At 36.1% G+C, this 94,918-nt stretch carries 80 protein-coding genes, 8 tRNA genes, 1 riboswitch and 1 other annotated feature (1 of these 90 only partly in view); of the genes, 19 read left to right on the top strand and 69 right to left on the bottom strand.

Annotated elements, in window-relative coordinates; all coding sequences use genetic code 11:
- Window positions 1-128: 128 nt before the first annotated feature.
- The 9 genes from OEV98_RS16715 to OEV98_RS16675 form a co-directional block, all read right to left on the bottom strand.
- Window positions 129-202 (bottom strand) — tRNA-Gly (locus OEV98_RS16715).
- A 21-nt stretch (window positions 203-223) separates the two neighbouring features.
- Window positions 224-297, bottom strand: a tRNA-Pro gene (locus OEV98_RS16710).
- Window positions 298-306: 9 nt separating this feature from the next.
- A tRNA-Arg gene (locus OEV98_RS16705) sits at window positions 307-383 on the bottom strand.
- Between the two features lie 55 nt (window positions 384-438).
- Window positions 439-525: transfer RNA gene (locus OEV98_RS16700), tRNA-Leu, on the bottom strand.
- A 79-nt stretch (window positions 526-604) separates the two neighbouring features.
- Window positions 605-680, bottom strand: a tRNA-Lys gene (locus tag OEV98_RS16695).
- A gap of 48 nt (window positions 681-728) precedes the next feature.
- Window positions 729-803 (bottom strand) — tRNA-Gln (locus tag OEV98_RS16690).
- A 47-nt stretch (window positions 804-850) separates the two neighbouring features.
- Window positions 851-922, bottom strand: a tRNA-Glu gene (locus tag OEV98_RS16685).
- Window positions 923-932: 10 nt separating this feature from the next.
- Window positions 933-1,004: transfer RNA gene (locus OEV98_RS16680), tRNA-Asn, on the bottom strand.
- A gap of 128 nt (window positions 1,005-1,132) precedes the next feature.
- Complete coding sequence (locus OEV98_RS16675) at window positions 1,133-1,600, bottom strand: SprT family protein (RefSeq protein WP_263074487.1); 468 nt, start codon at window positions 1,598-1,600, stop codon at window positions 1,133-1,135.
- A gap of 185 nt (window positions 1,601-1,785) precedes the next feature.
- On the opposite strand from OEV98_RS16675, the gene cmpA reads away from it, so the two are divergent.
- On the top strand, window positions 1,786-1,899 hold the full coding sequence (gene cmpA / locus OEV98_RS16670) for a cortex morphogenetic protein CmpA (protein WP_263074486.1): 114 nt from the start codon (window positions 1,786-1,788) through the stop codon (window positions 1,897-1,899).
- 278 nt (window positions 1,900-2,177) lie between these two features.
- Here cmpA and OEV98_RS16665 read toward each other — a convergent pair whose 3' ends face one another.
- The 14 genes from OEV98_RS16665 to acpS all read right to left on the bottom strand — a co-directional run bounded on the left by OEV98_RS16665 (window position 2,178) and on the right by acpS (window position 13,677).
- Window positions 2,178-4,346, bottom strand: a complete 2,169-nt coding sequence (locus OEV98_RS16665; protein ID WP_263074485.1) for a Tex family protein — start codon at window positions 4,344-4,346, stop codon at window positions 2,178-2,180.
- 198 nt (window positions 4,347-4,544) lie between these two features.
- A complete protein-coding gene (locus tag OEV98_RS16660) occupies window positions 4,545-5,150 on the bottom strand; it encodes a PP2C family serine/threonine-protein phosphatase (protein WP_263074484.1) in 606 nt (201 codons plus the stop codon).
- Window positions 5,147-5,941, bottom strand: coding sequence for an RNA polymerase sigma factor SigB (sigB, locus tag OEV98_RS16655; RefSeq protein WP_263074483.1), 795 nt, complete (start codon window positions 5,939-5,941; stop codon window positions 5,147-5,149). The genes OEV98_RS16660 and sigB overlap by 4 nt, the downstream gene beginning before the upstream one ends.
- Window positions 5,916-6,392, bottom strand: a complete 477-nt coding sequence (rsbW, locus tag OEV98_RS16650; protein WP_263074482.1) for an anti-sigma B factor RsbW — start codon at window positions 6,390-6,392, stop codon at window positions 5,916-5,918. Before rsbW ends, sigB begins: the two co-directional genes overlap by 26 nt.
- The gene (locus tag OEV98_RS16645) at window positions 6,389-6,709 is read right to left on the bottom strand and encodes an STAS domain-containing protein (RefSeq protein WP_263074481.1); all 321 of its coding nucleotides are present in this window, start codon (window positions 6,707-6,709) and stop codon (window positions 6,389-6,391) included. The genes rsbW and OEV98_RS16645 overlap by 4 nt, the downstream gene beginning before the upstream one ends.
- Before the next feature lie 56 nt (window positions 6,710-6,765).
- The gene (locus OEV98_RS16640; protein WP_263074480.1) at window positions 6,766-7,779 is read right to left on the bottom strand and encodes a PP2C family protein-serine/threonine phosphatase; all 1,014 of its coding nucleotides are present in this window, start codon (window positions 7,777-7,779) and stop codon (window positions 6,766-6,768) included.
- 10 nt (window positions 7,780-7,789) lie between these two features.
- Window positions 7,790-8,188, bottom strand: a complete 399-nt coding sequence (locus tag OEV98_RS16635) for an anti-sigma regulatory factor (protein ID WP_263074479.1) — start codon at window positions 8,186-8,188, stop codon at window positions 7,790-7,792.
- A 4-nt stretch (window positions 8,189-8,192) separates the two neighbouring features.
- A complete protein-coding gene (locus OEV98_RS16630; RefSeq protein WP_263074478.1) occupies window positions 8,193-8,549 on the bottom strand; it encodes an STAS domain-containing protein in 357 nt (118 codons plus the stop codon).
- Window positions 8,546-9,379 carry an STAS domain-containing protein gene (locus OEV98_RS16625; RefSeq protein ID WP_263074477.1) on the bottom strand — a complete coding sequence of 278 codons (834 nt, stop codon included), beginning with the start codon at window positions 9,377-9,379 and terminating at the stop codon, window positions 8,546-8,548. The genes OEV98_RS16630 and OEV98_RS16625 overlap by 4 nt, the downstream gene beginning before the upstream one ends.
- Before the next feature lie 350 nt (window positions 9,380-9,729).
- On the bottom strand, window positions 9,730-10,080 hold the full coding sequence (locus OEV98_RS16620) for a type II toxin-antitoxin system PemK/MazF family toxin (protein WP_263074476.1): 351 nt from the start codon (window positions 10,078-10,080) through the stop codon (window positions 9,730-9,732).
- Between the two features lie 4 nt (window positions 10,081-10,084).
- Window positions 10,085-10,366: a CopG family ribbon-helix-helix protein gene (locus tag OEV98_RS16615; protein ID WP_263074475.1), complete on the bottom strand. Its 282-nt coding sequence runs from the start codon at window positions 10,364-10,366 to the stop codon at window positions 10,085-10,087.
- Between the two features lie 330 nt (window positions 10,367-10,696).
- Window positions 10,697-11,803 carry an alanine racemase gene (alr, locus tag OEV98_RS16610; RefSeq protein WP_407676527.1) on the bottom strand — a complete coding sequence of 369 codons (1,107 nt, stop codon included), beginning with the start codon at window positions 11,801-11,803 and terminating at the stop codon, window positions 10,697-10,699.
- 275 nt (window positions 11,804-12,078) lie between these two features.
- Window positions 12,079-13,098 (bottom strand): LolA family protein, encoded by a 1,020-nt coding sequence (locus tag OEV98_RS16605; RefSeq protein ID WP_263074473.1) that lies wholly within the window; start codon window positions 13,096-13,098, stop codon window positions 12,079-12,081.
- Window positions 13,099-13,323: 225 nt separating this feature from the next.
- A complete protein-coding gene (gene acpS / locus OEV98_RS16600) occupies window positions 13,324-13,677 on the bottom strand; it encodes a holo-ACP synthase (RefSeq protein ID WP_263074472.1) in 354 nt (117 codons plus the stop codon).
- An 84-nt stretch (window positions 13,678-13,761) separates the two neighbouring features.
- On the opposite strand from acpS, the gene OEV98_RS16595 reads away from it, so the two are divergent.
- Complete coding sequence (locus tag OEV98_RS16595) at window positions 13,762-14,334, top strand: rhomboid family intramembrane serine protease (protein WP_263074471.1); 573 nt, start codon at window positions 13,762-13,764, stop codon at window positions 14,332-14,334.
- Between the two features lie 122 nt (window positions 14,335-14,456).
- Here OEV98_RS16595 and OEV98_RS16590 read toward each other — a convergent pair whose 3' ends face one another.
- Both OEV98_RS16590 and OEV98_RS16585 read right to left on the bottom strand, forming a co-directional pair.
- A complete protein-coding gene (locus tag OEV98_RS16590; RefSeq protein ID WP_263074470.1) occupies window positions 14,457-15,920 on the bottom strand; it encodes a PH domain-containing protein in 1,464 nt (487 codons plus the stop codon).
- Entirely contained in the window at window positions 15,913-16,392 is a 480-nt protein-coding gene (locus OEV98_RS16585) for a PH domain-containing protein (protein ID WP_263074469.1), read from the bottom strand. The genes OEV98_RS16590 and OEV98_RS16585 overlap by 8 nt, the downstream gene beginning before the upstream one ends.
- 302 nt (window positions 16,393-16,694) lie before the next feature.
- On the opposite strand from OEV98_RS16585, the gene OEV98_RS16580 reads away from it, so the two are divergent.
- Window positions 16,695-17,201 (top strand): AAA family ATPase, encoded by a 507-nt coding sequence (locus tag OEV98_RS16580; protein ID WP_263074468.1) that lies wholly within the window; start codon window positions 16,695-16,697, stop codon window positions 17,199-17,201.
- A gap of 112 nt (window positions 17,202-17,313) precedes the next feature.
- Here the strand turns inward: OEV98_RS16580 and OEV98_RS16575 are convergent, their stop codons facing one another.
- The 6 genes from OEV98_RS16575 to OEV98_RS16550 all read right to left on the bottom strand — a co-directional run bounded on the left by OEV98_RS16575 (window position 17,314) and on the right by OEV98_RS16550 (window position 25,059).
- Window positions 17,314-18,819, bottom strand: coding sequence for a DEAD/DEAH box helicase (locus tag OEV98_RS16575; RefSeq protein WP_317633828.1), 1,506 nt, complete (start codon window positions 18,817-18,819; stop codon window positions 17,314-17,316).
- Window positions 18,820-18,924: 105 nt separating this feature from the next.
- Window positions 18,925-19,647 (bottom strand): alpha/beta hydrolase, encoded by a 723-nt coding sequence (locus OEV98_RS16570; protein ID WP_263074466.1) that lies wholly within the window; start codon window positions 19,645-19,647, stop codon window positions 18,925-18,927.
- Window positions 19,648-19,793: 146 nt separating this feature from the next.
- Complete coding sequence (locus tag OEV98_RS16565) at window positions 19,794-21,170, bottom strand: UDP-N-acetylmuramoyl-tripeptide--D-alanyl-D-alanine ligase (protein ID WP_263074465.1); 1,377 nt, start codon at window positions 21,168-21,170, stop codon at window positions 19,794-19,796.
- Window positions 21,171-21,470: 300 nt separating this feature from the next.
- Window positions 21,471-22,553, bottom strand: a complete 1,083-nt coding sequence (locus OEV98_RS16560) for a D-alanine--D-alanine ligase (RefSeq protein WP_263074464.1) — start codon at window positions 22,551-22,553, stop codon at window positions 21,471-21,473.
- 347 nt (window positions 22,554-22,900) lie between these two features.
- Window positions 22,901-24,052, bottom strand: a complete 1,152-nt coding sequence (locus tag OEV98_RS16555) for a glycerate kinase (protein WP_263074463.1) — start codon at window positions 24,050-24,052, stop codon at window positions 22,901-22,903.
- A 215-nt stretch (window positions 24,053-24,267) separates the two neighbouring features.
- The gene (locus OEV98_RS16550) at window positions 24,268-25,059 is read right to left on the bottom strand and encodes a hypothetical protein (protein WP_263074462.1); all 792 of its coding nucleotides are present in this window, start codon (window positions 25,057-25,059) and stop codon (window positions 24,268-24,270) included.
- 578 nt (window positions 25,060-25,637) lie between these two features.
- On the opposite strand from OEV98_RS16550, the gene mgtE reads away from it, so the two are divergent.
- The 4 genes from mgtE to argS all read left to right on the top strand — a co-directional run bounded on the left by mgtE (window position 25,638) and on the right by argS (window position 32,666).
- Window positions 25,638-26,999, top strand: coding sequence for a magnesium transporter (mgtE, locus tag OEV98_RS16545; RefSeq protein WP_263074461.1), 1,362 nt, complete (start codon window positions 25,638-25,640; stop codon window positions 26,997-26,999).
- A gap of 576 nt (window positions 27,000-27,575) precedes the next feature.
- Window positions 27,576-28,934, top strand: a complete 1,359-nt coding sequence (locus tag OEV98_RS16540) for a hemolysin family protein (protein ID WP_263074460.1) — start codon at window positions 27,576-27,578, stop codon at window positions 28,932-28,934.
- Between the two features lie 391 nt (window positions 28,935-29,325).
- Window positions 29,326-30,492 carry an FtsW/RodA/SpoVE family cell cycle protein gene (locus tag OEV98_RS16535; protein ID WP_263074459.1) on the top strand — a complete coding sequence of 389 codons (1,167 nt, stop codon included), beginning with the start codon at window positions 29,326-29,328 and terminating at the stop codon, window positions 30,490-30,492.
- A 149-nt stretch (window positions 30,493-30,641) separates the two neighbouring features.
- Window positions 30,642-30,905: a binding site (T-box leader), on the top strand.
- A gap of 57 nt (window positions 30,906-30,962) precedes the next feature.
- On the top strand, window positions 30,963-32,666 hold the full coding sequence (argS, locus tag OEV98_RS16530) for an arginine--tRNA ligase (RefSeq protein ID WP_263074458.1): 1,704 nt from the start codon (window positions 30,963-30,965) through the stop codon (window positions 32,664-32,666).
- Window positions 32,667-32,733: 67 nt separating this feature from the next.
- Here argS and OEV98_RS16525 read toward each other — a convergent pair whose 3' ends face one another.
- From OEV98_RS16525 to OEV98_RS16460, 14 genes are all read right to left on the bottom strand, one after another.
- Window positions 32,734-34,755, bottom strand: coding sequence for a TRAP transporter permease (locus OEV98_RS16525; protein WP_263074457.1), 2,022 nt, complete (start codon window positions 34,753-34,755; stop codon window positions 32,734-32,736).
- Complete coding sequence (locus OEV98_RS16520; RefSeq protein WP_263074456.1) at window positions 34,733-35,284, bottom strand: DUF1850 domain-containing protein; 552 nt, start codon at window positions 35,282-35,284, stop codon at window positions 34,733-34,735. The genes OEV98_RS16525 and OEV98_RS16520 overlap by 23 nt, the downstream gene beginning before the upstream one ends.
- A gap of 153 nt (window positions 35,285-35,437) precedes the next feature.
- Window positions 35,438-36,427: a TAXI family TRAP transporter solute-binding subunit gene (locus tag OEV98_RS16515; protein ID WP_407676525.1), complete on the bottom strand. Its 990-nt coding sequence runs from the start codon at window positions 36,425-36,427 to the stop codon at window positions 35,438-35,440.
- Window positions 36,428-36,677: 250 nt separating this feature from the next.
- Window positions 36,678-37,844: a toxic anion resistance protein gene (locus OEV98_RS16510; RefSeq protein WP_263074454.1), complete on the bottom strand. Its 1,167-nt coding sequence runs from the start codon at window positions 37,842-37,844 to the stop codon at window positions 36,678-36,680.
- 18 nt (window positions 37,845-37,862) lie between these two features.
- Window positions 37,863-38,489, bottom strand: a complete 627-nt coding sequence (locus tag OEV98_RS16505) for a 5-bromo-4-chloroindolyl phosphate hydrolysis family protein (RefSeq protein WP_263074453.1) — start codon at window positions 38,487-38,489, stop codon at window positions 37,863-37,865.
- Between the two features lie 346 nt (window positions 38,490-38,835).
- Window positions 38,836-39,843, bottom strand: a complete 1,008-nt coding sequence (locus OEV98_RS16500) for a DUF1646 domain-containing protein (protein WP_263074452.1) — start codon at window positions 39,841-39,843, stop codon at window positions 38,836-38,838.
- A gap of 405 nt (window positions 39,844-40,248) precedes the next feature.
- Window positions 40,249-41,244 (bottom strand): LacI family DNA-binding transcriptional regulator, encoded by a 996-nt coding sequence (locus OEV98_RS16495; protein WP_263074451.1) that lies wholly within the window; start codon window positions 41,242-41,244, stop codon window positions 40,249-40,251.
- Window positions 41,245-41,281: 37 nt separating this feature from the next.
- Window positions 41,282-42,331: an aldose epimerase family protein gene (locus OEV98_RS16490; protein ID WP_263074450.1), complete on the bottom strand. Its 1,050-nt coding sequence runs from the start codon at window positions 42,329-42,331 to the stop codon at window positions 41,282-41,284.
- Between the two features lie 9 nt (window positions 42,332-42,340).
- Window positions 42,341-43,876, bottom strand: a complete 1,536-nt coding sequence (gene galT / locus OEV98_RS16485; protein WP_263074449.1) for a UDP-glucose--hexose-1-phosphate uridylyltransferase — start codon at window positions 43,874-43,876, stop codon at window positions 42,341-42,343.
- A gap of 10 nt (window positions 43,877-43,886) precedes the next feature.
- A complete protein-coding gene (galE, locus tag OEV98_RS16480) occupies window positions 43,887-44,876 on the bottom strand; it encodes a UDP-glucose 4-epimerase GalE (RefSeq protein ID WP_263074448.1) in 990 nt (329 codons plus the stop codon).
- 117 nt (window positions 44,877-44,993) lie between these two features.
- Window positions 44,994-46,178, bottom strand: coding sequence for a galactokinase (locus OEV98_RS16475; protein WP_263074447.1), 1,185 nt, complete (start codon window positions 46,176-46,178; stop codon window positions 44,994-44,996).
- A gap of 191 nt (window positions 46,179-46,369) precedes the next feature.
- Entirely contained in the window at window positions 46,370-48,127 is a 1,758-nt protein-coding gene (ade, locus tag OEV98_RS16470) for an adenine deaminase (RefSeq protein ID WP_263074446.1), read from the bottom strand.
- Window positions 48,128-48,368: 241 nt separating this feature from the next.
- A riboswitch (purine riboswitch) is annotated at window positions 48,369-48,470 on the bottom strand.
- Window positions 48,471-48,570: 100 nt separating this feature from the next.
- The gene (gene gloA2 / locus OEV98_RS16465; protein WP_263074445.1) at window positions 48,571-48,957 is read right to left on the bottom strand and encodes an SMU1112c/YaeR family gloxylase I-like metalloprotein; all 387 of its coding nucleotides are present in this window, start codon (window positions 48,955-48,957) and stop codon (window positions 48,571-48,573) included.
- 122 nt (window positions 48,958-49,079) lie between these two features.
- Window positions 49,080-50,063, bottom strand: coding sequence for an aldo/keto reductase (locus OEV98_RS16460; protein WP_263074444.1), 984 nt, complete (start codon window positions 50,061-50,063; stop codon window positions 49,080-49,082).
- Window positions 50,064-50,522: 459 nt separating this feature from the next.
- On the opposite strand from OEV98_RS16460, the gene OEV98_RS16455 reads away from it, so the two are divergent.
- A complete protein-coding gene (locus OEV98_RS16455) occupies window positions 50,523-51,467 on the top strand; it encodes an HD-GYP domain-containing protein (protein WP_263074443.1) in 945 nt (314 codons plus the stop codon).
- Entirely contained in the window at window positions 51,464-51,769 is a 306-nt protein-coding gene (locus tag OEV98_RS16450) for a hypothetical protein (RefSeq protein WP_263074442.1), read from the top strand. Before OEV98_RS16455 ends, OEV98_RS16450 begins: the two co-directional genes overlap by 4 nt.
- 124 nt (window positions 51,770-51,893) lie before the next feature.
- Here OEV98_RS16450 and OEV98_RS16445 read toward each other — a convergent pair whose 3' ends face one another.
- The 11 genes from OEV98_RS16445 to araD form a co-directional block, all read right to left on the bottom strand.
- Entirely contained in the window at window positions 51,894-53,060 is a 1,167-nt protein-coding gene (locus OEV98_RS16445; protein ID WP_263074441.1) for a family 43 glycosylhydrolase, read from the bottom strand.
- Window positions 53,061-53,075: 15 nt separating this feature from the next.
- Window positions 53,076-54,287, bottom strand: a complete 1,212-nt coding sequence (locus tag OEV98_RS16440) for a sn-glycerol-1-phosphate dehydrogenase (protein WP_263074440.1) — start codon at window positions 54,285-54,287, stop codon at window positions 53,076-53,078.
- Between the two features lie 239 nt (window positions 54,288-54,526).
- Window positions 54,527-56,038 (bottom strand): arabinosylfuranosidase ArfA, encoded by a 1,512-nt coding sequence (gene arfA / locus OEV98_RS16435; RefSeq protein ID WP_263074439.1) that lies wholly within the window; start codon window positions 56,036-56,038, stop codon window positions 54,527-54,529.
- 44 nt (window positions 56,039-56,082) lie between these two features.
- Window positions 56,083-56,703: a YesL family protein gene (locus OEV98_RS16430; RefSeq protein ID WP_263074438.1), complete on the bottom strand. Its 621-nt coding sequence runs from the start codon at window positions 56,701-56,703 to the stop codon at window positions 56,083-56,085.
- A gap of 110 nt (window positions 56,704-56,813) precedes the next feature.
- Complete coding sequence (locus OEV98_RS16425; protein WP_263074437.1) at window positions 56,814-57,734, bottom strand: carbohydrate ABC transporter permease; 921 nt, start codon at window positions 57,732-57,734, stop codon at window positions 56,814-56,816.
- Between the two features lies 1 nt (window position 57,735).
- Complete coding sequence (locus OEV98_RS16420) at window positions 57,736-58,635, bottom strand: carbohydrate ABC transporter permease (protein WP_263074436.1); 900 nt, start codon at window positions 58,633-58,635, stop codon at window positions 57,736-57,738.
- A 76-nt stretch (window positions 58,636-58,711) separates the two neighbouring features.
- Complete coding sequence (locus tag OEV98_RS16415) at window positions 58,712-60,055, bottom strand: ABC transporter substrate-binding protein (protein ID WP_263074435.1); 1,344 nt, start codon at window positions 60,053-60,055, stop codon at window positions 58,712-58,714.
- Between the two features lie 303 nt (window positions 60,056-60,358).
- Window positions 60,359-61,456 carry a GntR family transcriptional regulator gene (locus OEV98_RS16410; RefSeq protein ID WP_263074499.1) on the bottom strand — a complete coding sequence of 366 codons (1,098 nt, stop codon included), beginning with the start codon at window positions 61,454-61,456 and terminating at the stop codon, window positions 60,359-60,361.
- Window positions 61,457-61,640: 184 nt separating this feature from the next.
- Window positions 61,641-63,125, bottom strand: a complete 1,485-nt coding sequence (gene araA, locus OEV98_RS16405; RefSeq protein ID WP_263074434.1) for an L-arabinose isomerase — start codon at window positions 63,123-63,125, stop codon at window positions 61,641-61,643.
- Window positions 63,126-63,156: 31 nt separating this feature from the next.
- A complete protein-coding gene (locus OEV98_RS16400) occupies window positions 63,157-64,824 on the bottom strand; it encodes a ribulokinase (protein WP_263074433.1) in 1,668 nt (555 codons plus the stop codon).
- Between the two features lie 16 nt (window positions 64,825-64,840).
- The gene (araD, locus tag OEV98_RS16395) at window positions 64,841-65,527 is read right to left on the bottom strand and encodes an L-ribulose-5-phosphate 4-epimerase (RefSeq protein WP_263074432.1); all 687 of its coding nucleotides are present in this window, start codon (window positions 65,525-65,527) and stop codon (window positions 64,841-64,843) included.
- A 410-nt stretch (window positions 65,528-65,937) separates the two neighbouring features.
- Between araD and OEV98_RS16390 the strand changes: the two genes are divergently transcribed.
- Window positions 65,938-67,425: an alpha-N-arabinofuranosidase gene (locus tag OEV98_RS16390; protein ID WP_263074431.1), complete on the top strand. Its 1,488-nt coding sequence runs from the start codon at window positions 65,938-65,940 to the stop codon at window positions 67,423-67,425.
- 106 nt (window positions 67,426-67,531) lie between these two features.
- On the opposite strand, the gene OEV98_RS16385 is transcribed toward OEV98_RS16390, so the two are convergent.
- Window positions 67,532-69,274 (bottom strand): phospho-sugar mutase, encoded by a 1,743-nt coding sequence (locus OEV98_RS16385; RefSeq protein WP_263074430.1) that lies wholly within the window; start codon window positions 69,272-69,274, stop codon window positions 67,532-67,534.
- A gap of 246 nt (window positions 69,275-69,520) precedes the next feature.
- Between OEV98_RS16385 and OEV98_RS16380 the strand changes: the two genes are divergently transcribed.
- A complete protein-coding gene (locus OEV98_RS16380) occupies window positions 69,521-70,186 on the top strand; it encodes an HAD hydrolase-like protein (RefSeq protein WP_263074429.1) in 666 nt (221 codons plus the stop codon).
- A 90-nt stretch (window positions 70,187-70,276) separates the two neighbouring features.
- On the opposite strand, the gene mgrA is transcribed toward OEV98_RS16380, so the two are convergent.
- Window positions 70,277-71,269 (bottom strand): L-glyceraldehyde 3-phosphate reductase, encoded by a 993-nt coding sequence (mgrA, locus tag OEV98_RS16375; RefSeq protein ID WP_263074428.1) that lies wholly within the window; start codon window positions 71,267-71,269, stop codon window positions 70,277-70,279.
- A gap of 147 nt (window positions 71,270-71,416) precedes the next feature.
- Between mgrA and OEV98_RS16370 the strand changes: the two genes are divergently transcribed.
- A complete protein-coding gene (locus tag OEV98_RS16370) occupies window positions 71,417-72,409 on the top strand; it encodes a Gfo/Idh/MocA family protein (RefSeq protein WP_263074427.1) in 993 nt (330 codons plus the stop codon).
- Window positions 72,410-72,468: 59 nt separating this feature from the next.
- Here OEV98_RS16370 and OEV98_RS16365 read toward each other — a convergent pair whose 3' ends face one another.
- The 8 genes from OEV98_RS16365 to OEV98_RS16330 form a co-directional block, all read right to left on the bottom strand.
- On the bottom strand, window positions 72,469-74,625 hold the full coding sequence (locus OEV98_RS16365; protein ID WP_263074426.1) for an alpha-galactosidase: 2,157 nt from the start codon (window positions 74,623-74,625) through the stop codon (window positions 72,469-72,471).
- A gap of 141 nt (window positions 74,626-74,766) precedes the next feature.
- Window positions 74,767-76,833: a beta-galactosidase gene (locus OEV98_RS16360; protein WP_263074425.1), complete on the bottom strand. Its 2,067-nt coding sequence runs from the start codon at window positions 76,831-76,833 to the stop codon at window positions 74,767-74,769.
- A 66-nt stretch (window positions 76,834-76,899) separates the two neighbouring features.
- Entirely contained in the window at window positions 76,900-77,691 is a 792-nt protein-coding gene (locus OEV98_RS16355) for a Nif3-like dinuclear metal center hexameric protein (protein ID WP_263074424.1), read from the bottom strand.
- A 199-nt stretch (window positions 77,692-77,890) separates the two neighbouring features.
- On the bottom strand, window positions 77,891-78,949 hold the full coding sequence (locus OEV98_RS16350) for a Gfo/Idh/MocA family protein (RefSeq protein WP_263074423.1): 1,059 nt from the start codon (window positions 78,947-78,949) through the stop codon (window positions 77,891-77,893).
- A gap of 86 nt (window positions 78,950-79,035) precedes the next feature.
- Window positions 79,036-80,058, bottom strand: coding sequence for a Gfo/Idh/MocA family protein (locus tag OEV98_RS16345; protein ID WP_263074422.1), 1,023 nt, complete (start codon window positions 80,056-80,058; stop codon window positions 79,036-79,038).
- Window positions 80,059-80,108: 50 nt separating this feature from the next.
- Window positions 80,109-80,879, bottom strand: coding sequence for a sugar phosphate isomerase/epimerase family protein (locus OEV98_RS16340; protein ID WP_263074421.1), 771 nt, complete (start codon window positions 80,877-80,879; stop codon window positions 80,109-80,111).
- Between the two features lie 314 nt (window positions 80,880-81,193).
- Window positions 81,194-82,069, bottom strand: a complete 876-nt coding sequence (locus OEV98_RS16335; protein WP_263074420.1) for an AraC family transcriptional regulator — start codon at window positions 82,067-82,069, stop codon at window positions 81,194-81,196.
- Between the two features lie 92 nt (window positions 82,070-82,161).
- Window positions 82,162-83,202 carry an AI-2E family transporter gene (locus tag OEV98_RS16330; RefSeq protein WP_263074419.1) on the bottom strand — a complete coding sequence of 347 codons (1,041 nt, stop codon included), beginning with the start codon at window positions 83,200-83,202 and terminating at the stop codon, window positions 82,162-82,164.
- A gap of 359 nt (window positions 83,203-83,561) precedes the next feature.
- On the opposite strand from OEV98_RS16330, the gene murB reads away from it, so the two are divergent.
- A complete protein-coding gene (gene murB, locus OEV98_RS16325; RefSeq protein WP_263074418.1) occupies window positions 83,562-84,479 on the top strand; it encodes a UDP-N-acetylmuramate dehydrogenase in 918 nt (305 codons plus the stop codon).
- An 82-nt stretch (window positions 84,480-84,561) separates the two neighbouring features.
- On the opposite strand, the gene panF is transcribed toward murB, so the two are convergent.
- The 3 genes from panF to OEV98_RS16310 form a co-directional block, all read right to left on the bottom strand.
- Complete coding sequence (gene panF / locus OEV98_RS16320) at window positions 84,562-85,998, bottom strand: sodium/pantothenate symporter (protein ID WP_263074417.1); 1,437 nt, start codon at window positions 85,996-85,998, stop codon at window positions 84,562-84,564.
- A gap of 41 nt (window positions 85,999-86,039) precedes the next feature.
- Window positions 86,040-86,321, bottom strand: coding sequence for a YhdT family protein (locus tag OEV98_RS16315; RefSeq protein WP_263074416.1), 282 nt, complete (start codon window positions 86,319-86,321; stop codon window positions 86,040-86,042).
- A 172-nt stretch (window positions 86,322-86,493) separates the two neighbouring features.
- Complete coding sequence (locus OEV98_RS16310) at window positions 86,494-86,961, bottom strand: YckD family protein (RefSeq protein WP_263074415.1); 468 nt, start codon at window positions 86,959-86,961, stop codon at window positions 86,494-86,496.
- A gap of 307 nt (window positions 86,962-87,268) precedes the next feature.
- Here OEV98_RS16310 and OEV98_RS16305 point away from each other — a divergent pair, with 307 nt between their 5' ends.
- From OEV98_RS16305 to OEV98_RS16280, 6 genes are all read left to right on the top strand, one after another.
- Complete coding sequence (locus OEV98_RS16305; protein WP_263074414.1) at window positions 87,269-88,252, top strand: ABC transporter ATP-binding protein; 984 nt, start codon at window positions 87,269-87,271, stop codon at window positions 88,250-88,252.
- A gap of 186 nt (window positions 88,253-88,438) precedes the next feature.
- Entirely contained in the window at window positions 88,439-89,419 is a 981-nt protein-coding gene (locus tag OEV98_RS16300; RefSeq protein WP_263074498.1) for an ABC transporter ATP-binding protein, read from the top strand.
- 203 nt (window positions 89,420-89,622) lie between these two features.
- A complete protein-coding gene (locus tag OEV98_RS16295; protein ID WP_407676524.1) occupies window positions 89,623-91,416 on the top strand; it encodes a peptide-binding protein in 1,794 nt (597 codons plus the stop codon).
- Window positions 91,417-91,630: 214 nt separating this feature from the next.
- Complete coding sequence (locus tag OEV98_RS16290) at window positions 91,631-92,593, top strand: ABC transporter permease (protein WP_263074413.1); 963 nt, start codon at window positions 91,631-91,633, stop codon at window positions 92,591-92,593.
- An 11-nt stretch (window positions 92,594-92,604) separates the two neighbouring features.
- On the top strand, window positions 92,605-93,522 hold the full coding sequence (opp4C, locus tag OEV98_RS16285) for an oligopeptide ABC transporter permease (RefSeq protein WP_263074412.1): 918 nt from the start codon (window positions 92,605-92,607) through the stop codon (window positions 93,520-93,522).
- An 840-nt stretch (window positions 93,523-94,362) separates the two neighbouring features.
- Window positions 94,363-94,918: the 5' portion of a CBS domain-containing protein gene (locus OEV98_RS16280; protein WP_263074411.1), read on the top strand. The gene runs 161 nt beyond the window's last position; the window shows 556 of its 717 coding nt (coding positions 1-556); its start codon is at window positions 94,363-94,365; its stop codon lies beyond the right edge, outside the window.

The following is a 94,918-nucleotide window of genomic DNA, read 5'->3' as shown; positions in this document are numbered from 1 at the left end:
CACGCCGCCAGCGTTCGTCCTGAGCCAGGATCAAACTCTCCAAAAAGTGTTTGATTAGCTCAAAAATGTTTTAAAAATAGTTTAATTAAACGCTTCGTCTTGTTCAGTTTTCAAGGTTCAATAGTAATTGGAGCGGGTGATGGGAATCGAACCCACGACAACAGCTTGGAAGGCTGTAGTTTTACCACTAAACTACACCCGCATATAATATAAATTTATCAAATCGGGAAGACAGGATTCGAACCTGCGACCCCATGGTCCCAAACCATGTGCTCTACCAAGCTGAGCTACTTCCCGTAACTTTTATGGCGCGCCCGAAAGGAGTCGAACCCATAGCCTTCTGATCCGTAGTCAGACGCTCTATCCAATTGAGCTACGGGCGCATTCAAGCAACTTAATTATTCTATCATATTATCAAATGATTGTCAAATATTTTTTTGGTGCGGCCGAGAGGACTTGAACCTCCACGGGATTAACTCCCACTAGGCCCTCAACCTAGCGCGTCTGCCATTCCGCCACGACCGCTTAATTATGGCGACAACACTATAATACCAGTTATTATATATTATAATCAAGAAATAAATGTAAACTGTTAGAAATAAAATGGTGAGTCATGCAGGATTCGAACCTGCGACCCTCTGATTAAAAGTCAGATGCTCTACCAACTGAGCTAATGACTCGAATTTAATACAAAAATATAAAATTCGATATTAAAGCTATAATAAAAGTGGCTGGGCTAGCTGGATTCGAACCAACGAATCACGGAGTCAAAGTCCGTTGCCTTACCGCTTGGCTATAGCCCAATAATTTTGAAGCAAAAACCAATATAGAATTATTATAAGAATAATAATGACCCCTACGGGATTCGAACCCGTGTTACCGCCGTGAAAGGGCGGTGTCTTAACCGCTTGACCAAGGGGCCATAATAGGAACTCCGCAGGTAGGACTCGAACCTACGACCGATCGGTTAACAGCCGATAGCTCTACCACTGAGCTACTGCGGAATATTCGTTATTGCCAACCGACTCTTAGTATTTTACATGGTCTCTTACTAAAAGTCAACACATTTCCAAAAAAATATTTCAAGATAAAAATGGAGACCGGAAAATTGGAAAATAAATGACAGTCTTCCTCACCGTGGTCGAGCAATTTTAATCAGCTTCCCCCCACATTTCCCACAAACAAATCTTTTGGTGTCGACTCTCCGCTTCCTTCGATACAGCAATCTACACGATGCACATTGATAATAATGCAAGGTTATTGGTTTTGTTGGACGATGCTCACTAGGTAACGGCGTACAAAACCTTGGTGCCCCTACTTCTGTAGCTAATTGTTTAAAATCCTTATCTTTATGCTGGTACCCTCTCCCTCTTTGATGGAGATGATAATGACATAGTTCATGTTTAATAATTCCTATTAATTCTGATTCCCCATGAATCTCATAATACTTTTTATTGATTTCAATATTTCCTGATTTCAACAAATATCTACCACCAGTTGTTCGGAGACGATTATTAAAAATAGCCTGATGGAGGAAAGGAAGGTTAAAAAAATCCAGGGAAATTTTTTCTACTAAAATTTGTAATTGCTCGTTATTCATTTCTATCCCCTACTTAGTGAACTTGACAACCCATTATAACATACATTTATTATAGGATACCTATCCACAGCTAGAGATGATTCAAATCCAAACGTCCTAGTTAAGTTTTTCTCATATCCAAATAATTTCATCAAATAATGGATGTTAAATACTATACCTCTCTTTAAACGAAGGAGGGAGAAATTATGCCTAATTGGTTTAAACAACAAATCCAACGTGCTTTTTTGGAAAAAAATCGATACCAAATAAAACTATTGAACCAATGCTGGAATTTTTATCGAAAAAAATACTATTCTTAATGTAAATAGGAAAATCCCTAGTTATTTCAACTATATAAGAGGCTGGGACAAAAGTATTTTTATGTAAGAGAATCCGAATAAAGTTAAGTAGGTAAATTCGCTCCGGAAATATACTTCGCTTTCCGCGGGCATGGCCTTAGCCTCCTCCTCCGCTACGCTTCGTGCGGGGTCTTCGGCTCATGCTTTTCCCGCAGGAGTCTACGTATATTTCCTCCGCTATCCGAATTTTTGTTCGTCTTACATTTAAACATCAATTGTTATGTCCCAGCCTCTTTTTCCTATTTTTTCACCATCGATAATGCGACTCTTCCTTTTTTCATATCCACATCATCTACCCAAACCGTAACAATATCACCGACAGATACAATATCAAGTGGGTGTTTAACAAACTGATGACTCATTTTGGAAATATGAACGAGTCCGTCTTGTTTTACACCGATATCAACAAATGCACCAAAGTCCACTACATTACGCACAGTTCCTTGTAGCTCCATTCCCTGCTGTAAGTCTTCCAGTCGTAATACATCTTTTCTTAAAAGTGGCTTAGATAATTCATCCCGCGGATCTCGTTCTGGCCGTTTCAAGGAATCGATAATATCCTTTAATGTCAAATCCCCGATTTCTAATTCATTCGTTAAATCTTGAACGCGAAGTCCATTTAATGTTTCTACCAGTTTGTCAGATCCAATTTCATCCTTTGAATATCCTAGTGACTTCAATAATTTATTTACATTTGCATAGTTTTCTGGATGGATGTTCGTACGATCAAGCGGTTCGTCCCCATCGACTATTCGCAAAAAGCCAATACTTTGTTCATATGTTTTTGCACCTAATCTCGGAATTCCTTTTAATTCCTTCCGATTCGTAAACTTTCCATTTTCTTCACGATATTTCACGATATTATTTGCAACTGCTTTTGATAATCCCGATACATATTGAAGAAGGGAGGAGGATGCTGTATTTACATTAACACCTACTTGGTTAACTACTGTCTCTACCACAAAGGTTAATGATTCCTGTAGTCTCTTCTGGGAAACGTCATGTTGATATTGTCCAACACCAACAGATTTCGGATCTATTTTTACTAGTTCTGCTAAAGGATCCTGCAGTCTTCTTGCAATACTCACCGCACTTCTTTCCTCTACATGTAAATCCGGGAACTCTTCTCTAGCCAAATCGGAAGCAGAATAAACACTTGCACCTGCTTCATTGACAATTAAATAATAAATACCATCCATTTGCTTTAACAGCTCTGCAATAAATTCTTCCGTTTCTCTAGAGGCAGTCCCATTACCAATAGCAACCATTTCAATTTTGAATTTCTTCAAAATATCGAGTACTTTTTTCTCTGCCTCGGCTCTTTTCGCAACTGGTGGATGTGGATAAACTACATCGATATGTAACATTTTTCCGGTTTCATCTACAACTGCTAATTTACAGCCTGTGCGATATGCAGGATCCACACCGAGAACTATTTTTCCCTTTAATGGCGGTTGTAGGAGCAGCTTGCGTAAGTTCTCCGAAAAAATATGGATTGCTTGCTCTTCTGCTTTCTCCGTTAATTCATTACGAACTTCTCTTTCAATCGATGGCTGAATCAGACGCTTGTACCCGTCTTCTACCGCAGAGAAAACTTCAGCCGCAACACTGGAGCGTTCATTTGTAATAAATGTTTTTTGTAAATAAGCTAAAATTTTGTCGATATCTGGCTTAATGGCAACCTTTAAAATATCTTCTTTTTCCCCACGATTGATTGCCAATATCCTATGCGGCACAATTTTTCCTACAGGCTCTTCGTATTCATAATACATTTCAAAAATCCGCTTCTCATCTTTTTCTTCATTTTTAACAGAAGCTTGTATTATTCCATGTTTTAATGTTTCAAAACGAACCCATTTTCTAATTTCTGCTTGATCTGATACAACCTCTGCAATGATATCCTTCGCTCCATTAATTGCATCTTCCCTAGTTAGAACCGCTAATTCCTCGTTTATATATTTTTCTGCTTCACTGGCAAGATCACCATTATCTGGAAGTGAAAGCATCCAATTGGCAAGTGGCTCTAGTCCTCTTTCCTTCGCAATGCTAGCCTTCGTTCTCCGCTTTTGTTTATATGGTCGATATAAATCCTCTACTTCTTGAAGCTTTGTTGCGTTTGTAATTAACGTAGTGAGCTCGTCCGTTAATTTTCCTTGTTCTTCGATTATACGAAGGACCTCTGCCTTTCTATCCTCAAGATTCATTAAATATGTCCAGCGCTCAAGAATATCACGAATAACTACTTCATCAAGCGCGCCAGTCCGTTCTTTTCGGTACCGCGCGATAAATGGTATTGTATTCCCTTCTTCCGTTAAATCAATCACACTTTGCGCTTGTCCAACTTTAATTTTTAGTTCTTTTGCTATTTGAAGAACTAAATCCGATTTCTTTTCTAAAATTTCTACCAAAACGTTTCACTCCTACATAGATCGTGGTAATTTTTCCTTATTTACCTGTCTATTCTCTTCATTAGACATTCACTTTATTTTACCAAACTACGAATATTATCTCATACTATATATAGCTTTCACAAAACATGTTAAGATTGCTCATTAAATAGGCTAAATAAAAAACTGCCCGAATTTCGAGCAGAAGTAAATAAGCGTTTATTGATTAATCGAACCAATAATGAAGGTTGCATCGTCTTTCTGTTGATTGTTCATCATATAATCTTGAAGCTCGACCGCAATACGTTCAATCGGGAGCTCGTTCATTATATATGATTTACCGCTTCTTATTGCTAGGCCATCTGAATAGATTAAGAATTTAGTTGAAGGTTGATAGGAATATGTTTGACTGTGAAAAAATTGGGGTTTCCCGGATAAATATCCTGTTACAGGAATTGGGTAAATGAGCTTTCCTGATGGAGAAGAAATGAGAAAGCGAATATTTCCTATACAACTATATTCCAATTCTCGCTTATCAAAATAGACCTTCAAAAGTAATACTGCCGCACCACGCTTATTACTCAATACTTTGTTACAATAATTCATTATCGTATCGACCGATTCTTCATGATGTTCCTTCACAACAGAAATTACTGCCTCCGATGATTCGTTTGCATACACACCGCTACCTAATCCATCTGCTACAACACAAATAAAATAATTATCACAGAAATAATAATAATACCCATCGCCATTAACTTGATTCCCGTTTTTCATCGCTTGTGATGCAAAAACGTGAATTTTACTGCTTTGAAAACAATTCATAACATACACTCCGGATTTGATATATCTAAATTTGCTGCTTCTTTCAGCTTACGTACCGCTCTCCTCTGTAGTCTGGACACATGCATTTGCGAAATTCCTAGCTTGATTCCGCATTCCTTTTGACTCATATGATCAATAAAAGTATATTGGATGATCTGTCTTTCTCTTTCGTTTAAAACATGCATCACTTTTTCTACAACAAGACGTTGATCTACCTTTTCAAAGCCTTCTTCTTCTGTACCAACCATATCTAATAATGTGACTGTTCCTCCGTCTGAGTCTGCATCAATCGTATGGTCAACCGATAACGCTCGATAACTTTTCCCAATTTCCATCGCTTCTAATACTTCTTCTTCTGAAACCTGTAATTTTTCTGCAATTTCTAATACGGTCGGTGATCTAGAAAGCTCTTTTTCTAGCATTTCTACTGTAGACTTGATTTTTGGCCCGAGCTCTTTTATTCTCCTTGGCACATGGACACTCCATGTTTTATCACGCAAATACCGTTTGATTTCACCAATAATGGTCGGAACAGCAAAGGCTTCAAAGCTTTTTCCAAAGCTCTCATTATATCTTCTGATGGCACCTAATAGGCCAAGCATACCAACTTGGAATAAGTCATCATAAAAATCCTTACCCTTTGCATACTTTCTTGCAAGTGTTTCTACTAACGGCTTAAAGTGGAGCACCAAATTATTTTGAGAATGTTCATCATTATGCTCTTGAAAATTACGTATCCATGTTAAAACATCCTCTTTTGACTGGTCATTTTGGCGAGAATGCCTCTGCATCCATTTCCACCTGCTCTCTTTCCAAAAACTTTGTCATTTGCACACTAACGCCGTCTTCTTGATGAAATTCTACCTCGTCCATCAGCGTTTCAATTAAAAATAAACCTAAACCTCCTTCACGCATGAATTCTATCGACTCATCCTGATGATATGGCCTAGTTTTTCCTCTCACCTCAGCAACATCAAAGCTTTCCCCTTTATCCGAAACGATAATTTCAAGCTTTTTTGAGTAAATATGGAAATGTAAATTGATCGTACCATTTTCTTCTTGCTTATATGCATGCTGAATTGCATTTGTAATTGCTTCACTTACAGCAATTTTCATATCTTCAATAGCTTCATATGAAAATCCCATCCGATTTGCAATACCGGAAGTTGTTAATCGTGCAACTCCAACAAATTCTGGTTTTGGCGGTAATTTCACTTCCACAACATCGACAGGTTGATTCATTTCGATTCACCCTTTATATCCATAATTTCTGATAATCCAGTAATTGTAAATAATCGTTGTAATCTGTTGGATAATCCTGTCAAGATAAAACTACCCCCGTTCGTTTTTATCTTTTTAAACGCAGCTACTAGCACTCCCAAACCAGTACTGTCCATATAGATTACATCTGTTAAATCAATTACTACATTCTTTCCATCTTCTTTTGTTAATTGATTGATTGTTTCTTTTAATTTTGGTGCTGTATAGGCATCAATTTCGCCTGATATTTTCATTATCGTATTACCATCTGTTTTGTTTACATCAACAGTAATATTCATGAGTATCCACCCCGTTAAACTCTAACTGTTTTTCTCATACCCTCAAACCATAAAGGTTAAACTAACCTTCTCATAATTATCATGGTAAAATCATCTCTAATTTGATAATGCTGAATTTTAGAAAGGTCACGATAAATATTATTTACGATTTCTTGTGCACTCAAGTGCATGTATTTATTAAGTAAATCAATAATCATTTCTCGTTCTAAAAAGCCATCCTCGGTACGCGTTTCCGTGACACCGTCGGAAAGTAAAATAATCATATCCCCTATTTCCAAGCTTATTTCAAACTTTGGATAGGTTACATGCGGATCAATCCCAAGCAATAAGCCTTTTGCTTGGAGGTCGACGAAAGAATTTTCTTTTTTATTATAAAAAAATCCAGGCTCATGCCCTGCAGATGCATATTGAATCACATGTTGCTTCGGATTGTAGCTCCCATAAAACATCGTAATAAAAATCCCTAAATCAACATTTTTTTCCACGATACGATTTAATCGTTCGAGTACTACCTCAGGAGAATTATGTTTAGAGTATGAAAGACTATCCACCGCATATTTAATCATGGACATACAAAGAGCGGCCGGAATTCCTTTGCCGATGACATCGGCAATTGCAACCTTTAGCTCTTGATCGGAATCAATGTCAAAATGAAAATAATCTCCGTTCATGATTTTCGCAGGTATACTGATAGCACCTATATCTAAATAATCATATTTCGGAATAGCTGAACCAAGTAACATCTTTTGCATGTTCGCACCAAATTCCAATTCCATCTCTAGTTCCATTTGTTTATATCGAAGACTTTGGTGTTCTAAGTATGCCAAACCATAGGACATCATAATTTCTAGTAAAATATCAAATGATACCAAGACTTCACTAGGGACTTCCGGAATCAATTCATTTAAAACCGATTTATGTAGATTAATTACTTCCTCAGGAGGTATATGATTTTCTAATATCTCCTTGCTAAGCTTTTGTGTTAAATATAACGTTTGTTCCGATTGAACCGCTAAATATTTTGTTAAGATATCCTTATATTTCCATAATAACGATTCCTGAAAGTCCATTACGATCCCCCTAACGAAGCCATTTTGCTGTTTTAATAACCGTTCCTTTCCCAACTTCTGAATCGATTGAAAAATCGTCCATTAATCGTTTAACACCAGGTAATCCCGCACCTAGTCCGCCCGAAGTAGAGTAACCATCCTCCATCGCTTTTGCTAAGTTCCCTATGCCAGGTCCATGGTCTTCCGCAATAATTATTAAACCAACAGATCCGTCTTTTTCTATTTTTTCAACTATGATGATCCCTTGATTTGCATATAAAAATATATTTCTAGCAAGCTCGCTTACCGCAGTGGTTATTCTGGCCTGGTCAACTATGCCAAAACCCAACTCCTTTGCAAACTCTCGACATAGCTGACGTGCAGCAACGATGTCCCACTCATTGATTATATTGACGAAGGATCGGGTCATGTAACTACTCCCCCAATTCCATCTTTATTTTCTTTAAACCTTTTTCTAAATCCAATGCGGTATGGACATCATTCAGTTTGATACCCAATTCAATTAACGTTATGGCTACCGCAGGCTGGATTCCTGTAAGTACCACCTGTGCCCCCATTAATTTTGACATATGGACCACATCGCCTAGAACTTTTGCAATAAAAGAATCAATAATATCCACTGAGGTTAAGTCAATAACGACACCTCTTGCATTCGTTTGATAAATTTTATTTAATAGATCCTCTTGAAATTGTAATGCTGTCTCATCATCCAACTCCCATTGGATTGAAATTAACAAACAATCATGTAGCTTTAAAATAGGGATTTTCACGATTCAACCTCCACCCCAACAATTTTTCGATTGGTCATTTCCAATGCAGCTTCAATTCCTGCTTGCAATGTGTTTTTTGTTATTAAAGAATCTAAATTTATTCCTAATGTAACAATCGTTTGTGCAATTTCTGGACGAATACCTACAAGCATACATTTTGCCCCTACCAATCGGACAGACTCTGCTGCTTGAATTAAGTGATGTGCGATCATCGTATCGATTATCGGTACACCAGTAATATCAATAAGAACTACTTCAGATCGATGTTTCACAACACCATGTAAAAGATTTTCCATAATTTGTTTTGCACGTTCCGTATCAATTGTCCCGATAAGCGGCATAACCGAAATTCCCTCGAATACCGGTATAAGCTGTGCTGACAGTTCCTTCAATGCTATTTTTTGTAATGTAACTGTTCTTTCCCATGTGGAAGTATAGGTTGACAATATTTCATCATTCATCGGGCCAAACCATTTGTCAAAGCCCTCTGTAAATTCCATATAATTTTCCCTTGTAACAACTCCTTCCTCACTCATTCCATGGAAGATAATTTCATTAAATTTCCGTATCCCCTGTGTTACGAAATTTAATGGCCAGCCGATATGTACGACATTCTCGGCAAACTTATGTAATCTTTGGGAAAATTCTTCGTTCGATTCCATTAAATTAGAGACTATTAAGTCAATAAATTGCTGGCTAGCTCCGTCAAAAACGCGATTGGAAACAACACGGACAAATCGCTCATCACCTTGTTCCTTCATTTCACTTTTCCATCTACTTAATATTAATTCTTTATGGGTTTTAATATAATTTGCTATTTTTTTATCCAAATGTATAACCCCCCTCTGTCCCATCCTTTATGTTATTTTTTATTCATTCTTTAGTAAATTATTTTCTCATAGGAATTCCGAAGAATTAGATAATTTTACGTTACCATACTAAAATATATTGTCAACAATGAGTGATTAAATCCCAAATATATAGGGATATACTCCCATTTTTCTTATAGGAAATTCGTTCTATAAACACAAAAAAAGTAAGCCTATAAAGACTTACCTTGGCAGAACAATCTGTTAACACAAAATGACCTTTCCCACATATATTCCTTACCGAAACGTTGACAAAGGAGACCAATATGTACGAAAAAACGCTCTTGTTTGAAAAGAGCGTTGTATTCGAATTAAAATTCGATTAATCCTAAACTAATCTGCAACGCCTCATCGACTTTCTCCATCATTTCTTCATCTAAATGAGTGATCTTATCCGTTAGGCGTTGTTTATCTATTGTTCGAATTTGTTCTAATAATATTACCGAATCCCGTTCAAATCCGTACTTTTCTGCATTAATTTCTACGTGAGTCGGCAGCTTTGCCTTCTGGATTTGAGCTGTAATCGCAGCAATAATCACAGTAGGACTGAACCTATTACCAATGTCATTTTGCAAAACAAGAACAGGTCGAGTGCCACCTTGTTCTGAACCAACGACAGGGGAAAGGTCTGCAAAGAAAACATCGCCTCTTTTTACAATCAAAGGCTTATCCTCCGCTTACTAATCTCTCTACTGTATGTTCTGCCTCATATTCCGCCTGAAAAGCTTCCGATGCAATGGATAGGTTTATTTTCGCCATTTCCATATATCCTCTTCGCATCGATTCGCGAATGTGTCTCTTTTTTCGTTCACGTAAAAACATTTTTGTCGCTTGATAAATGAGTTCATCACGATTAACATTTTCTTGTTTTACGAAACCATCAATTTCTAATAATAGACTTTGCGGTAAGTTCACTAATATTTCTTGTGTTGCGCTGGAATCAGACACAAAAGACACCTCCACCATACTCGACTACACATTTCTTACTCCATAGTAACACTATTCCTTTATAAAGAAAAGCTATTTCCTTTATTTCTACCCTATTATCAACCATTAAACATATACTTTATGCAACAAAAATATTTATTTTTACTTTGGAGCATACTTTATGCGAGCGATTGATTAAAGGCAGTGTTTTAAAAACTTGTTGTATTGAATAATAAATATAAAATAACGGATTCTGCCAAAGGAAAACACTTCACTTTCCAGCTGTAAACTGCGTGTTATCCTTCTATACAGGCTTTCGCCAATAATGAAATTCTATATTTACGCGCATTTTTAATACTGGTGATTTACTACTTTTACTACTTGGTTACCTTTTTTATATACTCTTGGGACTCGATTAGATATCATGCAAATCACTTCATAATTAATTGTTTGTAATTTGTCTGCAACTTCGTCCACTGTGATTTCGTCGTTCTGCTGTTTTCCAATTAACGTTACCTCTGTTCCGACAGGAAAATAGGAAGGTAGCTTTACCATACATTGATCCATGCAAATACGCCCCACGATTGGTGCCCGCATGCCGTTAATTAGAACCGTTTGACCTTGTAATGCGCGAATCCATCCATCCGCATAGCCTATCGGAATTGTGCCTATCCATTCATCATCGCACTCAACCGTATACGTACATCCATAACCAATTTTGGTTCCCTTTTTGACATTTTTTACATGAACAAGTTTTGAATGCAAGGAAAAGGCTGGCTTTAAACTAATTGGTAAATCATCTTTAATTTCTGTTGAAGGTGTAAGTCCATAAATGGTAATCCCGCTACGAGTTAAATTAAATAATCCATCTTGATAAAGTAACGTTGCTGCACTATTACTAGCGTGAATCCATTTTGGCTTCTGTTTTACTATGTCCAAAAATTGATTAAATGTTGCTAATTGTTTTAAATAATAGCGATTATCTTTTGTATCTGCCTTGGAAAAATGGGTAAATATCCCTTCGAAATCAAAGCAATCGGAACGTTCAATTTCTTCTAAAACATCTACTAGCTCCTCTTCATCAATGACCCCTATTCTTCCCATGCCTGTGTCACATTTCAAATGAATCGGCAATACTTTTTTAAGAGATTCTTTTGCTTGAATTAGCCAATTTTTATGGAAAACAGTTAACGAGATCCTGTAATCTGCAGCAATATGAGCATATTCAGGAGGACAATAACCTAGAACTAAAATTGGTGCGGTTACACCATTTTTTCGTAAATAAATTGCCTCCTCGAGTATCGCAACCCCTAGCCATATAGCACCAGATTTTAAGGCAATCTCTGCCACCTCTAATGCCCCATGTCCATATGCGTTCGCTTTCACTACTGCCATCATTTGTGTAGATGAAGGTAGTTGTTCTCTTATGGACTGAACATTTGCCGCTATTGCATCCATATCTACTTCCACCCAGGTATCTCGATAAAACGCTTCTAACAAAAGGAACACTTCCTTTATTCAGTTCTTATATTTAGGCTGTATTCAGTCTGCTCAGCAGTGTAAATAAATATTTATGTCTCCCAGCCTATATTTATCATTTCATTATAAAGGAACGATAAAACCTGTCAATATCGAAAGCTTTTGAACGACGAAATAATTGTCACTAACGGGACTAAGCTTTTTGGACGCAAAAATAGCCCCCTCGAAATAAGTAGGGCTATCTTGCCATTGCTTTATTTTTCTGGAGCTGCTTGAACAGATTGTGCTAGCATTACCATTTCCTCTTGCGTCAAATCATTGGATGCAAGCATATATTCCACACCATTGGCAGTCCACTGTAACGTATTACCTGTTAATGCACCAATTGTAAATCCAAGATCAACCGGATCACCATTAACAAAGGTTGAAGACATGCTAGCAGTATTTATCACTTCCACCTTTTCCTGGATTAACGTGAAGGATTTCTCCCCTTCATAGGTTAAAATAACACGCTTGCCATTATCGGTTTCCACCTCTTGTTCATCGACAAGACTAGTGCCTTGTAGCTCTGCTAGTGGAATTAACACATTAAAATCATTCGTTTCATTTTGCTCCGTAGTGCTTACTGGTACTTCTATTTGTGCACTCGTCATATTTCTTTGTAGGTCAAAGGAGCCTTCATCAAATTTCGAATCAAATTCTGCTTTCGAAAATTCTACCGCTAACATTTCATTTCGATCCTGGTCCATAACTTTTACACTTACTGGCGTTAAATCTTTTTTATTAAACGTAATTTCTTGTATTGGCAGCATTTTATTATATTGGTACCGTGTTTTCGTTTCAAACACATAATGATCTTCTGTTTCCGTTAGCTTCGCTGAGCTATCTTTTAAAATATCTTCTACAAGTGATTCGTAAAGATACGGCTGACTGCTATTTTTTGGCCAATCACTTTGAAATTTGAAGCTTTTGTTTAATGCTGGTGTTAACACATATACACCTTCTGTGTTTTTCAAGATCATTTGGCTTTGATTTCTTTCTGCATTTTTCATGTGAACTCGGTAAAAATCCGGTTTATTATGCCATATTTCCACATCATATGACTGGTTTTCCGAACCCATTGTCAATGTCATTTTGGCATTTAGCTTATAACCTTTTAAAGCTTCTACCTTAGCATTTAAGCTCTCCACAATTTCTTCCTGGGATTTTGTCCCACATCCTGCCAACAATAGGATCATTAACATACCTATCAGATACAACCATCTCTTTTTCATCATTCACACCCCTTGTTTCGATTCAATCGTAACGAGAGAAAGTGGGACTAATTATTGCCTATTATTTTCGTTCTCCTAAAGCTTCTAGAAAACGAAAACAAAGCATTTTCCTTATCAATCCAACTTGTCTCCATGTATCGCACTATGAATATATGAGACAAACTATTCATTTATGCTACTGAATCGGACATGTTTTTTCGGAAGGTGAATAATGTTCCCATCTATTTAAATTTCTTCTATTATTACTTGTGCCACTGCGTAATTCTCGCTATGGGTAATCGATAGATGAACTCCATGACAAATCGGTTTTACAATCGTCGGCTTTCCTCGAGCATCCGTTTCAATTTCAATATCTTGAAACGATAAATCCCGACCAATTCCCGTTCCATTTGCTTTTGAAAATGCCTCCTTCGCGGCAAATCTTCCTGCGAGAAATTCCAATTTTCGTCGTTCCGATAAATCCTCAAATATTTTCCGTTCATTTACCGTCAATATCCGAAGCTTTAGTTTTTCATTCCGCTCCAGTTTTTCTTGTATTCGATCAATCTCAACAATATCGATTCCAATTCCTTTTATCATATAAGCACCTTCTATTTTTTTATCTCTTCACATATACATATTGTACAGGTTCCCATTCTATCAACCAATAGTGAGGTAATTTTCATGTACAGAAGCAAAGGTTTCTTCCGCTATTTAAAAAGCTATCCCGTTGTTAATGGAATAATTATTGTTAATATCTTTTTCTATATAGCGACAATACTCTCAAGTCGCGTCATTTTTGAAAGCATGGCAGGGGTGAATATTTTAATTGCGAATGGCGAATGGTGGCGATTAATTACCCCTATCTTCATTCATACAAATTTTTCACATCTATTATTTAATTGCTTTGCTATTTATTTATTTGGTTCCATTCTTGAGATAAAAATGAAAAGAGCTACTTTTTTGCTAATATACATTAGTTCAGGAGTATTTGCGAACATTATTACATATCAATTTGGTTCATTAACATTGGTACATGTTGGATCTAGCGGGGCTGTGTTTGGAATTCTCGGTGTGATTGCAGTACTAATTTATTTCAAGCAATTAACACTTGAGCAAACAAGAACATTAAGCGTCGTCATTCTATTGGCTATCATTTTATCGTTTTTGCAAAAAGATACAAATGTCCTTTCACATATCGGAGGCTTTGCTTGGGGATTAATTTGTGGATTATTACTTGTACGAAAACGATGGTGACAAAAGCGGCTTGTATAGGATAGGTATAACTTTGTAAATATGGTGGATCCAGCAGGCTAGTTAATCAGTCGATCTCCTGCTGGAAAGTATGTTTTTTCCCTTTTATACCTCTTCCATATTATTTAATTTCTACTATACCAAGAATAAATAAAAAAGAGTTCCTCCCGGTCAATATCGACTGTTTCTCCCCCGGCACCACCGAGTCCCGACATGACAGTAGCCGATACACTGCCGAGTCGCTTTCTATCCTGGAGAAAATTCGATGATATCTCTAAAGACTGAATTCGGTTTTTAAACATATATACTGTCTTTGCATTAATAAATCGACTACGAAGCACGAGCTGTTGCTGATTAATATTCCAGCCTGCGTATAAATAACCTAGATACCCAAAATATGCTGCTAGCGGGAAAGATAACAGCAATAATAGACCCCATTGATGAAGAAAATATATACCGACGCCAACAGGTATAACAAGTGGTATCATCGGTCGCAAAATATATCGTGATTTTGCCCGAGCTGGTACTTTGGCAAAACTTTCTTCTATTTGGTATTCTGACAAACAAGCCTCCATCACAGCTGCAATTTTGTTCGTTTTAATTAAAGGGAAAATAATAATTTTTCCAGATTCTCCTTCATTTGAAAAACTTCCTGCATTTATTACTGAAACAGTAGCAAGACCAAATAATTTCCGAATAATGCTTTCCTCAATAATGATTCCTTGGATTCGATTTAACGGGACATTAATATTTTGCTTTTCCAATAAGCCATGTGAAACCACTAAATTTTCCGCTGTTTTCTCCACTGAAAAATATGCATATTTGATCATCGTCCGAATAATGGCAATGCAGTATGCAAATAAAATAACTAATAAGCCCATGAAAATTGCAATAATTACTCCATTGGCAACTATTGTTTCCAACCTATCGTATAATCTTTCATATGGTACTAATTCATCGAAGTGTGAACAAAAAGCAAAAACAGCAGCAATTACCCCAAGTGCTCCCCCACTGGATATGGCAAGGATAAAAATCTCTTTAAAGCTCATTCTGAATACTATATTCTTCTGTTCCAATACATTCGTTCTTTCGGCAACATCCTCATTTGCTTCTTCTGTTTCGCTAATTTGCTCTTTAGCATGCTTTATGTATAATTGTATTTCGTTTGCTTCATGTTTCGATATCGCTGCTAATACCGCCTCTGCTTCTCCCGATCCTCCTGCAGTCTCAATCGTCAACTTCACTAGTCCAAAAAGTCGCTGAAGCATACCTTCTGTAGTAGATATACTTTGAATCCGTTCACACGGAATATAGCGTTTCTTCCGTATAAACACCCCGTGTTCAATTCGTATCTCCTGTTCCTCTAAGCGATAGTTAAATCGCATCCATGAAATGACTCCAAAAACAATCAGCAGAACCATGACGATGAGTGGGAGAATTAGTACAAAAAATAAATCCCAGAAGAATGAACCATCTGACTTCCCACCGCCAACAATAACGGTTAAAATAATCGGAAAAATTGCGTCTTTTAATGTAGAAAATGTATTTGTTACAATGGTTATCGGGTGTAATCGTTTTTTCTCAGACATCTTCGTCAGCCACCCTTGCTAGTCTCGAAATGACATGTCGAAGCTCTTCTGCTTCCACTTCCTCTAATGCAGGTATTTCATGCTGCGTAGCTGCAGTAGAAATAGTTACTGTAGCTAACCCAAATTTTTTTAAAATCGGTCCTTGCGTATTATCGACATGCTGGACTCGTATCATCGGAATCAATGTTTTCCTCACTACAAATAGCCCATGCTGTATTTCAATTTCTTGTTCCCTTACCTCATAGCGCCAACGCAACCAACGGAGCTTCGGACGAAAGAGGACAAAATAATAAACTTCAAGTATAAAGAGAACAGCTAGTCCATAAACAATCCACACTGGCCAATCAAAAAGAAAACAAAGAGTCCCTAAAGTGAACGATATAATTAGGGTAATGACCGAGCCAATGATTCCATGAATCCGCCATACGGTTAATGCCCCCTTTGAAATCCGGTTGTTAGGTTCGCCAATCATCTTTCTCCTCCTGTGCTGTAAAAAATTTCTCTAGCAATATTTATACGGTCTAGTATATAAAAAGTTTTCAAAATTAACTAGCTTATTTTTTACCTCTTGAGCAATCTGCAATAGGAATAATAAGGAGCCTATTGATTTTATAAATGCTTCCAAATTTCTTTAATTTTTATTATTTCAGCCATAGTTAGGCAGTTCCTATCAGATTCGATGGTTGCTCGTTTTCCTTCTTTTAAACTTACTTCAAATTGCTGTAAACTATGTATACATAACGATGATGACCAATTGAAACGGAGGATCTAGCCATGGGTATTAGGAATTATCTGATTGAAGGTGTTTCTTGCACTGGAAAAACATCCGTCTGCAATGAATTACAGCGGCGGGGCTACCATGCTATTCACGGTGACCGTGATTTGGCTTATCAAGGTGATCCAGAAACTGGTATACCGACAAATGCCGGTAAGGGGCACGAGCACCACATTTGGAATGTAGATAAAGTAAAAGCTTTGATTGCCAACCAGAATGATGAGGTAACATTTTTCTGCGGTGGTTCTAGGAACTTTTCAAAATTTATAGATCTATTTGACCGTGTATTTGTCCTAGATGTCGACATTGATACATTAAACAAACGACTTGACGAGCGACCGAAAGATGAGTGGGGTGCAAAGAAATCAGAGCGAGAACTAATCGTACGATTGCACCAAACGAAAGAAGACATTCCGAAAAACGGAATTATAATCGACGCCACAGCACCGATTGAACAAGTCGTTGACGAAATCATCCGTCAAAGTGAAGAAAATAAAGTTGAATAAGACAATAATTGGTAATAAAAAGACCGACTTATCCAAAGTCGGTCTTCTTCTTGTGCGATTTACAATGTGGGTTTCTTCCCACTTAAATCTAACACCATTTTCCTATTAGAAATTATTTGCTTTTTTTATAGCCTTGGCTACTTCTTGATTGATTACTTCTGCCTTCTCTTTGGCTATTTCGATTTCCACTTCGTTTTTGATCATTATTTCTTCTTTGATCGCCACGTCTTCTTTGGCTGTCGCGGTTATTGCTGCGACCGCCATTTTTTGATGAAGAGGATCTTCTATCTCTTCTCATCGGCAGTGGAGCTTCTTGTGTAATTTTCACAGGTGTGTTATCTGGTTCTTTAATTAACATTTTCAATGCTGCAGAGATAATTGCTTCACTATCATGTTCTTTAAGCAATTCTTCTGCGGCTTTTTTATACAATGTTAAATCATTTTCTTCGATAATGGTATTAAGCTTATCCATTACTAAACGTTGTTGTCCTTCGATAGCTTCAGCCATTGTTGGTACATCCATACGCTTCATCTTTTTCTTCGTTGTTTCTTCTACTATTCGTAAATATCCCATTTCACGAGGAGATACAAAAGTAACTGCCATACCACCTTTTCCTGCACGGCCAGTACGACCAATACGGTGAACATAGCTTTCTGGGTCTTGAGGAATATCAAAGTTGTAAACATGTGTTACACCAGAGATATCTAGACCACGAGCAGCTACATCTGTAGCAACTAAAACGTCAATGGAACCTTCTTTAAATTTACGTAATACAGATATTCTTTTCGCTTGCGTTAAATCCCCATGGATCCCTTCCGCTGTATATCCACGAATGGACAATGCTTCAGCAACCTCATCGACTCTACGTTTTGTACGACCGAAAATAATCGCTAATTCAGGAGAATGGAAATCCAATAAACGAGTTAATGCGTCAAATTTTTCTCGTTCTTCTACTTTTACAAAGTATTGATCGATTTGCGGAACTGTCATTTCTTTCGCTTTTGTACGTACTAATTTCGGTTCATTCATAAAGCGTAAAGCAATTTGACGAATTTTTTCTGGCATAGTTGCAGAGAACAGTAATGTTTGACGCTCGGTAGGAATTTTTTCTAAAATAGCCTCAATGTCCTCAATGAATCCCATGTTTAACATTTCATCAGCTTCATCAAGAACTACTGTGTGGATATTTGACAATTTAATCGTCGCGCGATTGATATGGTCTAAAAGACGACCTGGTGTACCAACAATAATAGCCGGTTTCTTTTTCAATGCACGAATTTGGCGAGAAATATCTTGTCCACCATAAACAGCTAAAACTTGAACATGTTTGTCGAATCCAAGTTTATATAATTCTTCAGATACTTGGATGGCAAGTTCTCTCGTAGGTGCAATTACAATCGATTGAATTGTCTTATCCTTCATATCTACTTTTTCAATAAGCGGGATTCCAAAAGCAGCAGTTTTACCTGTACCTGTTTGAGCTTGCCCGATAATGTCGTGGCCCTCTAAACTAAGTGGAATCGTTTGTTCTTGTATCGGTGTTGTTTCTTCAAAACCAATTCGTTTTAATGAACGCATCGTACTTGAACTCAAATTTAAGTCTTCAAATTTTCCCAATTTTTTCATACTCCTTTTATTAACAGAAAAAATACTCTCGTACCTTTGAGAGTATATTTATTATTTACTATATTATTTTTCCATTAGATTCAATTAATATTACCATTAAATATTATTGATTGCAATTTTTTCACACGGTACGGAAGTGTTTAGAAATTGCAATATTTCAGAAAAGAGCATCTCCTGAAACTCTCCATAACAAATAAGATGATTTGCTTCTTCAATGAATAGTAGCTTTTTTTCTGTAGCACATATATTTTTATATATGTAATGGGCACTTTTTTCCGGAACAATCGGATCTTTTTTTCCTTGAACAATGAATGTTGGTACATCTACGTTTGGGAGCTGTGGGCGGATAGACTGAACTAATTTGCAAAATTGGATATAGGCAGATACTGGGGTAGCACGAAATTTCCGGATATACTTTTGGAACGCATGGTTTTTCTGAAAATGGTTTTTACAGCTATCCTTAATCATAGTAAATAACTCTTTGCAAAACTTTTTCGGATTCGTATAATACGCTGCCGCACTTAATAATACCAATTTATCTACCTTATATTTGGCAGCTAACCAGCTTCCGATTAATCCCCCCATGGAGAACCCACAAATATAAACCGTTTCACACGTTTCTAACAAATCATGCAGTTCATTTTCTGCATGTTGAATCCAATCCTCGAAGCGTACACCTTTTAAAGACAACATTTCACCATGACCTGGTAGTGTTGGACTTTTCACTAACCAATCAGTATGTTCTTTAAAAAAGCGAACTAACGGGTCGACTTCCTTCGGTGATCCTGTAAAACCATGAATACATAAGACACCAATCATTATTTCCACCCTTTTTTACTGTTAATTTAACCGAATTAGGCGAAATTAAACGAAAGGATATTGATAAACAATTGGTGTATTTGTATTTTCATGGAATATATTTCTTTTATTTCAAGGAACGATTGCTCTTCTTTTTCAAATAAAAGCTATTCTGTAATAGATTGAACCACTTCTTCTAGCTTCATCCCTCTTGATGCTTTAACAACCACTAAAGCATTATTTACCAAATGACTTTTCAGGTGGCTAATTAATTCATTTTTATTTTCAAAAGCAAATACTCTTGCGCTACCAAAGTTTTCTTCCGCAGCTTTTGCTATTAGCTTTCCTAACTCTCCATAAGTATAAACAAGGTCAATCGTTTCTGGATTTAAATAGCTTCCGATTTCCAAATGATATTCCGCTTCATTTGGTCCAAGCTCTAGCATATCACCAAGGACGACGATTTTTTTCGTATATCCTTCTAAACTAGATACTAATTCAATGACAGCCTTCATAGAAGTTGGACTTGCATTATAGGCATCATTTAAAACGTGCGAGCCGTTTATACCATCAGACATTTCCATTCTCATCGTTGTCAGCTTTAAATTAGCGAATGCTTTGTTCATTTGTTCAAATGGGACTCCCCATTCTGATGCAACAAGCATTGCAGCTAGTGCATTCATTACATTATATTCGCCTAACACTGGCATTTGGAAAATATCATTGGATTCGTTTATTTCAAATACAGATCCACTCTCTGTCATTTTTAAGGATGTAGGGTATACATCATTACTATCGTGCTTGCCGAACGTTCTTACTTTCCAGTTATTCGGAATATTTTTTAATGCATTTGTAATTAACGGTTCTTCACCCGGAAATACAAATAAGCCATTCGATTTTAAGCCATTTAATATTTCCATTTTGGCTTTGGCTATTCCTTCACGAGAACCTAGCTCCTGTAAGTGTGCATCACCAATATTTGTAATAACTGCTGCATCAGGATTTGCAATATTTGTTAATAAATCAATTTCACCAAAATGGTTCATTCCCATTTCTAATACAGCAACCTCTGTATCGTCTTCCAATCCTAAAATAGTTAAAGGTAATCCAAGATGATTATTGAAATTACCACTCGTTTTTTGAACTTTATACTTTAAGGATAATAATTCTGCCAACATATCCTTCGTAGTTGTTTTTCCATTACTTCCAGTTACTGCAACAACCTTTAAGGAAAGCTCTTTTCGATAGCTTTGTGCTAATTGCTGCATCGCTACTAAAGTATCCTCAACGATTAATAATGGTACGTTTTTCGGAGGATTAGGAACGTCTCTTTGCCACAGTGATACTGCAGCCCCTTGATTAAAGGCTAATTGTACGAATTCATGGCCATCACGTGTTTCCCCTTTTAACGGAATAAATAAATTCCCTTTTTCAATTGTTCGAGTGTTGAATGATACACCTGTAATCAATGTATCTGCAAATGACGCGCAATCATTTTGTACGTCAATCATGTTTATAAGTTCCATAACGGATCTTTTAATCAATGGAAATAACCTCCTTTTTTATTCATATGTATATACCCTTGTTTATTTTTTCATCGGCTGTTTTCGTAGTTGGTTGCTATTTGTAAACAGTACGCAGATGGAATACACTTCGTGCAGCCATTGGTATGGGGAAGGGTGGGACTTTAAACGTAAAATCAAGCAAGGGCTGGAATGCTGCCAACCCTTGCGAAAGTGAACGTGTTCGTATTAAATAACGCATAGACCAACGTATTGTTTGCCCTGCAATTAATGTTTGTTGTTATAATTAATACTACATACCGCTTGAAAAAATATAATTGTTTACACTGTATATCGGATTTTTTGTTTTTCGTTATAGCGTTCAAGTGCTAGCTGTACAAGACGATCAATTAGCGCAGGGTAATCGATTCCAGTATGCTTCCAAAGAAGTGGAAACATACTTACTGGAGTAAATCCTGGCATTGTATTTACTTCATTTATTAATACTTCTCCAGTACTTGTTAAGAAGAAGTCCGCACGAACCAATCCTGAACAATCTAATACTTTAAATGCTTTGGTTGCCATATTTTTTACAGTTTCATAAGTTTCCTCTGGAATATCCGCCGGAATGATTAACGCGGTATCACCATCTTCATATTTCGCTTTATAGTCGTAGAAATCTGTTTTTGGTACAATTTCTCCTACAACCGAGCATTCTGGGCGATCATTGCCTAGTACACCAATTTCGATTTCTCGTGCAACGACACCTTGTTCTACAATAATTTTGCGGTCAAATTGAAATGCTTCAACAAATGCTTGATTTAATTGTTCCCGATTATTACATTTGCTAATACCTACACTTGATCCTAAGTTCGCTGGCTTAACAAAGCATGGGTATCCAATTTCTTCTTCAACTTTACGATAGGCTTGTTCATGATTTTCTTCCCAATCATTGCGGATAAAGGATACATATGCTACTTGGTTTAAACCTGCTTGAGCGAATAATTGCTTCATTACTACTTTATCCATCCCAGCAGCAGAAGCTAATACACCATTTCCTACATATGGAAGGTTCAGTACTTCTAATAGACCTTGCACTGTACCATCTTCACCATTCGGTCCATGTAATAACGGAAAAATAACTGCTTTTTCTTCCGATTCCTTTGTTTTGACAAAAATTTCATTCGCACTTACTTGAAGCGCAGTATCATCAGAAGTATTTGCACCTATTTGTAATTCACTTAAATGTTTAACAGGACTTTCTAGTGCCTCACGTTGAACCCATTGACCTGCTTTTGTAATATATATAGGATTTACCTCGTATTTTTGAAAATCTAATGCCTGAATAACTGCTAACGCCGTTCGCATAGACACTTCATGTTCAGCGGATTTTCCGCCATATAGTAAATTAATTTTTGTTTTCATACAAACCTCCAACTTTTAAGGTTGTTCTTAAAGTATTTGTCATCTATTGTGTCATCGAAAAAAAGGCTGCTTTTTTTCTTCATCTATTTTACCACTAATTTTTCGACATTAAAGTATTTCTATTGTTTTTTCCTGTCTTTTTTATTATATGGGTGAGGTGCCTATTTTTGTACCTTGTATTAGAATCTTTAACTCTCTGATTACATAGCACAAAAATATATTGATAATAAAAAATGCATTATCTATAGTAATATAATAAGTTTACATAAAACAAAAAAGTTGACTTCCATGTTATAAAACATAGCAAAAGGTCAACTTTAACTGTCGTTATTCATTCGCTTCTCAGATTACCTACTAACGTTTAAAGTTCCTCCGATCTTTATCAGGCAAGCAATATTTCTAGCCAATCTCTCAATATTTTCCGCAGCATTCTCAAGTGATTCCGTTAATGTAACAATCCCTGGTACGATGCTAAATAATCCATCTATCCCATGCTCCAAAACAACCTCACTATCCTTTGCAACATTTCCTGCAATCGCTACTACTGGTATGCCAAATCGTTTTGCTGTTTCAGCTACCCCAATTGGTGTTTTTCCGTAAATGGTCTGACTATCGATTTTTCCTTCTCCAGTAATTACTAAATCTGCACCACGTAAACTCTCTTCTAGCTTCGTTGCAGCAAGCACAATTTGTATTCCACTATTAATCTCTGCATCAAGAAAGGCTATCAGACCACCACCTAAACCACCTGCTGCGCCTGCACCAGGAACTTCAGCTATCTGCTTTCCAAGTTTCCGTTCAATAATTTTTGCATAATGGGCTAAATTCTCGTCCAATTGCTGTACCATTTCCGATGTTGCACCTTTTTGTGGTCCAAAAATTGCAGATGCACCATGAGGACCAATTAACGGATTGGTAACATCACAGGCAACCTCCATTTTCACCTGTTGAAGTCGAGGATCTAATGAAGAAATATCAATCGTATGAAGCAGATTTAGACTCCCTCCACCTTCTCCAATCGAATTGCCCTCCACATCTAAAAGCCGAGCTCCTAACGCACTTACCATTCCCGCTCCGCCATCATTTGTAGCACTTCCCCCTAAGCCAATGATAATATGGTTAACCCCTTCCTCAAGTGCAGCTAAAATTAGTTCACCTGTTCCTCGAGAGGTTGTAAGCAATGGGTTCCTTTTCGACATTGGAACAAGATGCAACCCAGATGCAGCAGCCATTTCAATTACCGCTGTTTTGCTATCACCTAAAATGCCAAAAAAAGCTTTTACTGGTTCACCTAATGGTCCTGTAACTGTTTTGACGATAATCCGCCCATTTGTTGCATCCACAAGTGCCTGTACAGTTCCTTCCCCACCATCAGCCATTGGTACTTTGACAAACGATGCTTCTGGATACACTTTTTTAAATCCTTTTTCGATTGCTACTGCAACCTCAAGAGCAGTCAAACTTTCCTTAAATGAATCTGGGGCTATAACAATTTTCAATGAAAGCACTCCAATCCTATGTATTTTCAGCTTTTAATCGATCATCTATATTTATCAAAAACTCCTAAATTTGCAGAACATATTTATTCAATATAATTATAAGCGCTTTCTACAATTGCTTACATAGTTTAATAAAACAAAAAACACCAATAATTACTTTGGTGTTTTGTTCAAATGCACAATAATCAAATTTAAGTTTTTAATAAACCATCCCATTACCCGTTTTCTAATTTCTTTGTAAAGTCTATCGTCCAATCTCTTTGCTTTTTATCATAGGATAGATAGCCAGCAGGTGGTAATACTTGCTTTTCGTGATACACTTCCATCATCTCATCCATATCATAAAAATCTCCGACTACCCAAAATGGAATTTCTATTTGGTTCTTCATCAATCGGATGGAATGGAATGAAATCACTATTCCTTCGGTAAACTTGGAATTTAGTTGATGTAAAATAGATTGATCGACTGGGGGATAAAATTTCTTTTTACGAAAATTAATGATCGACTTATCAATCTTTCTATCGCTTAACTTTCCCGATATAACCGAACTTAACACGTCATAAAAATCAGCCCAATTGCGATAATAAATTTTATTCATCCACCCATCATTATCTGTCAAATAGGCAAATCGATTGTTGATGTTTTGAAAGAAAGGTAAGGATAAGTGCTTTTTCATATGTCCTAAATATAGAAGCTCTGCCAGTTCTTTATCCTCAATTGTATCTAAACTAAAAATATCCTCGAAATCTACCCAACAAAAACTTCTAAACTTGTTCACATCGTGATTCGAAGCCTTTAACAAATGATCTTTCGTAACATATGATAATTGGGTATGTAAATGAAATTCACTATCTTCATATTCATGCTTTAATAATAACAAGTTCGAAAGTGGATTTTTTAGTCCATCAATAAATTCATGAAACGTTATCCCGTAGGAAATCACATTATGATCATGGGTGTTCACTAATAAATAAACAATATCTCTACTGCTTTCATTCCTTGCCATCAACTCAGCTCCACTTCATTCCAATACAAATTCAAACGTATTTATAAATATAGACGGGATTATTATAAAAAAGTTTACCGATAGAATCATTAATTTTACCTTTTCATTCTCCGATTCGGCCCATCATCCCATATTACTAGTATTTTTACTAATTTTCACACAAGTTGTTTTTTATTATAAATGAATTTCTCATAAAATCGATAAAAATTTTCTTACTTATAGTACCATTTTTAAAATAAGACATACTATAATTTACGATAAGTGTAAATGAAATGTAACATACTTAATCTGTTTTCAAACTCCTTGTCATTGGACTTTTTTTATGTGAAAATGAGTTTATCTTTTCACAAACATAATGAGTATTAGCATTGACTTAAAAGAGAAACTCTATATTTTTAAGTCGTTTTCTAATTGTAGTTATTTCCTAAGATGAGAAATACTGAATAAACTGCTGAGCAGAATGAATACATGGAGACACGGAGAGTATTCATTTTGCAGACGATTACAATAAGCCACACAAACCCTCTTCATTTCCATTGTGCTACAGGAATTATTTTGCCAGAAAGGAGGAATTATCATTGAATCATTTATTATCTGATGATCAATTACCTCTAGTTGTTGTGAAATACCTTCGCGAAAACAAAAAACTAGAATTAGAAAAAATATTGGATGAACTTCAGCCATACGATATCGCCATTTTATATACAAATATTCCAGCAAAATTTAAAACACGGTTTTTACACCACCTTAACAATAATATTTTGGCTGATGTGGTACAAGAAGTAGAGGATACCGATCTCCAATTTGAAATTTTAAACAAATTAACATTGGACAAAAAAGGAGAAGTATTAAACATGATGGATAATGATGACTTAGCATCATTACTCCATGATCTATCTCCTGAAAAAACGTCCGCTCTACTAGCAGAAATGCAGCTTGAAGAGTCCACCATTGTACAAAATATCATGAAATATCCAGAAGAAACTGCTGGTCGTTTGATGACAAACCGCTTTGTATGGATCCGAAATTATTATACGATTCGAGATGCAGTTGATAAATTAAAAAATTTCGCTAACTACGCGGAAACAATCAACTATTTATACGTAGTAGATGAAAATCGTAAGCTTGTTGGAGTTGTATCCTATCGGGATCTTCTGTTAGCAGATGCCAGTCAACGGATTAATGACATTATGTTTGAACGGGTGATATCCGTATCAGATTATACCGACCAGGAGGAAGCCGCTCGTCTTTTGGAACGGTATGACTTCCTCGCTTTGCCGGTCGTTGATGAAAACAATATTCTGCTTGGAATTGTTACCTTCGATGATATGCTAGATGTTATTATTAAAGAAGCGAATGAAGATATTGAAAAGCTATCTGCATCAGGTAAAGCTATTGATTTTGATACAAAGGCAACTGTCGCAGCCTGGAGACGTCTCCCTTGGCTCGTCCTTCTTCTTATCATCGGCGTTTTATCTGGAAGCATCATCAGCTATTTCGAGGAAACATTGGATTTAGTAGTTGCACTCGCATTTTTTATGCCAATGATTTCTGGGATGACTGGGAATACGGGTACACAATCATTAGCAGTTGTCGTTCGTGGTTTAGCCGGTACAGATTTAGATAAGAAAGCCATCTATCGATTAATTGGGAGGGAATTTGTCGTTGGCCTCATTATAGGGATTACGTGCGGAATTTTGATTTCATTAATCGCCTATTTTTGGCAAGGAAATGTATACTTAGGATTAGTTGTCGGACTATCCCTTTTCCTCACGTTAATTATTGGAACATTAGCTGGTACGGTCATTCCTTTAATCCTTTATCGTTTAAAAATTGACCCGGCGATTGCTTCTGGACCATTAATTACGACATTAAATGATATTTTTTCGCTAATCACTTATTTCAGCATTGCGACCGTATTTTTACAAAAACTATTATAAATTGTTTTTGCGCTGTCCCATCCATACCTCTACCTTTAAACCGGTCGATGCGGTATGTACCATTGGGGCAGCTTTTTTATAATAATTATTCTTCTAAGTTATGGAACTGACTATAACAAGCATATATATTTTATGATTAGGTTTTTCCTAGCATTGTTATAAAATGAACAGATAAGTTGACATTGAATATTTTCAAAATTATAATAATAAGAAAGTTTTTTTCCGCTATTTCAAGCACAAATTCATGATGGTTTCCCGAAATCACATCACGCTCGCATCATTTTCAAATGCAATATTCCGTAAACAATTTATTTTTCTATAGATGGTTACTTAGCTAAAACACACCTATTCGGGTAGCCAATAGTCAAGAAACTTATGACAAAAGGGATTACAAAGCTCCCTTAGGCTATCATTCATTAACAAAAAGCAAGATTTATAGTAAAATATTTATCATAAGGAGGAATGAGCTTTCGTAATAACGCTATGATTCTCTCATAATTAATAAATGAATAAAAAAAATTGAATTCCTTTAGGAGGTGAACTCCCTACTCGTATATTTGCGAGAAGGGAAATTACTTGGACGACTTAGTTGGTCTGATTTATATTGCCATTTTAATTGCTTTAACTGCATTTTTCGTAGTGTCTGAGTTTGCGATTGTTAAGGTCCGCTCATCAAGAATCGATCAGTTAATTGAAGAAGGTAGAAGAAGTGCGATTGCAGCAAAGAAAGTAATTACCAACCTGGATGAATATTTATCTGCTTGTCAATTGGGGATTACTGTAACAGCATTAGGTATTGGGTGGATTGGTGAGTCAACGTTTGAGGGATTGCTTTCCGTACTATTTGTGAATATCGATATTCCAAGCTCGGTATCCCACGTTTTATCACTTGGTCTTGCTTTTATCATCATGACTTTCCTTCATGTAGTAGTTGGAGAATTAGCTCCAAAAACATTGGCGATTCAAAAAGCTGAGCAAGTAACATTATTGTTTTCTAGACCTTTAATATTATTCTACCGTATTATGTACCCGTTTATTTGGGTTTTAAACGGTTCCGCTCGACTCATCACGAAAGCAGTTGGTTTAAAGCCAGCATCCGAGAGTGAGAACGTTCATACGGAAGAAGAACTACGGATCATTTTAACGGATAGCTTTAAAAATGGTGAAATTAATCAATCAGAGTTTAAGTATGTGAATAATATTTTTGAATTTGATAATCGTATCGCAAAGGAAATTATGGTGCCTAGAACGGAAATCGTTAGTCTAGATATTAACGATTCGATTGAGTCACTATTAACGATTGCGCGAAACGAAAAATTTACAAGGTATCCGATTATTGATGGAGATAAGGACCATATTATTGGTTTAATTAATATAAAAGAAATTTTAACCGCTATTATATCTGGTCAGGATTTATCAAAACAAACGATTCAATCCTATATGAGGCCAATTATACGAGTAATTGATACGGTACCGATTCATGATTTACTATTAAAAATGCAAAAAGAACAAATCCATATGGCTATTCTGTTTGATGAATATGGTGGTACTAGTGGTCTCGTGACAGTTGAAGATATCGTAGAGGAAATTGTCGGAGAAATTCGCGACGAATTCGACTTAGATGAAATCCCATTAATTAGACAGCTTTCAGATAATCATTATATTTTTGATGCAAAAGTATTGGTAAGTGAAGTCAACGATTTACTTAACTTAAATATTAATGATGAGGATGTCGATACAATTGGTGGTTGGATCTTGACGGAAAATTTTGAGGCAAAACAAGGAGACACACTTTCCTATGAAGACTTCCAGTTTCATATTTTAGAAATGGAAGATCATCATATTAAATATGTTGAAGTGAAAAAGATCCAATTGGAGAATAACAACATTAAGCAGCCAATAAGCTTACGCGCTGCTAATTCAGAAGCAATCTAATAACTTACATCATGAGAAAAAAATCTCCCAACACGGGGGATTTTTCCTTTTTATACGTAAATATTAACTGTAGTTTCTTCTTAATTTGGAATGATACGTAATACATTTTATTCTATAGAATAAGCAGCACAGCAATATGCTATAAAACCGTTATATTTTTTTATAATATTCCTTTCATTATGCAATTTTTTCCTCTTCTATTTTCATTGTCACATCCTTCTTTCTTTGATAACATTATGACGGTAAACTATTTTTCGGTGATATAATTCTAATTCTATTTCACGGAAAGGAAATTATTTCAATTACTGCCATTCTTTATATTTGTCAAAGAATGATAAGCCACAATTAAACAAGTAAGTTGAGATACAAATTATTGAAAAGGTGACCTATCATGGAAAATCAAAAAAAAGTGCCTGATCGTTTTGATTGGACTTTAGCTTTTATTATATTTTTGCTATTTATCGTTAGCATCATTGCTATTTCAAGTGCACAAACCTCCGGACAATATGAAATTAACTTTGTTAAGATGCAAATATTTTGGTATGGAGTAGGTGCTTTCATCATTGCAGGCTCTCTACTTTTCGATCCAGATCAATATAAAAAATTAACCTGGATTTTATATGGATTTGGAATTTTCCTCTTAGTTGCACTAATATTCGCTCCTACGTCTATAGCAGAACCGAGAAATGGTGCGAAAAGTTGGTTTACTTTTGGTCCCGCTAGTATTCAACCATCCGAATTTATGAAAACCTTCTTGATTTTGGCTATTAGTCGGGTAATTGCCGACCACCATCAAAAGTTTTTAACGAAAACATTGAAAACAGATGGCTGGTTGTTATTAAAAATTGGGATTACTACACTTGTACCATTGGCGTTAATTTTAGAGCAGCCAGACTTAGGTACTGGCCTCGTAATCATTGCCATTACTGCTGGAATGGTTCTTGTTTCCGGTATTAGCTGGAAAATCATTTTACCTACCTTTAGTGTTGTCGCGATTCTTGGGGTCACCATCATTTCGATTATGATCTATTTCCCTGAATTTCTTAAAGATCATATCGACGTTTATCAATATGGACGGATTTACTCATGGCTAGATCCGTATAGTTATTCATCGAATGAAGGATACCATTTAATTTCTTCACTCCAAGCAATCGGATCCGGAGAAATTTTTGGGAAGGGCTATTTAGGAAAAGAAGTTTACGTAATGGAACGCCATACCGATTTCGTATTTAGTGTAATAGCAGAAGAATTTGGATTTATTGGCGCAAGTTTAGTGATTAGTTTATTCTTCTTGCTTATTTATCATTTAATAAAAATAGCACTGGAATCGAATACTCAATTTAATGCCTATATTTGTGCAGGGATTATTAGTATGACAACCTTCCACGTATTCCAAAATATCGGTATGACAATTCAAGTATTACCAATTACTGGTATTCCATTACCATTCATAAGCTACGGAGGAAGTTCCTTAATGGGTAATATGTTTGCAATGGGCGTAATATTTAGCATCCGCTTTTACCATAAGCGTTATATGTTTTCTACAGATAAAGAATAGAACGAACGGACAGCAAGCTTTCTTGTTGTCCGTTTCTTTTTGAGGTCTTTTAATAAATTTAGCTTGCTTTCATAAAAATATTGTATATAATAATTAAAAACAATGAACATAATCAAACGAATGAAAATTATTAAAAAAAAAAAATAATCGATATCTCGATGACGAAGAGAGTAGAGAAAGTGGCAATTCTAAGCGAGTTGGGGATGGTGTGAGCCCGATGAACCCTCTTTTTTGAAACGCACTTCTGAGAGACAAATCTGAAGGAGAATTTATGAAATTTATTGTTATTCTCTCTAGGGTTTGTCGTTATGCTACGTTATAAGCTAAAGGGAATAGTATTTAAATTCCACTACCTACGGAAGATTGATACTGTTAACAAGAGTGGTACCACGGGTTATTAGCTCGTCTCTATTTAGAGACGGGCTTTTTATTTTTTCTCAAAGTGGAATCCATATACTGGAGGAATGAATATGAATGTAAAAGAAGTATTTGCACAAGCAATTTATAAACAAACCGAAATTAGCTTAGAACAAATTTACCGATTAATCGAAGTTCCAAAACATCCTTCCTTAGGGGATCTCGCGTTTCCGTGTTTTTTATTGGCTAAGACATGGAAAAAGTCACCTGCTAGTATAGCAGAGCAAATCGCACAATCCATTACTGAAGATTGTTTTTCAAAAGTAGAAGCCAATGGTCCATATGTAAATGGCTTTATTCACCGGGAATCATTTACTATATCGGTACTGAATCAAATATTGTACGAAAGGGAAAATTACGGCACATTATCAGATGGGGCAGGAAAAACTATTGTTATCGATTTTTCCTCGCCAAATATTGCAAAGCCATTTTCCATGGGACATTTACGGTCTACCGTCATCGGGAATGCGTTAAGCAATATCGCGCAAAAATGTGGATACAACGCAGTTAAGATTAACCATTTAGGAGATTGGGGCACACAATTTGGGAAGCTAATGGCCGCTTTCAAGCATTGGGGAGACGAGGATAAAGTACGAAAACAGCCTATCGCTGAGCTATTCACCCTTTATACAAAATTTCATGAAGAGGCAGAAATTCATCCACAATTAATTGACGAAGGTCGACAATGGTTCAAAAAATTAGAGGATGGTGATTCCGAAGCCGTTTATTTATGGAAATGGTTCCGCGAAGAATCATTAAAAGAGTTTTCAAAAATCTATCAATTACTAAATATTTCCTTTGATTCCTTCGCAGGAGAAGCGTTCTATAATGACAAAATGGGGGAAACAATTGAAAAACTGCAGGGGCAAAATTTATTAGAAGTATCTGATGGAGCAGAAGTGGTCGATCTAACGGATGTAAGCTTACCCCCTTGCTTAATAAAAAAATCAGATGGCGCTACACTTTATGCTACACGTGACTTAACAGCTGCCCTGTATCGCCAAGAGCATTACCAATTTTCGAAAGCACTTTACGTCGTTGGTCACGAGCAAAGCGTTCATTTCCAGCAAGTTTTTGCAGTATTAGAGAAAATGGGCTATCCATGGGCAAAATCTATGATACATGTGCCGTTCGGACTTTATTTACAAAATGGTAAAAAAATGTCGACACGAAAAGGGAGAGTAATTTTACTCGAAAATGTTCTGCAAGAAACGATACGATTAGCAGAACAAAATATTGAACAAAAAAATCCTACACTAGAAAATAAAAAAGAAGTTGCAAAACAAGTTGGAGTAGGTGCGGTCATTTTTCATGACTTAAAAAATTATCGGATGAATAATATCGAATTTTCATTAGAACAGATGCTTACATTTGAAGGTGAAACTGGACCATATGTACAATATACATTTGCCAGAGCATGCTCGATTTTACAAAAAGGAAATTGGAATATAAATAGTAATTTCTCGTTAAAGAAATTGGCTACAAACGATGTAGTAAATGACGACAGTTGGGAGCTAATCAAGCTTCTCTTTAGCTTCTCCAATCAGGTCCAACAAGCGTTCATCCAGCTCGATCCATCGATTATTGCAAAATACACGGTCGATGTAGCAAAATGCTTTAATAAGTACTATAGCAAAGTAAAAATTCTTACAAACAATAACGGCCTACAGGAGCGACTCGCGCTTGTCTATGCTGTTACTGTTGTTTTAAAAAATGGGTTACAGCTTATCGGAGTAGATGCTCCTAAAAGCATGTAACTATTCGGTCTGAATTAACAAGGAATGGAGCCCCAAGTAAGTATACTCGTGCTCCATTCCATTATTGTTATGATAGACTTGTTTGTTGTGATTTATTCGGTGTAATATCCTGGTCATTGTTACGTTTCACAATCATTTGATAAACAATCATTGCAATAAATATCACTAAACCAATAATATCGGTCATTCCTTCTGGTATTACTAGCATAAAGCCAGCTACTAACGAAATAATTCTTTCTAACCAGTTAAGTTTCTTATACCAGAAGCCAATCATTCCTGCTCCAATGGCAATCATTCCTGTAATTGCCGTAAATAAAATCCATATGAGATTATAAACTGTTGCGTCAATCATTAACATCGCTGGATTAAAAATAAACATATACGGGATGATAAAGGCTGCTATTGCCAGTTTAGAGGCAGTAATCCCTGTTCGAATTGGTTCACCGCCAGATATACCAGAAGCTGCGAATGCTGCCAACGCAACTGGTGGTGTAATATCGGCAACAATACCGAAATAAAACACAAACATATGTGCAGCAAGAACAGGCACTGTAAATTCTAATGAATCATTTAACGCCATGATTGCTGGTAGCGCTATCGTTGATGTTATAATGTAATTTGCCGTTGTCGGTGATCCCATCCCTAAAATGATCGAAGTAATCATTGTAAAGAATAATGTTAATAATAGAATGGTAGTAGGGTTGTTCGCAATTGCATCCGCTATATCCACGACCCCATTCCCAAGCTTTAATCCTAATCCTGTTTTCGTTACCACGCCAACAATGATACCCGCACAAGCCGTGGCGGCAGCAACCCCTAAAGCAGTACGTGCACCATCAGTTAATGCTTCGATAAATTTTCTTGGGGTAATTCTTGTTTCCTTATTAAATAAGCTTACTAGAATCGTAATGACAATCCCATATAACGCAGTTCTCTCAATACTGTTTCCACTAAATAAGAAGTAAATAATTGCTACAATCGGTAGCAAAAGATATCCTTTTTTTAATACTTCCATTTTTTTCGGAATATCTTCTTTTGGCAAACCATGTAGCCCAAGCTTTTTCGCTTCTAAGTGTGTCATAATCCAAATTCCCGAGAAATATAAGATTGCTGGAATAGTAGCTGCCTTTGCAATTTCCCAATATGGTACACCGGCAAATTCAATCATTAAAAACGCTGCTGCCCCCATAATCGGTGGCATAATCTGTCCTCCTGTGGAAGAAGCCGCTTCTACAGCACCAGCAAAGTTTTTATTATAGCCTAGTCTTTTCATTAATGGAATTGTATAGGAGCCTGTTGTAACTGTATTTGCTACCGAGCTCCCCGAAATTGTTCCTTGTAATGCACTAGAAAAAATGGCAACTTTAGCAGGTCCACCTGTTCTACGCCCTGCTATCGCAATCGCCAAGTCGTTAAAATAGTTTCCTACTCCCGTTTTCACTAAAAATGCGCCAAATAGAAGAAATAAGAAAATATATGTTGAGGATACTTGTAATGGCGTCCCTAATATCCCATCCGTTGTAAAAAACATCGATTTAATAAGCTGATTGAAATTTAAGCCTCTATGTGCGAGTATCCCTGGCATATATGGACCAAATAATGCATACAACAGGAAGGCGACTGCAATAATCGTAATTGGTAACCCCACTGCACGTCTTGTCGCTTCTAAAACTAATAGTACGGCAATTGTTCCGATTATCACTTGTACTGAGGTTATTCTTCCAATCTGCTGTACTAACTCATCATAGAATACCGGCCAATACGCACAAGCTACGAAAGCTAAAATTGCGAGAATATAGTCATACCATGGGATTACGTTTTTTTTCTTTCCATTCCGTTTTGCTGGGAATAATAGAAAGATAAGAACTAGTGCAAATCCTAAATGGACCGTCCGTTGTATATATGCTGTATAGACCCTATAAGCACCTGTGTAAATTTGGAAAATAGAGAACGCTAATAGAATTAGTAAAATAACAATCGCTATTTTTCCTGTTACATTCCGAGTTGCAGCTTCTGAATCATATTGTTGAAGCAAGGCTTCCTGTTCTTTTGTGGATAATTTTTGTTCATTCGTTGATTGCTTCGTCATGAATTTTCACTCCTTTCAGCACTTGCCAAAGCGATAATCGCTTAATTTTCACTTTATACCACTCTCCTGGGATAAAATAATCATTAAACCAAACCATATGCTCCCCTTGTTTCCCCCAGACAAGTCGATGTTCGGAAACAACTTTCCCATTTCGAATATTCATCGAGTCAAATTTAGTATCAATACCTTTTATATGATATTTTCCATCCTCATATACAAAAGATTGTCCTTCCTCTGCATTGGATGGCATTCCTATTCCAAATTGCTCATACACCATTTCATATTGCTGAATCCGGTTGTCGTCGGTTACTTTATACTTTTCAATAACATCTGTAAGGTGGATCGAATGTTTAAAAATAATTTGGAATTTATCCCCTGCTTCTACTGGAAGATAGGCTGCAATATGCTTGGTATTTTGTTTATAAAACACTAGAGCTTTTTGGAAAGGTAAAAAAAATAATAGTAAAAGGAGCGCGAGGAAAAGTAAGATTATTAGTTGATTGGATTTCCTTGAAAGAATTCGTTTCATATGTAGTTCACCTAATTTTTTTCACTAAAAAAGTTGCTCATCCATTAATAATAAAGTGACCGGCAACAACAAATGCCTATAGATAGGTTTGGAGGCCGGCCAGTTTTTCCATTATTTCTTTTTGTGATTAAAAGTTATCCGTATTTTAATTACTTACTCCATAATTCCTTGCTCTTTATAATATTTTTCAGCACCTGGATGTAATTTCATGCCAATACCGTCTAAAGCAGATTCTAACGTAATATATTCTGCTTTTGCGTGTGTTAATGAATCGGCATTTTCAAAGATTGCCTTTGTAATATCATAGGCAACATCTTCCGATACACTATCACTAATAGCTAGCATCGCAAGCACTGCAACTGTAGATACATCCTCTTCCAACTGATATGTTCCTGCTGGTACAGTGTCCTCTGCATAGTAAGGATATTTTTCAATTAATGCTGCTATTTTATCCTGTTCTAATGGCACAATCTTCACTGGCGTTGTTGCAGCTAACCCTTCGATTGCACCAGTTGGAGCACCTGCTGTAATGAATGCTGCATCGATATTTCCATCTTGAATTCCACCCGTTGATTCATCAAAGTCAAGATTTTGTACATCAATGTCATCCATTGTCATACCATAAACCTCTAGTATTTGCTCGGCATTAACATACGTACCTGATGCTGGAGCACCAACTGAAACAGTTTTCCCCTTTAAATCTTCAACAGAATTAATATCGGAATCAGCAGCCGTAACAATTTGAATCGTTTCTGGATATAATGAAGCAAGTGCTAACACATTATCAACAGGTTTTCCTTCAAATGCATTAATACCCTCTACTGCATAAGCCATAACATCCGTTTGAACGAATCCTATTTCTGCATCGCCATCTCGAAGGGAGGCAACATTTTCAGCAGAAGCATTGGAAGCAACAGCATCTGTTTGAATTCCTGTTTCATCTGTAATAATTTGGGCAATTTCTCCACCGAGTGGATAATATGTACCACTTGTTCCACCTGTTACCATTTGTAAAAATTTCGGCTTGTCTCCATCGCCACCGCCATCTCCATCCCCATTACTGCTGTCTGATCCACACGCTGCTAAAGCAAGTGTTAATACCATCAAAATAGAAAGCAATAAAAGTGACTTGATTTTTTTCAAATAACCCATCCCCTTTGTATTTAATACAAATTTTATATTAACTTAAAATTTATTATATTGTCAAACTATTAAGTTTATAACAAAACTCCTTACATTTCATACTAGTATTTTCCATGAAATTTTGAAAGTTACTATGGGCTTGCAGAATAATAGCAGAAAAGTTTCTTAAGTATTACATTCTAAACGAGCGTATAGGAAATATATTCAAAAGAAAAAACAGTTTTCGTTGTTCGAAAACTGTTTTTTCCTGTTATCTGCGTATATCCAGTAATTTTTCTTTTAGTTGGTCTTCCATTGTTATTAGTTCCTGTTCAGCTTGGTATCGTTTTGCCCTACCTTCTGCTTGGATGCGTAATGTTTCTTCTAATGTAGTGATTAAGTTTTCTTGTGTTTTCTTTAATGTTTCGATATCCACAAGCCCTCTTTCATTTTCCTTAGCGGTTTCAATTGTATTTGTTTTTAACATTTCAGCATTCCGTAATAATAGGTCATTCGTTGTTTGGGAAACCTGCTTCTGTGCTGCTACTGCATTTCGCTGGCGAATTAATGTTAGTGCAATTGCTATTTGATTTTTCCAAAGCGGTATAGCAGTCATAATTGAAGATTGAATTTTTTCTACTAATTGCTGATTTGTATTTTGAATTAGACGGATTTGTGGAGCACTTTGGATTGTAATTTGTCGGCTCAGCTTCAAATCATGAACACGTTTTTCCAATCGTTCAGCAAATTGGACCATATCACTTACTTCTTGAAATACCATTTGATCCTGCGTTTCTTCTGCTTTTCTCTGTAATGCTGGTATCGTTTTTGTTTGTAATTCTTCTAATTTCAACTCTCCAGCCGCAATATAAATATTCAACGCCTGAAAATAATCTTTATTTTTTTCATATAACTGTTCCAACAATTTATTATCAGACATTAATGTATTCTTACAGTGATCCAGCTTGACCGTAATTCTATCGATTTGAGCTCCAGTTTTTTGATATTTTGAAAGGATTTCATTAATCGATTTTGACACTTTACCAAACATTCTGGATAGTAGTCCACGTTTTTCTGGCTGTAATTCCTCTGGATTAACCTGTTCTAACTTTTTCATGAGATCGGTAAGGATCTCCCCGATTTCCCCAACACTTTTATTTTTTACATGCTCTAGCATGGAGGATGAAAAATTAGTTAATTTCGCTTGTGCCTCTGTACCGTAAAGGACAATTGATTGTTGATTATAGGGATCAATTTGTGTGGCTAACTGAATTGCTCGCTTACGTCCCTCTTCTGGCAACGTATCCATTAGCTTTCTTGATTTCTCTTTATTATCAACCACTGGATTAGACTGTAGTATCATATCCTGACTACCGAATGGATTTGCTAACATCTCATCTAATTCAGTAGAGGCCTTTGTTTCATTTTGATTACTCATTACCATTACCTCCAAGCACTATTTATTGTTCCTTTTCTTTATGGATTGCTTTGCTACATCTAATTCAAATTGCAATGTATCAATATCATTTTCCAGCATACGGTATAAATCACCTTTAATCGTATCTGTAAGCTTTTTCATTGTTAACTGTGTATCTTTAATATATTCATGGAGCTCTGCAGTTTTTGCAGGTTGAGAAGCAAGAAATGCATTCTTTTCAGAGAGCTCGACTAAGGAATCGAGATGGTTATAAAAAAACTCCTCTGCCTGGAAAAATCGTCTCGGTTCTTTTTTAGTAATCGCGTATATTTTGTTAACAATACGCATCGTTTCAAAATTCTGCTTCGCATTTGTCAAGCTGCTAATTCGAAAGTAAGCCTTATGCAAACGTTGGATTTTTTCTTTTGCAGCCTTCAAATTTTCCCGTACCAATCTATATTCACTTCGCGTTAAACCGTTCCGTTTTATAAAACTTACATGTGTAATCGCTTTGATCACATAATAGATAATTGCTCCGCCAATTAGTGCAAATAGACATGACTCAAGATAGGGCTGATCATTTCCGAAAAAAGCAATCAGCCAAATTACAACCATTCCTATCGTGGCAACTATTGACCGTAAAACAAATTGAAGAAATCCTTTCACTTTACTCACTCCATATACATTCTAAAATAGATACTATCTATATCCATTATTATCCGATTTTTTCTCCTTCACTCCGCCGAGCATTGCTTTAATTCTTTTATCCTACGGTAATTTCCTGATAGTATATTTACGAAAAACATTTGAAAAAGTTTCAATGTATATTTTTTTAAAAATTCCATCAATATTTGTCTATCCTCATTTTAATCTACTTATCACGTAATTGCCAATAGGAAAGGACTGAATTTATCGCAAGTAGCACTTACTTTTTCAGTAGTAGTAAAAAAATAGGCTACATCATGAGGAATGCATTTTTCCCACGATATAGCCCATTACTCCTACATTGTAATTAAATAAATAAAAAAATGATAAAATACACAATTAAAATCGAAAAGCCAATAGGTAGTCCCTCTTTTGCCCATTCTTTACTTGTAATATTAAGCTTACCTGCAGAGATAATATTTGGAATGTTGCCAGGGATTAACATTCCACCACTTACTAATAAACCTAATAATACTGCTTTAACAGATTCCGGTGACATTGCCGGACTAATTTCTGCCGCCGCTAGCGTAGCATTATCCAATATGGCAGAAAGTATATTTACCCAATAAAGTAAATGAGAGCTTAAGCCAATTATATATTCGTTAATCAATGGCTCAAAGCCTGCGCCAAGAAGGGTTAATCCCATTACAAAAAAGTATATTTTTATTCCTCGAACAAATATATCATCATATGATTCTATATTATCTTCATTCGATAATCCGAATCCCCTCTCAGGTTTTACGAGAATCGCAGCTAATATTCCGAGCAGCACAACCCCTGGAATAATATAAGGACCAACTAATTGTAATAAATAGTAAAAGTCCTCATGCATTTTACTAATCGTAATAGTCGATAACGGTTCACCAATTGGTGTCAACGCAGCACCAAGACCGATGGAAAAACAGGCAATAACTACTAAGCGAATTTCGGATTTTTTGTCTAATGTTAATACACTAACGATTAATACAAGCACTAATGCAGCAATAATCGCCGTAATAAAGCTCGATACTAATCCAAGTACAATGACCATTAGTGCGATAAATAGCCGGAATGGCAGCATATTACTTATCGCACGAATTCCATTTTCTAATAACCTTCTAAACCATTTAAATAGCAAACCAGCAATTATCACTGCAACGGTAATTTTAATTGGATCTAACAAGGCTTGTACTAATAGTTCCCGGTTAAAAACACCACTTATAATAGCTGCCGCTAAACCCATCACAAATAAGAAAATTTCTAAATTATGTTCCACAAATTTAATAGTGAACGGTAAAAATAAAACAAGCAGAAGAATTATAAATAATCCTAGCATAACTACGAAACCTTCTCTCCAAGAAAATTAACGAATTCATTTTATCATATATTAAAATAATTATTCGTTATTTCATAAATTATACTCTTTTCTTTACGAATGGATTTAATGAAAGAATAATTAATGAGGAAAAAGTTCGAAGTGACAATACAACAAATGAAACAAGGGCTGTTTTTTCGCAACGATTAACGAATAACAGCCCAATACTTCCTTAGAATAAGTAAAAGATTCGATAGTTTCTATTAGAAAGGCTGTTTTCGTATAGATTGTTTCATTTTCTAGAAGGACTGCTGACTGAATACACTCCGCTTTCCTGCGGGAGCCTTCGTGTATTCAGTCTGCTAAAAGCGTTTCCTTTAATAAACCTATTTCATGAAATAACAACAATCCTTTAGAAAACAGCCATTAAAAACTACTATCACGTATTACTAATTCTGTACCAATATATATTTTTTTCGGAATGGTTCTTCCAGCAATTCTTTCAAGTAAAGTGTCTACTGCCGTTTCTCCCATTGCTTCCGTATGTACTCTTACTGTCGAAAGTGCTGGGAAGATGTGCTTGGAAACACTTATATCATTAATTCCTATCATATTTACTCGGCCAGGAACACTAATATTTTCCTCTAATAATGCTTTAATTGCACCGATTGCCAATAGATCATTTCCGGCAAAAAATGCGGTCGGAAGCTGATCTCCATGTTCATTAATTGCTTGCTTCATTAAGGAATAGCCATCATTGATTGTAAAGCTTCCAATGTAAACACTCGATTCATCATAAAGCGACTTTTCTTGTAAATAGCTTCGAAAGGTTTTTTCCCGAAGGTCCACAATGGTTGCCGATTGATCCTTATAGGTTTCTCTACCACCAATATAGCCGATTTTTGCATGACCTTTATTTAACAAATAATCGACTATTTTCATTGTTACTTTTTCGAAATCAATTACAACAGAATCATAAAAATCTTCCTTCGGATTACTATCTACGAACACTATATTTTCTGAAAAGGTGGTTAAATGATTGACCTGTGCCTCACTGAACTTTCCAATTGCAATAATTCCGTGGGGAGATTCCATCTTACTGTCATCAAGATGATCGTAAAAATACTTTGTCACTTCAATATTTTGTTGGCGGCATCTGTTTTCAATCCCATAACGTATTGATAAATAATATAGATCTTCTAGTTCTTCATTCTCCGTATACCAATGTACTACCGCAATTTTTGTCGAAAAAGATTCCCCTTTTTTTATTGATTTCTTTTTGTAGGATAATTCTTCGGCAACTTCAAATATACGTTTCCTTGTTTCATTTGACACAGAAAGCGATGTATCATAATTTAACACACGAGATACTGTTGCGATTGATACTCCTGCTTTTTCTGCAATATCTTTAATCGTTGTCATCCATTGAACCTCCCCTCTGGTAAAATAAGAACATTCATTACCGTACACCAAATGTATATTTTGTCACTGACTTGTATTCACTTGTTGGTTCCAACATGACAGAAGGGAAATTCGCATGATGGATAGCATCTGGTAGTCCTTGTGTTTCTAAACAAACTGCTAAATATTTTTTCGTTTGAACACCTTCACTTGTTGTAAACTCATCACTCATTTGATTAGATGTATATATTACAACACACGGCTGATTCGTTTCTACCGTTAATGTTCTTCCACTCGTTTCATCTAATAGAATGATTTCTTGCTGCTCATTTTCCGCCAATAGGAATGGATGATCATATCCATTACCTGCTAATCGGTTTTGTGGATGTTCGGAAAGCCTTCCATCATTTAGCTTGCGCCCATTTCGAAAATCAAATGCTGTTCCTTCTACTGAAAGCATTTTTCCAGTAGGTAAAAGCTGGTCATTTAATTCTAGAAATTGATCACTTTTAACCGTTAGTTCATGAGATAAAATATCGGCTTTCGCATTCCCTGATAAATTAAAAAACGAATGATTTGTTACATTAAGCAATGTTTTCTTATCGGTAGTGCCTTTGATAGTTTGGACCCATTCATTATCATTTGTTAATAAATAAGTAACAGATAATTTAACTGTACCTGGATAACCTTCTTCACCGTCTATACTACTATAAGAAAATTCAATTCCAACAGCATGATCGGCCTCGATTGGTTTTGCATGCCATATTTTTTCATTGAATCCACTAATGCCACCATGTAAATGGTTGTTACCCTCGTTTTTCGGAAGGAAGTATTGGTTATTGTCTATTTCAAATTGTGCATTGGCAATTCTTCCAGCAACTCGTCCGACAATCGCACCAAAAAAGGTTTTATTCTCCAAATATTCTTCTACCGTTTTATACCCTAGCACGACATTTTCCAGGTTGCCATTAGAATCAGGTGTTTTAATTTCCGTAACAATACAACCTAAGTTAATACATGTTAATTGCATACCATTGTTATTTTCAAGAGTAAACGAATAAATTTTTTCCCCATTAATGATGCCAAATTCCTTAGTAACTATATTCATAGAAGAACCTCACTTCTTTCTATAATAATTATTGTTCAAATGGTGGATAAAAGCTTGCAATGCTTGCTTTCCTTTTGCATCTCTTTTAAAGACGCTAGCATCAAGAAGCACCCGCAAAAATATCTTTCCTACTTCGTCCTTAACAATATCGGAAACATTCTGTTCGGTTAACTGTGATGCATACTGTAGCTTTAATTTTTCTGCCCATGGTAAATGATATTCTTTTAGCTTATTTGGTTGTTCAAGTATATATTTTTCCACTTCTACTAATTCTTCTTTTAATCTAGCTGGTAATACCGCTAGACCCATTACTTCTATTAAACCAATATTCTCTTTTTTAATATGATGAACATCGGCGTGTGGGTGAAATATTCCTAGTGGATGTTCTTCGTTCGTCCGATTATTCCGCAAAACTAAATCCATTTCATATTTACCATTTTTTATTCTAGCAATAGGAGTTATTGTGTTATGCGGTGTATCATTCGTAAATGCTAGAACATTTACTTGCTCATCACTATAATTCTTCCATTTTCCTAAAATATAATTGGCAGCATCGATGATTTCTTCCTTCTGATTTGCCCGTAAGCGAATGACGGTCATTGGCCATTTTACAATAGAGCATTCCACTTCTGAATAGCGGTTTAAAGTAAAGGAATAATCGGATGTTGCTTTAGCCATCGGGAAATCATAACAACCACCTTGATAATGATCATGAGATAAAATCGAACCGCCAACAATCGGTAAATCCGCATTAGACCCAAGGAAATAATGTGGGAACCTTTCGACAAACAGTAACAAATTACGAAATGTTTCCCGGGAAATTTGCATATTTCGATGGTTTTCCGACAATAAAATACAATGCTCATTGTAGTATACATATGGTGAATACTGCAGGAACCAGTTTTCCCCTTTAAGCGGAATTCGAATCATTCGATGATTGGATCTTGCTGCATAGCCAAGTCTTCCTGCATAGCCTTCATTTTCAACACAGAGCACACAGGTTGGATATCCTGATTGTTTCGGACTGTTTTTTTCTTTTTCGATTTGCTTTGGATCCTTTTCTGGCTTGGAAAGGTTCACCGTTATGTCTAATTCCCCAAACTCCGTTGGAACCTTATACTTTATATTTTTCCGAATACGCTTCATCTGGATATAATTGCTATTTTTACTTAATGAATAAAAATAATTGGTAGCCGCAGATGGCGATTCTTTGTATTTTTGACGGAATATTTCATTAATTTCAGATGGTCGAGCAATAAAGCAGTTCATAATTTTTGCTGAGAAGATTTCTTTGGAATCAAAGAAATCTTCTATTATATTGTGTTGACAAGCATATTCCACTAGTTGTTCGACTAGCTCTGGAATCACCAATTCATCCATCACATTCACTGCTTGGGAATCTGTTAGTGGCTGTTCTAATGAAAATGTATCTAATTGCAATAATGCTAACAATTGATTACGGACATATATTTTATCTTCTTTTTTTATTAACTGGCGTTTCTCTCCTTCATTAACAAGCTGTTGAACCAGTTCATAAATCCTCATGTTGTCACCTTCAGTCCTCATATCCATTTGGATGATTGGAATGCCATTGCCATGCATCTTTTATAATCTGCTCGATATTTGTCTTTGTTGGATTCCAGCCTAATACCTTTTTCGCCTTCTCCGAAGAAGCGATAAGAACACTCGGATCTCCCGCTCTTCTTTCTCCCACTTTGGCAGGAATTTCTTTACCCGTTACTTTTCGAGCCATTTCAATGATTTCATTAACGGAAAATCCTTGATTACTACCTAAATTAAAGACATTGCTTTCTCCACCATCTTGCAAATAATTCAAGGCAAGAATATGCGCATCAATTAAATCCTCTACATGGATATAGTCGCGAATACATGTGCCATCCTCTGTTGGATAATCCTCACCAAATACGGTGATATGTTCCCTTTTTCCTAATGCTGTTTCCAATACTACCGGGATTAAATGTGTTTCTGGATCATGGTCTTCTCCGATTTCTCCAGTTGTTCTTGCACCAGCCACATTGAAGTAGCGTAATGCAACAAATTTAAGACCAAATGCCGCTTCACACCATTTCATCATTTTTTCCATAGCTAGTTTGGTTTCTCCGTACGTGTTCGTTGGAACAGTCGGCATTTCTTCAGTAATTGGAACAACTTCAGGTTCCCCATATGTAGCTGCAGTGGAAGAAAAGACAATATATTTCACATTTGCTTCAATCATAGACTCCAGTAAAATTTGAGTTCCATACACATTATTATCGTAATATTTTAACGGATTTGCCATTGACTCCCCAACAAGTGAGTTCGCAGCGAAATGAATAACACCGTCAATTTTTTCACTTGAAAATACATTTTTTAAAAAGGCACGATCTCTCGCATCCCCTCTATAAAATTTTGCCTTTGGATGAATTGCTTTTTCATGTCCTGTTTGTAAATTATCGACTACTACTACATCGTAGCCACGATCTATTAATTGGTAAACCGCATGTGACCCAATATATCCAGCTCCACCTAATACTAAAATACTCATAATAATCATCCTTTTTATTGTTTTTATCAAAAGCTCTTTGTTTATTTTACCTTATTATGGCGTAATTACATTAGTTAGAAGGAAAAAATCTCATGAAAAAGAGAAAATCACACATTATTATGCTATTTCACTTTCGACTGGTAATTCCCGAGCCCCATCACCAATAGTTACATCATAAAAGCTTGCAGCATATCCAATCTTTTGTTCGTAGGTTTCTCCAACTTTGGAAACAAATGCTGGAATCTTATCGGTTTCCACAATGGCAATCGCACATCCACCAAATCCGGCACCTGTCATTCTTGCACCAATAACGCCTTCTTGCTGCCACGCTGCTTCCACAATTGTATCAAGCTCAATACCAGTCACTTCATAATCATCTCGTAATGAAATATGTGATTCATTCATAAGCTTTCCAAAGCCTGCTAAATCATGCTGTTTTAATGCTTGAAGTGCTTTAATTGTTCGTTCATTTTCATATACAGCATGCTTCGCTCTTTTTTTTATGATTTCGTTCGGGAGATTTTCTTGTAAACTAGTAAACTCTGCCACCGACAAATTACCAAGTGATTCTGCTGAAGTATAATTTTGTATAACCTTTAAAGCTTCTTCACATTCAGCTCTTCTCTCATTATATTTAGAATCGGCAAGCTCTCGACGTTTATTGGTGTTCATAATGATAATCCGATGATTCACTAAGTTAATTGGGGCATATTCATATTGCAAATTATTACAATCAAGCAAAATTCCATGATTTTGTTTACCCATTCCGATTGCAAATTGATCCATTATCCCACTATTTACCCCGATAAATAAATTCTCTACTTTTTGCCCAATTTTTACGATATCTACTCGATCGATGGTTAGGCCAAACATATTCTCTAGCAATACGCCGGTAACTAATTCAATAGAGGCAGAAGAGGAAAGTCCTGCGCCATTAGGAATATTACCGTAATACAATATATCCATACCTTGATTAATCGGATACCCTGCCTCAAGGAAGTAGCGAATCATTCCCTTTGGATAATTTGCCCAGTTGTGCTTTTCATCATACTTCAACTCATCCAATGAAAATTCGATTACTCCTATTTCGGGGAAGTTCACTGAATAAAATCGACATATTTGATCCTCTCGTTCTCTTGTAAGCGCATACGTTCCGAACGTAATAGCACAAGGAAAGACGTGACCACCATTATAATCGGTATGTTCACCAATTAAGTTAATTCTACCCGGAGCGAAAAACATCCGAAAATCTGTTTTACTAAACTTTTCATAAAAAATCGAAGATAACATCTCAACCGTCATGATTCTAACCTCCACATAAATAATTTTTTTTCAGTTTTTTTAAAATCAATTGTTTAATAATTTAAGAAATACTTTATAGCTATATCATAAAACATTCAAAATAAATATTCAATATTTTTTTAGTAAAATTATAGTAAAAAAGATGTTTGCTCCAGTGAGTAAACATCTTTTTAACACTATTTCAAAAAAGCTTATATTTGTATAGGAATATGTTTAAATTGTGTTACATCAAATAGCCCTTTATCCGTCAGCTTTAATTGCGGAATAACCGGTAAACTTAAAAATGACAACGTAATAAAGAAGTGGCCAATATTAGGATCATTCGATATTTGGTATAATGCTTGATAAATATTTTTTACTTCCTCAAGCACAACCTCATGTCCTTTACTTGACATTAACCCACAAATTTCCAATCCAATTTTACCGATAACTTCCTCATTTTTAATGACAACAAGTCCACCTTTCATTTCTTTAATTGCTTCAATTGCCTTTAACATATCTTGATCATTTGTCCCGGCGACTACGATATTATGAGAATCATGGGCCACAGTAGATGCAATAGCTCCCGTCTCCAAACCAAAACCTTTAACAATTCCTAAACCGATATTCCCTGTTTGGCGGTGTCTTTCAATGACCGCTAATTTTACTAAATCTCTTCCACTATCAGGAATAAAGTAGCCATCCTCTGTAGTTACTTCTTCTACTAATTTCTTCGTTACAATTTGATTCGGGATAATTCCGATGATGTTCGCGCGATTATTATCTCCTATATATATCTTTAAATCTTCTTTATTTATCGTTCCAACGGAAACTGTATCTAATAAATTCTCCAGCGACGGATTCGTTTCAGTTTTCCCCGGTGCATTTATTTGGCCAAGATAGCTTCCATTTTCCACAATGATTTGCCCAGCTTTCATTACCTTCCATATTTGAACTGTTTCTAGATCACTTAAAAAGACTAGATCTGCCTGATAACCCGGGGCAACTGCTCCTTTTGTGGAAAGAGAATAGCATTCTGCAGCATTTAATGTGCCTAGCTGAATCGCTTGTAATGGATCCATCCCAAGTTGTATTGCTTTACGAATATTAAAATCAATACTTCCTTCCATTACTAAATCATCAATATGCTTATCATCGGTACAAAAGAGAAATCTTCTCGCATTATAGGGAGTAACCATTTGAATTAATTCAGCCAAATTTCTTGTGGAGGTACCTTCCCGAATCAATACATGCATCCCTCTAGAAATTCTCATTTCTACTTCTGCCTTCTGAACACTTTCATGATCAGTTTGAATGCCTGCAGTACGATATATATTAATATCATTTTCATCAAATCCTGCGCAATGCCCGTCAATGTGATTGCGATGAATACTAGCAGATACTAGCTTATTTAGCATTTGTTCCTCATTATTTTCCACACTTGGCAAATCCATAACTTCGGCAAGCCCTAATACTCGAGGATGGGAATAAAAGGATTCTAAATGTTCATTGTTTAAAACTGCACCCGAATTTTCAAATGAAGTAGCTGGTACACAGGAAGGAAGCATAACAAATACATCTAGATCCAAGCCTTCCGAATCTTGTAGCATAAAGGAAATTCCTTCCGTGCCTGACACATTTGCTATTTCGTGAGGATCTGTAATAACTGTGGTTACACCATGTGGCAGAAGAACTTTAGCAAATTCTTTTGGAGTGACCATTGAAGATTCAATATGCACATGACCATCAATAAATGAAGGAGCAATGTATTTTCCAGTTGCATCAATCATTTTTTCCCCTTCAAAGGTTCCGATACCGACAATCATTCCATCGACAATTGCAATATCCGCTTCTTTTATTTGTAGATTAAACACATCTACAATTTTACCGCCTTTAATGACTACATCTGCCGGTACACGTTTACTTGCAACATCTAGCTTTCTACGAAGTAATTCTTTTTCTTTTTCCATTTTGATGTCCCTCCTAAAATAATAACTAGGCTTTGAATATATTCATTGTCTGTCTAAATGGAGCCAGAGCTAATTATTGAAAATTTACTCCTAATAAAAAAACTCTAGTATTCACTAGAGTCTGACTGCCGAAGGACGTACGAATGATTTCGAATAGAAATAAGGATTTTCTTTTTCTCCAAAGGAATACACAGAAGCCCTATATGGGTACAAAGTATCTCCTAATATTTTCCAATGATAATCAAAGGGACACGCTCTCCGTAGTCAAACTATTTCCGGTAGTTTGGTAGAAACTTTTGGACCGTATTACCAAATTTATACGAAGACAAAACATATTTAGCTATTTAACAAATGATTTTAGCAAAGTATGTTTATGATTTCAATAAAAAAATTTCCTTATGATTTGACAAGTTTTACATAGATAGAAGCATATGTATGTCCAATTATATTTCGTAAAGTTCAATTGGCAGCCCATCTGGATCTGCAAAAAAGACAAACTTCTTATTCGTTAGCTCATCCATTCGAATAGCTTCTACTGTGATTCCCTTTTCTTTTAGCTCCGCCACAGCTTCTTCGACCGATTGCACAGCAAATGCTAAATGTCTTAATCCACAAGCTTCTGGATAGCTTGGTCGTGCGGGTGATTCCGGAAAGGAAAACAATTCTACTTGGTAATGATCTCCAATAGCCAAATCCAATTTGTATGAATTTCTTTCTTCCCGGAACACCTCTTGAACGATTTGTAAACCAAGAACCTCGGTATAAAATTTCTTTGATTTTTCATAATCAGAGCATATGATAGCAACGTGATGTATTTTTTCTAATTTCATATAAACTGCCACCTCGTTAATAATTTTTCATTATTTTACCATGAAAATGAGGGACATATAAAAAGAGCCGTACTTTATTTTCTATCGTACGGAAAAAAGAGCATTATGTTTTTAGTCTATTATTAATATGCTCCACGAATATGGGAGTGAACTTCCTTCTGATAAAATTCCGCTAATCTTTCGAGCTCTGCACTTGAAAAGCTCGGAACTTCAATAGCTGCCAGGTTATCCTCAATTTGGGTTACATTTTTAAAGCCTGGTATTGCACTAGTGACTGCCTCTTGATCAAGAATCCAACGCAAAGCAGCTCTTGTCATATTTCCCCGATTTTCTGCAATCCATTGCAGTTTTTCCGCAAGCTCTACACCTTTCTCAAAAGCTATGCCAGCAAATGTTTCCCCAACATTAAATTGTTCTCCATTTCGGTTAAAATTGCGATGATCATCCTTTTCAAAGCTTGCATTTTTTTTGAATTTTCCTGTTAGTAATCCACTTGCCAGTGGAACGCGTGCCAATATGCCGACACCTTTTTCCTTAGCGGCAGGAAAAAGCGCCTCTAAAGGTTTTTGCCGGAAAAGATTAAAGATTACCTGCAAGGAGCGAACATTAGGATTTTCTAAACAAAACAATCCTTCCTCAACTGTTTCGACACTGACACCGTAGTAGCGGATTTTCCCTTCTTTTTGTAGTGTATCTAGCACCTCAAAAACATTTGTGTTTTTTAATATTTCAAATGGTGGACAATGGATCTGATAAAGATCAATCGTTTCCCGCTGAAGTCGCTTTAAGCTACCTTCCACATATTTTCGAACCGTTTGTTCGGAATAGTTTTCCGGGTCATTGATATCCCCTGCACGGCAAAATTTTGTCGCAATATATATTTCATCTGCTTTTCCTTTTGTAGCTTTAGCTAATAATTCCTCACTATGGCCATCCCCATAAACATCTGCTGTATCAAAAAAATTAACTCCTAACTCCATTGCGCGCTGTAATCCTTTGATAGCTTCTTCGTCATTCGTTCTTCCCCACGAGCCACCAATAGCCCATGTACCAAAGCTTAATGCACTAATTGATAAATCCGTACTGCCAAGATTCCGATATTTCATAGCAACCAACGCCTTTCTAATGAGTCGTATTATAAAACTAGTATAAATGAAAAGGATTTCATTTTGTAGCAATTCACTCCGTGAGCATTGAAAATACGATTACTCGCTTACTACTATTCTATTTTTATTACTTGTTAGAAAATTTTAGTAATTTTATTGTCAAATGCCGAATGATGTGTTTTAATTTAATCAATAGAAAATTTATGCGTTTTTTAGAATATTTATAAAATCGCATTAAAAACAAAAAAGAAATTTGTAGAAAATAAACGATTTCCCCAAAAATAATGTCAATAAATGTCGAAAAAAGTCTAGGTCTAAATACTTATTTTTATCTATCGTCTATTATTTTAGAAAAAAAACAGAAGTTTTAACTATGAAATTATTTAAATTTACAATATAATAGAAACAGATTATTCTAGACATTGTGATACATCTACAGACTTATTCGGGGGCATTGTCATGCACTTTAAAGATTTTGGAGTCATTTTTAAAAATACTGGAGAATCAATTGAAAAAGTTACACTTAGAGGAATGAATATAGAACTTCTTGCTTCTTATGATGGAACTGAGATTATAAAAATTCATCTTCTAACTGGAATGCGCTGGGGAATCGGCCCTTCTGACGGATGGGATGCACTAGAATATATTCATATATTAGAAGGAAAATTACAGATACATACTGGTCCCAATAAAATAGTTGCCTCTACTGGTGATTATTTAAAGATGATTCCTATAAAAAATGTTTGTTTATTCCAAGCAATTGAAGATACTATGTTGTTATATATAACATCAAAACCTGTTTTTCATAATTTTAGTAATGAATTAGAGAACTATAAGCAAATAGCTAACTCAGTTGAAGAAAAAGATGGATACACTTTCGGACATTGCAATCGGATAATGAACATATCAATGATGCTTGGTGAAAAATTAAATCTTTCTTCACAAGAGCTATATCAATTAAATATAGGTGCCTTTTTGCATGATGTTGGAAAAATTAAAATCCCCGATAGTATTTTACTAAAACCTGGGAAATTGACTGATGAGGAATGGGAACAAATTAAAATGCATCCAATTTACGGTCACAACTTCCTGGTAGAATCAGGCTACCCGTTTTTAATTAATGCTGCCAAAATTGTTGAACAGCATCATGAAAGATATGACGGGAGTGGTTATCCATATGGTCTGAAGGGCGATGAAATATTAATTGGTTCTGCTATTGTTGCTGTTGTTGATTCTTACGATGCAATGACTTCCGATCGTATATATAGAAAAGCTCTCTCAAAAGAGCAAGCAATCACTGAATTAAGAAATGGAAGTGGTAGCTTATACCACCCTGATGTTGTACAAGCTTTTATTTCTATAAAGGATAAAATATTTAATTATAAAAAGGAGAGAAATCAATGAAAAAGTTAATAGTTTCAGCAGTATTCGTATTGCTACTTGCTTTTGCTCTACCTTTAAATAATAAAGCAGAAGCAGCTTATAATCCCGAAAATGATATATACTTAGAATTTAATTTACCTTTTGACATTCCATTTTTAACGGAGGATTTAGCTTATCGAATGTTCAATATCCAAGAAGCACTTCAGCGATATTTACGTGAACATCATAATATCGATATGGAATATAGCTATATTTGGATTGTCATTAATGGTAAAGTTGTTCTAGCAATTGATCCACCACTAGTTGTTGACAATGGACACTAATAACGAAAAGTCTAACTAAGAGTTAAAAACTTAGTTAGACTTTTTTAATATACTTAAAATCATCCACCGTAATACATTCTCCTAAATTTTAGCTAAATCTCATGTTTTAAACTAATCCAAGTTATTACTCATTTACTATGATTCTTACTGTTACATTTGCTTTCATTCCCTCTAACACAAATCCAGGTATCCCAAAATATGGTTCTCCATTTTCCTTCCAAAAAACTCGTTGGACATATGCATGTCGATTATAGTCATAAAGAGAATTCCCGACAATTTCTTTATACGGTCTGGCATGATAAACGATTAAATCAGACGACCCATCCTCTGTTGTTGTGAAGCTATTATGCCCAGGTCCAAATTTATTCGTTTCTTCACTTGTAGCAAATACTGGTTCTGCTGATTTTTTCCATGAATTAAAATCCAATAAATCTGCATTCTCCTTAGCAGATAGTAGCCCTATTGCATAGCGGTCATCAGTTGCACTTGCAGAGTATGCAACAAAAATAAATCCATTTCGTTTAATGACAGCCGGTCCTTCATTTACATAAAAGCCTTGTTTTTCCCAATCATGCTCTGGTGTCGATAGCAATACTTGCTCACCTTCAATAGTCCACGGATTGCTCATTTTCGCGATATATAAGTTCGAAATTGTATCTTGTTTTACCTTTTGCGCCCAAATTAAATAACGCTCACCGTTATGTGCAAATGTAGTGGCATCAAGAGAGAAGCTTGGAAAATTTATATTAATTTTGCCTTTTTCTATCCATTTCCCTGTTAACGGATTTTCATCTGTACATTCCAACACATATGGTCGTATCGCCCATACATCCTCTTTTTCTCCAGCAGCAAAATATATGTACCATTTATTTTCAATATAATGTAATTCAGGTGCCCAAATATGCTCAGACATAATCCCTGATTCATGCTTATTCCAAATTACTACTTCTTCAGCTGTAGATAGTTCAGCAATCTTTTTTGCTCTTCGTAAAACAATCCGATCATATAGTGGATAGGAACCTGTAAAATAATAATAACCATCATGGTGCTTCAACAAATATGGATCTGCCCGTTGTTCCACTAGCGGGCTTGGATATTCCTGTGATGTAATTCTCCCATTAATAATTAACTTCCCTGGTAACTGTAGCTGTTCTTCTAAAACCTCCCCCCATTCAACCTTCAAATTCGATTTCGCACCATTTGTTAATGTTACTTCAACTGTAGCCGGTAAAATAGGTTTTACTCCAACCTTTGTTTCCACAACAATATCCGCAATTTTTTCTATTCGCATAGCTGACCATCCTTTCTAATTTTGTTTTAGTAGACTAACATATTGAAAGTCCGCTTCTTTTATAGCATTTATTAATAATAATCCTGTACAACGATCTCGTAAGTGATATGCTTCATTTAAGCTTTTTGATACTAATTCTACTGGCAACCCTAATTCTTCAATTGTTGTTGGTCCGCTTACTTTTTCAATTAATTCTTCAATAAAGGCAGGTGAAGGCAATTGTTCTATTAAATGAGAGATGTAGGCACCGTGTTTTTCAATCCCCTCTCGATAACGAGAGTCTTTTATTTTTGGAGATTGTAAAACTTCCTGCCAATACTTTTTATACAGCTCAATAATTAAAGTGGTAGCCACCGCAACCTTTGCACCGTGTAGTAATTGCTTTTTATTTGTTTTCAATAAATGCATTTCCCAATAATGGGATAAATGATGCTCTGCACCTGAAGCAGGTCGTGAATGATCTAAAACTTGCATCACTAAACCAGATTCTATTAATGCCCCCATTAAAATTTTTATCCCAGCTTCATCCGCTACACTTATTTGCTCAACTTTTGCCACACATGTTTCTAAAGCCTTTCTTGTGTACAATGCAGCTGTTTCATTGTATGACTCATTACCTACAAGCTTAGAAATTTCCCAGTCTAATAACGATGTATACTTCCCTAAAATGTCGCCAAATCCAGCTGCAGTTAATTTTTGTGGTGCTGCCTGTAGTACCTCTATATCAGCAAAAACGGCAATTGGTGCAGATGTTTGAATCGTCTGTTTCACCCCATGTAAAATGAGTGGTGCACCTTTAGACGTAAAGCCGTCCACAGAAGCAGCTGTAGGCACTGAAAGGAAAGGAATGCTCATTTTATAGCCAACAAATCGGACAATATCATGAATGGTTCCAGACCCAACCGCTATTAACATATCCGTGTCATTCGGAGTCTCTACAAATACTTGAACTAAGCTTTTTTCATCTGCAATGACTTGCCCATTTTCTTCCTTTACAAGAATCCCTTTTGCCTCTAAAGATTCTGCTTGCAAATCCTCCAATAGAATTTTTCCTACTGCAGCAAAAGTATTGTGATCATAAACGATGACTACTTTCCGTATATTTTTCACTTTTAGGAAATCCTTTAAACGGTAAATTGCTTTTGGTTCTAGTACAACTTCTGGTATTTTAAAATCATTAACTTGCAATTGTTCTGCTAACCTATTAAGTTCTGAATGTAATAGCATCCTTTGACCTCCTAGAGAAAAATCTACTTGAACACCTTTTTGAAAAAAACGCTTTCATTCAAATGTATCTTAAGTAAAAAAAGAAACATGGATAACCATTTCCATGGTTTTTTCATCTTGTACGTACAACTATAGCGTACAGAATTCCGTATATAGTTGTCAACCAATAGTTCTTAAATATCAAAAGAAGAAGTAGAAGGAATAATCCCTCTACTTCTTCTTGCTCGGGTGAATGGTAACTATTTTTTTAAACGAATCATATTCCATGACATTTTAGGTAATACGGCAACCAATTTGTCATCTTCCATATAGGATTTACCGTATTTATGTGGTTTTACTTGTTCATGGTGCAACGTATTTACAGCCTTAGGATCATCATTTTCTAATACGACATGCTCCACAAGCTTATAATCTGCAAATGAACGAATATCTACATCCACTAACAATTGATTTTCTAAATGACGGTTTACCGCAAAAATTACTAATTCTTCCTTATCCTCATTATACACAACCGATTGATCTAGATAAGGGACATCTGTGAAATCTTTACTATCATATTTTGGTGATTCTACAATGGATTGCAAGGCAGTGCCTCGTCCGTAAACGGAGGTATAGTAATATGGATAAAAAATCGTTTGCTTCCATGCCCCTCCACCTGTTTCCGTCATAATTGGGGCAATAACATTTACTAATTGTGCCATACAAGCAACCTTCACTCGATCGGAGTGCTTTAATAATGTATTTAAAATACTACCTACTAGCAGTGCATCCTCAAATGTATAGATATCCTCTAATAGTGCTGGAGCCACAGACCAAGGCTCAATCTTTTTATCCTGTTCATTGGAATGGAACCATACATTCCATTCGTCAAAGCTCAAATGCATAGATTTTTTACTACGTTTTTTCGCCTTTATGTAATCACAAGTGGCAATAACCGTTTGAATAAAATTATCCATATCCAATGATTTTGCTAAAAAGTTTGCCGTATCATTGTTTCGGTTTCCATAATATTGATGCAGAGAAATAAAATCGACATAATCATACGTGTGTTCCAAAGTATCTGCTTCCCATTGTGGAAATGTTGGCATTTCTGAATTAGAGCTTCCACAGCTAACCAGTTCGATAGTAGGATCAACAATTCTCATCGCTTTTGCTGTTTCTGCAGCTAATCTACCATATTCGTACGCAGTTTTATGTCCAATTTGCCAAGGACCATCCATTTCATTACCTAAACACCATGTTTTAATATTATGGGGCTTTGAATAGCCATGTGCTTTTCGTAGATCACTATAATATGTTCCACCTGAGTGGTTACAATATTCCAATAGATTGCGTGCAGCATCTATTCCACGTGTTCCTAAGTTTACAGCCATCATGACCTCTGCATTTGCTTTTTTCGCCCAATCAAAAAACTCATTGGTCCCAACATCATTTGTCTCGGTAGAGCTCCAAGCCAATTCCAATCTTCTTGGTCGTTTTTCCTTCGGTCCAACTCCATCTTCCCAATTATAGGCAGAAACCATATTTCCTCCAGGATAGCGTACAATTGGAACCTGTAATTCTTTTACTAAATCAAGGACATCTTGACGAAAGCCTTGTTCATCTGCTGTTGGATGCCCAGGATCGTAAATACCACCATATACTGCTCTTCCTAAATGTTCAATAAATGATCCATAAATTCTTTTATTAATTTCGGAAATTTTAAAGGATTTATCGACTACCATTCTTGATTTTACAAATTCTCCGGTCATTTTCTTCACATTCCTTTTTTATGTTTTCTTTTACATCTTTTAGATTAATTAACACTAGATAGTTCCTCTGCAGTAAAACTTACCTTTAATACCTTTTTAAGAAATATATGACTGTTAACAAATGCGATAAGTGCAACTGCAATTACTGCTAGTGGAATAACAAATTGACATAAATAAAGTATGAAAAAATTGATTATTATCATTAAAATACTCATTGGTAAATATTTGATGGATAGAAACAGTGTAATTCTTGCAATCTCCAAAAAAGAGCCCTTAAATGATCCTAAAACTGGAAAGATATTGACAAGAAACAAAATAAATAAGAAGGTAACAAATAAATATAAATAATAAATCACCTGTGAAATTTCAGTTGCCAGCTGTAAATAAAAACCTTGTACAAGCATCAACAACAGCCCAAAGCAAATGACAAACAATCCCATTACCATATTTCTAACAAAATTAAGCTTAAAGGCATGATAAAAATCGGTAAAAACTTGTACATCCTTGCCTTTCACAAGATTAAACGTCGTATGATAAAGCGCTGCCGTTGAAGCTCCGATTGTAATGATCGGTAAACTAAATAGAATCCATAATAGGTTCAATAAAATGACATAATACAACTTTTCCATCCTTTGCCAAAATGGAGAATGATAATTTATTTTCATAATTTATACCCACCTTGTTAACGCTTCTTTTTTATTACTTCTATCCATACATATGTTTTCCAATGTTGCTCATCCTTGCTTCGCTAATTATTCAGAGCAGCTACTATTTTCTATCCTTTAACCGCTCCGGCTGTCATACCTTCAACAAAGTACTTGTTAAATATCAAATATAAAATGAACAACGGTAAAATCGAGAACATAGAGCCGGCAACCATCACATCATAATTATTGCCATAAGGAGTCATCAGTGTATTCAATCCTATTGGCAAAGTAAACTTATCGGCAGAACGCAATACAATTAATGGCCACAGCATACTATTCCATGAACCCATTGCACTTAATATCGCCATTGCCGAGAATGCTGGTTTAGACATTGGCATAATAATTTTCACACAAATTCCGTACTCACTGCTTCCATCAATTCTTCCAGCATCCAGTAGCTCTTTTGGTAAGCCGGATAAAAATTGGCGAAAGAAGAAGATAGTAGATGCTCCTACTAGTCCAGGGAGAATAACACCTGCGAAAGTATCGATCAAGCCTAAACTGATCATTTCCTTATAAAGTGGTAGCATTAATATTTCAAAAGGAACCATCATCGTTGCAATTACTAAGAAGAAAAGGAAATTCTTAAATTTAAAGTTATACATCGCAAAACCATACGCAACAAAATAGCAGATGATTAACGTTAACAATACGGAAATGACGGTTATCACAATACTATTTTTATACCAATCTAAATATCCTGTACTACCGTCAAACAAATAGCCGTAGTTCGTAAAGGACCAGTTTTTAAAATCAAGCTGCAGATTCAATCCGTTTCGAATTAACATTTGACCAGGTCGGAAGGAAGCGAATAATCCAGCAACAAAAGGTACCGCTACAATCGCACACATAATTACAAAGAAACCATTAATCAACACTTTATATAGCGACCGTTTTCCATCTTTATTTTTCTTTACTTTCTTTGTTGCGACAAGTGCACTTGCGTCAAAAAGAGAACTTTGATTCGGTTCAGTATTATTCTGGCTCATACTATTTGTCCTCCTTTTTAAACATGCCGCTTGACCATAGGTAAACCATGCTGATAGCTAACGCTACAATAAGCAATACTAAACCTACTGCTGAAGCGTAGCCTAAATCATTCTTTTCAATTCCACGTCTATACAAATATCCAACTATCGTCAATCCGATATTTTTAGGGGAGCTATTGCCACCGTAAATCATGTAGCTTTCTAGGAACATAGCCATACCGCCATAAATAGAGATTGTCGTTACATAAATTCGGGTTGGTTTAAGTAGTGGTAAAGTAATATGCCAAAATTTTTGCCATGCATTGGCACCATCAACTTCTGCTGATTCATAAAGTACTTTATCGATCGAGCTTAAACCCGCTTCAAAATATAACGTATTTACCCCCATCCATCTCCAAGTAGCAAGTAGTAGTAAGGCAAACATACCTGTCCCCCAATTTTTTAACCATTGGGTGGAGTCGATTCCGAAAAAGTTCAGAATTTGATTCATCAAACCACTATCCATTTCACTGAACATATATCGGAATAGAATACCAGAAACAACAACAGAAACTAGTGCAGGTAAATAGATAATCGATTTATATGTTCTCTTTGCCACTACATTTTTGGAGTTCAATAGAAAGGCACATAACATTGGTAAAGGAATTAAAATGATAATCGTAAAAATGGTATAAAGTACACTGTTTTTCACAGCAGTATGGAATACGGAATCACCTAATAATTTTTCGTAGTTTGCTAACCCAATAAACTCACTGTATCCAGTCCCGATATCTTGGAAACTCATGATAATTGTTGATATCATCGGATACACCCAGAAAAACGATAAACTTATAATAAAAGGCAATATGAATATATACGGAGCAGCCTTCTGAGAGAATAAAATACTTTGTACTCCTTTCAATACAGTTCCCCTCCTCTCTCTTCTCAAGAGCGTTTAAGATTGCCTTCATTAGGCAATCTTAAACGAATTATTATACTTATTCTTGTTCAAAATCTACTTCTTCCTGGGCTGCAGCAAGCGCTTCCTTGACATCTGCACCATTCTCAAGTACTTCATTTAAGGTTGTTAAGTTAAACGCTTCATTAATCGTAGTTGTAATTGGTACCGTTTTAATAAGATTTACTTCATCTTGAATTTCTAAAAATACATCGAATGGATTGTTTACAAAGTATTGAACGAATTTATTGTCTGGATTATGTGTTATCACATCATTAGACCAAACTTTTGTATTTACCGGATCAAATCCTAAAATATCCCAAATCTTTTCTCCGCCTTCTTCAGACAATTTTGCCCATGCCATAAATTCAGCTGCCAATTCAGCATTCTCAGATTCCTTATAAATAACGGTTCCTGTACCACCAACACCATTAGAACGGGCTTGACCTTCTTCAAAGACAGGAATTGGTGCAAGCGCTATCTTTCCAGACATCTCAGGCATGTAATCTGTGAAACGAGACATATACCAACTTGCTTTCGGGAATGCCGCTACCTCACCATTAGCAACTGTAGCATAACCTTCCTCTGTATCAATTTGCCCTCCAGGTGTTACTTCTGCAATTCCACTTTCTAGCCAGCCTTGTTGCATTGTCAACATATTTTCAATTGATTTCAATTGTACATTTGCATTTTCTGGGTCTTCTACCCATGATTCGCCGTATTGTGACATAGCTAATGTCAACCAATCAGCACCACCTGTATCAACAGATGTCATGAACACTTCACCATTGGAAGCTTCTTTTAGCTTTTCACCTGCTGCGGTGAAATCATCCCATGTTTTAATTTGAGTATAGTCAATTCCGTATTGCTCCAAAATCTCCTTATTATAGTACATAACCATCGCGCCAACGTGAGTCGGAACACCATAATAATTACCATCTTTTGCATAGGCATCTAAACGGGAGCTTACTAAATCAGCTTTATATGGTTCTACATAACTATTAACTGGTAACCACGGCACCTCTCCGTCTAAGAAATTAGGAAATTGACCAATCTCAATGTCTGACATATCCGGGATACCTTCACCAGATTGAATCGCTAATGTTAATTTCGTATGCATGTCTGCATAAGGATAAACCGTAAAATTAATTTGAATTTGCTTATCTGGATGTTCTTCATTCCATTTGTTCAACATTTCAGTATAGAATTGCTGGTGGAGATCAACAAATAACCACATTTCTAATTTCGCACCATCTTCTGGTCCAACAGTCGTCGTTTCCCCTACTACTTCTTCCTCTTTAGAGGAATTAGAAGAACATCCGACTATAAAAAAAGCCATCAATAGAATAAGAAAATAAGTTAATACTTTTTTACTAGACTTCATTACATTGTCCCCCAATCATCCTTTTAATAGTTCATCATTTTTACAGGAGTATATCTTATAACAAAGATTTTTATCACCACCTTAAAAATAAAGCGTTTTCATAAACTAATTATAAAATTGTAATTTTTATCTGTCAACGATTTGTACGTACTTATTTCAATTTTTTTGTGTAAAAAACCACAAGTCATACGTACATCATAAAACGAGAATATAGACTTAATTTATTTGTTTCCACATTTCAATCATTCAAAAAAAATGGCTGATCGATTCATGCTTCGATCAGCCATTGTTTATTCTACTTTCTTAATTATCCTCCACCGCTATCGTGGAATTACGTAATACTAAACCTGGTTCAAATACATAGGATTCTAATCTTTTCATATCCTTTGTATTTTGACTATTCGTATGTCTTATTAATTCAATAATTAGATTAGCAGCCACTTCTCCAAGCTCACTCTTTGGATGTTTAATAGATGTTAATTTCACTTCTGAAATTTCCGCTAAGAACGAGTCATCAAAACCTACTATAGAAATATCCTCAGGGACACTTAAATTTCTCTGCCTTAAAACATCCAGTATTTTCATCGCAAGTTGATCATTATAGCAAATAATTCCGGTAATCTTTTCCGGTGAATTATCTAATTTCTCATTTAACAAATCGATTACTGTATTTTTTTCTGCCGTATTATACGTCACAATGTTTTGTGGATTAATTGGTATGCCATATTCCCGGTGTGCCTTTAAGTACCCCTTCATCCGTTTGGATCCTTGGATATCATCGGTTTTGAAAAAGCCTAATATATTTTTATGTCCTTGCTTTATCAAATGCTCTGCTTGTAAATAGCCACCTTCCATGTCATTTACTGTTACACTTATTGGTTCCAGCTCATCATAAAATGCGTTAATCATAATGTATGGAATTTTTAAGGCTTCTAAATTTAAATAGTAGTTAATATTAGGGTTTGCAATGGCACTTTTCGTTGGCTCTACAATTACACCATCATATCGATGTGCAATTACGGTTTCTAAAATTCTTTTCTCATTTTCATGGTCATTATTCGTACTAAATAAACTGATTTGATATCCTTCCTGGGTTAATACTCGTTCTGCACCTCGGATGATAGAAGGAAAAATATAATCTGATATATAGGTAGTAATAATGGCAATACTTTTCACGGCAGATTTAATCGTGTTTTCTTCATTTGTAGAACGCTCCGAAACGTACGTACCAGAACCTTGTTCCTTATATAGCCATCCCTCACTTACTAGTTCACCTAACGCTAATCTCACGGTATGACGGCTAACATTAAATTGTTTCATTAGTTCACTCTCAGAATTTATCTTTTGGTATGGTTGAAAAGTACCATCCAATATTTTTGATTTAATCCAACGTTTCACCATACTATATTTTGACTCACTCACAAAGCTACACTCCACTTCATTATTTAGAACTACTTATTCGCACAAGTAGGATACCATACTAATTATTATTTGTAAAAAATAGAATTATATAAACAAAGAAACTGACCAAACTGTCAGTTTCTTTATTTTCCCCTACTTATCGATATCTATTTTTTTATTCCATTTATCCCCAAGTTTTATCGCTTAATTTCAATTCATTTCGAAACCTTGGCATATTTGTATTTTTATCAATAATAATACACTCAATATTCACCATATCTGCAAAATCGTATAATTGTTCTGTTGTCACTGCTAACGAAAGAACGGTATGATGCGCACCTCCGGAATAAATCCATGCTTCAGTCGCAACACTTAAAGAAGGCTCAGGCTTCCATAGTACTTTCGCCACTGGAAGATTTGGTGTTGCCAAAGTTGGCTGTTCCGCTGCTATTTCATTTATGATTAAACGATAACGACCACCCATTTCAACTAGTGACACAACAATACCTTCTCCTGCTTTTCCATCAAATACTAATCTTGCTGGATCCTCTTTTCCGCCAATTCCTAATGGACGAACAATAATTTTCGGTTTTGTTGCTGCAACCGTTGGACATACTTCCAACATGTGTGCCCCTAATATTGTTTCATTGCCTGGCTCTAAATGATACGTATAGTCCTCCATAAATGTAGTATCTTTGTTATCGGCAATAATTTTCATTAATCGAAGTAATGCGGACGTCTTCCAATCACCTTCACCAGCAAATCCATATCCTTCTGCCATTAATCGTTGTGCAGCTAATCCTGGAAGCTGCTTCATCCCATGTAAATCTTCAAAGTTAGTGGAAAATGCCGTATACTTTCCTTCTTGAAGAAATTCTTTTAAAGCAATTTCCATTCTAGCTTGCTCTTTTACAGCATCTTGAGCTGGACCTGGAACTAGTGCTGTTTCTTCGATCTCATATAATTCCTTGTATTCGTTAAATAATGCATCCACTCTTTCCTCTGATACTTCCTTCATTTTCACTACTAAATCACCAATTCCATAATAATCTACGGACCAGCCAAATTTCATCTGCGCTTCAACTTTATCTCCATCCGTGACTGCAACATTTCGCATATTATCCCCGAACCTGGCGACACGAATATTTCTTCCCTCAGCAACAGCTATTGCCGTTTTCATCCAAGAGCCAATTTTCCCTTGAACTTCTGGATTTTCCCAATGACCAACAACTACTTTACGAGCAATTCTTAAACGAGTGACCATATAACCAAATTCCCGATCACCATGTGCCGATTGATTTAAATTCATAAAATCCATGTCAATAGTGTCCCACGGAATATCACGATTATATTGGGTTGCTAAATGTAATAATGGCTTTTGCAAAGCAGAAAGGCCAGCTATCCACATTTTCGCTGGTGAAAAAGTATGCATCCAAGTAATTAATCCAGCACAATTTTCATCCGCATTAGCTTGTAATATTAATCGATGAATATCATCACTTGTCGTGAGTACTCTTTTAAATTCTATTTTATATGGAAGGCCACCTTTTAGATTCAACCCTTCCACAAGACTCTTTGAGTTATTTTCTACCTCTAGTAGTACGTCTTCTCCATATAAATGCTGACTTCCTGTGACAAACCAAAACGTATAAGGTCTAACTTCTAACATTATGCTTCCTCCTCAGTTATAGGTAATATTTTTATCGTGCAATATTTCGTAAAGCTTTTAATCGCTTCATCACATTGTTTTCTCCACGTCCAAAATAGTCATGAAGAAGCTTATATTCCTGATAAATTTTTTCGTAGATTGCTACATGTTCCGCAATTGGTAGAATAACTTCATCCTTCAGACGTGCCATATTTTTTGCTGCACCTAAAATATCGTCATATCCACCTGCTTCTTTTCCTGCTGCAACCGCAGCAAACATTGCTGCACCTAAAGCAGGTGTTTGTTTTGAAGCAGCAATTTTTATTGGAAGATTTGTAACATCTGCATAAATTTGCATTAATAATTGGTTCTTTTGTGGTAATCCGCCACAGGCATATAATTCGTTTACTTCCACACCATTTTTCTTAAAAGCTTCAACAATCGTACGGGTTCCAAAAGCAGTTGCTTCTAAAAGTGCTCGATAAATTTCCTCTGGTTTTGTTTGAAGAGTCATACCAATAATCAGTCCACTCAATTCGGTATCCACTAAAACTGACCGATTCCCATTCCACCAATCAAGGGCAACTAATCCACTTTCACCAGGAGTATAGGTAGCTGCCTTTTGTTCTAAATATTGATGAATAGATAATCCTTGTTTCACAGCCAATTCTTGAACGTATGCAGGGACACCTTCTTCTACATACCATTCAAAAATATCTCCAACAGCTGATTGCCCTGCTTCATATCCAAAATAGCCAGGAATTATCCCATCCTCTACAACTCCACACATACCTTCGACTTCTTTTTCCTCTTTGCCTAATAACATATGGCAAATAGAAGTCCCCATTGCCATCACAAGTTTTCCCGGTTCCACAACTCCCATTGCAGGAACGGCTGCATGCGCATCTACATTCCCTACTGCAACGGCAATTCCTTCAGGTAATCCCGTAAGTACTGCCATTTCCTTTGTTAATGTCCCTGCCTTCGTACCTAGTGGGAGAACATTGCCTCTTAATTTCGTCTCTACTATATTTTCCAATCGGGGATCTAGCGCTTTAAAAAAGTCTTTACTTGGATATCCATCTTGCTTATGCCAAATCGACTTATATCCCGCCGTACAGCTATTTCGTGTTATATTACCTGTTAATTGAGATATGACCCAATCCGTTGCTTCTACAAATTGGTCTGCCTGCTCATAAATTTCCGGAGCTTCATCAAGGATTTGCCAAATTTTTGCGATCATCCATTCCGATGAAATTTTACCACCATATCGTGGTAAAAATTTTTCTCCTCTTTTCTCTGCAATACTATTAATCTTATTTGCCTCATCCTGAGCCGCATGGTGTTTCCACAATTTCACCCAGCTATGGGGATTACGAGCTAGCTCCTTATTTAAGCAAAGTGGCTGAAGATTTTGATCAATTGGCAGCATTGTACAAGCCGTAAAATCAATCCCAATTCCAATGACATCTTTCGGATTAATTCCTGATTCGTTAATAACAGCTGGAACGGATTTTCTAATTACTTCTATATAATCAAGCGGATGCTGAAGCGCCCATTCATGTTCTAACTCAATAGGTACATCTGGTAAAACCTCATCAATAACACCATGCGTATAAGGTGTCACATGATCTGATACCTCTTGCCCATCTGTTAATGACACTAGAACTGCCCTACCCGATTGTGTTCCATAATCAATCCCTATCGTATATTTAGTCATCTATATACCCTCCCTGTTATTGCCCATAATAGGCATTTACTCCATGCTTTCTATAAAAGTGTTTTTCTAGTAAAATACTGTCCATTTCCGACAAATCAGGGTTTAATAGAAATGCATTTAATGCCATTTTTGCAACTTCCTCTAATACAACCGCATTATGTACCGCCTCATGAGGATCTTTTCCCCAATTAAATGGGGCATGGCTATGAACTAACACACTTGGTATTTCATTAGGATCTTTTGCTTTAAATGTCTCCACAATGACATTTCCTGTTTCCAATTCATAATTTGTAAGAATCTCCGATTTTTTCATTGGTCTTGTGCAAGGAATTGGTCCATTAAAATAATCTGCATGTGTTGTTCCTAATGGGGGGATATCTTTACCAGCTTGAGCCCAACTTGTTGCCCAAGGTGAATGGGTATGTACTACTCCGCCAATCCCAGGAAAATGTTTGTACAATACTAAATGGGTAGGTGTATCAGATGACGGTTTAAGTGATCCTTCTACAATATCCCCTTCTAAGTTCACAACAACTAGATCATCAATCGTCATATCGTCGTATTCCACTCCACTTGGTTTAATGACAACTAGACCAGTATCTTTATCGTAACCGCTTACATTACCCCAAGTATAGGTCACTAATCCGTACTTTGGTAATGCTTTATTCGCTTCTAACACCGCTTCCTTAAGCTCCTTTAACAAATGAAAACAACTCCTTTGCAAATAAAATTTAAGTAAAATAAATCGCTTTCATAATTTTATATTAATACAATTTGTACGTACATTCAATAAAAATGTTGACATATTCTTTAACAAGTTTATTATTTTTATAATATTTTTCAAAACGGTTATTGAAGCAGCAATATTCCTTCGCTTTACTATAACAACGCTATATTAAGTGGATTTCTTTCATCCTTTCAGACAGATAAAACATACAGATAATAGAAATATACCACTTTATTATGATTGACATGTACGAACAAGGGTAATAAAATCATGGTAAATAGTTATATAGTTTACTATTTATAGTTTTAGTGGATTAGAGATTATTCTATTTACTCATTTTTCCTATCTAAAGAAAGCGGATACATATTTCGAAAGGAGTTTATTCTATGACAAATCAAATCATCATTAATACAGATATTGAGAAATCTAAAATTAGCAAACATATTTATGGACATTTTGCAGAGCATCTTGGCAGAGGGATATATGAAGGAATTTGGGTTGGTGAAGACTCCACAATCCCTAATACGAACGGCATTCGAAGTGATGTACTGAAAGCATTAAAAAATATTAACGTACCCGTTTTACGCTGGCCAGGGGGCTGTTTCGCCGATGAGTATCATTGGAAGGACGGTATTGGTCCTCGGGAAAGCCGAAAGAAAATGGTAAATACCCATTGGGGCGGTGTGGTAGAAAATAACCATTTCGGTACCCATGAGTTTATGATGTTGTGTGAGCTTTTAGGCTGCGAACCATATATTTGTGGAAATGTAGGAAGTGGTACCGTTCAAGAAATGTCAGAATGGGTAGAATACATGACCTTTGACGGTGAATCTCCGATGGCAAATTTACGAAAGGGCAACGGCCGAGAAGAACCTTGGAAGCTAAAATATTTTGGTGTTGGAAATGAAAATTGGGGTTGTGGTGGGAATATGCGTCCAGAATATTACGCGGACCTTTATCGTCGCTATCAAACGTACGTAAGAAATTATACAGACAACCGTATTTATAAAATTGCTGGTGGAGCTAATGTAGATGATTACAATTGGACCGAAGTATTAATGAAAAATGCCCATTGGCTAATGGATGGTATTAGTCTTCATTATTATACAATACCAGGAGACTTTTGGAAGGGAAAGGGATCTTCCTTAAACTTCACAGACAATGAATGGTTTATTACATTGAAAAAAGCATTATTTATGGATGAATTAATTAGAAGGCATGGAACAATTATGGACAAATATGATCCAGAAAAACGAATTGGGCTCATTATCGATGAATGGGGAACTTGGTTTGATCCTGAACCAGGGACAAATCCTGGATTTTTATATCAGCAAAATACGATTCGTGATGCACTTGTAGCAGCAATTCACTTTAATATTTTCCATGAACATTCTGACCGTGTACATATGACAAATATCGCTCAAACCATTAATGTATTACAGGCAATGATACTTACAGAGGGGGAAAAAATGATTTTAACGCCAACCTATCATGTATTTGAAATGTTTAAAGTCAACCAAGACGCTTCACTTCTTGCGGTTGAATGTAATTTGGAAAATTATCAGCTTGAAGATGATGTATTACCTAAAGTTAGTGTTTCCTCAAGTAAAGATGGCGAAGGAAAAGTTTATGTGAATCTTGCTAATTTAGATCATACGAGTCCGACGGAGCTATCAATTGAATTAAGAGGAATTTCTCTCGAGGAGACAACAATAACAGGGAGAATTTTAACAGCAAATACTACAAATGCACATAATACCTTTGAACAACCGAATAATGTAAAACCAACGGTATTTGCAAGCTTCACTGTTGCAAATAACCAATTATCCGTCAAACTTCCTCCAATGTCCGTTGTCGTTTTATCGTTAGAATAAGGAATATTCATAAACAAAAAGTTAAAAAGGATTATATAAATAACAAAAGTCTAACTGGTAGGTAATATAATCCAGTTAGACTTTTTGTAATAAAAACGATTATCTCTTATTTATTCACAATCCCCTGCACGGTTTCCATTACAGATTCTTGTAGTTGGTTTAGTAAACTCACGCTGTTTTCTAATGAGGTTCCTCTAACAGCAAAGTAAAATTTACATTTTGGTTCTGTTCCTGACGGGCGAACACAGAACCAAGAGCCATCCGCTAAGAAATATTTTAACACATTCGATTTCGGTAGATTGATTGGGCTTAATTTACCTGTTTCAAATTCTTTACGAATGCTTTCACGATAATCCTCTACCGCAGTTACTGCGATTCCCGCCATTTCTTTTGGTGGATTTGCCCGAAATTCTTCTAAAATACCAGCAATTTGTTCAGCACCATCTTTTCCTTTTAATGTCAACGATTGTAAGCCTTCACGATAATATCCATATTGCGCAAAGATATCCATTAACCCATCGTACAAGCTCTTTCCTTGTGCTTTGTAATATGCTGCAACCTCTGCTGCAAATAATGCAGCTTGCACCGCATCCTTATCACGAACAAAGTCTCCTATTAAATAGCCATAGCTTTCCTCATAACCAAATTGGAAAGTATGTACACCCGTTTTTTCATATTGTTTTATTTTTTCCCCAATAAATTTAAAGCCTGTTAACGTATCAACAGTAGGTAGTCCAAAGCTGTCTGCAATTGCACGTCCAATTTCAGAGGTAACAATTGTTTTCAATACAACGCTATTTTCTGGTAAAATACCTTTCGCTTTCTTTTGCGATAGAAGGTAATGAAGCATGATTGCACCTGTTTGGTTACCAGTTAACACTTCATACTCTCCCTCATTGTTTTTCACAACGACACCAAGACGATCACAGTCTGGATCAGTACCTAATAAAATATCTGCATCTAATTCTTTTCCATAGCGAATCGCAATTTCAAATGCAGCATGCTCTTCTGGATTAGGAGATTTTACAGTAGAAAAATTTGGATCAGGTTGTTCTTGTTCTTTTACTACCGCTACATTTTCAAATCCAAACATTTTCAAGCCAGTTTGAATAAGCTTATTAGAGGTTCCATGTAATGGCGTAAAGACAATTTGTAAATCTTTTCCGACGCTGTCTACAAGCTCTTTATTTAATTGAATCGATTTTACTTGTTCTAAATATGCTTCATCAACATCTTCTGCGATGTATTGAAGTGTTCCGTTTTCTAATAATGCCTTCTCATCCGCAACTTTAATTGTTAGCTCATCTTTTACTTCATTAACAAAATTTACAAGCAAATCTGCTTCCTTCGGTGGTAGTTGTCCCCCATCGTCACCATATACTTTAAAACCATTATATTCAGGTGGATTATGACTAGCAGTAATTACTACACCTGCAGCTGCTTTCAAATAGCGTACAGCAAATGATAATTCTGGAGTTGGACGTAATTCTGAAAATAAATATGCTTTAATCCCATGTTTTCCAACCGTTTTCGCAACTTCTAATGAAAACTCAGGGGACATATGTCTCGAATCATAGGCAATAACTACGCCACGTTTTGCTAATTCCTCCCCTTGGTTTAGCAAAAATTGCGCTAACCCTTCAGAAGCTTTGCGGACAGTATAAATATTCATTCGGTTTGTGCCTGGACCGATTTCTCCACGCATCCCACCTGTACCAAACTCAAGTTCTTTATAAAAAAGGTCCTCTAGTTTCTTCTCATCGTTTTTCAATGAATCTAATTGTTGCTTTAAAGCGGGGTCTAATTCTGCAAAATTCTGCCATTTTTCTGCAATCAATCTCCAACTCATCACATGTTCCTCCTAAATCTCCATGAAATTTCCATTTTATTATATCAAATATAAATTAAAATTTGTATGATAGCTAGTATTTCATCACCTATGGTTATTTACTTACCATACTCTCCAATGAATATAATGACAATATTTTTATCATTTCCCCTCTAAAGATAATTTTCTTTCGGCGACATGTTATAATAGAAACGATTTATATACATACCAATTAGAGTGATAAAAACGATATTTGGAGGTTAGATCATGAATTTACAAACACCAGATGCGATGATTTTTGATATTGACGGAACATTATTTAAGACCGAATCAGTACTTGATGTTGCTTACTTTACTAGTTTTTCTGAATTAAAGGCTCGGGGTTTATATACAGGAGAAACACCTCCAATCGAAAAAATGTATGCATGCTTAGGAATGCTTTTAGAAGATATTTGGTCTAATGTCATTCCGAATGCTTCTAAAGAAAGTGTTGATTACATTAATCAACGTTTAGCAGAATTGGAATTAGAGGAATTAGAAAAAGGTAATGGTAGACTCTATGATAATGTGACTGAAACGCTTCAAGCATTGCACGATAAAGGAATTCGATTATTTGTCGCGAGTAACGGGCTTGAGGATTATGTAAAAGGTGTTGTTCAATGTTGTGGACTTCAGTCTTTATTTGAAGGTGTATATAGTGCCGGGGAATATCAAACCGCTACAAAAGTTGATTTAGTAAAAATGATACTCGACAAGCATCAATTAAAAAATTCGTGGATGGTTGGTGACCGCTCTTCTGATGTTAAAGCAGGAAAAGAAAATGGGCTTATTGTTGTCGGCTGCGATTACGCAGATTTTAAAAAAGCAGGCGAATTAGAAGGGGCAGATATTATCGTAACGGAATTTAAAGAAATACTAAACCATATAGATTAGATGGTTTGCAAAAATTATCTCCATCTATTACTTATTATCAATAAAGACCCGACAAACTTTCGTATGTTGTCGGGTCTTTCGATATTTCAATTATGCTTTTAAAATTTTTTCAATTGCTTGTAATTCTTCGTCATCGAAGTCCAAATGCTGTATTGCACCTACACTATCTTCCAATTGACTTATTTTACTTGCTCCAATTAAGACAGAGGTAACTCTTCCGCCACGTAGCACCCAAGCTAATGCCATTTGTGCAAGACTTTGTCCACGTTGTTGTGCAATTTCATTTAATGCTTGTACTTTATTAATGGTTTCTTCTTTTACATCATTTGCATTCAAAAATGGTGAAGTAGTTTTGGCTGCTCGCGAATCCTCCGGAATTCCATGTAAATACTTGTTCGTTAATAAGCCTTGTGCAAGTGGACTAAAGGCAATGGATCCAACACCGTTTTCTTCTAATACATCCAACAATCCATCCTCTACCCACCGATCAAACATGGAATATCTAGGTTGATGAATTAATAACGGCGTCCCTAATTCCCGTAATATTTCCACTGCAGCTTTCGTTTGTTCCGCATTATAGTTAGAAATCCCAACATATAACGCTTTTCCTTGTTTAACAATGTGATCCAATGCCATCATCGTTTCCTCAATTGGTGTATTCGGATCCGGACGATGAGAATAGAAAATATCCACGTAATCTAACCCTAACCGTTTTAAGCTTTGATCAAGGCTAGCAATTAAGTATTTTCGTGAACCCCAATCTCCATACGGTCCTGGCCACATATAGTAGCCGGCTTTTGAGGAGATAATCATTTCGTCACGATAAGGTGCAAAATCAGATTTCAACATTTTCCCAAACATCTCTTCAGCAGATCCAGCAGGTGGGCCATAGTTGTTAGCAAGGTCAAAATGGGTAATACCTAAATCAAAAGCTTTCCGTAATAAAGCCCTTCCATTTTCAAACGTATCTACCCCGCCAAAATTATGCCATAGCCCTAAAGAAACAGCAGGAAGCAGCAGGCCAGATTTTCCTACTCGATTATATTTCATTTCCTCATATCGATGTTCATTTGCTGAATACATTTATTCTCCTCCTATCCTTATTAAACTGCTGTTGCCGAAATTTTACTTCTGTTTTATCTAAAAAAATTATATAATAAAACCCGAAATAAATATATTAACTTGTCTTACGAAGACTTACCCTATTCGTAACAAAAGGAGTGAATATCATTGGTTAGATTCGGTATCATTGGAACCAATTGGATTACAGAAAAATTGTTAGACGGTGGTTTTCAATTAGATAATTTTTCATTAACCGCTGTTTATTCTCGTACGGAAGAACGGGCGAAAGAATTTGCAGAAAAATATCAGGTGGAAAACATTTTTACTGATTTAGAGGCGATGGCAGCAAGTGATAGCTTTGATGCTATTTATATAGCTTCTCCTAATTCACATCATGCCAAGCAGTCAATGCTATTCATGGAGCACGGCAAACATGTAATTTGCGAAAAACCTTTTGCTTCACATGAAAGAGAAGCCGAGTTAATGATTGCTTGTGCACAAAAAAATAAGGTTCTACTGATGGAAGCAATGAAAACAACATTTGTTCCAAGCTTCTTAAGCATAAAAGAAAATCTACATAAAATCGGGAAAGTCCGTCGTTATGTTGCTAACTATTGTCAATATTCCTCTCGTTATGATAAGTATAAAGAAGGAATTATATTAAATGCCTTTAAACCAGAGTTTTCGAATGGTTCCTTAATGGATATTGGCATTTATTGTGTTTATCCGATGGTAGCGCTCTTTGGCGAGCCCGATAAGGTACAAGCAACTGGCTATATGCTTGAATCCGGTGTGGATGGACAAGGCAGTATTTTATTCACATATAAAGATATGGAGGCAGTTGTCTTTCATTCAAAAATATCCAATTCCTTTATACCTTCTGAAATCCAAGGGGAAAATGGCACGATTATAATTGATAAAATATCTAGTCCATCGAAGGTAGAGATCCATTTTAATGATGGAAGCATTGAGGATATAAGCAAACCACAAATCGAAAATACGATGTATTATGAATTGAAATCGTTTATCGAGCTTATCGAAAGTGGCAAAACCGAATCATCGATTAATTCATATTTCAATTCACGTATTACCGCACGTCTATTAGAAGCTGCTAGAAAACAAGTGGGAATCGTATTCCCAGCAGATAAAGTAAACGAATAAAAATCTCCCCCATTATTTGTGTATTCCATAAGTAATGGGGGATTATTTTTATTTATTTATTAATCTACTGCCTGTAGCTTAATGCAAACACTATAGAAATCCTTCCGTGCAAGATGGATTGGGTAACCTGCTTGCATAAGCAAATCACCACCATATATTTCTTTCGATTCCTCTACTTGATAATTTTTATTACTATCTAGCCCACTTAATAAAATCCGTTGATAGGCAGCATTTGGTTTCGATAAAACTCTATTGTAAAATACGACTGCTTTGTTTTTATCCTTGGAAACGAACATCCAGGAAGCTTCATTTCCTTCAAATGGACTTTTCAGACGGTAAAGATCGCCTTGTTGCACAAGAGATCGGATGCTTTTATATAATTCTACCTGCTGTTTTACAATTTCTATTTCTTCCTTTGTTAATTTCGTTAAATCCATTTCATAGCCAAAGTTCCCACTCATTGCAACATTTCCCCTAGTAGTTAAAGGAGTCATTCTACCTACTTGATGATTCGGTACAACAGAAATATGGGCACCAATGGCACTTGTTGGATATACAACACTTGTTCCATATTGAATTTTTAACCGTTCAATCGCATCGGTGTCGTCACTAGTCCACGTCTGCGGCATATAGAACAGCATTCCTGGATCAAAACGACCGCCACCGCTTGAACAGTTTTCGAATAATATATGTGGGAATTTTTTTGTAAAACGTTCCAGTAGCTCGTAAAGTCCGAGCACATACCGATGCGGTAGTTCCATTTGCTGTTCCGGTAATAATGCCTCAGATCCTATTTCGGTCATATACCGATTCATATCCCATTTAATATACGAAACAGGAACATTCGTAAAAATAGCACTCAATCGATTAAATATGTAATCCCGTACATCTTTACGGCTATAGTCCAAAATTAATTGATGGCGAAATTCCGTCCGCCTGCGTCCCTTTACATGAATACACCAATCTGGATGATTTTTGTAAAGCTCGCTTTTCGGAGATATCATTTCTGGCTCCACCCAAAGCCCGAACGCCATTCCCATACCATTAATTTTTTTCGCTAAGCCATCAAGACCATTCGGAAGCTTTTCTTTGTTGACATACCAATCGCCTAATGAAGTAGTATCATCATTCCGTTTCCCAAACCAGCCATCATCTAAAACAAACAACTCTAACCCTACTTGCTTTCCTACTTTCGCAATTTCCAATAGCTTTTCTTCATTAAAATCAAAATACGTTCCTTCCCAATTGTTTACTAAAATTGGTCGTTCCATATCACGATAGGCTCCTCTTGTTAAACGCTCCCGATATAATGTATGGAAGGTGCGTGACATGTCTCCAATTCCATTAGAGGAATATACCATGATAACTTCTGGTGTATGGAAGGTTTGACCAGGTGCTAAATTCCAATAGAAATTAAAAGGATTCAATCCCATCGATACCCTTGTTTGATTATATGGGTCTACCTCTGCCTCCGCTAAAAAGTTACCACTGTAAACAAAGCTAAAGCCGAAAACATCGCCATGATTCTCATCAGCATTCGGACGCGCCAATGCAAAAAACGGATTTAGTTGGTGACTACTTACCCCTCTTTTACTATCGATTGAAAGATTCCCAGGCTTTAACGGTGTTCTTTGCATATGTGCTTCCCGACCCCATGCTCCAGCAAGATAAATTGCTTCATAATTTGAATCATGGAAATCCACTGTCGTACTTAAAGCCCGTAATAATTTCAGCGACTTTTTCCCATTGTTAAAAAATCGTACCGATCGTGCAATAACATTAGCTTTTTCAAAAATGGTGTAATATAAATAAACTTCGAGTTTCGTATAGTTATCTATCAATTGCAACTCTAATGTATGTGCTTCATCATCTGCTTCCACATATACAGCCGGTAGACCTTCTAATGGCGGCTTACCATCTATTAACCGATATCCAGTATAAATTAACTCACTGACCCTACTACCATCATCCGCTATTTCGATTTGATAGGCAGGGCTGCGAAAATCACCCGATCCATATTGCGGATACTCCTGTGGAAGTCGGTCAATAAAATTCTTTTTTTGCTGTGTTAGTATGCTAGCTAAATGATCACCATGTCTCAGCCGCTTTCCCCAGTAGGCATGGGCAGGATAACCATTTATAATTTGAAGACAGTAGCTCATGTTTTCGGATTGCAGGTGAAAAACTTTATCTTTTTTTAAGAAAAAAATGGACATACACTCACCTCAATATTTTTCTATTGATTATGCAAAATTATCCATGTATATCATTACATACCCTCTTCTTACTGCTTCTTCCGCTCCTCTTGAAAATATGTAGACAATTTATCTTGAAAGCTATCGAATATAGCGGAAAATTTACTTACTAGTATTTTTCAAAACAATTTTGACTTCATATTTATCTAGTATTATTTCCCCGGTTATTTCGTCTCCAGTAATTATATCTTTCACAGTATCGGAAAAGGCAATTAGTTGTTTCTCTTCCGTGAAATTCATGACAAAAATATAATCTTCGGATGCGGACTTTCTTACTTGTACCGAAACACCCTTTCCATGTTTTACAGATGCTGCAGGCATAATAGCAAGCTCATCAATGATTTCATCATAGAAATCTGTATGGAATTGATTTTCCAATCGAGCACCAATATAATATGCTTTTCCATTTCCATAGGAATGACTAGTTATAGCTGCTGTATTTGCATAGAAGTCTTGTAAATATATTCCTTCACTTTTTGCACCATGAACAGAAAGTACAGTCGCATAATCCTTTAATTGATAGATTTTGTTATGAAAGGAAACATAATTTTCGTCTTTCGGATATAAAGTGTCTGTTTCTAACAGATTAATTCCAAATACTTCTTGCAAATCATGATGCCAGCCACATAAGTACGTTAAGTCATGTTCATTCACTAGTCCGCTAATATAAGTCATCACAAGTCTTCCACCATTTGCAACAAAGGATTTCAAACGAGAAATTGTATCTTCACTTACTAAATATAGCATTGGCACTATTAGTAATTTATAGGAAGAAAAGTCCTGTTCCTTTGTGATGACATCTACCGGAATATCCTTTTCCCAAAACGGACGATAATGCTGCTGTAAAGTTTGCGGATAGCGCTTTGTATCCATCCCAAAACCTTGTGCATCATTGATTGCCCAATTACTCTCCCAATCATATAGGATTGCAATATCAGCAGGTCGATTCGTCCCAATAATATCTGTTAACTTCTCTAATGTTTCTCCAACCTTTGCAACTTCTTGAAACACACGATTGTTTGGACTATTATCATGATCTACTACTGCACCATGAAATTTTTCAGAAGAACCTCGTGATTTTCTCCATTGAAAATACAGCACACTATCTGATCCGTGAGCAATCATCTGCATAGAGGACAACAGATGCATTCCCGGACGCTTTGCTTTATTGATTGGATGCCAGTTTACATTACTTGGCGTTGATTCCATTAATAGGAACGGCTGCTGCTTTAAGCTCCTGTATAAATCATTGATAAACCCTACTTTTATCGCTAAATCAGCCGTACTTTCCCAGTCATTGTGCCAGGAGGGATATGCATCCCAGCTAATAACATCCAAATGCTTAGCAAATTTACTATAATCTAATCCTTGGAAGGGAATTAAGTCAACGGTGTCAGCCATAAAATTCGTGGTGATAGGAATATTTGGTGTTAGCTCTCTTAACGGTACAATTTCATTTTCGTAAAATGATATTGTTTGCTCTGTAACAAATCGTTTCCAATCAAGCTTCAAGCCATGAACGGCATTTTCCCCAATTGGTGATGGTGACTCAATTTGTGACCAATCGGTAAATGTATGACTCCAAAACGGTCCCCACCATGCATCATTCAATGCTTGTAAATCATTATTATATTTTTCCTTTAGCCAGTTTCTGAATGCATCTTGACATAAATTACAATGACATTCCCCACCATATTCATTTGAAATATGCCACAGTAAAAGCGCTGGATGATCTCCGTATCGCTCGGCTAACTTCCGATTGATTTTCTGCGTCTTTTCTCGATATATCGGAGAAGTAAAGCAGTGATTATGTCTTCCACCATGAAGCTGTTTTTGTCGGTTTTCATTGACACGTAAGATCTCTGGGTATTTTTGCGACATCCATGCAGGCCGCGCACCACTTGGGGTTGCAAGGATAACCTTTCCGCCAATTTTGTGGATGTTTTCAAAAATAGTATCTAACCAAATAAAGTTGTATTCTCCCTCTCTTGGTTCCAGTGTACTCCAAGCAAATATCCCTACAGAAAATGTATTCGTATGGGACAATTTCATTAATTTCACATCATATACTAAAATATCGGGACGATTTAGCCACTGATCTGGATTGTAATCTCCACCATGAAGCATAAAGCTGGCATTAGTAACATATGTTTTCTCATGCGTTGACATGTATTCTTCCTCCTAAACCAGTAATAGTGAAACAACTATTATTCTTTAACTCTTTAATTCTATTCCCTAAATCACCTGAAATAATGGTTGCATAGAAATAAAATTGGTTGGGATGGTTGGAAATTTTCCTTGCACTAGTTTTGCTAAATAACGCATTCCCGGTTCTTCACTTTCAGCATGTCCTAAGGCGATTACTGCCTTGTTTCTTCCTTGACTAATCGCATCCCGAACATATTCTGGCGTCTCCCACTCCGGCCCTTCTCCAAATAAGACAAGATCTAAATCATATTTTTCCATTAAAGGGATTGCAGTGGAACCTCCACCTCTATAACCAACTAATAGTCCTACACGCTGACATTTCATCGAAAGGTCTCCTACACAACGTAAATAGTCCATCCCTAACTTTCCTTTTACATATTGCGCAATATCAAATACGGTTGTCATTGGGAGTTGAACAATGGTTGCAGTTGGCAGCTCATCTGAAATGTATGGCTCCCATTCTAATGCTTGTACGAGTCCCTTCGTAATCCCATCCGGCTGATAGCGATGCCAATAATCGTGAAACCGAAATACAGCAAGTCCAGATTCCTTCAATAATTTTTCCTTTTCTTCATGCACTTGGTTTTCTCCGTATGGCTTTTCATCCCAATGGTTGTAAAATAAGCATTCATGGGTGATTAATAGATTTGCTCCTAAATCGATTGCCTGTTGGATAACGCGATAAGTTGGCATAAACGCAATTGCAATTCCATTGACCACTGCATTTTCTGAACCAAACTTTAACGTATCGACTGTATTTTTAGGAACCTCTATATTGTTTTTTAATAATTGCAGTACATCATTAACTGTAACCTTCATCTAGCTAGTCTCCTTCACAATAATATTGCACGATACTACCTGAACTTTAGACCGCGACTGAATACTTATTATTTTATGAAATATCTATCATATATATCCAGAAAATTCTTTAATAGCAACTTTAGTTAATGATAAAATAGCTGAACCCTATTTGTGAGTCCAGCTAGTAAATTGTGTAACGTTCTATTTAATTATCAACCTATAAAGAAAGCTTAATCACTTCGTTATTCTCAGCTGCTTTGAAAATTACTTCCATTAGTTTTAATATACGTAGCACTTCTTCGTTTTTGACAATAGCCTCTGCTTTCTTTTCAATAACAGAAACTAAATTTTCATAGAAGTCCTCCATTGATTTTTCAACACTAGGTAAAGCTAACGTACTCGTTGCTTCCTCTGAAGGTGGTGCCATTGTTTTTGTTAAACCTTGACCAGCCTGAATAGGTTTTGGTGCTGCAGCTAATACATCCGAATTTTGTTTAACAATTTTACCATTAATACTCCAATCATTGATGATAGCTGTTCCTTCTGTTCCTTTGATATACCATCTTGGAAGCGTGATGAAGTTTGTAGTACCTACTTCAACTAAAGCATTTATGCCATTTTCAAATGTAAGATACGTTTGGAATCCATCATCCACCTCATCACCTAAAATATAGCTCAAGTTCGCATACACACTTGTAAGCTTACTATCTACCATAAATAATAGCTGATCTAATAAGTGGACACCCCAATCAAGTACCATACCGCCACCATGCTCTTTTAAATGACGCCAATCACCTGGAATCCCATTTGCTCCATGCACTCGAGATTCAATTTGAAATACATCGCCGACCATTTTTTCATCAAACATTTTCTTCGTTGTTAAAAAATCTTGGTCCCAACGACGGTTTTGGTGTACCATTAACACTTGATTATTTTCCTCTGCAACAGCAATCATTTCTTCAAAATCTTTACTGTAAATAGTAACTGGCTTTTCACAAACTACATGTTTTTTTGCATTCAACGCACGGATTGCAATTTCTTTATGCACGTCATTTGGTGTTGCTATTAGGACGATATCAATTGTTTCATCCGAACATATGGCATCTAAGCTGTCATATACTTGGTAACCATCCGTAATGGCAGCTTCCATTCTTTCCGGATTGATATCATAAATTCCAGTAATCGCTATTCTTGGTTGGTCTTTTAAAATATGATTCGCATGGTAGCCTCCCATACCGCCATATCCTACAATTGCCAAGTTATATTTTTTTTCCATCGTCAAGTCCTCCAGTATGTTACGGTAAATTTATTGATGATTTGCAACGTTCCACCGTCTATAACCTATTCATTACGAAAGTAAAATTATAGGGATACGATTTTTTTCGTTTCCATTGATTCAATAGCCCCTAAAATAATCTCTAAAGATTTCTTTCCTTCTTCGCCTGTAATTAGTGGCTCTTTATCTGTTAATAAGCAATTTGCAAAGTGGTCAATTACATGTGAAGTTGTTTGTCCACCTTCTTCATTTGTTTGAATTTTGCTTAGCTTATGGTTGACTACTTCACCGTTTCGATACTCTTCGATTAAGGAATACTCTGGGTCTGCTTCTAATTTAAGAATACCGTTTTCACCATAAATAATAGTCGAGTTATCTCCACCTGGAGCATATGCCCAGCTTGCCGCTAATGTACCAATTACGCCATTTTCTGTTCGTAAAATGCAAACCGCATTATCATCGACTTCAGAATAAGACTTCGCATTCGTTTCAATGAAACTACCAACCTCTGAGAATTCCCCTAATAGGTAGCGCATTAAATCTGCTTTATGAACACCAAGGTCCCCCATTGCTCCAATAAATGCTTTTTCTTTATTAAAGAACCAGCTATCTGCACCATCAATACTCCAGCCTTCAGGACCGCCATGACCAAATGTTGTTTTAAAGCTATAAATTTTCCCTAGCTTGCCACTTTCAATAATTTCTTTTGCCTTTTGATGGGACGCAACAAAGCGTTGATTATGTCCAATCATCAGCTTACGACCATTTGCTTTCGCTGCTTCAATCATTGCCTCTGCTTCTTCTTTTGATGTTGCCATTGGTTTTTCACATAGTACATGTTTCCCTGCATTTAATGCAGCAATAGATACAGGAGCATGCAAATAGTTTGGTAAACATACACTAACGGCATCTAAATTTTCTAAGTTTACTAGTTCTTGATAATCAGTATAGGCTGTTGCTCCATATTGCTTTGCCATTTCTTCTGCACGCTCTGGAACAATATCACATACTGCCACGATTTCTACATTTTTATTTGCATGATATTCTGGTAAATGACGATATCTTGCGATACTTCCACAGCCGATTACTCCAACTTTTAATGTACTCATTTTATATTCCTCCAAATGATGATTTTTTTATGAATTGTTCGTTAATTACTTTATGCTTTCGTTAAATACGGAAGCTTAGATTTTAAATAATGTAAGCTCATTTCAATACTCTCTAATGGGTTACGACGACATACATCTTGTTCCACAACCCACCATTGGACATTTGCCTCTTCACCAATATGTAGAACTGATTCCAAATCTACTCCACCTGTACCTAATTCAGCAAACGCTTTCTCTTCATCTGTTGTCATGTCTTTCAAATGTACAATTGGTGTGCGTCCTTTAAACCGTTTAATCCATTCGACTGGTTGTTCACCAGATTTTTGTAGCCAATAAATATCAAACTCTGCTTTCAAAAATTCGGGGCTTGTATCGTTTAAAATCGCCTCTAATGCCGTTCTACCATCCGATAGACGCTCTAGTTCAAAATCATGATTGTGGTAACAAAGTGTTAATCCTTCTTTTTCCACAATTTCCCCTGCTACTTGTAAAAAGGCTATTAACGAAAGGTAATCTTCTTCTGAACGTTCGTCAGGCATTAAAAATGGACAAACGATATAAGAACTTCCTAATATTTTTTGTTCTTCAATTACTTGAGCTAAGTTCGTTTTTAAGTCACTTAAAGGTACATGACTAGACGCAGCCTTCAGTCCCAATTTATCTAAATGCTCTCTTACTTCTTCTGGTGAATGTCCAAACAGCCCCGCAAACTCCACCCCATCGTACCCCAGCTCTGCTACCTTTGCTAAAGTACCTAGAAAATCTTCAGCACATTGATCACGTAACGTATACATTTGAACTGCTACAGGAATGTTTTTCATCGAATTACCCCTTTCAGTTAAAACGTTTTCATTTTTTTGTAAAAATTTTTCCAATCCACACTATCCTGTCCATATTATCGATTGAAAAATAAAGGCGGATTTCTATCAGATTGTTGTTTTTCATAAGATATGAAATCTTGAATGAACGGTTGAGCAACTATAATACACGTAGACTCCCGCAGGAAAGCGGAGTGTATTTAATCGGCTATTTACTAATAGCAACAATCTTACGAAACAGCCAAAATAAAAAGGCATATCCTACTGTCTCCTTAAGAATACAGCAGAAGTATACCTTTTTCTTCCTTAATATCTAATTAATTATTCCCGTATTTTGACTTTTTATATTTCAATGGCGAAGTGCCGAATTTTTCCTTAAATAAATGATGAAATGTTTTTACACTATGAAAACCTGCTAAGCTTGCCACCTCAATCATTTGCAAATCATCATTCAATAAAATCCATTTCGCTTTATTTAAACGGTAATCATTCAAAAAGGTAACAAACGTCTGTCCAGTTAATTTTTTAAAATACCGCGTAAAATATTGTGGATTAAAGCCAAGATATTGTGAAATATCCTCAATCGTAATCTTTTGCTGATAATGTTCTTCAATAAACGAGAAAATTTTATTTAAATTATCAATGAGAATTTTCGGATTTGAAATTGCCTCCGACTGATATTGATTCGATTTCTCATCCGAGTACACTGTTCGATATAACCAGAGGATCAGCTCATACATTTTCGACTTAATGGCATATAAATACCCTTTTTCTTTTTGAATCATCTCTTCATATATTTCTCGAATTAATGATTGCAGCCTAGTTACTGTAGATTCCGGCCAAGTGAGGCTTGATTTTTCAAAGCCATTCAATAATTGCAAAAGCGAGTGTTCTTCCTTGTTTATTAGTCTCATATCTTTAAAGAATGAATGATCAAACATAACAACAATCCGCTCACTATCAGGAGACGAAAGGTAATAATGTACCTCTCCGCCATTAATAATACGAATTTCTCCTGCTGCCATTGTTAAAATGGTATCGTTGATTCCTATATTTAATGTTCCCTTTAAAACATAGACAATTTCCACTTCTTTATGCCAGTGTGGAAGAACGTTTAAATCTCCACTATTAAAAAAACAGGCGATCGGAAATTCATTGTTATCCTTACGAATTTCTAGATATGAATTCCTCAAAATAATTGCCTCCAAAAGATGCATTTTATTTCTAATACATGATTCGTTTATCATTGTAGCCTTTCAATCAATAGGTGGTGACGACGAGCCGATTATTTTTTACTTTTAACGGGCTTTGCCGCAGGGTCTAACGTCTTCACTCCTAATACATCTAACAAAAAGACGAATATCGGAATTCCTAAAATCAATCCCCATACTCCAAAGAAATGCTCCCCAAAAATTAGGACAATAAAAGTATAAAATACCGGTAAGTTAGTTTTCGATGACATTAGTTTTGGATTCAACACATACGCTTCAATAGCATGCACTACTGCAACCATGATTAAAATATATACAACATGCATCAAACCGCCAATACTATAGGCGATAAAGCATAATGGGATAAGTGAAATGATAACTCCAGCAACCGGAATTAATCCTAAACAGAAAACCATAATTGCCAAGCCAAAAAGATTTGGAAAGTGTAAAAACCAAAGGAATACAGTTGTGATAAACATATTAACCGAAGCAATAATAAATTGGGCTTCAATTACTTTACCAAACGTATTCGCAAACTTTCCACCAAAGTATTTAATTTCGTTATAGAAGGAGCTAATCTTACTATGTTGAAATTTATTCGTAAATACGATTATTCTTTCTTTCTCTAACAAGAAAAATAAGCTTAAAATTAACGCAATAAAGACCTGAAGTCCTACTGTCCCAATGTCGTTAACAAATTTCAAAATAACCGTAACTCCCGTTTCTAAATAGTTCGAGATATTGTATTTCTCCAATAGATCAAATATATAATTCAATATAACATTGTCTGTTGAAATCGGTTTTGAATAAAAATCCGCTAATTGATGAAATAATTGAGTTACTTCATTTATAATAATCGGTAAATATTTAACTGCACCATAGACAAGCAAAGAAACTGCAGCAACATAAATAGCAAGTACTGTAACCTTTCGATTAATAGGAATTCTTTTCGTAATAAATTGTTCCAAGCCATTAATTAAAAACGAAAAAATAAACGTTAATAAAACAATGTTTATGATGCTGCCAATTAAAAATAAAACAAAAATAATAATTGAAAAAATTAAAAACCGTTTTACGCCTGTTCTTTGAAAGAATTTGTAAATATCGTTCGTCACTAGCCTCTTCCTATCTATATTTATTTCTATTACTTACAGAAAATTTTGTATTCTTTGCATGTATTATGTACTACTACCTTTATTTTATCATAGAAGGTTATTTGAAGCTTTATAAAACGAAAAATTTCCTTACTATTTTCCTACTTGTATTACACTTGACTACATTTTTTTAGTTCGGATTTCATTCGTTCCTATGTTTTAATTAAAGACGATCGGAACATTTATTTTCGAAGGGAAATATGATATAACAGAAAAAGCGCCCAAGAAGGTTGCGCAACTCTTTTTTTCACCGTAAGATAAAGTTAGTGGATGAAGCAGCAAAAGCTTTTTCATCACTTACAAATAAAGGATGACTTGAAATGACTAATAATCAGGAAATATATAATCAATTACTAACGATTGTAGATAAAAATAACATCGCCGTTGATGAATATTTACGAAACCATACGTATACTAAATTAGGTGGTAAGGCTGACTTTTTTATTACCCCAAATACTTATGAAGAAGTTGCAGGAATTGTACAATATTGCAAGAAAAAATTGACTCCGTTAACACTGATTGGCAATGGTTCTAATTTGATTGTTCGAGATGGCGGCATTCGCGGAATCGTGCTTTCCTTAAAGAACTTCCATTCCATTACAGCAGACAACAACACAATTACTGCCCAGAGTGGTGCAGCTATTATCGATGTTTCGAGAAAAGCATTGGAGGCACATTTGACTGGTCTAGAATTTGCATGTGGAATTCCAGGAACAGTTGGTGGCGCATTGTATATGAACGCAGGTGCTTATGGTGGAGAAGTAAAAGACGTGCTAGATCATTGCATCGTCGTTGATAAACAAGGAAAGCTCCAAACAAGAACTGCTTCCGAATTAGAGTTATCCTATCGCCATAGCAATATCGAGGAAAAAGGCGATATTGTATTAGAGGCTACTTTTCAATTAAAGCCTGGAAAGTTCAATGCAATCAAAGAAATGATGGATGATTTAACATATCGCAGGGAATCAAAGCAACCATTAGAATATCCTTCCTGTGGCAGTGTTTTCAAAAGACCACCAGGTTATTTTGCAGGCAAGCTAATCCAAGATAGTAACCTTCAAGGCACACGACTAGGCGGTGCAGAGGTTTCCAAAAAACACGCCGGATTCATTGTCAATGTTGACAATGCAACGGCAACCGAATACATCTCCCTTATCGAACACGTGCAAAAAACGGTAAAAGAAAAATTCAATGTTGCCTTAGAAAGAGAAGTTCGGATTATTGGAGAAGATTTATAAGAAGAAAAATAAGATATAAAAAAGGAATAGATGCAAAAATCTATTCCTTTTTGTTTAGATTAGAGTAACTCCCTTTCTATCCTTACAGCGACTGAGCTGTTGCCTTCTTTGTAACTAATGAGCTGATAATAAACGCAATTAACGAGAGTAAAATTGGAAATACAACGGTATGCATACCGAGTGCACTTGGATAATTTCTATCAAACAATATATAAGAAATGACACCAACTAACATCGACATAATCGCCCCATATTTATTCCCCGTCTTCCAATAAAGCCCTAAAATAACTGGCCATATAAACGCCGCTTCCAAACCACCAAAAGCAAACAAATTCAACCAGATAAGAAAATCAGGTGGGCTCAAAGCCATTAAGAAAATGATCACTCCAAGAACTGTAGTTACACTGAAGCTAATCGTTTTTATCTCTTTTGTACTAGCAGATGGATTTATGTAGCTTAAATAAATATCCTTTACTAATGCAGAGCTCACCAAAATGAGTAAAGCATTAACGGTCGACATTATAGCTGCTAACGGGGCAGCTAATACAATTCCTGCTAAAAATGGAGGCAGTACCTTCATTGTTATTGTTGGCATAACGGAATCACCAATTTCAATTCCAGGAATAATCGGCCGAGCAAAAACACCAATCAAATGCATGCCTAACATAATAACACCGACGAAAATTGTACTAATAATAATTGCTCGATGCATCGCTTTTGAATTTTTATAAGACATTGCGCGAACCGTAATTTGTGGCAAACCTACAACCCCAACACCAACTAATATCCAAAAGGAAGATACATACAATGGCGTTAATTCCCGATTAGATCCAAACGGACTTACTAGGTTTGGATTTTCTGAAACTAAATCTGCCATAATATTGCTGATACCACCACCAGCAATAATCGTTGCAATCAGTAATATTAACGTGCCAAAGAACATTACTGTTCCTTGCAATGCATCAGTAATGGCTACAGCTCGGAAACCGCCAACGATAACATAGGCCATTACCGAAACGACAAATACAAATAATGCACTTGTATAATTTATTCCAGCAAGCGATTCAATAAGTCGTGCTCCACCAACTAATTGAGCAGTCATGGAGGAAAAAAGAAAAATAATAATACTCAAGGCAGACAATATCCCTACCCATTTACTTTGGTACCTTTCCTTTAAATAATCAATTAATGTGACCGCCTTGTATTGTCTCGCTACAATTGCAAACTTCTTTCCTAATATCATTAATACAAAATATCCTGCAGGTAGCTGTGCCATCGATAACAAAACCCAGCCAAGACCAGTAGAATATGCTACTCCCGGTCCGCCGATAAAGCTACTTGCACTACCATAGGTGGCCATCATAGTCATTGCTAAAATAAATCCACCTAATTCTCGACTACCTAAAAAATATTCTTGAATAAAAGAACTCGATTGCTTTACATATTTATTAGACCAAAACCCGATGATAAAAAGAATTACTAAAAAAATAATAAGTGGAAATATAATACCCCAATTCATCAAAATCCTACTTTCATCATAATATCGCTTATTTTACCAACCTACTGCTGCATATCCTCTTCTTCAAAAGGAACATCTTTAAAGAATTTTTTCACTGCCCAATATATGAGAATAGACATGATGACAAGACTACCAATACAACTATAAAAAAACCATTCAGGAAAGCCTAAAATATAGTGATATTCTTCTGGCGAGCCTGATCCTAAACCATATGCAAACCCAAACCACCATAGAAAATTAACAATAACTAATCCTACACCCATCCACGCTTCTCTTTTGGCAATTTTAAAACGAGAATCATCGGAAAATGATTTATCTTCCATTTGCAAAACCCCCTTCAAAAACTGGTGAAATATACCTTCAATCATTGTAACCAATTGCTTGTCCATCAACAAGTGTAGTGAATGCGCTAAATGCATCCTTTTTAATTGGATTCTTCCATAGCTACTGTAAACATAGGAAAGGGCAACCTATAATTAAGCTGCCCTTCTTTTTTTATTGATTTACATTATCTGTATTTTTCTCACAATCGCATTTTCCTTTATGCTTGTGCATTTTATGCTTGTCCCATTTCGGAACGAAATTTTCTTCTTTTAGCTTTTGAAAATGTTTGTCCATATGTTCCAAAATTTTATCTGCCTTCTCTTGCGTTAGAATACCAAATTCGACATATTTATTAATTAGCTGTTTTCTTCCTTCCATTAAATCTGCTGTTAAGCCTTCTAGTTCCTTTATTTGCGCCTCTGAAAGCTTTACTTCCTCAGTCGAAGAATTAGCTTCCTTCGATTGCACTTCCTCATTTTCTCCTAAGCGCTGTTCTACTTGCACATAGTTCCAATCTTCCTCTAATTCTGCCGTACTAGCTGCTGATTCATTTAATAGTTTACTCTCATCAGGAAGAACATTCGCAATTGGCAGAGCTGCCGCAAGCAATATAGCCGAAAGCTTTAAACTGCTAAACATAGTTACCACCCTTTCAAATTTTATTATCGGTTTATTATTTTGTATTAATAACCTTTTTATTCCTGAAAATGAAAAATTTATATTTCAAATTTGAATACATGTTTTTACTTTACAAGCCTACAGACTTCACGAAAAGCGGAGTTTATTCCGTTTACAAATTGCTAGTAACGTTAATATAAAAAAAGTGTATAAATTTTTAAAATTAACAGCAAATTTAATTCTAAATATTTAAACATTAGTATACTAATTAATTAAATAACTATTTTCCCTTTTGAATTGGTAGATAAACAAAACCGAGGTGACGTTTATGAATAAACCCGCATTATTGGAAGTAAGTGGGCTAAAGACCTATTTTTACTTAGAAAACAAAAAGGTAGCAAAGGCAGTGGATGGTATTGATCTTGCCATTTACCCAGGAGAAACCGTCGCAATCGTAGGTGAATCGGGAAGTGGGAAAAGCGTTACTTCCTTATCGATTATGAAACTAATTAACAAACCTGGGAAAATAGAGGCGGGATATATTAAATTTTCTGGAACGGACTTTACGCCATTATCAGAAAAACAAATGACGAAAATTCGCGGCAATGATATCGCAATGATTTTTCAGGAACCAATGACCGCTTTAAATCCGGTATTTACAATAGGCAACCAAATTATCGAGACTTTAGTAAAACATCAAAAATTAACGAAAAAGGATGCCTATACTAGGGCTGTCGAATTATTGAAGATGGTCGGATTTCCTCGTGCAGAAGAAACGATGCGAGAGTACCCACACCAGCTTTCTGGCGGAATGCGGCAGCGAGCAATGATTGCTATTGCAATTTCCTGTGCACCTAAATTATTAATTGCCGATGAACCGACAACAGCATTAGACGTAACTATTCAAGCCCAAATATTAGATCTGTTAAATGAAATGAAAGAACGATTTAATATGTCGATTTTGCTCATTACCCATGACCTTGGAATTGTTGCTGAATATGCCGACCGCGTAATGGTTATGTATGGTGGACAAATTGTAGAAAGCACATCGACTACGCAATTATTTGAACAACCACAGCATCCTTATACAAAGGGCTTACTAGAAAGCTTGCCAAATATTGATAACGATGTCCCACGATTAGGGGCTATAAGCGGTATGGTACCACCGTCTTATCATTTTCCAAAGGGCTGCCGATTTTCCGACCGGTGCCCGTCTGCAATGGAAAAGTGTAGAGAGGATAATCCAAAATTAGTAAATCTTACTGACGAACATCAAGTCCGCTGCTATTTATACGAAGGAAACGAACAATAATGTAATAACTTCTATGTTTTAAAAGTATGATAGTAAAAATCATTCCTTCTTTACTCCTATACACACGAAAAAACTTCAAATAATACCAATAGAAAAAAGCATGGACAACTGGAAAGAATCAAACGAAATGGGTACTAAAATCTATAATAAGGGGGCGTTCTCGTGGCATTACAGGAGAAAGAGCTTATGCAGGGCACAGAACAAGATGTCATCTTACAACTAGCAAACGTAAAAAAATACTTCCCTATTAAAGGGGGTATTTTGAAGCATACCATTGGTCATGTCAAGGCAGTAGACGATATATCTTTACATGTTTTTCGAGGGGAAACACTTGGAATCGTTGGTGAATCAGGGTCTGGTAAATCGACATTAGGTCGGGTTATTTTACGATTGCTCGACCCAACTGAAGGAGAAATCTATTTTGAGAAGCAAAACATTTCGAATTTAACCAATCGGAGGCTACGTGCTACTCGACGAGATATGCAAATTATTTTTCAAGATCCATTCGCTTCCCTAAATTCGAAAATGAATGTAGGGGAGTTAATAGAGGAGCCTTTAATTGTACAAACGAAATTAAGTAAAAAAGAACGGACAGCAAAAGTAACAAGTTTACTAGAAAAAGTTGGTTTACGTTCCAGCGATCGCTTGAAATATCCACATGAATTTTCAGGTGGACAAAGGCAGAGAATTAGTATCGCAAGGGCATTAGTCTTGAATCCGAAATTTGTTGTGTGCGACGAGCCTGTGTCTGCATTGGATGTATCCATACAAGCACAGGTCCTTAATTTAATGGCAGATTTACAAGATGAGCTACAATTAACTTATTTATTTATATCCCACGATTTAAGTGTCGTTAAACATATAAGTGATCGAGTTGCGGTCATGTATTTAGGGCGAATTGCTGAAATTGCACCAAAACATGCAATCTACCACGAGCCGCTCCACCCTTATACACAAGCATTATTATCTGCAGTTCCCGCTGTTGACAAAAAAAAGGCAAGGGAAAAAATTATATTAACGGGGGATCTACCTAGTCCATCCAACCCACCTTCCGGATGCCCATTTCGTACAAGATGTCCAAAGGTACATGATGTTTGTTCACAAGTTAGACCAGAGTTGACAGATCAAGGGAACGGTCATTTTGTCGCTTGTCATCTTTATAAATAAAAATAACTGAATATTCAAATATAATAAATATTTCTTCACTATATCAAAGGAGGTGATGCTTAAAGATAATGACACTACAAAGGTTAGAGATTTCCTAAACCGTAATAAAAGCCATTGTGCCAAGTAAGAGGATAGGTGAAAAAACACTAAATAAACGCCTATCTTCCGAACAACGCTTGACCTGAATTGACTATTTTAAAGGGGTGGAAATTTTGAAGAAAAGAAAAAGTTGGCTTTCCTTATTAGCTATTGTTTTCCTGCTAGGTATGCTTGCTGCATGTTCGGATGGAAATAAAGAAACGACAAATGACCCTGATGATGGGAATAACGATCCGGTAACATCTGAGCCAAAAAGCGGTGGTACTGTAGTTGGCGCAATGGATACCGCACCAACTGGTCAATTTAACCCTATCTTTTATCAGGAAGCATATGAAGCAAATATTTTAGGATTAACACATGATTCTCTTTTGTCACAAAATGATGAGCTTGAATTCGAACCACATTTAGCAAAGGAATGGAAATTTAGTGAAGATTTTTCTTCTGTAACATTTACATTGCGAGATGATGTGAAATGGCATGATGGCCAACCATTTACAGCGAACGATGTGGTCTTTACGTATAAAACAATTGCTGACCCAGAATATGTAGCTGCTGGCGGTGTTCGTTCCAGCTATGTATCGAAGCTAGTTGGGGCAGAAGAATACACTTCTGGTGAAACAGATGAGTTCCCTGGTGTTGTGGCTGATGATGATTACACCGTAACCTTCCATTTTAAAGAGCCGAATGTAATGGCATTAGCGGACGCCAGCTTTACGATTATTCCAGAGCATATATTCAAGGATATTCCTGTAGCTGATATGCCTAGTGCAGCAGCTTCGTTACAACCAAATGAGGTAATCGGAACAGGACCATTTAAATTTACTGAAATGGTAGAGGGAGAGCGCTACGTATTAACAAAAAACCCGGACTATTTCCTAGGGGAACCGTATTTAGATTCGGTTGAATGGCGTGTAGTTAATCAAGATTTAATTCTCCAGTTATTGGAATCAGGGGAAATAGATTTTGTTGCCGATCCTAACGGTTTCCAAGCAGCAGACTATGATACCGTTGCGAATATGGAGCACGTGAAAATAATTGAGCAAAATGATTTTGGATACCAGTTACTGGGATTCATACAAAATTATCGAACACCAGAGGACATTGAGGCTGGGGTTCTCGAGCCAGAAAACTGGGTACCAAATGAAAGATTAAAAGATCCGAAAGTACGTCAGGCGATTGCTTACGCTATAAATCGTCAAGCACTAATTGGAACAAAAGCAGGCGAGGGTCTACTGCATGGACGCGGCCAAATCATTAATGCACCAATCGCTACCCAATTTCCTGCTTACGATGGGGAAAATCCAAATCAGTACGAATTTAGTCAAGAACAGGCAAACGCATTGCTGGATGAGGCAGGATATAAAGATGTTACCGGTGATGGCTTAAGAGAGGACCCGGAAGGTAACGAATGGGTGCTTAAGCTAGCCTATCCATTAGGTAACAAATTAAGAGAAGATTCCGCTCCAATTATTGTGGAAATGCTAGCAGAGGTTGGTGTTAGTGTCGATTTACAGCAACCATTAGAAATGGCAGCATATGTTCCAGAGCTTACAAATACACAGGATTGGGATCTGTATTTATTAGGTTGGACACTAGGATCCGGTGACCCAGATCCAAGTGGACTTTGGGGTTCAAAAGATGCCTACAATTTTGGTAGATGGTACAACCCAGAAGCAGATCAATTATTAGTTGACGCTGTTACCCCACCAGACGCATTTGATCCAGAATTTCGTAACCAAGTGTATAGTGATTGGCAAGTAATGTTCCAAGAGGACCTTCCTGCATTAATCCTTTATGCACAAAATAAATTGTATGCATATAACGAGAGAATGCAAGGTGTTGTTCCAGCAGTAACTGGATTTATTAACGATCCACAACTTTGGTGGGTACAGGATTAACCGTTTAGCGAGGAAGAGCGTGCAAACGCCGCATGCTCTTTCTCTTCATTTTATCATCTGTTTTTGAATTATTTTTATGAGAATAAGAAATATCGAATGGATTGCCTAGAGGAGTGGATTCAGTCTGCAGACTATTTACGAATAGCAACATTCTATAAGAAAACATTCTTTTATAAAAAGGCAATTTATATTTACCTTCAATGGAGGGGGAACAATGTACAAATATATTATTAGACGCATCCTCATTTTCATTCCTATGCTTTTTGCCCTAACCATTATAGTATTCGCTCTCTTAAAGGCTGCTCCAGGAGATCCCTTTTCACAAATATTGGATCCTGATATCGAAGCAGGTGTTTTAGATGAGCAAAGAGCTGCAGCGGGATTTAATGATCCGATTCACGTGCAATATATCAATTGGCTAACAAGTGCGGTCAAAGGTGACTTTGGAGATTCCTTTCGCTACAAAGGAAGAGAAGTTACAGAGGTTATTATGGATCGAATTCCAAACACGGTTTACTTAGGTTTGTTCTCTTTATTAATAACCATTATTGTCGCTATCCCAATTGGTATATATTCCGCAAGACACCCATATTCTTTATTTGATTATGCAGCAACTGGATTTGGATTTTTCGGACTTGCCGTTCCTAATTTCTTTTTCGGGCTAGTTATCATATATTTATTTGCCATACAGCTTGGCTGGTTTCCTTCCCAAGGCTCCATCTCATCGACAAGCTTGACTGGCATGGAGTTGTTTACCGATCGAATCCATCATCTTATTCTACCTGGTTTAACACTAGGACTGGCTAGTACTGCCTCCTACATGCGGTACATGCGCTCTGAAGTGCTCAATGTCTTAAGTAGCGATTATATACGGACAGCAAGAGCAAAAGGAATGTCGGAAAGAAATATTTTATATAAACATACATTACGAAACGCGATGATTCCGATTATTACTCTATTCGGCTTTGAAATCGGTAGTCTTTTGGCAGGAGCGATTATTACCGAAGGGGTATTTAATTATCCAGGTCTTGGTACATTATTTTTATCCTCGATTGGGAACAGAGACTACCCAGTAATAATGGCAATTGCCTTTTTACTCGGTTTGTTTATATTAGTCGGAAACCTTATTGCTGACATTTTATATAGCATTGTAGATCCACGAATACGTTATGATTGAGGTGAAGATGAATGGAAAATAACTATATACCTGTTGCAGACCCAGGAACTAGCCAAATTGCTCCAGAGGAAAAAAGCAGGACACCATTTCAGCTTGCACTTGGTCGGTTTTTAAAAAATAAGATGGCTGTTGCAAGTGTGTTCATCCTTTTCATTATTGTATCGGCAGTAATGGCGGCACCACTCCTTACCGATCAGGATCCAACAAAATCCAATTTATTATTAGTGGAGCAAAGTCCAAGTGCAGAGCATCCACTTGGAACCGATAGCTCCGGTCGGGACAATTTCGCACGACTTCTATATGGTGGGCGAATATCACTAATTGTCGGCTTTAGTGCCATGGTATTCACACTTGCCATTGGCGTAGTTCTAGGAGCAATTGCTGGCTATTACGGTAAACTAGTCGACGCATTTATTATGCGATTTGCCGATATGATTTTGATTTTACCTTTTCTTGTTCTTGTGTTAGTTATTGTCGCTATTTTAAACAAAGTTACCATTGGTATTTTTGTTACTATCATTGCCCTCACCTCTTGGCCAGGATTAACGAGAATTGTTCGCGGGACATTTTTATCGTTACGAGAACAGGAATTTGTGCTAGGTGCAAAAGCAATCGGCGCAACGGATTTACGAATTATTTTTAAGCATTTCATTCCAAATGCAATTGGACCAATCGTTGTTAACGCGACGCTAATGATGGCTTCTTATATTATTGTAGAATCTGCCTTAAGCTTCATCGGCTTTGGTATTCCACAGCCAACACCAACTTGGGGAAATATGATATCTGAAGCTCAAAGCATACGTATCTTACAAAATAACCCAGAAGCTTGGATTCCACCAGGATTAGCAATTTTAGTAACCGTCCTCTGTATTAACTTTATTGGAGATGGTCTGCGAGACGCGCTAGATCCGAAAAGTTTGGAAAGATGAATGGTAATGTTGAGCCGTATTTTACGTACAATAGGAAAAACCTACTGTTTGACTAGAAGTTACGCAGCAGTAGGTTTTTCCCTTTCTAAATCATTTATTTTTCTTTCGAGTATGCTAGCTTTGATTAGCTAACTTCACTGTTTTTCTCCTGCTCTTTTGCTGTTCCTCCAATGCTAGTTCTTGTTTCTACCACTTGCTTTTGCTTGAAACAGATGGGAAATATTTTCTTCAAATAGCGGAAAAAATAATTGATATTCTTCTATACATACCCCAGTGGTAATCCTTTTTAAATCGCGAATAGACTTATAAGATTTCTATACACTCTACCAGTTTTCCCTTGATGTAATTTTGGCACAATTGGATTTTTCTCTGCGGCACAATACTAATCCTGTACAAAGGCATCGTCCAGATCGACAGGATTTATCGTCGTTTGATATATTCGAAAAGGAATATGTCCTTAGCATAAAAGTCATACAATTCCCCTATCTTTTTTACTTTTTTATTGAACGAAATATGGTAAACCTTATAGTATAACCATTTTCCATTTTTTACGGCGCTTTGGTATGATAGAAATATAAATAGCTAGCTCGCTAAAAAAAATATTGTATCTCACGCGTAGCATATTATTTTTTCAGATCTTCTATAAAATTAAAAACTGTTTCAAAAGGTTGTTTTCGTATTGTTTGTTGCTATTTGTAAATAGTCCGCATACTGAAGACACTTCGCTTCCCGTAGAAGTCCCCGTGTATTCAGTCTGAGCAGCAGCTCATTTTTCGCAGAATAACAACAATCCATTAAAAATGGCATTTCAAAAAGAAAAAAATAAGGAAGAGGAATTTTATGAAACCAGAAATCAACTTACTCTCCGAACGATTTGAAGTTTCTTTTAATCAGATACAGGATTCATTAGAACGATTATTAAAAGTTAATAAGAGCTTTAGCGAACTCGTTCGCTTTGGAGCTGGCCGTCATAAAGTCGTAAAAGCTTTCTATGATGATCTCCTGCAATTTGCAAGACTTCGAAATGCAATTGTTCATGACAAAACCGAAATTGGTTATTACATAGCAGAACCACATGAAAGCGTAGTGGAGCGAATTGAGCATATCGCGAAAGTTTTAACAAGGCCAAACTCCATATTATCCATCGCGTCCAAACGGGTCGTTTACTACCAATATGAAGATTCAATCATGAAGGTTATTCAAGGAATGAAGGAATATCCATATTCACAATATCCGATTTATCACAACAAAGAATGCATTGGTCTTCTGAAGGCTGGTACTATTGTAAAATGGCTAGCTGATCATATTGATGCTACTAATTTGTCTCTTAAAAACGTAAAAATAAAAGAAATATTTGCATACGAAAAGCAACATCCTGTTATTTTTGTACCGAAAA

Origin of the sequence: Perspicuibacillus lycopersici (assembly GCF_025660475.1) — a bacterium.
GTDB classification, from domain to species: domain Bacteria; phylum Bacillota; class Bacilli; order Bacillales; family Caldibacillaceae; genus Perspicuibacillus; species Perspicuibacillus lycopersici.
This window is presented reverse-complemented; position numbering and strand designations above follow the sequence as displayed.

Excerpts from the sequence above, each read along its gene's own strand:
- OEV98_RS16675 (WP_263074487.1), bottom strand. The coding sequence starts at position 1,600 with ATGAATAACGAGCAATTACAAATTTTAGTAGAAAAAATTTCCCTGGAT.
- cmpA (WP_263074486.1), top strand. The coding sequence starts at position 1,786 with ATGCCTAATTGGTTTAAACAACAAATCCAACGTGCTTTTTTGGAAAAA.
- OEV98_RS16660 (WP_263074484.1), bottom strand. The coding sequence starts at position 5,150 with ATGAATTGTTTTCAAAGCAGTAAAATTCACGTTTTTGCATCACAAGCG.
- sigB (WP_263074483.1), bottom strand. The coding sequence starts at position 5,941 with ATGCAGAGGCATTCTCGCCAAAATGACCAGTCAAAAGAGGATGTTTTA.
- rsbW (WP_263074482.1), bottom strand. The coding sequence starts at position 6,392 with ATGAATCAACCTGTCGATGTTGTGGAAGTGAAATTACCGCCAAAACCA.
- OEV98_RS16645 (WP_263074481.1), bottom strand. The coding sequence starts at position 6,709 with ATGAATATTACTGTTGATGTAAACAAAACAGATGGTAATACGATAATG.
- OEV98_RS16640 (WP_263074480.1), bottom strand. The coding sequence starts at position 7,779 with ATGGACTTTCAGGAATCGTTATTATGGAAATATAAGGATATCTTAACA.
- OEV98_RS16635 (WP_263074479.1), bottom strand. The coding sequence starts at position 8,188 with ATGACCCGATCCTTCGTCAATATAATCAATGAGTGGGACATCGTTGCT.
- alr (WP_407676527.1), bottom strand. The coding sequence starts at position 11,803 with ATGGATGCAATAGCGGCAAATGTTCAGTCCATAAGAGAACAACTACCT.
- OEV98_RS16605 (WP_263074473.1), bottom strand. The coding sequence starts at position 13,098 with ATGAAAAAGAGATGGTTGTATCTGATAGGTATGTTAATGATCCTATTG.
- acpS (WP_263074472.1), bottom strand. The coding sequence starts at position 13,677 with ATGATAAAAGGAATTGGAATCGATATTGTTGAGATTGATCGAATACAA.
- OEV98_RS16595 (WP_263074471.1), top strand. The coding sequence starts at position 13,762 with ATGTACAGAAGCAAAGGTTTCTTCCGCTATTTAAAAAGCTATCCCGTT.
- OEV98_RS16590 (WP_263074470.1), bottom strand. The coding sequence starts at position 15,920 with ATGTCTGAGAAAAAACGATTACACCCGATAACCATTGTAACAAATACA.
- OEV98_RS16585 (WP_263074469.1), bottom strand. The coding sequence starts at position 16,392 with ATGATTGGCGAACCTAACAACCGGATTTCAAAGGGGGCATTAACCGTA.
- OEV98_RS16580 (WP_263074468.1), top strand. The coding sequence starts at position 16,695 with ATGGGTATTAGGAATTATCTGATTGAAGGTGTTTCTTGCACTGGAAAA.
- OEV98_RS16570 (WP_263074466.1), bottom strand. The coding sequence starts at position 19,647 with ATGATTGGTGTCTTATGTATTCATGGTTTTACAGGATCACCGAAGGAA.
- OEV98_RS16560 (WP_263074464.1), bottom strand. The coding sequence starts at position 22,553 with ATGAAAACAAAAATTAATTTACTATATGGCGGAAAATCCGCTGAACAT.
- OEV98_RS16550 (WP_263074462.1), bottom strand. The coding sequence starts at position 25,059 with ATGGCAAGGAATGAAAGCAGTAGAGATATTGTTTATTTATTAGTGAAC.
- OEV98_RS16535 (WP_263074459.1), top strand. The coding sequence starts at position 29,326 with ATGGAAAATCAAAAAAAAGTGCCTGATCGTTTTGATTGGACTTTAGCT.
- argS (WP_263074458.1), top strand. The coding sequence starts at position 30,963 with ATGAATGTAAAAGAAGTATTTGCACAAGCAATTTATAAACAAACCGAA.
- OEV98_RS16525 (WP_263074457.1), bottom strand. The coding sequence starts at position 34,755 with ATGACGAAGCAATCAACGAATGAACAAAAATTATCCACAAAAGAACAG.
- OEV98_RS16520 (WP_263074456.1), bottom strand. The coding sequence starts at position 35,284 with ATGAAACGAATTCTTTCAAGGAAATCCAATCAACTAATAATCTTACTT.
- OEV98_RS16510 (WP_263074454.1), bottom strand. The coding sequence starts at position 37,844 with ATGAGTAATCAAAATGAAACAAAGGCCTCTACTGAATTAGATGAGATG.
- OEV98_RS16500 (WP_263074452.1), bottom strand. The coding sequence starts at position 39,843 with ATGCTAGGATTATTTATAATTCTTCTGCTTGTTTTATTTTTACCGTTC.
- OEV98_RS16495 (WP_263074451.1), bottom strand. The coding sequence starts at position 41,244 with ATGACAACGATTAAAGATATTGCAGAAAAAGCAGGAGTATCAATCGCA.
- OEV98_RS16490 (WP_263074450.1), bottom strand. The coding sequence starts at position 42,331 with ATGAATATAGTTACTAAGGAATTTGGCATCATTAATGGGGAAAAAATT.
- galT (WP_263074449.1), bottom strand. The coding sequence starts at position 43,876 with ATGAGGATTTATGAACTGGTTCAACAGCTTGTTAATGAAGGAGAGAAA.
- galE (WP_263074448.1), bottom strand. The coding sequence starts at position 44,876 with ATGAGTATTTTAGTATTAGGTGGAGCTGGATATATTGGGTCACATGCG.
- OEV98_RS16475 (WP_263074447.1), bottom strand. The coding sequence starts at position 46,178 with ATGACGGTTGAGATGTTATCTTCGATTTTTTATGAAAAGTTTAGTAAA.
- ade (WP_263074446.1), bottom strand. The coding sequence starts at position 48,127 with ATGGAAAAAGAAAAAGAATTACTTCGTAGAAAGCTAGATGTTGCAAGT.
- gloA2 (WP_263074445.1), bottom strand. The coding sequence starts at position 48,957 with ATGAAATTAGAAAAAATACATCACGTTGCTATCATATGCTCTGATTAT.
- OEV98_RS16460 (WP_263074444.1), bottom strand. The coding sequence starts at position 50,063 with ATGAAATATCGGAATCTTGGCAGTACGGATTTATCAATTAGTGCATTA.
- OEV98_RS16455 (WP_263074443.1), top strand. The coding sequence starts at position 50,523 with ATGCACTTTAAAGATTTTGGAGTCATTTTTAAAAATACTGGAGAATCA.
- OEV98_RS16450 (WP_263074442.1), top strand. The coding sequence starts at position 51,464 with ATGAAAAAGTTAATAGTTTCAGCAGTATTCGTATTGCTACTTGCTTTT.
- OEV98_RS16445 (WP_263074441.1), bottom strand. The coding sequence starts at position 53,060 with ATGCGAATAGAAAAAATTGCGGATATTGTTGTGGAAACAAAGGTTGGA.
- OEV98_RS16440 (WP_263074440.1), bottom strand. The coding sequence starts at position 54,287 with ATGCTATTACATTCAGAACTTAATAGGTTAGCAGAACAATTGCAAGTT.
- arfA (WP_263074439.1), bottom strand. The coding sequence starts at position 56,038 with ATGACCGGAGAATTTGTAAAATCAAGAATGGTAGTCGATAAATCCTTT.
- OEV98_RS16430 (WP_263074438.1), bottom strand. The coding sequence starts at position 56,703 with ATGAAAATAAATTATCATTCTCCATTTTGGCAAAGGATGGAAAAGTTG.
- OEV98_RS16425 (WP_263074437.1), bottom strand. The coding sequence starts at position 57,734 with ATGAGCCAGAATAATACTGAACCGAATCAAAGTTCTCTTTTTGACGCA.
- OEV98_RS16415 (WP_263074435.1), bottom strand. The coding sequence starts at position 60,055 with ATGAAGTCTAGTAAAAAAGTATTAACTTATTTTCTTATTCTATTGATG.
- OEV98_RS16410 (WP_263074499.1), bottom strand. The coding sequence starts at position 61,456 with ATGGTGAAACGTTGGATTAAATCAAAAATATTGGATGGTACTTTTCAA.
- araA (WP_263074434.1), bottom strand. The coding sequence starts at position 63,125 with ATGTTAGAAGTTAGACCTTATACGTTTTGGTTTGTCACAGGAAGTCAG.
- OEV98_RS16400 (WP_263074433.1), bottom strand. The coding sequence starts at position 64,824 with ATGACTAAATATACGATAGGGATTGATTATGGAACACAATCGGGTAGG.
- OEV98_RS16390 (WP_263074431.1), top strand. The coding sequence starts at position 65,938 with ATGACAAATCAAATCATCATTAATACAGATATTGAGAAATCTAAAATT.
- OEV98_RS16385 (WP_263074430.1), bottom strand. The coding sequence starts at position 69,274 with ATGAGTTGGAGATTGATTGCAGAAAAATGGCAGAATTTTGCAGAATTA.
- OEV98_RS16380 (WP_263074429.1), top strand. The coding sequence starts at position 69,521 with ATGAATTTACAAACACCAGATGCGATGATTTTTGATATTGACGGAACA.
- mgrA (WP_263074428.1), bottom strand. The coding sequence starts at position 71,269 with ATGTATTCAGCAAATGAACATCGATATGAGGAAATGAAATATAATCGA.
- OEV98_RS16365 (WP_263074426.1), bottom strand. The coding sequence starts at position 74,625 with ATGTCCATTTTTTTCTTAAAAAAAGATAAAGTTTTTCACCTGCAATCC.
- OEV98_RS16360 (WP_263074425.1), bottom strand. The coding sequence starts at position 76,833 with ATGTCAACGCATGAGAAAACATATGTTACTAATGCCAGCTTTATGCTT.
- OEV98_RS16355 (WP_263074424.1), bottom strand. The coding sequence starts at position 77,691 with ATGAAGGTTACAGTTAATGATGTACTGCAATTATTAAAAAACAATATA.
- OEV98_RS16350 (WP_263074423.1), bottom strand. The coding sequence starts at position 78,949 with ATGGAAAAAAAATATAACTTGGCAATTGTAGGATATGGCGGTATGGGA.
- OEV98_RS16345 (WP_263074422.1), bottom strand. The coding sequence starts at position 80,058 with ATGAGTACATTAAAAGTTGGAGTAATCGGCTGTGGAAGTATCGCAAGA.
- OEV98_RS16340 (WP_263074421.1), bottom strand. The coding sequence starts at position 80,879 with ATGAAAAACATTCCTGTAGCAGTTCAAATGTATACGTTACGTGATCAA.
- murB (WP_263074418.1), top strand. The coding sequence starts at position 83,562 with ATGACTAATAATCAGGAAATATATAATCAATTACTAACGATTGTAGAT.
- panF (WP_263074417.1), bottom strand. The coding sequence starts at position 85,998 with ATGAATTGGGGTATTATATTTCCACTTATTATTTTTTTAGTAATTCTT.
- OEV98_RS16315 (WP_263074416.1), bottom strand. The coding sequence starts at position 86,321 with ATGGAAGATAAATCATTTTCCGATGATTCTCGTTTTAAAATTGCCAAA.
- OEV98_RS16310 (WP_263074415.1), bottom strand. The coding sequence starts at position 86,961 with ATGTTTAGCAGTTTAAAGCTTTCGGCTATATTGCTTGCGGCAGCTCTG.
- OEV98_RS16305 (WP_263074414.1), top strand. The coding sequence starts at position 87,269 with ATGAATAAACCCGCATTATTGGAAGTAAGTGGGCTAAAGACCTATTTT.
- OEV98_RS16300 (WP_263074498.1), top strand. The coding sequence starts at position 88,439 with ATGCAGGGCACAGAACAAGATGTCATCTTACAACTAGCAAACGTAAAA.
- OEV98_RS16290 (WP_263074413.1), top strand. The coding sequence starts at position 91,631 with ATGTACAAATATATTATTAGACGCATCCTCATTTTCATTCCTATGCTT.
- opp4C (WP_263074412.1), top strand. The coding sequence starts at position 92,605 with ATGGAAAATAACTATATACCTGTTGCAGACCCAGGAACTAGCCAAATT.